This window comes from Halomonas sp. DN3 (assembly GCF_024137905.1).
Classification (GTDB): domain Bacteria; phylum Pseudomonadota; class Gammaproteobacteria; order Pseudomonadales; family Halomonadaceae; genus Halomonas; species Halomonas litopenaei.
The window spans coordinates 692,060-806,023 of record NZ_CP099965.1 but is presented as its reverse complement, the minus strand read 5'-3'; the positions used below and the strand labels follow the sequence as shown (position 1 = coordinate 806,023).

At 64.9% G+C, this 113,964-nt stretch carries 98 protein-coding genes, 8 tRNA genes and 1 pseudogene (2 of these 107 only partly in view); 58 read left to right on the top strand and 49 right to left on the bottom strand.

Going from position 1 to position 113,964, the window contains the following annotated elements; all coding sequences use genetic code 11:
• Nucleotides 1-4, bottom strand: the beginning of a protein-coding gene (locus NKF27_RS03705; protein WP_045992116.1) for a histidine triad nucleotide-binding protein. It extends 338 nt beyond the left edge of the window; only the first 4 of its 342 coding nucleotides appear in the window; it begins with the start codon at nucleotides 2-4; the stop codon falls past the left edge of the window.
• Nucleotides 5-226: 222 nt separating this feature from the next.
• Here NKF27_RS03705 and NKF27_RS03700 point away from each other — a divergent pair, with 222 nt between their 5' ends.
• Nucleotides 227-1,471: a sodium:proton antiporter gene (locus NKF27_RS03700; RefSeq protein WP_253555372.1), complete on the top strand. Its 1,245-nt coding sequence runs from the start codon at nucleotides 227-229 to the stop codon at nucleotides 1,469-1,471.
• Between the two features lie 47 nt (nucleotides 1,472-1,518).
• Here NKF27_RS03700 and NKF27_RS03695 read toward each other — a convergent pair whose 3' ends face one another.
• Nucleotides 1,519-2,976: a PLP-dependent aminotransferase family protein gene (locus NKF27_RS03695; protein WP_253555371.1), complete on the bottom strand. Its 1,458-nt coding sequence runs from the start codon at nucleotides 2,974-2,976 to the stop codon at nucleotides 1,519-1,521.
• A gap of 115 nt (nucleotides 2,977-3,091) precedes the next feature.
• On the opposite strand from NKF27_RS03695, the gene NKF27_RS03690 reads away from it, so the two are divergent.
• Nucleotides 3,092-4,084: a DMT family transporter gene (locus tag NKF27_RS03690; RefSeq protein WP_253555370.1), complete on the top strand. Its 993-nt coding sequence runs from the start codon at nucleotides 3,092-3,094 to the stop codon at nucleotides 4,082-4,084.
• On the opposite strand, the gene NKF27_RS03685 is transcribed toward NKF27_RS03690, so the two are convergent.
• The 4 genes from NKF27_RS03685 to phaR all read right to left on the bottom strand — a co-directional run bounded on the left by NKF27_RS03685 (nucleotide 4,054) and on the right by phaR (nucleotide 7,282).
• Complete coding sequence (locus tag NKF27_RS03685) at nucleotides 4,054-4,926, bottom strand: phosphoribulokinase (RefSeq protein WP_045992119.1); 873 nt, start codon at nucleotides 4,924-4,926, stop codon at nucleotides 4,054-4,056. The two genes, NKF27_RS03690 and NKF27_RS03685, sit on opposite strands and share 31 nt — an antisense overlap.
• Nucleotides 4,926-5,360, bottom strand: a complete 435-nt coding sequence (locus tag NKF27_RS03680) for a thioesterase family protein (protein WP_045992120.1) — start codon at nucleotides 5,358-5,360, stop codon at nucleotides 4,926-4,928. Before NKF27_RS03680 ends, NKF27_RS03685 begins: the two co-directional genes overlap by 1 nt.
• Nucleotides 5,361-5,422: 62 nt before the next feature.
• Nucleotides 5,423-6,706, bottom strand: coding sequence for a phosphoribosylamine--glycine ligase (purD, locus tag NKF27_RS03675; RefSeq protein WP_045992121.1), 1,284 nt, complete (start codon nucleotides 6,704-6,706; stop codon nucleotides 5,423-5,425).
• Nucleotides 6,707-6,808: 102 nt separating this feature from the next.
• The gene (gene phaR, locus NKF27_RS03670) at nucleotides 6,809-7,282 is read right to left on the bottom strand and encodes a polyhydroxyalkanoate synthesis repressor PhaR (protein ID WP_253555368.1); all 474 of its coding nucleotides are present in this window, start codon (nucleotides 7,280-7,282) and stop codon (nucleotides 6,809-6,811) included.
• A gap of 119 nt (nucleotides 7,283-7,401) precedes the next feature.
• On the opposite strand from phaR, the gene NKF27_RS03665 reads away from it, so the two are divergent.
• Entirely contained in the window at nucleotides 7,402-8,115 is a 714-nt protein-coding gene (locus NKF27_RS03665) for a 16S rRNA (uracil(1498)-N(3))-methyltransferase (RefSeq protein WP_253555367.1), read from the top strand.
• A gap of 39 nt (nucleotides 8,116-8,154) precedes the next feature.
• On the opposite strand, the gene NKF27_RS03660 is transcribed toward NKF27_RS03665, so the two are convergent.
• The 3 genes from NKF27_RS03660 to NKF27_RS03650 all read right to left on the bottom strand — a co-directional run bounded on the left by NKF27_RS03660 (nucleotide 8,155) and on the right by NKF27_RS03650 (nucleotide 11,689).
• Nucleotides 8,155-8,706 (bottom strand): ATP-dependent zinc protease, encoded by a 552-nt coding sequence (locus NKF27_RS03660; protein WP_253556405.1) that lies wholly within the window; start codon nucleotides 8,704-8,706, stop codon nucleotides 8,155-8,157.
• A gap of 165 nt (nucleotides 8,707-8,871) precedes the next feature.
• Nucleotides 8,872-10,167, bottom strand: coding sequence for a lytic murein transglycosylase (locus NKF27_RS03655; protein WP_253555365.1), 1,296 nt, complete (start codon nucleotides 10,165-10,167; stop codon nucleotides 8,872-8,874).
• A gap of 220 nt (nucleotides 10,168-10,387) precedes the next feature.
• Nucleotides 10,388-11,689, bottom strand: coding sequence for a DASH family cryptochrome (locus NKF27_RS03650; RefSeq protein WP_253555363.1), 1,302 nt, complete (start codon nucleotides 11,687-11,689; stop codon nucleotides 10,388-10,390).
• 320 nt (nucleotides 11,690-12,009) lie between these two features.
• Here NKF27_RS03650 and NKF27_RS03645 point away from each other — a divergent pair, with 320 nt between their 5' ends.
• From NKF27_RS03645 to NKF27_RS03620, 6 genes are read left to right on the top strand one after another with little or no spacing between them, the layout of a single operon-like run.
• Nucleotides 12,010-14,862: a monovalent cation/H+ antiporter subunit A gene (locus tag NKF27_RS03645; protein ID WP_045992126.1), complete on the top strand. Its 2,853-nt coding sequence runs from the start codon at nucleotides 12,010-12,012 to the stop codon at nucleotides 14,860-14,862.
• Nucleotide 14,863: 1 nt separating this feature from the next.
• Complete coding sequence (locus NKF27_RS03640) at nucleotides 14,864-15,208, top strand: Na+/H+ antiporter subunit C (RefSeq protein WP_045992127.1); 345 nt, start codon at nucleotides 14,864-14,866, stop codon at nucleotides 15,206-15,208.
• Nucleotides 15,205-16,713: a monovalent cation/H+ antiporter subunit D gene (locus NKF27_RS03635; protein ID WP_108448056.1), complete on the top strand. Its 1,509-nt coding sequence runs from the start codon at nucleotides 15,205-15,207 to the stop codon at nucleotides 16,711-16,713. Before NKF27_RS03640 ends, NKF27_RS03635 begins: the two co-directional genes overlap by 4 nt.
• Nucleotides 16,710-17,210, top strand: a complete 501-nt coding sequence (locus NKF27_RS03630) for a Na+/H+ antiporter subunit E (protein WP_045992129.1) — start codon at nucleotides 16,710-16,712, stop codon at nucleotides 17,208-17,210. Before NKF27_RS03635 ends, NKF27_RS03630 begins: the two co-directional genes overlap by 4 nt.
• Complete coding sequence (locus NKF27_RS03625) at nucleotides 17,204-17,473, top strand: K+/H+ antiporter subunit F (protein WP_045992130.1); 270 nt, start codon at nucleotides 17,204-17,206, stop codon at nucleotides 17,471-17,473. The genes NKF27_RS03630 and NKF27_RS03625 overlap by 7 nt, the downstream gene beginning before the upstream one ends.
• 15 nt (nucleotides 17,474-17,488) lie before the next feature.
• Nucleotides 17,489-17,872 (top strand): Na+/H+ antiporter subunit G, encoded by a 384-nt coding sequence (locus NKF27_RS03620; RefSeq protein ID WP_045992131.1) that lies wholly within the window; start codon nucleotides 17,489-17,491, stop codon nucleotides 17,870-17,872.
• A 91-nt stretch (nucleotides 17,873-17,963) separates the two neighbouring features.
• On the opposite strand, the gene hemH is transcribed toward NKF27_RS03620, so the two are convergent.
• Nucleotides 17,964-19,034: a ferrochelatase gene (hemH, locus tag NKF27_RS03615; protein ID WP_253555361.1), complete on the bottom strand. Its 1,071-nt coding sequence runs from the start codon at nucleotides 19,032-19,034 to the stop codon at nucleotides 17,964-17,966.
• A 108-nt stretch (nucleotides 19,035-19,142) separates the two neighbouring features.
• On the opposite strand from hemH, the gene NKF27_RS03610 reads away from it, so the two are divergent.
• Nucleotides 19,143-19,301, top strand: a complete 159-nt coding sequence (locus NKF27_RS03610; RefSeq protein ID WP_253555360.1) for a hypothetical protein — start codon at nucleotides 19,143-19,145, stop codon at nucleotides 19,299-19,301.
• A complete protein-coding gene (locus NKF27_RS03605) occupies nucleotides 19,298-19,678 on the top strand; it encodes a thiol-disulfide oxidoreductase DCC family protein (RefSeq protein ID WP_253555359.1) in 381 nt (126 codons plus the stop codon). Before NKF27_RS03610 ends, NKF27_RS03605 begins: the two co-directional genes overlap by 4 nt.
• Nucleotides 19,679-19,820: 142 nt before the next feature.
• Here the strand turns inward: NKF27_RS03605 and NKF27_RS03600 are convergent, their stop codons facing one another.
• The 9 genes from NKF27_RS03600 to rnr form a co-directional block, all read right to left on the bottom strand.
• Entirely contained in the window at nucleotides 19,821-20,123 is a 303-nt protein-coding gene (locus NKF27_RS03600; RefSeq protein ID WP_045992135.1) for a DUF6482 family protein, read from the bottom strand.
• A 397-nt stretch (nucleotides 20,124-20,520) separates the two neighbouring features.
• Nucleotides 20,521-20,814: a hypothetical protein gene (locus NKF27_RS03595; protein ID WP_045992136.1), complete on the bottom strand. Its 294-nt coding sequence runs from the start codon at nucleotides 20,812-20,814 to the stop codon at nucleotides 20,521-20,523.
• A gap of 78 nt (nucleotides 20,815-20,892) precedes the next feature.
• Nucleotides 20,893-22,281, bottom strand: coding sequence for a replicative DNA helicase (gene dnaB / locus NKF27_RS03590; protein ID WP_045992137.1), 1,389 nt, complete (start codon nucleotides 22,279-22,281; stop codon nucleotides 20,893-20,895).
• A 209-nt stretch (nucleotides 22,282-22,490) separates the two neighbouring features.
• A complete protein-coding gene (gene rplI, locus NKF27_RS03585) occupies nucleotides 22,491-22,937 on the bottom strand; it encodes a 50S ribosomal protein L9 (RefSeq protein ID WP_045992138.1) in 447 nt (148 codons plus the stop codon).
• Between the two features lie 16 nt (nucleotides 22,938-22,953).
• The gene (locus NKF27_RS03580; protein ID WP_108131326.1) at nucleotides 22,954-23,805 is read right to left on the bottom strand and encodes a hypothetical protein; all 852 of its coding nucleotides are present in this window, start codon (nucleotides 23,803-23,805) and stop codon (nucleotides 22,954-22,956) included.
• Between the two features lie 10 nt (nucleotides 23,806-23,815).
• Complete coding sequence (gene rpsR, locus NKF27_RS03575; RefSeq protein ID WP_016853668.1) at nucleotides 23,816-24,043, bottom strand: 30S ribosomal protein S18; 228 nt, start codon at nucleotides 24,041-24,043, stop codon at nucleotides 23,816-23,818.
• A gap of 45 nt (nucleotides 24,044-24,088) precedes the next feature.
• Entirely contained in the window at nucleotides 24,089-24,460 is a 372-nt protein-coding gene (gene rpsF, locus NKF27_RS03570; protein WP_045992140.1) for a 30S ribosomal protein S6, read from the bottom strand.
• Between the two features lie 164 nt (nucleotides 24,461-24,624).
• On the bottom strand, nucleotides 24,625-25,365 hold the full coding sequence (gene rlmB / locus NKF27_RS03565) for a 23S rRNA (guanosine(2251)-2'-O)-methyltransferase RlmB (protein WP_253556404.1): 741 nt from the start codon (nucleotides 25,363-25,365) through the stop codon (nucleotides 24,625-24,627).
• A gap of 165 nt (nucleotides 25,366-25,530) precedes the next feature.
• Complete coding sequence (gene rnr / locus NKF27_RS03560) at nucleotides 25,531-27,978, bottom strand: ribonuclease R (protein ID WP_253555358.1); 2,448 nt, start codon at nucleotides 27,976-27,978, stop codon at nucleotides 25,531-25,533.
• Nucleotides 27,979-28,241: 263 nt separating this feature from the next.
• Between rnr and NKF27_RS03555 the strand changes: the two genes are divergently transcribed.
• From NKF27_RS03555 to NKF27_RS03545, 3 genes are all read left to right on the top strand, one after another.
• A tRNA-Leu gene (locus NKF27_RS03555) sits at nucleotides 28,242-28,328 on the top strand.
• A 65-nt stretch (nucleotides 28,329-28,393) separates the two neighbouring features.
• Nucleotides 28,394-28,480 (top strand) — tRNA-Leu (locus NKF27_RS03550).
• Between the two features lie 65 nt (nucleotides 28,481-28,545).
• Nucleotides 28,546-28,632, top strand: a tRNA-Leu gene (locus NKF27_RS03545).
• A 200-nt stretch (nucleotides 28,633-28,832) separates the two neighbouring features.
• On the opposite strand, the gene NKF27_RS03540 is transcribed toward NKF27_RS03545, so the two are convergent.
• Together NKF27_RS03540 and NKF27_RS03535 are read right to left on the bottom strand one after the other, a co-directional pair.
• Complete coding sequence (locus tag NKF27_RS03540; RefSeq protein ID WP_253555357.1) at nucleotides 28,833-29,705, bottom strand: DNA/RNA non-specific endonuclease; 873 nt, start codon at nucleotides 29,703-29,705, stop codon at nucleotides 28,833-28,835.
• A gap of 115 nt (nucleotides 29,706-29,820) precedes the next feature.
• A complete protein-coding gene (locus tag NKF27_RS03535; protein WP_045992143.1) occupies nucleotides 29,821-30,096 on the bottom strand; it encodes an Lrp/AsnC family transcriptional regulator in 276 nt (91 codons plus the stop codon).
• Nucleotides 30,097-30,442: 346 nt separating this feature from the next.
• Between NKF27_RS03535 and NKF27_RS03530 the strand changes: the two genes are divergently transcribed.
• Complete coding sequence (locus tag NKF27_RS03530; RefSeq protein ID WP_045992144.1) at nucleotides 30,443-30,757, top strand: high-potential iron-sulfur protein; 315 nt, start codon at nucleotides 30,443-30,445, stop codon at nucleotides 30,755-30,757.
• 128 nt (nucleotides 30,758-30,885) lie between these two features.
• Here NKF27_RS03530 and NKF27_RS03525 read toward each other — a convergent pair whose 3' ends face one another.
• From NKF27_RS03525 to NKF27_RS03480, 10 genes are all read right to left on the bottom strand, one after another.
• Complete coding sequence (locus NKF27_RS03525) at nucleotides 30,886-32,451, bottom strand: SpoVR family protein (protein WP_253555356.1); 1,566 nt, start codon at nucleotides 32,449-32,451, stop codon at nucleotides 30,886-30,888.
• A 100-nt stretch (nucleotides 32,452-32,551) separates the two neighbouring features.
• A complete protein-coding gene (locus NKF27_RS03520; RefSeq protein ID WP_045992146.1) occupies nucleotides 32,552-33,838 on the bottom strand; it encodes a YeaH/YhbH family protein in 1,287 nt (428 codons plus the stop codon).
• Nucleotides 33,839-33,901: 63 nt separating this feature from the next.
• Complete coding sequence (locus tag NKF27_RS03515) at nucleotides 33,902-35,824, bottom strand: PrkA family serine protein kinase (protein WP_045992147.1); 1,923 nt, start codon at nucleotides 35,822-35,824, stop codon at nucleotides 33,902-33,904.
• 337 nt (nucleotides 35,825-36,161) lie between these two features.
• The gene (locus NKF27_RS03510; protein WP_253555355.1) at nucleotides 36,162-38,174 is read right to left on the bottom strand and encodes an NADPH-dependent 2,4-dienoyl-CoA reductase; all 2,013 of its coding nucleotides are present in this window, start codon (nucleotides 38,172-38,174) and stop codon (nucleotides 36,162-36,164) included.
• A gap of 394 nt (nucleotides 38,175-38,568) precedes the next feature.
• A tRNA-Asp gene (locus tag NKF27_RS03505) sits at nucleotides 38,569-38,645 on the bottom strand.
• Between the two features lie 3 nt (nucleotides 38,646-38,648).
• Nucleotides 38,649-38,725, bottom strand: a tRNA-Val gene (locus NKF27_RS03500).
• Nucleotides 38,726-38,788: 63 nt separating this feature from the next.
• Nucleotides 38,789-38,865: transfer RNA gene (locus NKF27_RS03495), tRNA-Asp, on the bottom strand.
• Nucleotides 38,866-38,894: 29 nt separating this feature from the next.
• A tRNA-Asp gene (locus NKF27_RS03490) sits at nucleotides 38,895-38,971 on the bottom strand.
• 40 nt (nucleotides 38,972-39,011) lie between these two features.
• Nucleotides 39,012-39,087, bottom strand: a tRNA-Val gene (locus NKF27_RS03485).
• 179 nt (nucleotides 39,088-39,266) lie between these two features.
• Nucleotides 39,267-39,977 (bottom strand): alpha/beta family hydrolase, encoded by a 711-nt coding sequence (locus NKF27_RS03480; RefSeq protein WP_253555354.1) that lies wholly within the window; start codon nucleotides 39,975-39,977, stop codon nucleotides 39,267-39,269.
• A 165-nt stretch (nucleotides 39,978-40,142) separates the two neighbouring features.
• Between NKF27_RS03480 and ccoN the strand changes: the two genes are divergently transcribed.
• The 10 genes from ccoN (at nucleotide 40,143) to fnr (ending at nucleotide 49,699) form a co-directional block, all read left to right on the top strand.
• Nucleotides 40,143-41,567, top strand: a complete 1,425-nt coding sequence (gene ccoN, locus NKF27_RS03475; protein ID WP_045992149.1) for a cytochrome-c oxidase, cbb3-type subunit I — start codon at nucleotides 40,143-40,145, stop codon at nucleotides 41,565-41,567.
• Nucleotides 41,568-41,590: 23 nt separating this feature from the next.
• Nucleotides 41,591-42,208, top strand: a complete 618-nt coding sequence (ccoO, locus tag NKF27_RS03470; RefSeq protein ID WP_108131320.1) for a cytochrome-c oxidase, cbb3-type subunit II — start codon at nucleotides 41,591-41,593, stop codon at nucleotides 42,206-42,208.
• 2 nt (nucleotides 42,209-42,210) lie between these two features.
• Nucleotides 42,211-42,423: a CcoQ/FixQ family Cbb3-type cytochrome c oxidase assembly chaperone gene (locus tag NKF27_RS03465; RefSeq protein ID WP_045992151.1), complete on the top strand. Its 213-nt coding sequence runs from the start codon at nucleotides 42,211-42,213 to the stop codon at nucleotides 42,421-42,423.
• A complete protein-coding gene (gene ccoP / locus NKF27_RS03460) occupies nucleotides 42,420-43,361 on the top strand; it encodes a cytochrome-c oxidase, cbb3-type subunit III (RefSeq protein WP_045992152.1) in 942 nt (313 codons plus the stop codon). The genes NKF27_RS03465 and ccoP overlap by 4 nt, the downstream gene beginning before the upstream one ends.
• A gap of 116 nt (nucleotides 43,362-43,477) precedes the next feature.
• Complete coding sequence (ccoG, locus tag NKF27_RS03455) at nucleotides 43,478-44,896, top strand: cytochrome c oxidase accessory protein CcoG (RefSeq protein WP_239452526.1); 1,419 nt, start codon at nucleotides 43,478-43,480, stop codon at nucleotides 44,894-44,896.
• The gene (locus NKF27_RS03450; RefSeq protein WP_124802786.1) at nucleotides 44,896-45,420 is read left to right on the top strand and encodes a FixH family protein; all 525 of its coding nucleotides are present in this window, start codon (nucleotides 44,896-44,898) and stop codon (nucleotides 45,418-45,420) included. Before ccoG ends, NKF27_RS03450 begins: the two co-directional genes overlap by 1 nt.
• A complete protein-coding gene (locus tag NKF27_RS03445) occupies nucleotides 45,420-47,894 on the top strand; it encodes a heavy metal translocating P-type ATPase (protein ID WP_253555353.1) in 2,475 nt (824 codons plus the stop codon). The genes NKF27_RS03450 and NKF27_RS03445 overlap by 1 nt, the downstream gene beginning before the upstream one ends.
• A complete protein-coding gene (gene ccoS / locus NKF27_RS03440) occupies nucleotides 47,891-48,121 on the top strand; it encodes a cbb3-type cytochrome oxidase assembly protein CcoS (RefSeq protein ID WP_253555352.1) in 231 nt (76 codons plus the stop codon). The genes NKF27_RS03445 and ccoS overlap by 4 nt, the downstream gene beginning before the upstream one ends.
• Nucleotides 48,118-48,804, top strand: a complete 687-nt coding sequence (locus NKF27_RS03435; RefSeq protein WP_253555351.1) for a sulfite exporter TauE/SafE family protein — start codon at nucleotides 48,118-48,120, stop codon at nucleotides 48,802-48,804. The genes ccoS and NKF27_RS03435 overlap by 4 nt, the downstream gene beginning before the upstream one ends.
• A gap of 154 nt (nucleotides 48,805-48,958) precedes the next feature.
• On the top strand, nucleotides 48,959-49,699 hold the full coding sequence (gene fnr / locus NKF27_RS03430; protein ID WP_045992157.1) for a fumarate/nitrate reduction transcriptional regulator Fnr: 741 nt from the start codon (nucleotides 48,959-48,961) through the stop codon (nucleotides 49,697-49,699).
• 160 nt (nucleotides 49,700-49,859) lie between these two features.
• On the opposite strand, the gene ttcA is transcribed toward fnr, so the two are convergent.
• The 6 genes from ttcA to NKF27_RS03400 all read right to left on the bottom strand — a co-directional run bounded on the left by ttcA (nucleotide 49,860) and on the right by NKF27_RS03400 (nucleotide 56,244).
• Nucleotides 49,860-50,819, bottom strand: a complete 960-nt coding sequence (ttcA, locus tag NKF27_RS03425; RefSeq protein ID WP_253555350.1) for a tRNA 2-thiocytidine(32) synthetase TtcA — start codon at nucleotides 50,817-50,819, stop codon at nucleotides 49,860-49,862.
• Nucleotides 50,820-51,204: 385 nt separating this feature from the next.
• A complete protein-coding gene (locus NKF27_RS03420; RefSeq protein ID WP_239452527.1) occupies nucleotides 51,205-51,444 on the bottom strand; it encodes a hypothetical protein in 240 nt (79 codons plus the stop codon).
• Nucleotides 51,445-51,539: 95 nt separating this feature from the next.
• A complete protein-coding gene (locus NKF27_RS03415; protein ID WP_308812406.1) occupies nucleotides 51,540-52,232 on the bottom strand; it encodes a 3'-5' exonuclease in 693 nt (230 codons plus the stop codon).
• Nucleotides 52,229-54,052, bottom strand: a complete 1,824-nt coding sequence (locus tag NKF27_RS03410) for a DUF294 nucleotidyltransferase-like domain-containing protein (protein WP_253555349.1) — start codon at nucleotides 54,050-54,052, stop codon at nucleotides 52,229-52,231. Before NKF27_RS03410 ends, NKF27_RS03415 begins: the two co-directional genes overlap by 4 nt.
• 102 nt (nucleotides 54,053-54,154) lie before the next feature.
• Nucleotides 54,155-55,948, bottom strand: a complete 1,794-nt coding sequence (locus NKF27_RS03405; RefSeq protein ID WP_045992159.1) for a sodium:solute symporter family protein — start codon at nucleotides 55,946-55,948, stop codon at nucleotides 54,155-54,157.
• Nucleotides 55,949-55,986: 38 nt separating this feature from the next.
• On the bottom strand, nucleotides 55,987-56,244 hold the full coding sequence (locus NKF27_RS03400; protein WP_045992160.1) for a DUF4212 domain-containing protein: 258 nt from the start codon (nucleotides 56,242-56,244) through the stop codon (nucleotides 55,987-55,989).
• Nucleotides 56,245-56,635: 391 nt separating this feature from the next.
• On the opposite strand from NKF27_RS03400, the gene NKF27_RS03395 reads away from it, so the two are divergent.
• A complete protein-coding gene (locus NKF27_RS03395) occupies nucleotides 56,636-60,580 on the top strand; it encodes a NahK/ErcS family hybrid sensor histidine kinase/response regulator (protein WP_222515632.1) in 3,945 nt (1,314 codons plus the stop codon).
• Between the two features lie 88 nt (nucleotides 60,581-60,668).
• Here NKF27_RS03395 and NKF27_RS03390 read toward each other — a convergent pair whose 3' ends face one another.
• Nucleotides 60,669-62,192 (bottom strand): YdiU family protein, encoded by a 1,524-nt coding sequence (locus NKF27_RS03390; RefSeq protein WP_253555348.1) that lies wholly within the window; start codon nucleotides 62,190-62,192, stop codon nucleotides 60,669-60,671.
• A gap of 112 nt (nucleotides 62,193-62,304) precedes the next feature.
• Nucleotides 62,305-63,003 carry a GntR family transcriptional regulator gene (locus tag NKF27_RS03385; RefSeq protein ID WP_045992163.1) on the bottom strand — a complete coding sequence of 233 codons (699 nt, stop codon included), beginning with the start codon at nucleotides 63,001-63,003 and terminating at the stop codon, nucleotides 62,305-62,307.
• A 291-nt stretch (nucleotides 63,004-63,294) separates the two neighbouring features.
• Between NKF27_RS03385 and dctP the strand changes: the two genes are divergently transcribed.
• The 10 genes from dctP to NKF27_RS03335 all read left to right on the top strand — a co-directional run bounded on the left by dctP (nucleotide 63,295) and on the right by NKF27_RS03335 (nucleotide 76,773).
• Nucleotides 63,295-64,290 (top strand): TRAP transporter substrate-binding protein DctP, encoded by a 996-nt coding sequence (dctP, locus tag NKF27_RS03380; protein WP_108131311.1) that lies wholly within the window; start codon nucleotides 63,295-63,297, stop codon nucleotides 64,288-64,290.
• Nucleotides 64,291-64,357: 67 nt separating this feature from the next.
• Complete coding sequence (locus NKF27_RS03375; RefSeq protein ID WP_222515635.1) at nucleotides 64,358-64,915, top strand: TRAP transporter small permease subunit; 558 nt, start codon at nucleotides 64,358-64,360, stop codon at nucleotides 64,913-64,915.
• Complete coding sequence (locus tag NKF27_RS03370) at nucleotides 64,915-66,264, top strand: TRAP transporter large permease (RefSeq protein WP_124802791.1); 1,350 nt, start codon at nucleotides 64,915-64,917, stop codon at nucleotides 66,262-66,264. The genes NKF27_RS03375 and NKF27_RS03370 overlap by 1 nt, the downstream gene beginning before the upstream one ends.
• Before the next feature lie 76 nt (nucleotides 66,265-66,340).
• Entirely contained in the window at nucleotides 66,341-67,696 is a 1,356-nt protein-coding gene (locus NKF27_RS03365) for a malonyl-CoA decarboxylase (RefSeq protein ID WP_213228125.1), read from the top strand.
• A complete protein-coding gene (locus NKF27_RS03360; protein ID WP_253555347.1) occupies nucleotides 67,693-69,216 on the top strand; it encodes a malonyl-CoA synthase in 1,524 nt (507 codons plus the stop codon). Before NKF27_RS03365 ends, NKF27_RS03360 begins: the two co-directional genes overlap by 4 nt.
• 189 nt (nucleotides 69,217-69,405) lie before the next feature.
• Nucleotides 69,406-70,431 (top strand): AraC family transcriptional regulator, encoded by a 1,026-nt coding sequence (locus tag NKF27_RS03355; protein ID WP_253555346.1) that lies wholly within the window; start codon nucleotides 69,406-69,408, stop codon nucleotides 70,429-70,431.
• Nucleotides 70,432-70,512: 81 nt separating this feature from the next.
• Entirely contained in the window at nucleotides 70,513-72,327 is a 1,815-nt protein-coding gene (locus NKF27_RS03350; RefSeq protein ID WP_253555344.1) for an FAD-dependent oxidoreductase, read from the top strand.
• Nucleotides 72,324-73,763: a coniferyl aldehyde dehydrogenase gene (locus NKF27_RS03345; RefSeq protein WP_253555342.1), complete on the top strand. Its 1,440-nt coding sequence runs from the start codon at nucleotides 72,324-72,326 to the stop codon at nucleotides 73,761-73,763. The genes NKF27_RS03350 and NKF27_RS03345 overlap by 4 nt, the downstream gene beginning before the upstream one ends.
• A gap of 74 nt (nucleotides 73,764-73,837) precedes the next feature.
• The gene (locus tag NKF27_RS03340; protein ID WP_253555341.1) at nucleotides 73,838-75,802 is read left to right on the top strand and encodes an acyl-CoA synthetase; all 1,965 of its coding nucleotides are present in this window, start codon (nucleotides 73,838-73,840) and stop codon (nucleotides 75,800-75,802) included.
• A gap of 95 nt (nucleotides 75,803-75,897) precedes the next feature.
• On the top strand, nucleotides 75,898-76,773 hold the full coding sequence (locus NKF27_RS03335) for an SDR family oxidoreductase (RefSeq protein WP_253555340.1): 876 nt from the start codon (nucleotides 75,898-75,900) through the stop codon (nucleotides 76,771-76,773).
• A gap of 13 nt (nucleotides 76,774-76,786) precedes the next feature.
• Here the strand turns inward: NKF27_RS03335 and NKF27_RS03330 are convergent, their stop codons facing one another.
• On the bottom strand, nucleotides 76,787-78,097 hold the full coding sequence (locus tag NKF27_RS03330; RefSeq protein WP_253555339.1) for a DUF2252 domain-containing protein: 1,311 nt from the start codon (nucleotides 78,095-78,097) through the stop codon (nucleotides 76,787-76,789).
• A 113-nt stretch (nucleotides 78,098-78,210) separates the two neighbouring features.
• On the opposite strand from NKF27_RS03330, the gene NKF27_RS03325 reads away from it, so the two are divergent.
• Complete coding sequence (locus NKF27_RS03325; protein WP_253555338.1) at nucleotides 78,211-79,722, top strand: DNA-3-methyladenine glycosylase 2 family protein; 1,512 nt, start codon at nucleotides 78,211-78,213, stop codon at nucleotides 79,720-79,722.
• The gene (locus NKF27_RS03320) at nucleotides 79,706-80,239 is read left to right on the top strand and encodes a methylated-DNA--[protein]-cysteine S-methyltransferase (RefSeq protein WP_253555337.1); all 534 of its coding nucleotides are present in this window, start codon (nucleotides 79,706-79,708) and stop codon (nucleotides 80,237-80,239) included. Before NKF27_RS03325 ends, NKF27_RS03320 begins: the two co-directional genes overlap by 17 nt.
• A gap of 183 nt (nucleotides 80,240-80,422) precedes the next feature.
• Here NKF27_RS03320 and NKF27_RS03315 read toward each other — a convergent pair whose 3' ends face one another.
• Entirely contained in the window at nucleotides 80,423-80,779 is a 357-nt protein-coding gene (locus NKF27_RS03315; RefSeq protein WP_045992174.1) for a DUF427 domain-containing protein, read from the bottom strand.
• Between the two features lie 410 nt (nucleotides 80,780-81,189).
• Here NKF27_RS03315 and NKF27_RS03310 point away from each other — a divergent pair, with 410 nt between their 5' ends.
• A complete protein-coding gene (locus tag NKF27_RS03310) occupies nucleotides 81,190-81,915 on the top strand; it encodes a hypothetical protein (RefSeq protein ID WP_253029022.1) in 726 nt (241 codons plus the stop codon).
• A gap of 235 nt (nucleotides 81,916-82,150) precedes the next feature.
• Complete coding sequence (chrA, locus tag NKF27_RS03305; RefSeq protein ID WP_253555336.1) at nucleotides 82,151-83,371, top strand: chromate efflux transporter; 1,221 nt, start codon at nucleotides 82,151-82,153, stop codon at nucleotides 83,369-83,371.
• A 97-nt stretch (nucleotides 83,372-83,468) separates the two neighbouring features.
• On the opposite strand, the gene NKF27_RS03300 is transcribed toward chrA, so the two are convergent.
• Entirely contained in the window at nucleotides 83,469-84,185 is a 717-nt protein-coding gene (locus tag NKF27_RS03300) for a DUF3581 family protein (protein WP_045991757.1), read from the bottom strand.
• A gap of 258 nt (nucleotides 84,186-84,443) precedes the next feature.
• On the opposite strand from NKF27_RS03300, the gene nhaD reads away from it, so the two are divergent.
• The 5 genes from nhaD to NKF27_RS03275 all read left to right on the top strand — a co-directional run bounded on the left by nhaD (nucleotide 84,444) and on the right by NKF27_RS03275 (nucleotide 91,644).
• Entirely contained in the window at nucleotides 84,444-85,922 is a 1,479-nt protein-coding gene (gene nhaD / locus NKF27_RS03295) for a sodium:proton antiporter NhaD (RefSeq protein WP_045991758.1), read from the top strand.
• A 259-nt stretch (nucleotides 85,923-86,181) separates the two neighbouring features.
• Nucleotides 86,182-86,694 carry a substrate-binding domain-containing protein gene (locus NKF27_RS03290; RefSeq protein ID WP_231498441.1) on the top strand — a complete coding sequence of 171 codons (513 nt, stop codon included), beginning with the start codon at nucleotides 86,182-86,184 and terminating at the stop codon, nucleotides 86,692-86,694.
• Entirely contained in the window at nucleotides 86,663-87,868 is a 1,206-nt protein-coding gene (locus NKF27_RS03285) for a hypothetical protein (protein ID WP_253029024.1), read from the top strand. Before NKF27_RS03290 ends, NKF27_RS03285 begins: the two co-directional genes overlap by 32 nt.
• The gene (locus NKF27_RS03280; protein ID WP_253555335.1) at nucleotides 87,868-90,729 is read left to right on the top strand and encodes an EAL domain-containing protein; all 2,862 of its coding nucleotides are present in this window, start codon (nucleotides 87,868-87,870) and stop codon (nucleotides 90,727-90,729) included. The genes NKF27_RS03285 and NKF27_RS03280 overlap by 1 nt, the downstream gene beginning before the upstream one ends.
• Before the next feature lie 105 nt (nucleotides 90,730-90,834).
• Nucleotides 90,835-91,644: a PEP-CTERM/exosortase system-associated acyltransferase gene (locus NKF27_RS03275; RefSeq protein ID WP_253555333.1), complete on the top strand. Its 810-nt coding sequence runs from the start codon at nucleotides 90,835-90,837 to the stop codon at nucleotides 91,642-91,644.
• Nucleotides 91,645-91,712: 68 nt separating this feature from the next.
• Here NKF27_RS03275 and NKF27_RS03270 read toward each other — a convergent pair whose 3' ends face one another.
• The 3 genes from NKF27_RS03270 to nanR all read right to left on the bottom strand — a co-directional run bounded on the left by NKF27_RS03270 (nucleotide 91,713) and on the right by nanR (nucleotide 94,687).
• Nucleotides 91,713-92,840: a DUF3541 domain-containing protein gene (locus NKF27_RS03270; RefSeq protein ID WP_253556402.1), complete on the bottom strand. Its 1,128-nt coding sequence runs from the start codon at nucleotides 92,838-92,840 to the stop codon at nucleotides 91,713-91,715.
• Nucleotides 92,841-93,068: 228 nt separating this feature from the next.
• Nucleotides 93,069-93,881 carry a trimeric intracellular cation channel family protein gene (locus NKF27_RS03265; protein WP_253556401.1) on the bottom strand — a complete coding sequence of 271 codons (813 nt, stop codon included), beginning with the start codon at nucleotides 93,879-93,881 and terminating at the stop codon, nucleotides 93,069-93,071.
• A 98-nt stretch (nucleotides 93,882-93,979) separates the two neighbouring features.
• Entirely contained in the window at nucleotides 93,980-94,687 is a 708-nt protein-coding gene (gene nanR, locus NKF27_RS03260) for a transcriptional regulator NanR (protein WP_045991761.1), read from the bottom strand.
• 165 nt (nucleotides 94,688-94,852) lie between these two features.
• Here nanR and NKF27_RS03255 point away from each other — a divergent pair, with 165 nt between their 5' ends.
• The 13 genes and pseudogenes from NKF27_RS03255 (at nucleotide 94,853) to NKF27_RS03195 (ending at nucleotide 110,437) form a co-directional block, all read left to right on the top strand.
• Nucleotides 94,853-95,683, top strand: a complete 831-nt coding sequence (locus tag NKF27_RS03255; RefSeq protein WP_253555332.1) for a phosphogluconate dehydrogenase C-terminal domain-containing protein — start codon at nucleotides 94,853-94,855, stop codon at nucleotides 95,681-95,683.
• A 60-nt stretch (nucleotides 95,684-95,743) separates the two neighbouring features.
• Nucleotides 95,744-97,009 carry a ribulose-bisphosphate carboxylase large subunit family protein gene (locus NKF27_RS03250; RefSeq protein WP_253555330.1) on the top strand — a complete coding sequence of 422 codons (1,266 nt, stop codon included), beginning with the start codon at nucleotides 95,744-95,746 and terminating at the stop codon, nucleotides 97,007-97,009.
• The gene (locus NKF27_RS03245; RefSeq protein WP_253555329.1) at nucleotides 97,006-98,364 is read left to right on the top strand and encodes a four-carbon acid sugar kinase family protein; all 1,359 of its coding nucleotides are present in this window, start codon (nucleotides 97,006-97,008) and stop codon (nucleotides 98,362-98,364) included. Before NKF27_RS03250 ends, NKF27_RS03245 begins: the two co-directional genes overlap by 4 nt.
• A gap of 60 nt (nucleotides 98,365-98,424) precedes the next feature.
• Nucleotides 98,425-99,441, top strand: coding sequence for a TRAP transporter substrate-binding protein (locus NKF27_RS03240; protein ID WP_253555328.1), 1,017 nt, complete (start codon nucleotides 98,425-98,427; stop codon nucleotides 99,439-99,441).
• A gap of 118 nt (nucleotides 99,442-99,559) precedes the next feature.
• Nucleotides 99,560-100,147, top strand: coding sequence for a TRAP transporter small permease (locus NKF27_RS03235; RefSeq protein ID WP_108131294.1), 588 nt, complete (start codon nucleotides 99,560-99,562; stop codon nucleotides 100,145-100,147).
• A complete protein-coding gene (locus NKF27_RS03230) occupies nucleotides 100,144-101,418 on the top strand; it encodes a TRAP transporter large permease (protein WP_045991767.1) in 1,275 nt (424 codons plus the stop codon). Before NKF27_RS03235 ends, NKF27_RS03230 begins: the two co-directional genes overlap by 4 nt.
• A gap of 67 nt (nucleotides 101,419-101,485) precedes the next feature.
• Complete coding sequence (locus NKF27_RS03225) at nucleotides 101,486-102,946, top strand: aldehyde dehydrogenase family protein (RefSeq protein WP_253555327.1); 1,461 nt, start codon at nucleotides 101,486-101,488, stop codon at nucleotides 102,944-102,946.
• 114 nt (nucleotides 102,947-103,060) lie between these two features.
• A complete protein-coding gene (locus tag NKF27_RS03220) occupies nucleotides 103,061-103,957 on the top strand; it encodes an NAD(P)-dependent oxidoreductase (RefSeq protein WP_108448021.1) in 897 nt (298 codons plus the stop codon).
• A 176-nt stretch (nucleotides 103,958-104,133) separates the two neighbouring features.
• Nucleotides 104,134-105,345 (top strand): mandelate racemase/muconate lactonizing enzyme family protein, encoded by a 1,212-nt coding sequence (locus NKF27_RS03215; protein ID WP_253555326.1) that lies wholly within the window; start codon nucleotides 104,134-104,136, stop codon nucleotides 105,343-105,345.
• Nucleotides 105,346-105,809: 464 nt separating this feature from the next.
• Nucleotides 105,810-106,256, top strand: a pseudogene (locus tag NKF27_RS03210) ((2Fe-2S)-binding protein); the annotation flags it as partial.
• A gap of 85 nt (nucleotides 106,257-106,341) precedes the next feature.
• On the top strand, nucleotides 106,342-108,717 hold the full coding sequence (locus NKF27_RS03205; RefSeq protein WP_253555325.1) for a molybdopterin cofactor-binding domain-containing protein: 2,376 nt from the start codon (nucleotides 106,342-106,344) through the stop codon (nucleotides 108,715-108,717).
• Between the two features lie 60 nt (nucleotides 108,718-108,777).
• Nucleotides 108,778-109,782: an XdhC family protein gene (locus tag NKF27_RS03200; protein ID WP_253555324.1), complete on the top strand. Its 1,005-nt coding sequence runs from the start codon at nucleotides 108,778-108,780 to the stop codon at nucleotides 109,780-109,782.
• Nucleotides 109,772-110,437, top strand: coding sequence for an NTP transferase domain-containing protein (locus tag NKF27_RS03195; RefSeq protein ID WP_253555322.1), 666 nt, complete (start codon nucleotides 109,772-109,774; stop codon nucleotides 110,435-110,437). Before NKF27_RS03200 ends, NKF27_RS03195 begins: the two co-directional genes overlap by 11 nt.
• Nucleotides 110,438-110,656: 219 nt before the next feature.
• Here the strand turns inward: NKF27_RS03195 and denD are convergent, their stop codons facing one another.
• The 4 genes from denD to otnK form a co-directional block, all read right to left on the bottom strand.
• Nucleotides 110,657-111,628 carry a D-erythronate dehydrogenase gene (gene denD, locus NKF27_RS03190; protein WP_253555320.1) on the bottom strand — a complete coding sequence of 324 codons (972 nt, stop codon included), beginning with the start codon at nucleotides 111,626-111,628 and terminating at the stop codon, nucleotides 110,657-110,659.
• Between the two features lie 135 nt (nucleotides 111,629-111,763).
• Nucleotides 111,764-112,561, bottom strand: a complete 798-nt coding sequence (otnI, locus tag NKF27_RS03185; protein ID WP_253555319.1) for a 2-oxo-tetronate isomerase — start codon at nucleotides 112,559-112,561, stop codon at nucleotides 111,764-111,766.
• Between the two features lie 92 nt (nucleotides 112,562-112,653).
• Entirely contained in the window at nucleotides 112,654-113,301 is a 648-nt protein-coding gene (otnC, locus tag NKF27_RS03180) for a 3-oxo-tetronate 4-phosphate decarboxylase (protein WP_253555318.1), read from the bottom strand.
• Nucleotides 113,298-113,964, bottom strand: partial view of a 3-oxo-tetronate kinase gene (otnK, locus tag NKF27_RS03175; protein WP_253555317.1) — the 3' portion only. It continues 626 nt past the right edge of the window; only the last 667 of its 1,293 coding nucleotides appear in the window; its start codon lies off the right edge, out of view — the gene reads right to left on this strand; its stop codon occupies nucleotides 113,298-113,300. Before otnK ends, otnC begins: the two co-directional genes overlap by 4 nt.

The following is a 113,964-nucleotide window of genomic DNA, read 5'->3' as shown; positions in this document are numbered from 1 at the left end:
CCATGGCAGGCTCCGGGGCACACTGAAAAAACGGTGTCTTCGAGATTACCCGCCAACAGGGCCGCTGTCAGTCCCCTGACTCGCCCGATCACTGACCCAGGCCCCATGAGCAACGTTCCCAAACCGCCAGTTATGCACCTCTGGTCATCGCGCTCGCCTGCCCCCCCAAGCCATTGCGGCTATGGTACAACCGTAGCTCCCATGCATTTTCGGAGTGTCGCCTGCCATGCATCACACCGCCCTGCTGCTGATCCTTCTGATCATCATCGCCTTTGCCCTGCTGTCGCGGCGCATCTCGGCCTCGCTGATCAGTCTGCCCATGGTGTTCATGGCCGCGGGGATGGGGCTGGGCGCGCTGACGCCGGACCTGGTGCCCATGGACATGCAGCAGGAGCTGACCCAGGTGATCGCCGAGATCACCCTGATCATCGTGCTGTTCGCCGATGCCTCGGTGGTCAAGCTGAAGTCCCTGCGCCAGAACCTGGCGATTCCGCTGCGCATGCTGTTGATCGGCATGCCCCTGACGGTCTTGCTGGGCACGCTGATGGCCAAGTGGGTCTCGCCGGAAGCTGCCTGGGGTACCGCCATGCTGGTGGCGGCGATTCTCACCCCGACCGACGCGGCCTTGGGCCAGGCGGTGGTATCGAGCCCCAGCGTACCGGAGCGTATCCGCCAGTCGATCAACGTCGAAAGTGGGCTCAATGATGGCCTGGCAGTACCCGTGATTCTTGCCTCGGCACTGCTGGCGGTAGCGGCCACCGGCACCGAGGTCGCCGACGCCCCGGACAACCTCTGGACCTTCGCCCTGCTGCAACTGACCCTCGGGCCGCTGGTCGGGGTGCTGTTCGGCTGGGGCTTTGCCCGCCTGCTGGACGCCGCCATCGACCGCGGCTACGTCACCGTCATCTATCAGGGCATCCTGTTTCTGGCGCTGGCCTTCCTGATCTATCTGGTCGCCGAAACCGTCGGCGGCAACGGCTTTATCGCGGTGTTCCTCGGCGGCCTGACCTTCGGCAACCAGCTACGCCATGACACCACCTTCATCGAGGAGTTCATGGAGAGCGAGGGCCAGCTCTTGACCATCGCCACCTTCCTGATCTTCGGTGCGGTAATGGTGCCGCTGGCCATCTCGCATGCGTCCTGGAAGACCGTGGCCCTGGCGCTGATGTACCTGTCGGTGATTCGCATGATCCCGATCTGGATATCGCTCACCGGACTCGGGCTGTCCGCCTATGAAAAGACCTTCCTCGGCTGGTTCGGACCTCGGGGGTTGGCCAGCATCCTGTTTGCGCTGCTGATCTATGACCAGTACCCGATCCCCGGCAGCGACGAGATCCTCGCCTGCGTGGTGTTGACGGTCATGATCTCGGTGGTGCTGCACGGCGTCAGCGCCCAGCCCATGGCCCAGCGCTTTGTCGGCTCTGGCGCCGCCAAGGACGCCCCCGTCAAGCAGGCGCCTCCCGGCCACTGAGCCATCCCCTCCAGGATGGGCGGGACTGACGTTTCACCACGATAGCGTCAGTCCCGAACCCTGGCCGTCCGTTCCTTGGCCACCCGATCCTTGGCCGCCCGCTCCATGGCCCGGTCCAGCGCCCTGAAGACGTCATCATCCAGCGACTGCGCCACATTGAAGCGCAGGTAGCGACTATTCGCCGTTTCCGGGCTGAACACCTCCCCAGGCGCCAGTACCAGATCCTCGTCCAGCGCCGCTCTGGCCACGTCCTTGGCGCAGAGCCCCGCGGGCAGTCGCGTCCACAGAAAGAGCCCCGCACTGGGCTCCACCCAGGGCTCCAGGCCCGCCGAGCGCAGTCGCGGCATGACCTGCCCCATGGCGTCTGCCAGGCGCGTCCTGAGCACGTTGAGGTGACGTCGATAGGCGCCTTCCCTGACCAGCTGGAACACCAGCTCTGCCGACAGCGCGCTGGCGCCGAAGGAGGTCGCCAACTTCAGGTCGACCAGCTCCTCGAGCCACTCGGGGCGGATGGCGATATAGCCACAGCGCACCGAGGCCGACAGGGTCTTGGAGAAGCTGCCCACCTGGATTACCCGCTCGAGCCCGTCCAGTGCCGCCAGGCGCGGTGACGCCTGGTGCTCGAAGTCGGCGAAGATGTCGTCCTCGATGATCAGCAGGTCGTGACGCTCGGCCAGGCGCAGCACGCGGTGGGCCACCGCCAGTGACAGGCTGGCACCGGTTGGATTATGCAGCCCCGAGTTGGTGATATAGAGCCGCGGACGATGCTGCTCGAGGGCCTCGGCAAGGCGCGATAGGTCCGGCCCCGCAGGGCTGAAGGGCACCCCCACCACCTTGACCCGGTGGGCACGCAGCAGGGCATGAAAGTTGAAATAGCAGGGGTCATCGACCAGCACGCGGTCGCCCGGCTCGAGCAGAAACCGACACAACAGATCGATGGCCTGGGTGCCGGACTCGGTCAGCAGGATCTGGGACGGCGCCGCCTCGACACCCCGCTCGGTGAGGCGATGCGCCAGCACCTGACGCAGTGCGTGCAGGCCCTGGGGCGACGCATAGTCGGTCAGGCTGGCGACAGCGCCGGAACGCCTCGCCAACTGCCTCAGCCCACGGCGAATCTCCTCGTGGGGCATCCACTCTGCCGGCAGCCAGCCACAGCCTGGCCTCAGCCGGTAATGGTCGCTCTCGAGCGCCTGGCGGGTCAGCCACAGCGGGTCCACTTCGCGCTCGCGACGGGGCGCCAGCTCCGCCAGGGACAGCGGCGGCAAGCGATCACCGACGAAAAAGCCGGCGCCGCGACGGGAATGGATGGCGCCCTCGGCGACCAGCCGATCGTAGGCCTCGACCACGGTGGAGCGTGACACCCCGAGCGATTCAGCCAAGCCGCGAATCGACGGCAGGCGCGCACCTGGCGCAAGCTGACGCTGGGCCATGCGGCGCCGGATCAGCGCTACCACCTGCTCGACCAGGCTGATGCCCGCCCGACGATCGATGTCCTGTGCCTTCATCTGTACTGGAGGCTCCACCATGACAGTTTGTCAAAACTGTACTGCACCGTCTCTGGCCGCACCAGCGCACGCCCTTCACCCTAGGCGCTACTGACCCGCCACGGAGTTCGCGCAGATGCCCTCACGACACCGACCATTGAACCCGACGCACCGCCCGGACCTTGGCAGGGGCTGGGCCTGCGGCGCCCTCGGCATGGCCATCTTCAGCGGTTCATTGCCCGCCACCCGGGTGGCGGTGGGGGCCTTCGATCCGCTGTTTCTGACCTTTGCCAGGGCCAGCCTGGCGGGACTGGTGGCGGTGGTATTACTGGCGTGCCTGAAGGGACGCCGGCCGCGGACCGATGAGCTTGCATCGCTGGGGCTGGTTGCCACCTGCGTGGTGGTGGGGTTTCCACTGCTGACCGCCATGGCGCTGGAGCACGTCAGCGCAGCGCACTCGCTGGTCTATATCGGCCTGCTGCCGATGGCTACCGCGCTGTTCGGGGTGCTGCGTACCGGCGACAGGCCCCGCCCGGCATTCTGGGCCTGCTCGTTGAGCGGTGCTGCGCTGGTCGCAGGCTTCGCGCTCGGCCAGCCTGGCAGCGCCTCCTTGACCGGCGATCTGTTGATGCTGGCCGCCGTGACCGTCTGCGGGCTCGGCTACGCCGAGGGCGCGCGACTATCACGACGGCTGCAAGGCTGGCGGGTGATCTGCTGGGCGCTGACCCTGGCCCTGCCGTTGATGCTGCCTCTGGCGGTCGCATCGCAACCGCCGACCCTGCAGGGTATCGGCAGCGCCGCCTGGTGGTCGCTGGGCTATGTATCGCTGTTCAGCATGCTGATTGGCTTCATCTTCTGGTATCGCGGCCTGGCGCTCGGTGGGGTGGCTGCGGTGGGTCAGCTACAGTTGCTGCAGCCGTTTCTCGGGCTTGGCCTGGCCGCCTGGTTGTTGAACGAGTCGATCAGCGTGGCGATGCTCGCCACCTGTGCCGCGGTCGTGGTGTGCGTCGCCGGCGCAAAACGCTTCGCCACACCAGCTCCGGTGCCGTCGATCCCGACCTGTCAGTCAGACGAAGCCGGCATCAACGGCGCGGCGGCTCAACGAAAACGTCGTTGGGCCAGCAGATGACGCACCAGCGGACCGAGGATCAGCTCCATCGCCAAGGATAGACGAGAGCCGGGCACCACCAGGGTGTGGGGGCGACTCATGAAGGCGTCCTGAATCATCGCCAGCAGGTAGGGAAAGTCCACAGTGGACGGATCGCGGAACCGGATCACCACGAAGGACTCGGCATCGGTGGGAATATCCTGGACCTCGAAGGGGTTCGAGGTATCGACCGTGGGCACCCGCTGAAAGTTGATATGGGTACGCGAGAACTGCGGCAGGATGTAGCGCACGTAGTCATCCATGCGCCCCAGGATGGTGTCGATGACCGCTTCCTGGGTGTAGCCGCGGGCGTGCATGTCGCGATCGATCTTCTGAATCCACTCGAGGTTCATGGTCGGGGCGACGCCCACCAGCAGATCGACGTGGCGGGCGATGTCCACCTCACTGGTGACCAGTCCGCCGTGCAGGCCCTCGTAGAACAGCAGGTCGGTACCGGTGGGCAGCGGCTGCCATTCGGTGAAGGTGCCGACCTGGTAGCCGGCCTCGATCATCTTCTTGTCTTCGGCGTGGATATAGTGCCGGAAGGTCCCGGCGCCGCTGTCACCGTACTCCTGGAACAGCGTCTCCAGGCGATCGAGCAGGTTGGCCTCCACCGCAAAGTGGGACAACTCATCCTTGCGCTCGGGCTCCTCGCGAAAGATCCGCGCCATCTCCTGGCGGGTGTAGCGATGGAAGGCGTCACCATCGACGAAGGCGGCATGGACGTCTTCCCGGGCGAACATGCGCTCGAAGGTGCGCTTGACCGTAGTGGTGCCGGCACCGGACGAGCCGGTGACCGCGATGACTGGATACTCCCTCGACATCAGCCAGCCCTCGCCAGGGCGTCACGCACCGCTTCGGGCACCGCCACCGCACGCCCTGCCTGGGGGTCGACCACCATCAGATTGAGCCTGGCGGTCGCCACTATCCGCTGATCGCTGTCGCGACGCATGCGATGGTAGACCGTGATGGCCTTGCGCGCCGGTTCGGGGATGGCGGTCTCGACCGTCAAGGCGTCCGGCCAACGAGACTCTGCCTGATACTGCACCGCCAGGTCGGCGGCGACACTGGGATAGCCTCCCATGTCACCTTCGTGAAGCCCGAGATGGGCCAGGGCGGCCGCCCTGGCCTCGTGCAACAGCGAAATCACGGCGTCATGGCCCAGATGGTGCCCGTAGTTCATGTCGGTCACGCGCACTGTCAAACCATGACGGTGGACGATCGCCTGCTCGGGAAACTCCAGTTTGACGCGTTCCATGCTCGCTCCTTGCTGATTATTGTTGGTCAGTACCATGGGGCAAGCCAGACCGGTACCGACGATCAGGACTGCCGGGCCATGGCGCGGTGGGCGATGTCCGAACGCCAGAAGGCGCCTTCGAAACTCACCGTCTTGACCCCGCGGTAGGCCAGCTCCCGAGCCTCGCCAAGATCCTGACCGAGGGCGGTCACGCACAACACTCGTCCGCCGGAGGTGACCACCTGGCCATCCTTTTCCGCGGTGCCGGCGTGGAAGACCTTGACGCCCAGGGCCTCGGCACTGTCGCCTCCGCTGATCACGTCGCCCTTGCGGTAGCTGCCGGGGTAGCCTTCGGCGGCCATCACCACACCGATGGCCGGACGCGGGTCCCAGCGGCAATCGTGACCGGACAGGCGACCCTCGGCGCCGGCCAGACACAGCTCGGCCAGATCGCTCTGCAGACGCATCATGATCGGCTGGGTTTCGGGGTCGCCGAAGCGGCAGTTGTACTCGATCACCTTGGGTTCACCCGCGTCGGTGATCATCAGCCCGGCGTAGAGGAAGCCGGTATAGGGATGCCCTTCGTCGGCCATGCCACGCACCGTGGGGCGAATCACTTCGTCCATGATGCGCTGGTAGACGCTGTCGGTGACCACCGGTGCCGGCGAATAGGCGCCCATGCCGCCGGTGTTGGGGCCGGTGTCGCCCTCGCCCACCCGCTTGTGGTCCTGGCTGGTGGCCATGGGCACGATGGACTCGCCATCCACCATGACGATAAAGCTGGCTTCCTCACCTTCGAGGAATTCCTCGATCACGACACGAGCGCCGGCATCACCGAAGGCGTTGTCTTCAAGCATGTCGCGAACCGCCGCCTCGGCCTCGGCCTCGGTCATGGCCACGATGACGCCCTTGCCCGCCGCCAGGCCGTCGGCCTTGATGACGATGGGTGCGCCCTTGTCCCTCAGATAGGCCAGCGCCGGTTCCACGGCGGTGAAGGTGCTGTAATCAGCGGTGGGAATGGCGTGGCGAGCCAGAAAGTCCTTGGTAAAGGACTTGGATCCCTCGAGCTGGGCAGCGCCCTGGGTCGGGCCGAAGATCGCTAGCCCGGCGTCACGAAAACGATCCACCACTCCCTCGACCAGCGGCGCCTCGGGACCCACGATGGTCAGGCCGACGCTCTCGCGCCGGGCAAAGTCCACCAGCCCGTCGAGGTCGGATACCGCGATATCGACGTTGGTCAGTCCCGCCTCCCGTGCGGTGCCGGCATTGCCCGGCGCCACGAAGACCGAGGAGACGCTGGACGACTGGGCGACCTTCCAGGCCAGGGCATGTTCGCGGCCACCGCCGCCGATGATCAGGACCTTCATCCGCTCAACTACCTTTCGAGTACCAAATGAGGCGGCATTATGGCAGAAAAAGCCCGCTCTCGCCCTCCTGGCCTCTCTCCATCAGAGCCGAGCGTGGGAGGGTCAGGAGGAACGCTCGTCGTCGTCCTTGGTGGTCTCGCCCTGGCTGGTGCCGCCCTGGCTGATGGTGTTCTGCCAGAAACGCATGTTTTCCTCGGCCAGCTCGCGCATCAGCTCCATCGGCGAATGCCGCATGGCCTGCTGCCACTGATCCTGCATCTTCTTCTGCTGTTCCATCATCAGCCGGGTGCCTTGCTCCAGGTAGCGCGCCAGTGGCAGCGGCTGGGACATGGCGTACACCCGAATCAGCTGTTGCAGCAGGTCATTGGAGAACACCTCGGCGTCGCTGTCGGCCTGCTCCTGCTCGATGATGATCGACAGCAGAATGGTACGCGTCAGGTCCTCGCCACTCTTGGCATCTTCCACACGGAAAGGCACTTCCTCGAGAATCAGGCTTCGTAGATCCTCGAGCGTTACATAGCGGCTCTGTTCGGTATCATAGAGCCGGCGATTGGCATACTTGCGAATCACGCGCACGGCGCTGCTCCTTTGTTCGTGGGAAGCCCCGGGACTGCAGGTGCAGATCCTCGGCTTCGTTCGCATCCATTTTGCACCGCGACACGGCCCTTGCAAGACAAACCGGTATTCGAGGTTCCATGAATCTGATACTTCTCACCCGGAACGACGTCGATGACGCCGGGTTGGCACGGGTCCGCGACCCCCGACGCCTGGCCCACCTGCGCCAGGTCCACCGCGCGCGACAGGGCGACGTGATGACCCTGGGTCTGGAGAACGGCCCGCTGGGCCGCGGTCAGCTCATGTCACTGACCGACGAAGAGGCCTGCTTCGATGTTTCCGGGCTCGATCAGGCACCGCCCGCGGCGCTGCCGGTGCACCTGGTGCTGGCTCTGCCTCGCCCACGCATGCTGGCAAGAAGCATAGAGCATGCCACCGCACTGGGCGTGAAGCGCATCACGTTGCTGCATAGCCGCAGGGTGGAGAAGAGCTACTGGCAGTCCCCCGAACTCGATCCCGCCAAGATCCGCCAGCACCTGGTACTTGGCCTGGAGCAGGCCCGCGATACCGCGCTGCCGGTGGTGGACACGGCGCGGGGCTTTCGGCCCTTCGTCGAGGACCGTCTGCCGTCCCTGCTGGAAGGACGGCGGGGCCTGTTGGCGCACCCCGGGATGGCGAATGCCTGCCCTCGAGGCCTGACCGAGCCTGTGACCCTGCTGGTCGGCCCCGAGGGCGGCTTCATCGAATGGGAGGTGGAACAGATGCTGGCGGCAGGCTGCGAGGGCATCCACCTGGGCGAGCGCATCCTGCGGGTGGAAACCGCAGTGACCGCGCTACTGTCCAGGCTCTTCTAGGCCAACCCTGTAGACCACACCAGCGGTGCCATCGACGTATCAGCTCTCGCTGCCCTCGTCATCGGCACCGTCATCCTTGTTGGTGCCGTACTCGCCCTCTCCCTCATGCTCGATGACCGGAGAGTTCTCGTCGCAACTCGGCTCGATCAGGAAGGTCTCGCGCACGTCCAGCAGCCCGAGCTCGCCGATGGTACGGCGACCCAGCAGCATCGGGTAGTTCATCTCTTCCCGGTTGCGCAGGCTGAACTGCTCCTCGTGGATGGTGTCCCCCATGCACACCTCCATCAACACCACCAGGCGCTCGTCGCGACCGCCGGCCCCGCGCACCGTCATATCGCGATAGAGCGGGCGTTCGAGCTGCTTCTTGAAGGTCTCACCGGTCTCCTCGTCCTCGAGCTCGAGAGCGAAACGCACCCAGGGTTCGCCTTCCTTGTCGAAGCGCTCGATATCCCGGGCATCCAGCGAAGACGTCAGCGCGCCGCTGTCCAGCTTTGCCTTCACTTCGACGTCCCAGGGCTCCAGGGTCGCCATCTCGACCCAACCAAAGACGTCAGGGCCATCATCGGCCAGGGCGCCGCCGGCCGGCGCCATGCACAGGGGTAGCGCCGCCAGCGCCATCAGTCGGGCGGGGCCCGACAGCCATCGATTCCAGAGAGTCATCGTGCCGTTTCCATGTGGAGGGCGTCCCGCCGGACGCCGATACGTCAGGCCCCTGAGTCAGGGGCCGCCTTGATGTTTTCAGGGCTGATTGATCGCTCAGTGGCTTAGGCGTTCGAGCAGGTTGAGCGTGGCGAAGCCGTCGGGCACCAGACCCTGGTCGCGCTGCCAGGCGCGCAACCCTGCCCGGGTATTGGGACCCATGATGCCGTCCGGGGCTCCCACCTCGTAGCCAAACGCCTGAAGCCGCGACTGCAGCGTCTTCACCTGAGTACGAGAGAGCGGTTGCTCGTCACGCGGCCAGCCACCCTCGATGCCGGCGCGCCCGGCGATACGGTCGCTCAGCGAGGCCACCGCCAGGGCGTAGCTGGTGGCGTTGTTGTAGCGCAGGATGGCGCGGAAGTTCGGTCCCACCAGGAAAGCAGGACCACGCGCGCCGGCCGGAGTGATCACCGACGCCTCATCGAAGGCCGGCAGATCGCCACCGCCCAGCGGGCTTACACCCAGGCCGGCCCAGGCCGAGGCGCTCTTGCGGGTATCGAGCTCGGTCTGGGCGTAGTCGAACCCGGACGGCAGTTGCACCTCGACACCCCAGGGCTCGCCCTGACGCCAACCGGCACGATCCAGATAGTTGGCAGTCGACGCCATGACGTCGGGGATACTCGCCCAGATATCACGGCGACCGTCGCCGTCTCCGTCCTTGGCGTAGGCCACGAAACTGGAAGGAATGAACTGGGTGTGGCCCATCGCCCCCGCCCAGGAGCCCTTCATGCGCTGCGGTGTGATATCGCCGGCGTCGATGATCTCGAGCGCTGCCATCAGTTCACCGCGTGCAAAGTCTCGGCGCCGACCGTCATAGGCCAGGGTCGCCAGTGCCTCCAGGGTCGAGAAGTCACCGAAGTTCTGGCCGTAGTTGCTCTCGATACCCCAGATGGCGGTAAGGACCTCGGCGGGCACACCGTAGTCGGCCTCGGCGCGGTCGGCCGCGGAGCGATTGGCGGCGAGCTTGTCACGACCCTGGGTCACCCTGGCGTTGGAGACTGCGGTATCCAGGTATTGCCAGATCGGACGCACGAACTCCGGCTGGGAGCCGTCGAGTTCGATCACCCGGGGACGGTAGCGCAGGCCATCCAGCGCGCGCGCCAGGGTCGCTTCGCTGATGCCTTCTGCACGCGCCTGATCACGAAAGCCGGCCAGCCACTGATCGAAGCTCTGGGGCTCGGCGGCGGCGGCAGGGGCGGTCTGCCCAGACGCTTCGCCACCGGCGCTGGCGGTGACGCTTGCACCAGCACTGGCATTGGTAGCCGCCGCGGCATCGCCGGAGGGGGCGGCGGAGGTACTCTGGCAACCGGCCAGGGTTACCACAAGAAGGGCGGATAACAGTCGAGTCAACATGATGAAGCAATCCTTGGCGATCAATATGCGGGCATGATGACCCAGGACCCGCTGTCATACCAGCCAGTCAGGACACCAGAGCATCGCAAGATGTGGCACCACTACCACCAAGGTGAAAGCCACCCGCAGGGGCAAGAGACCTCATACGGGAGGTCGAACAACGTGGTGAACAGGGCATCGCTCGTCCTTCCATACACCGGTGCCTCAATGCCCCAGGGCCTCAATGCCTCAGTGCCTCGTAGGAAGACGGCAGCAAGCTCACCGCCTTCCAGTGGCGGACATAGCGTTCATCGGGGTCGTAGCGCCGGCTCTGTTCGTCGATATCGAAGATCCTGGGCTTGGCGTTGCGGCCCGCACCTGCGATGTACTTCCAGTTGCCCCAGTTGCTGGCGACGTCATGGTCGATCAGGCAGCGTTCGAACCAGGCGGCGCCGTGGCGCCAGTCCTCCCCGAGATCGTGCACCAGGTAGCTGGCGACGAGCTGACGCGCTCGATTGGAGAGCCAGCCGCTGACCGACAACTCACGCATGGCTGCATCGATCAGCGGCTGCCCGGTAGCGCCCAGGCGCCAGCACTCGAATGCCTGCCCCGGCGATGACGGGGGATCGCCGAACAGCGCTTTGCCTTCCTGGCGTGCCGCCCAGTGGAAGTACTCGCGCCATAACAACTCGTGATAGAAGTGGCGAGATGATGCGTTGGCACCCCGCCGGTCTTCCCATTCTCTCAGTGCTTCGAGGACCTGGGTCGCCGACACACAGCCAAGCGCCAGCCAGGGCGATAGACGGGACGAAAAGCCAGCGCCGATCAAACCATTGCGCGTCTGCTGATAGGTCGCCAGCAAATCGGACCCCCACACGACGTCGTCGAGACGCTGCCAGGCGGGCGCTTCACCGCCGACAAAGGCAAGCCCGGCGCTGTCGGGCGCGTCGTTCAAGGCGTCCGCTTCGCGTGACAATCGCTGCAACGAGGGCAGTCCGCGCGGCGCTCGTTCCGGCCACGCCGGCTGCGTCGCCGGGGCCGGACGACTGTGGCTTCGAGGAGACGCCTCGCCGAGACGACGCCGGAAAGCCGACCAGCTTGCCGGTACCTCATCCAACGTCATCGGCAACGTCTGCGACGTCCACAGCGTGCCCGCACCACAACGCTCCAGTCGACACTGCCTTGGCAGGCAGCGTGCCAGACGCTCAAGCTGGTCGTCTCCGCCTGCTGCCTCACTGACCACCACCCGTGTCACCTGATACTGCTCGGCCAGCCGGGCGACCAGCGACACCGGCTCGTCCACCGCCACCAGCAGGTCGCTACCCTTCTTCAACAGCGTCCCACGCAACTCCTTGAGACACTGCCACAGAAAGCGCAGCCGACGAGCGCCGATACCGGCCACGCCGTCTGCCGATGTGCCATCAAGCAGTGCCTCGTCGATCACGAACACCACCAGGCGCTCGCTGACCGAGGGCGCGATGTCCAGCAAGGGGTTGTCGGCCAGCCGCAGTTCCCCACGCAACCACACCAGCTCTGTTTCCATGTCACGCTCCCGACAGGCCTGAGGATTCGCGGCACGCGCCCCGTGGGCACAGATCGTGCGCTACCGACGGAGGCTTTGCCCTACTGCATAGCGATAATATATAGCTCTTGTACACTACATGTACAATTTTAAAGAAGCCTACGGCTATCACGTTGAATCCGCACGGGGCAGCGATCCGTCCATCTTTCGGGTAAAGTGGGTCGGCGCTTCAGGGTGAGCTGATCAACACCCCTGGCGGTAGGCCAAGGCATTGTGAGGGCACGTGTTTTCAGACCATCGCGGCGCTCACCACGTTCAAGGACAGGCAGGATGACCGACAGATGACTTTGCTATGGATTCCCTTGCTCCCCCTTCTCGGTGTGCTGGTCCCCGCATTGACCGGATCTAGAGGCCGCCCTCTTTGCACCCTCGCCACGGCGGTCCTTCCCGCCATTGCCCTGGCCATGACCCTGGCCCAGCTACCCGCCCTGGGTGCCGGCGATATCCCTCGGGTCTCCCTGAGCTGGGTGCCCCAACTGGGGCTGGACCTGGCCTTTCGCCTCGATGGCCTGTCACTGCTGTTCAATGTGCTGATCCTGGGCATCGGCCTGCTGATCATCCTGTACGCCCACTACTATCTCGACGCCAGCGAGAACTACGCCCGCTTCTACGCCTACCTGATCCTGTTCATGGCTTCCATGGTGGGCATCGCCATGGCCGACAACCTGCTGGTGCTGTGGTTCTTCTGGGAGTTGACCAGCCTGTCATCCTTCCTGCTGATCGGTTTCTGGTCACACCGCTCGGAGGCGCGCAAGGGCGCGCGCATGGCGATGACGGTCACCGGCGCCGGTGGCCTCGCCCTGCTGGCGGGCTTTCTGCTGCTGGGCGATATCGTCGGCAGTCTCGACATGCAGGTGGTGCTGGAAAGCGGCGAGACGATCCTGGCCGACCCGCGCTACCCGCTGATGCTGGTCCTGGTGCTGCTCGGCGCCTTCGCCAAGTCTGCCCAGTTCCCGTTCCACTTCTGGCTTCCCCATGCCATGGCGGCACCGACTCCGGTGTCTGCGTACCTGCACTCCGCCACCATGGTCAAGGCGGGGATCTTCCTGATGGCGCGCCTGCATCCCGCCATCGCCGGCAGCGAGCTGTGGTCGGCCATCGTGACCGTGATCGGTATCGTCACCATGGTGTATGCCGCCTGGTTTGCTCTGATCAAGGCGGATCTCAAGGGTATCCTGGCGTTCTCCACCGTCAGCCATCTGGGCCTGATCACCGTACTGCTGGGCATCGGCAGTCCCATGGCGGTGCTGGCGGCACTGTTTCATATCCTCAACCACGCCACCTTCAAGGCCGCACTGTTCATGTGTTCGGGGATCATCGACCATGAGGCCGGCACCCGCGACCTGGCCCGGCTGGGCAAACTGGCCAAGGCGATGCCGGTCACCTGCGTGGTGATGAGCATCACTGGCGCCGCCATGGCGGGCGTGCCGCTGTTCAATGGCTTCATCTCCAAGGAAATGTTCTTCACCGAGGCCCTCGAGACCCACGCCTTCGGCGGCCTCAGCCTGGTGCTGCCGGTACTGGCCACCATTGGCGGCGTGCTGTCGGTAGCCTATTCCGCGCGGCTGGTCCACGCGGTGTTCTTCTCCCCTCCGCGCCACGCGCCGCCCAAGACGCCGCACGAGCCGCCCCATCTGATGCGGGCTCCGGCGGAGCTGTTGGCGGTGCTGTGTATCCTGGTCGGCCTGTTCCCGGCGCTGATGGCCACCTGGCTGATGGCGCCTGCGGTCGAGGCGGTGCTGCTCGAGCCGCTGGAGTTCCACCTGGCCCTGTGGCACGGCTTCAACCTGCCGCTGGCGATGAGCGCCGTGGCCCTGGTCGCCGGCGTCATCACCTATATCCTGCATCGCAAGATTCGTCAGTTCGTGCGGGACTTCCCGCCGCGTGATGCCAGCCGTATCTTCGAGGGTGTCATCCAGTGCATCGGCGATCGCGCCGAGCGCATCACCGAATGCGTCGACAACGCCTCGCTGCAGCGCTTCATGACCCTGCTGCTGACCGCCTCCCTGGTGGTCGGCGCCATCGGTCTGGCCCAGATGGATACCCTGACCGGGGCCAAGGGCAACCAACCGGTGGACGGCGTGCTGCTGGTCGGCGCCCTGCTGCTGGTGTTCACCGGCATTGGCACCGCCATTACCCATCGCCATCGTCTGATCTCGCTGCTGATGCTGTCGGTGGTGGGCCTGCTGGTATCGCTGACCTTTGCCCGCTTCTCGGCACCGGACCTGGCGTTGACCCAGCTATCGGTCGAGGTGGTCACCATGATCCTGCTGATGCTGGCGCTGTTCTTCCTGCCCCAGAAGACCCCTCGGGAATCCACCCCGGCGCGGGCGCTGCGCGACCTGGTGCTGTGTACCGGTCTGGGCGGAGTGATCGCCGGACTCAACTACACCGTGCTGACCCGCGACACCGAAAGCATCTCGGACTTCTTCCTCGACAACAGCGTGCCCGGCGGCGGCGGCCACAATGTGGTCAATGTCATCCTGGTCGACTTCCGTGGCTTCGACACCCTGGGCGAGATCACGGTGCTGGCGATCGCCGGTCTCGCCATCTTCAAGCTGCTCAACCGTCTGCGCCTGTTCATGCCTCACAGCGACAGCGAGGGACGCATCTGGGCACCGGACCGCTACCCGATGATTCTGACCACCATCTCCCAGACGGTACTGCCGCTGGCACTGCTGGTGTCGGTGTTCATCTTCCTGCGCGGCCACAACCAGCCCGGTGGCGGCTTTATCGCCGGCCTGATCACCGCGGTGGGATTGATCCTGGTGTACATGGCCCGGGGCGTTGCCTGGACCCAGAAGCGTCTCGACTTCCCCTACCAGCCGGTGGCGATCCTCGGCGTCGGTGTCGCCGCCCTGACTGGCTTCGGCAGCTGGCTGTTCGGCGCACCCTTCCTGACCTCGTCCTTCGGCCATTTCCATATCCCGCTGATCGGCGATATCGAACTGGCCACCGCGATGCTGTTCGATCTCGGTGTCTATCTGGCGGTGGTCGGTGCGACCCTGATGATCCTGGCCAACCTGGGCAAGGTGACCACCCCCCACCGTCCGGCCAAGGAAGACCATGACGCGACGGAACGCGGCCTGCACCGCACCGACGACCCCACCCCCGACGGCAAGGAGACCGTGTGACATGGAAATGCTCTATGCCATAACGACCGGCGTGCTCGCCGCCAGTGGCCTGTATCTGATGCTGCGCGGCCGAACCTTCCCAGTGGTGGTCGGTCTGACGCTTCTCTCCTACGCCACCAACCTCTTTCTGTTCTCCATGGGCGGACTGACCACCGGTGGTTCCGCCATCATCGACGGCAAGAGCGACTACAGCGATCCGCTGCCCCAGGCGCTGGTGCTGACGGCCATCGTCATTGGCTTCGCCATGACCGCCTTCGCGGTGATCCTGGCGATGCGTGCACGGGGCGACATGGGCAATGACCACGTGGACGGGCGCAAGGCCGAGGACAAGGAGGAGCGACGCTGATGTCCCACCTGATCGTGATGCCCATCGTGCTGCCGCTGGCAGCAGCGGTGGCGCTGCTGCTGACCCGATTCGGCAATGCCACGCTCAAGCGTGGTCTCGGCCTTGCCACCACCCTGGCGCTGCTGGTGATCAGCGTGATGCTGCTGCGCCAGGCGGCCAGCGGCGAGATCCAGTACTACGCCCTGGGCAACTGGCAGCCGCCCTTCGGCATCATCATGGTGCTGGACCGGCTATCGGCGCTGATGCTGTTCGTGACCTCGATGCTGGCGGTTGGTGCGGTGCTGTTCGCCTGTGGCGGCGACGACGAGAAGGGCAGCAACTTCCACGGCCTGTTCCAGCTGCAGCTGATGGGAATCAACGGCGCCTTCCTGACCGGCGACCTGTTCAACCTGTTCGTGTTCTTCGAGGTGCTGCTGCTGGCCTCCTACGCCCTGCTGGTCCACGGTGGTGGCAAGGCTCGCATCCAGTCGGCGGTCCACTACGCCGTGCTCAACCTGGCCGGATCGGCGCTGTTCCTGTTCGCCGTGGGGCTGCTGTACGGGGCTACCGGCACCCTCAACATGGCGGACATGGCCCAGGCGGTGAGTCAGCTGCCGGGAGAGCGTCAGGGCATGGTCGTCGCCGGCGCCCTGCTGCTGCTGGTGGTATTTGGCCTCAAGGCGGCGGTACTGCCACTGTATTTCTGGCTCCCGCGGGCCTACGCCAGCGCGCCGCCGCCGGTGGCCGCCCTGTTTGCGGTGATGACCAAGATCGGCGTCTACGCCATCCTGCGGGTCTACTGGCTGGTCTTCGGCGACCAGGCAGGTCCCCTGGAGGCGCTTGAGCAGAGCTGGGTGTGGTGGCTTTCGCTCGGCACCCTGGCGATTGCCGGTGTCGGCGTGCTGGCCGCCCGCGACCTGCGTCTGCTGGTGGCCTATCTGGTGCTGGTATCGGTGGGCACCCTGCTCGCCGGCGTCGGCATGCGCTCCCCCGAGGCGGTATCGGGCCTCCTGTTCTATCTGGTGCACACCACCCTGGTCACCGGCGGGCTGTTCCTGCTGGCGGACATGATCGGCGTCCAGCGTGGCAAGGCCGGTACCCGCCTGGTGCGCGGCCGGATACCGCGCAACGCCACGGCGCTGGGCCTGATGTTCCTGATCGGGTCCATGGCGGTGGCGGGCCTGCCTCCGCTGTCCGGGGCGCTGGGCAAGGTCATGCTGATGAACGCCGGCGACAGCGCCCAACGTCTCTGGTTCTGGCCTCTGCTGCTGGCCACCGGCCTGTGCGCCATCGTGGCGCTGTCGCGGGCAGGGTCCACCCTGTTCTGGCGTAGCCAGGCCAGCGATGACGGCGATTCGCTGTCCCCCTGGCAGTGGGCGGGCACCGGCTGGCTGCTGGCATCGTCGCCGTTGCTGGTGATCCTGGCCGGCCCCCTGGCCGGCTACACCGAGGCCACGGCAGAACAGTTGAGCGACCCGCAACCGATGATTCAGGCCGTTCTGATCGATCAGGGAGACGCCCAATGAACCGACGCACTCGCTCACTACTGCCGACACCGCTGCTCAGCCTGCTGCTGCTGGTCGTGTGGCTGTTGCTGGTCAACACGGTCTCGGTCGGTCACCTGCTGCTTGGCGGCTTTCTGGCCGTGCTCATCCCCTGGCTGACCTACCCCTTCTGGGACATGCAGCCCGGTGTAAAGAAGCCCTGGAAACTGCTGCGCTTCTTCTTCCGGGTGATCGGTGACATCGTGGTGGCCAACATGCAGGTGGCCTGGATCATCATCAATCCCTGGCGCCGCACTCGGCCCCACTTCGTCGAGTATCCGCTGATGCTCGAGGAGCGATTCACCATCACCCTGCTGGCCAGCACCATCACCCTGACCCCAGGGACGGTGTCGGCCAACCTGCGCATGGACGGCAAGACGCTGCTGATCCACGCTCTGGACGTGCGTGACGAACAGACCCTGATCCGCACCATCCGCGAACGCTACGAGCAGCCGCTGAAGGAGATCTTCGAATGCTAGACACCGCCTTGACCATCAGTTTGGCGCTGGTCTGCCTGGCGCTGCTGCTGAACCTGTTTCGCCTGACCGTGGGCCCGGACATGCCCGACAGGATACTGGCGCTAGATACCATGTACGTGAACTCCATCGCCCTGATCATCCTGATGGGAGTGTGGCTCAACTCCAAGACCTACTTCGAAGCCGCGCTGCTGATCGCGCTGCTCGGCTTCATCAGCACCATTGCCGTCTGCAAGTATCTGCTGCGCGGCGATATCATCGAGTAACTTCGGGAGAATTCCATGTTCTACGTCATTCTCGAGGGGCTGATCTCGGTGCTGCTGATCGCCGGCGGGCTGTTTGCCTTCATCGGCTCGCTGGGCATGGCCCACCTGCGGGACTTCTACATGCGTCTGCACGGCCCGACCAAGGCCACCACCCTGGGCATGGGCTGCATCCTGTCCGGCTCCATGGTGTACTTCAGCGCCACCCAGGAAGGCACCCACCTGCAGGAGATGCTGATCACCCTGTTCCTGTTCATCACCGCCCCGGTAAGCGCCCACATGCTGGCCAAGACAGGCCTGCACCAGCGCCTCAAGTATCTGGACAAGACCCGCGGCAAGCCGCTCGAATTCCGTGAGGAAGAGGTTGGGGATAAGCCGGTGCCCCACCCCGACCGAGACTAAAAGCCTAGCTTCACGCAAGCCAGACACGAAACGGGCAGCCCATGGGCTGCCCGTTTCGTGTCTGCCTATCGTGGCGCGGAAGGCCGAGCGATCAGATCCAGCCGCCCAGTTCGCGCTTGACGATATTGGCCAGCACCGCGATATGGTCGTCGCGATCGTTGAGACACGGAATGTAGATGAAGTGCTCGCCGCCGGCCTCCATGAAGGCGTCGCGGATCTCTTCCTCGATCTCTTCCAGGGTCTCCACGCAGTCGGCGCTGAAGGCGGGGGACAGTACGGCGATACTCTTGTGACCCTGACGCGCCAGCTCCGCCACCTTGTCGACGGTGGCGGGGCCCACCCATTCTTCAGGCCCGAACTTGGACTGGAAGGCGGTGACCACTTCGTCCTCGGCGTGCCCCAGCCGTTCGCGCAGCAGCCGCGTGGTCTTCCTGCACTGACAGTAGTAGGGGTCGCCTTCCTCCAGAAAGCGCTTGGGTACGCCGTGATAGGACGCCACCACCACCGAAGGCTGGTGCGTCTCGTTCTCCAGGCGTTCGCTGACCGAGGCGGCCAGGGCCTCGATGTAGCCCGGCTCGTCGAAGTAGGCCGGCACCGTTCGCACCGATGGCTGCCACTTGCGCTTCATCAGCTGACGGAAGAACTGATCGCAGGCGGTGGCGGTGGTGGGCGAGCCGTACTGGGGATACAGCGGGAAGAACAGGATACGCCGACATCCCTTCTCCTCCAGCTCCTTGAGCGCCTTGTCGGTGGAAGGATTGCCGTAGCGCATGCCGAAGCTGACCTCGATCGAGTCCCCCAGCTCAGCGCGCAGCCGCGTCGACAGCTTCTCGCTCTGGCTTCTGGTGATGGTCAGCAATGGACTCTCGTCCTTGTCGGTGTTCCAGATGCTGCGATAGGCCGCCCCGGAGGCAAATGGCCGGCGACTCAGGATGATCAACTGCAGCAGCGGCTGCCAGAGCCAGCGCGGATAGTCGACCACCCGCTGGTCCGACAGAAATTCGCTGAGATAGCGGCGCATGGACCAGTAGTCGGTATCGTCCGGCGTACCCAGGTTGGCGACCAGCACACCAATCTTTTCATGTGCGACGGCAGGATGGTCGACCGGCGCCTGCTCCGGGCGATGGGCCTCCACCACTGAGGGGGGAACGGACTGATCCATGAAGGTGACTTCCTCTTGGTAGCGAATGCACAAAGCCTATCACCGGTGGGTATCAGGCTCGAATGAAGTGTTACTATGAAGAAGATTTGTACAATCTTTGGTTAACCCATGTCCAGATCCTTGATCCTGATCACCGGCGACCCGTTGAGCCTGGACCTCGGACTCTTGCAGACCGCTGGCGACAACGACGTCGTCGCGCTGTGCGAACCGAGCTACGGTCTGGGTTCGCACCGCGATGGCTATCGCCCTCAGGGAGCATCTACATGAGCCCATTCGAGTCACTCGCCACACCGCTTGCGCTGTTTCATGACGGCCAGTGCCCGCTATGCCGCAAGGAGATCGCCTGGCTGAGGCGGCATCCACGCAGTCAGCTGATCCGCTTTATCGATATCCGCGAGGACGATTTTTCCGCCGAGGCCTGGGGCCAGCGCTTCGATGACATGCTGGGCAAGCTGCACCTGCGCGACGCCACGGGTCACTGGTTCATCGGCATGGACGCCAGTCGTGCGCTCTATGCAACGCTGGGTCATCGCCGCTGGGTTCGGCTAAGCAGCGTGCCCGGAGTGCGTGGATTGCTGAACATTGGCTATCTAGGCTTCGCCAGACTGCGACCCTGGCTAACAGGGCATCAAAGGAAGCGATAAGGCAGGTCGACACCACCACGGGCCCTGGCAGCTTGCGCCAGGGACTTGTTCGGTGTGCGTGAATACTTCAGCGGTGAGGCAGGGACGGCGAAACTGCCGTCATGAAAGGTTCCAGCACCAGGACGGCGTGGAACGGCATTACTCAAAACACCAGGGGCATACGCGAGGCCAGCGGCTCTGCATAGTGGGCCTCGCGACCGATCACCTCGTCGTGGGCCACGTGCTGGACCAGATAGGCGCGGTGGATACCAGCACGCTTGAGTTCCAGGTAGACGTCATCCAGCGAGCGGAACAGTACCGGCTTGCCGCGGCGGCAGAGCATCTTGCGGGCACCTTCCACGTCTTCCAGTTCGACCTGGTAGAAGCGGCTGCCGGCATGGCCGATCACGCGAATCTCGAAGTTGTCGTGGCGGCCGACGAAGGCCTTGAGATCATTAATTTCCATCGTATCTTTCGCCTCTTTTCATCCTGTCGCGACGGGGTTCCTGTGACCTCCGCCTTCCTTATGTGACGACACAGCAGCGACGAGCGCGCCGACGTTATCTCGGCAGTTCATGTCGCTCGTTCGACCATCCCTGTGCCGCGCATGTGACTCTCTGATCATGGCACAGCCTGGGCCCTGAGGGTGACATTCCCGTGACGGTGTGAAGAATTTCTCGGACCTGGATACATATCGGCCGTTTCGCGCGCGCAACGGGTTAAACGACCGCGGTGCTCGCGGCGCGGGGAAGAGCATCTTCAGGGGCAGACGGCGCCTGCGTAGGGGGGAATAGAGAGCTTGAAGGAGACAAAACGAAGGCCCGCGACACGAATGCTCGCGGGCGACGGATCCGGCGGTGAGACTACTGGTAGTCGGAGGGATCGATGGCCTTGCCCAGGGAGTTGCGGTCGACCCAGTTTCCGGCCTTTGTTTCCTTGTAGCGAAACACCACCTTGTCACCGATCTGCACCGGCAGCTCGGAGTCTTCTGTCTGGTAGCTGTAGTCAACGCCGTCCACTACCAGGTGATAGCGATACAGATCGGGCATGCCGAGCCATTCCTTGAACGGGCCTTCCCGCTCCACCGAGGTCAATTCGCCACGGGCTTCCAGCTTGGGCGCGCGACGGCGATTGCCGCGTCGAAATCCGCCTGCCATGTCAGGTCTCCTTCACTGTGTCTGTCGAAATCGCAAGGGGCGGCATTATACGAGCCCGTCGGTCAGGCTCAAGCACGTTTATTCGCCGAAGGTATCACCGTAGCTGTCCGGCGCCAGATCCTCGAAGCGGGTGTACTTACCGATAAAGGCCATATGCACCGTCCCGATGGGACCATTACGTTGCTTGCCGATGATGAATTCGGCGAGCCCCTTGTTGTCGGGATTATCCGGATTGTAGACCTCATCACGATAGACGAAACCGATCAGGTCGGCGTCCTGCTCGATGGCCCCGGATTCACGCAGGTCCGACATCACCGGACGTTTGTTGGGGCGCTGCTCCAGCGAGCGGTTGAGCTGCGACAGCGCAATCACCGGGCAGCCGAACTCCTTGGCAAGCCCCTTGAGCGAGCGCGAGATCTCCGAAATCTCGCCGGTACGGTTGTCACCGAACCCCGGCACCTGCATCAACTGAAGGTAGTCGATCATGATCATCGCCAGGTTGCCGTGCTCGCGCACCACGCGACGCACCCGTGAGCGCATCTCGTTGGGCGACAGCGCAGCGGTGTCATCGATGAACAGTTGCTTGTCCTTGAGCAGGTTGACCGCCGAGGTCAACCTCGGCCAGTCCTCGTCCTCGAGCTGACCGGAGCGCACTCGGGTCTGGTCGATACGCCCGAGTGACGACAGCATGCGCAGCATGATCGAGTCCGCCGGCATCTCCATGGAGAACACCATCACCGGCTTGTCGCTGGACACCACCGCGTGCTCCACCAGGTTCATGGCGAAGGTGGTCTTGCCCATGGACGGGCGGCCGGCGACGATCACCAGGTCGGAGGGCTGCAGCCCGGAGGTCATGTCATCGAGATCGCGAAAGCCGGTCGACAGGCCGGTCATCTCGCCTTTCATGTTGAACAGCTCGTCGATGCGATCGACGGCCTTGGTCAGCAGCTCGCTCATGCCGATGGGGCCGCCGGCCTTGGGGCGGTCCTCGCTGATCTGGAACACCAGCCGCTCGGCCTCGTTGACCAGCTCATCGGCAGGACGCCCATTGGGGCTGAAGGCGCCGTCGGCGATCTGGTTGGCCGCCTGGATCAGCTTTCTCAGGGTGGCGCGTTCGCGCACGATGTCGCCATAGGCGCGGATATTGCTGGCCGAGGGAGTGTTGCGGGCCAGCTCCGCCAGGTAGGCGAGCCCGCCCACGGTGTCGAGCTGGTCGCGCCCCTCCAGGGCCTCGGACAGGGTCACCACGTCCAGCGGACGGCTCGACTCGGCCAGCGCCACCATGGCGTTGAACACCAGGCGATGCTCGTAGCGATAGAAGTCGTCGGCCACCAGCCGGTCGGCGATATTGTCCCAGGCCTGATTGTCGAGCATCAGGCCACCCAGCACCGACTGCTCGGCCTCCACCGAGTGCGGCGGAACCTTCAGCGCCGCGGCTTCACGATCGATGGTCTGGACGTCACTCATGCGCTTGTCTCTTCGCTGTTGTTCACGGCGCCATGCCACTGGATCCAGGCTGTGTCCGAAAAGTCGACGAGCGCAGCCACTCTCCAGACAAGCCTTAGTCTACCCGAAGCCGGGTCCGTCGCACGATCACCCGTGCGGGCGATCGCGAGCCACAAAAAAGGGCGCGGGATGTGACTCCCGCGCCCTTGCCACTGCCGTGGGAGACGACCTTACTCGGCCACCACCACCACGCGCACGGTGGCGTCGACGTCGGCATGCAGGTGCAGCACGATGTCGTATTCGCCGGTCTGGCGGATCGGGCCTTCCGGCATGCGGACTTCGCTCTTGGCGACGTCGATACCGGCGCTGGAGATCGCCTCGGCCAGGTCACGCGGACCGATGGAACCGAACAGCTTGCCTTCGTCGCCAGACTTGGCGACCAGAGACAGCTCGATGTCGTTGAGCTGCTCGGCGCGAGCTTCGGCTTCGGCCTTGCGCTCGGCGGCCTGAGCTTCGAGCTCGGCACGCTGGGCTTCAAAGGCAGCGATGTTGTCCTTGGTGGCCGGCACGGCGAGACCGTAGGGCACCAGGTAGTTGCGGCCGTAACCAGGCTTGACGGTGACCTTGTCACCGAGACCGCCCAGCTTGCCAATGTTGTCGAGCAGAATGACTTCCATCTCGTAAACCTCTATGTCAGTTGCTGTGACCCAGACGCCCGCGGAAGTCCGCGAAGGTATCGATCAGGGCCACAACCAGCACGATGAGAATCATGGGCCAGGTGGTGATCAGCAGCAGATAGAACGCGACCAGCCACAACCCGTTCATTCCCTTACGTCCAACTACACCATGTGTCAGGCCGATGCCTGCCATCAGCAGCGGAATCCAGGCCAGCATGCCGATCCCGGGGAGCCCCAGCAGGGTGCCGGCGATCACCAGCACCACCAACAGGATCAGCTCCCTCGGGGTGAGCCGCAGGGCGTGGAACTCTTCCCGGAAACCTCCCGGGTTGTAGAGCCCCGCCTGCCAGCTGCGTGCCAGGGCCAGACAGGCCACCGCAGCGAGCATCACCACCAGACCGGTGACACCGCTGATGACCAGTTCGGCCAGCCGACTGGCGTCGAGTCCCTGGGCAGCCAGCTCGTCGAGCATGGCGGCCACCTCGGAGGAACTCTGGCGCAGCTGCTCCAGCATCAGGGCGGTGTCCGCCTTGGGCAGGAACACCCCCAGCTGGATCATCGCGGCGCCGGCCAGCGACCCCAGGATCAGTGCCTCGCCCCAGCGCATGCGGGAGCGCAGCACGATGGCCATCAACAACGCCAGCAGGGTGGTCGCCAGAGGGATCGGATCCCCCTGCGTCCACCACCAGCCAGCCGGCACTGCTGCTGCTGCGATCACCGGCATCGCCGGTGCCATGCCCTTGCGCAAGGTCACCAGAGCGGCAATCGCCGCCCCGAACCAGAACAGCCAGGGCACCGCAGATGCCACCAGAGCGACCAGCGCCGCCTGGGGCATGCCTTTCATCGACCATCGGGCGACAGGCAGCATCGGCGACGACTTACTGGTGGCTGTCGGTGTAAGGCAGCAGGGCCAGGTAGCGTGCGCGCTTGATCGCGGTGGACAGCTGGCGCTGGTAACGGGCCTTGGTACCGGTGATGCGGCTGGGAACGATCTTGCCGGTCTCGGTGATGTAGGCCTTGAGCGTGTCCAGATCCTTGTAGTCGATCTGCTTCACGCCTTCAGCGGTGAAACGGCAAAACTTGCGGCGACGGAAAAAGCGTGCCATGGAAAGACTCCTTATACGTGCGTTGCAGAGCTAGTGATGCGCGGCTCAGGCGGATTCAGCGGTGCGCGGCTTTTCTTCGCGACGGGCACGCTTCTCTTCCACCGGCTTCATCATCGGAGACGCTTCGGTGATGGCTTCCTTGCAGCGCACCACCAGGCTGCGAATGATGGCGTCGTTGAAACGGAAGATGTTCTCGATTTCCTCGAGGGTCTCGCCGCTGCACTCGACGTTCATCAGCACGTAGTGAGCCTTGTGGATCTTGTTGATCGGGTAGGCCAGGTGACGGCGGCCCCAATCCTCGAGACGGTGAACAGTACCGGCGTTCTCGGTGACGATGCTGGTGTAGCGCTCGACCATGGCCGGAACCTGCTCACTCTGGTCCGGGTGGACCATGAAGACGATCTCGTAGTGACGCATGGATTCTCCTTTCGGTTTGGCAGCTTCCGCAGGGGCCTGAGTAGTCTCGGCGCCGGGGGAAGCAAGGAGTGAATAACAATTAGCCTGTCCCGCGCAGAACGCACGGGCGCCCAGATTCTACGGAGTTGTGATCAGGGTTGCAAGCCGATGCTGGGGCGACACCGTCATGCGCGGGCCTTGAGTTCGCGCTGACGCACCACCTCGAACAGACAGACACCGGTGGCCACCGACACATTGAGACTCGAGACGGTGCCCGCCATGGGCAACTTGACCAGGGTGTCGCAGGCCTCCCGGGTCAACCGACGCATGCCCTTGCCCTCGGCCCCCATCACCAGCGCCATGGGCCCGGTGAAATCGGCAGCGAAGACGCTGGCATCGGCCTCGCCGGCGGTACCGGTGATCCACACCCCTTCTTCCTTCAGTCGCGCCATGGCGCGGGCCAGGTTGGTCACCTGATAGACCGGCACGCTCTCGGCGGCACCGCAGGCCACCTTGCGCACGGTGGCGTTGAGCGGTGCCGACTTGTCCTTGGGCACGATCACGCCATGCACCCCGGCGGCGTCGGCACTGCGTAGACAGGCGCCGAAGTTGTGAACGTCGGTGACACCATCGAGGATCAGCAACAGCGGCGGCGTCTCCAGTGGCCAGGCCTTGAGCTTGTGCCACAGGGACTCCTCGCCCTCCGGCGCCAGTGGCGGACAGAACGCCACGATACCCTGATGGGAGGCACCCTGGGAAAGGCCGTCGAGTTCTTCACGGGGCACGCTCCTGAGCCTGGCGCCGCGACTGCGCGCGGTATCGACCAGCTCACTCAGACGACGCCCGGCGTCGCCCTCCTGCACCCACAGTTCCTTGGGTGATTCGCCACGCTCCAGCAGCGCCCGGACGGCGTGAACGCCGAACACACTGTCGAGGCCGTTCGGCACTGCCGGACCATGCTGACCACGCCCCTTGCCACGCGACTGAGTACGCGCCTGGTCATGCGTCTGGGACTGGCTCTGGCCGTGGCGACGGCGTCTGGAATCATGCTTGGCCACGGGCGGCCTCCTGGTCAATCATCACGCGGGTGTTCATCCCTTGTTGCTACGCCGCGGACCGCGGCGCCGACGTCCGCCCTTCTTCTTCGGGGCATCCTGTTCGCCGACCCCGGAAGGGCCGTCGGCACGGCGCTTGGTGTCGCCCTGGGCCGACCTGCCGCCACGCCCCTTGCCCTGGCCTTTGCCCTGACTCTGCGCGCCTGCGTCGCGACGCTTGCGCGGTGCCCGACGAGGGCGCGGCTTGTCGTCGGCCATCTCGAAGTCGATCTTGCGCTCGTCGAGGTCGACCCGAGCCACCTGAACGGTGACCCCATCGCCCAGGCGATAGCTGGTGCCGGTACGCTCGCCCTTGAGACGATGCTTCTCGGGCTCGTAGTGGTAGTAGTCCGACGGCAAGGAGGTGACGTGGACCAGCCCCTCGACATAGAACGCGTCGAGGCGCACGAAGATACCAAACTGGGTGACCGAGGCGATGGTACCGTCGTAGACCTCGCCGAGCTTGTCGGACATGAACTCGCACTTGAGCCAGCCCTCGACGTCACGGGTAGCGTCGTCGGCACGACGCTCGGTCATCGAGCAGTGCTCGCCAAGTTCGAGCATCTGCTCGAAGGTATAGGGACACCACTTGGTCGGCGGCTCCACCGGCGCGCCCTCGGCGCGCAGCACGGTGTTGGTCTGGCGCGGTCCGCGGATCACCGAACGAATGGCGCGGTGCACCAGCAGATCGGGATAGCGACGAATCGGCGAGGTAAAGTGGGCGTAGGCCGGGTAGGCCAGACCAAAGTGGCCCTCGTTGTGGGGCGAATACACCGCCTGACTCATCGAGCGCAGCATCACCGTCTGGATGATGTCGGCATCGTCGCGACCCTTGATCGCCTCGGCCAGGTCACGGTAGTCCTGGGGCGTCGGTTCATCACCACCGCCGAGTGACATGCCGATCTCGTTGAGGAACAGCCGCAGCTTGTCCAGGCGCTCCGGCGACGGACGCTCGTGGATACGGTACAGCGCCGGCAGGTCGTGCTTGTCGAGGAAGCGCGCGGTGGCAACGTTGGCCGCCAGCATGCACTCCTCGATGATCTTGTGGGCGTCGTTGCGTGAGCGCGGCACGATCTTCTCGATCTTGCGCTCGTCATTGAAGACGATGGCGGTCTCGGTGGTCTCGAAGTCGATGGCGCCCCGCTCGGTGCGCGCCTCTCGCAGCAGCTGATACAGGCTGTGCAGGTTCTTCAGCGACGGCACCAGCGACTTGTACTCCTGGCGCAGGGCCTCGCCTTCCTCCCCCTCGTCCTGAAGGATCGCCGCCACCTTGTTGTAGGTCAGCCGGGCATGGGAACGGAACACCGCCTCGTAGAAGCGATAACGGCTGATGGCTCCGGTCTTGGAGATGTTGAGCTCGCACACCAGCGCCAGACGATCGACGTCCGGGTTCAGCGAGCACAGCCCATTGGACAGCAGCTCCGGCAGCATCGGTACCACCTGCCCCGGGAAGTACACCGAGTTGCCGCGGGCGATGGCCTCCTGATCGAGCGGGCTGCCGGGACGCACGTAGTGCGACACGTCGGCGATGGCGACAAGGAGCTTCCAGCTGCCCGAACGCGTCTTGTAGGCGCACACCGCGTCGTCGAAGTCCTTGGCGGTCTCGTCATCGATGGTGACCAGCGGCTTGTCCCGCAGGTCGATGCGGTGGAGCTTGTCCTCCTCGGCGACCTCGGCGGACATGCTGGCGATCTGGTCGGTGACATCCGGCGGAAACTCGGACGGGATCTCGTAGCTTCTCAGCGCGATGTCGATCTCCATACCGGGATCCATACGCTCTCCCAGCACCTCGATGACCTCACCCACCGGCTGCACCCTGGTCTCGGGCTGCTTGACGATGCGTGCCGAGATGACCTGGCCGTCCTGGGCGCCACCACAGGCGCTGTGCGGGATGATCACCTCTTGGGTGATCCGATTGTTCTCGGGGATCAGTACCCCGAACTCGGGAGTATTCTCGCGATACACACCGACGATGGTCTGGGTGTTGCGCGCGATGACGTCCACCACCGTGGCCTCGTCACGGCCCCTGCGATCGCGTCCGCTGATGCGCACCAGCACGTGGTCACCGTGAAACACCCGGCGCATCTGTCGCGGGGGGATCACCAGATCAGGCTTCTTGCCGTCGTCGCGCAATAGAAAGCCGAAACCGTCCCGATGCCCCAGCACCTTGCCCTTGATCAGATCGAGCTTGTCGATCAGCGCATAGGCGTTGCGACGGTTGCGCAGCACCTGGCCGTCCCGCTCCATGGCGGACAGGCGGCGACGCACCGCCTCGCGCAGATCCTCATCATCGAGACCCAGCTGATCACTCATGGCCTCATGGGTCACCGGCGCCCCGATTTCCTCGAGCCGCTTGAGCAGGTATTCGCGGGACGGGGCGGGGTTGTCGTACTTGTGGGCTTCGCGGAGAGCGTGTTCGTCGGCGTCGAGCGTCCAATGGGTCATGCGAAAGGCATCCTTGGCAGGGTCGAGGACGGCAGGTGAGCGCCGACTCCCGGGCGCGAGCGTGCGGTCTTGTCGAAAATTTGTCGTAACATGCGCGCAGTATAGCGCTGGCGCGGCCTTGACCCAACCATAAGCGCCCGTGGATAGACCCGCCGCCCGCCGAGGGCCCATTCAGGCGATGGTCACAACGGCAAAAAAAATCGCGCGAATCCCTATCGAGACACTTGCATTCTTCAGATGATTCGGTAACATACGCGCCACTTGCCCAGATGGCGGAATTGGTAGACGCGCTAGCTTCAGGTGCTAGTGTCCTTATGGACGTGGAGGTTCAAGTCCTCTTCTGGGCACCAACGATCCTTCGGGATCACGACGATGCAAGTCGTCACGCTCTTTGTCAGTCAAGCAGCACGTGTTCGCCCAGGTGGCGGAATTGGTAGACGCGCTAGCTTCAGGTGCTAGTGTCCTTATGGACGTGGAGGTTCAAGTCCTCTCCTGGGCACCATCGACTCGTCAGGGTCGACGAACACGACAGACTGATGCAAGATTGACAAGAGAATCGCATGACATGCCCAGGTGGCGGAATTGGTAGACGCGCTAGCTTCAGGTGCTAGTGTCCTTATGGACGTGGAGGTTCAAGTCCTCTCCTGGGCACCATCGTCATGCAGACAACGGATCCACATCGGATCGACAAGAACCCGCGCCTCGTCGCGGTTTTTTTGTGCCTGAAATCTGCACCGCTCCCGGATTTCCCTCTACCTCACCTTCCTCTTGCACTATCCCTCTGCGCCCCTCCTGACGCCGCAGAACAGCAACAGCCAGCTCCGCCGTCTTTCCGGCACCCGCGAACTCTCTACCTAGTCGAATCGAGAGGGCAACTCAGCCACCTGGGACAACGCCCAGTCGCCGACCCCCGCGACCGACTCCCAGTCGGCTTCCTGGCTCGCCGCCAGCCTCGGCAGGAAATTCAGCCCGGTGCTTGCTTCTACCTCATCGATGCTGACCAGAAACTGCTTGAGCGACTCGTCGCCACGCACGTCCTGGGGCATGATAAACGCCACTGCCAGCGGCGTATCGCCCGGCACCACCACGACCTTGTAGAACGCCACCGGCACCTCGACGAAGCCGACCCGATCGAGTAGACGATCGATCTCGAGATCGGTGATTCGTGTCTCGGCGTAGATCGGGCCGGTGATCACCTGCAGCCGGCCGAAACGCGGCAGGAAGTGGTCCATCACCACCTCCTCCAGGCGCTGCCACAGCTGCCGATTGAGCGAGGGCTTCTGCGGCAGCATGTTGCTCATCAGGAAGCTGTCGTCCTGGGCGTCTTCTCCCCACACCTTGGCCATGGCGTAGTTCGGGGCCAGGTGGCCGCGGTCGTAACCACTGCCCGAGTAGCTTGAGGTGCTGACAGGCCACAGCGTGCGCCAGTCCTGGCGAAAACCGGGGCGCGGCCCGATCTGGCGATCCCCGCTCTGGCGCAGCTCATAGCTGACCCACAACGCACCGACGCGGACATCCGACCATCCGAGCAGATACCCATCGTTGCGCATGACGCGGGTGAAGGACAAGACGCCGGGCTCGGCCCACTCGGTAACCCCCATCCAGCTCATGCGATCACGGTAGCCCTGCTCTGTGCTGTGCCACAGAAAGGCACCCGCGGCGACCAGCACCAGCGAGACCAGGATATTTCGAGGACGAGGTATCAGGCGATCGAGTGAAAGGTCCACACGCTTCCTTGATGCAAAGAGTCACGAGATGGCGAAGAGGTGCTGGTCGCCGGCGCGTCGAACGAGCGGCGTTGCGCCGGCCCGGCGCAGTCACCGGGCCGCCGACGCGATCTTGCTACCACCCCAGCGAGAACATGGTCTCCAGGTCGTGACGGGAGTGCACCTGCATGGCGTTGAGGGTCTCGGTGTCGGCGATCCCTTCCACCGCGTTCAGGCGACCGGTGACGAGTTCGGCCAGGCTCTCGAAATCACGGGTGCGCGCGATCGCCACCAGGTCGTAGCGACCGCAGGTGGAGTACACCTCGCTGATGCCGTCGACCTCGGCGAGGCGCTCCGCCACCGCCTTGACCTGGCCCTTTTCGGCATTGATCAGGATCACTGCATTCTGCATGGTCGCCCTCCTTCGATGTCCGTCTTCGCCAGGCCAACCAAGCCCACGGCACAGACGGCAAGATGTGGTGTGCTCGCGGCGCAGTATATCAGCGCCGGCGCGGCACGGGCAGCACCACCCGACAGGCACCACCTGCGTGGCGGATTGCCGCAGCGGAGTAGCGAGGATTCGCCAAGACTCAAAGGCTTAGCTAATCTGAATGTTCAGCGCCGCCTAGAGCGCACGAGGTCGCCCAGGCTCACCGGGCACACTCGATAACATCGGTCCAGCAGAAACGGACCCAACCAAGACCGTTCGACTATCGACTTCGATCACCATCGATCGAGCCACAACGAGGAGCCCCACCATGGCCAAGCACAGCCGCCGTGACTTCCTGCGCCACAGTCTGCTGGGCATCGCCGCCCTGCCTCTGGGCGCTGGCGTACTGTCCCGCACCGCCCTGGCCCAGAGCCTGCCGCGCCTGGATACCGACAACGCCCAGGCCAAGGCGCTCGGCTACGTCGAGAACGCCAGCGACGCCAGTGGCAACGCCGCCTACGAAGAGGGAGAGACCTGCGCCAACTGCATGTTCTTCAACGCCGAGACCGAAGGCTGCCAGCTGTTCCCGCAGAACAGCGTGGAGCCGGGCGGGTGGTGCCAGTCCTGGACCGCCAAGCCTTGACGTCTGGCTGACCCAGCGTCGGATCTACCAGGGGTAGGCTGAAAAGAGCTCACCCCTGAGCCACACCAGAACGACAACACCCCGGGCCGATGGCCCGGGGTGTTGTCGTTTGCCGCTCTTGCCGAGTCTCAAGCGCCTTCTTCGCTGTCAGGCAGCGGCCACTGATAGCGACGCACCACCTCGTCGCCGTCCCAGGACTCCAGCTTGACCGGAAAGCCCCACAGTTGATGCAGATGACGGATCACCGGATAGACACTGCGTGCCAGCGGTCGCCGCTGATCCTGCACGTGGCGCAGCGTCAGCGAACGATCACCACGGATATCCGCCTCGTAGACCTGAATATTGGGCTCACGCAGCGACAGCGCATACTGCGTGGACAGCGCCTCGCGCACCCGCCGGTAGCCGCGCTCATCATGGATGGCGCCGACTTCCAGGGTCTCCTCCTGGTCATCGTCGACGATCTGGAACAGCTTCAGATCACGAATCACCTTGGGCGAGAGAAACTGCTGAATGAAGGACTCGTCCTTGAAGTTGCGCATGGCAAAGTTCAACGTCTCGCGCCAGTCACTGCCGGCGATGTCAGGGAACCACTCGCGGTCCTCGTCATTGGGCGCCTCGCAGATACGCTTCAGGTCGGTGAAGATGGCGAACCCCAGGGCGTAGGGGTTGATGCCGTTGTAGTAGGGGCTATCGAAGGCCGGCTGACTGACCACGGCGGTATGCGACTGCAGGAACTCGAGGATCAGCCCTTCGTCCACCGCGCCCTCGTCGAACAAACGATTCATCAGGGTGTAGTGCCAGAAGGTCGCCCAGCCCTCGTTCATCACCTGGGTCTGGCGCTGGGGGTAGAAGTACTGGGCCAGCTTGCGCACGATACGCACCACCTCGCGTTGCCAGGGCGCCAGCAGCGGAGCGTTCTTCTCGATGAAGTACAGCAGGTTTTCCTGGGGCTCCGGCGGATAACGCCCGCCACCTCGCAGCCCCAGCGGATCGTCCTCGGACGCCATGGGCTCGGCGATGCTGCCCACATCACCGGTCGGAATGGTACGCCACAGGGTGTTGACCTGGGTCTGCAGGTAGTCTTCGCGTTCCTGCTGACGGCGAGCCTCCTCTTCGGGAGAGACCGGGGACGGACGCTTGTAGCGGTCGACGCCATAATTCTGCAGGGCGTGACAGGCGTCGAGCAGCTGCTCCACCGCCTGAACACCGTGGCGCTCTTCGCACTGGCTGATGTACTTGCGGGCGAACACCAGGTAGTCGACGATCGAGGAGGCGTCGGTCCAGGTCCGAAACAGATAGTTGCCCTTGAAGAAGGAGTTGTGGCCATAGCAGGCGTGCGCCATGACCAGCACCTGCATCATCAGGGTGTTCTCTTCCATCAGGTAGGCGATGCAGGGATCTGAATTGATCACCAGTTCGTAGGCCAGCCCCATCTGACCACGCCGATAGGCCTGCTCCACCGCCAGAAACTGCTTGCCGAAGGACCAGTGGTGATAGCCCACCGGCATGCCGACGCTGGCGTAGGCGTCCATCATCTGCTCGGTGGTGATGATCTCGATCTGGCTGGGGTAGGTATCGAGCCGGTACTCGTCTGCCAGTCGCGCGATCTCGGCCTCGAACTCGGTGAGATCGTCAAAGCTCCAGTCGGAGCCGGTGGCGATGGGCTTGGCGTGGCGCTTGGTCAAGGTGGTCATGGAGCTCCCCTCCTCTCCGGGGCTCTATCATCGCCCGGAGTTGCGTAGCGCTTGTTCAGGGGCCGCAAGGCCCCGGCCTGCTGTCGAGTCGACCGAGGGGTCAACTCTCGGCGCGACGCTTGAACAAGGCACGGAACACCGGATAGATATCCCCCGGCTCGACGATCTGACGCATGGCGAAACGGTCAGGATAGGCCGCCTCCACCCGCTCGTACTCTTCCCACAGGGCCTGGTGGGCGTGGGGCGTGATCTCCACGTAGGTGAAGTACTGCAGGCGCCCCATCAGTGACTTGGTCAGGAGCTCACGACAGTTCACCGAATCATCGTCCCAGTTGTCGCCATCCGAGGCCTGGGCCACGTACAGATTCCACTGCCCCGGCGGGTAGCGCTTGTCGATGATCTCGTCGACCAGGGTCAAGGCGCTGGAGACGATGGTGCCGCCGGTCTCGCGGGAGTAGAAGAACTCCTCCTCGTCGACCTCCTTGGCGGCGGTATGATGCCTGACGAAGACCAGCTCGACCCGCTCGTAGCTGCGCTCGAGAAACAGGTACAGCAGCAGGAAGAAGCGCTTGGCGATGTCCTTGTGGGCCTGGGTCATCGACCCGGAGACGTCCATCACGCAGAACATCACCGCCTTGCTCGATGGCTGGGGCTGGTTGATCAGGTGGTTGTAGCGAAGATCGTAGGTGTCGATGAAGGGCACCGCCTCCAGGCGCCGCTCCAGGCGCTCGATCTCGTCCTTGAGCTCCTGGATGCGAGCGGGGTTTCGGAGCACCGGATCCTTGCGCTCCTCGACCTCCAGTGCCTCCTGAGCCTCGCGCAGGGCCCGACGAATGGGCGCCCGCATGGCGATACGTCGGGCCTGGGCCTCGCGCATGGAGCGCACGATGTTGATCCTCGCCGGCACCCCATCCCGGGACACCCCGGCGCGCACCGGCCGCACCTCCTCGACGTCGACCAGCGGCTTGCGCTCCAGGTGGGGCAACTCCAGGCCGTCGAAGACAAACTCGAGAAATTCCTCCCGCGTCAGGGTGAAGGCGAACTCGTCCATGCCCTCACCCTGATTGGAAGCGCCGCCTTCGCCGCTGCCATCGCCACCACCGCCGCCACCGTCCGGACGGCGCAGGCGATCCCCTTCCTGAAATTCTCGATTGCCCGGCGCGACGATGGAGCGACGCCCCCCGCTGCCGTGCTGGAATACCGGCTCGGAGATATCACGGCTCGGGATCGAGACCTTCTCGCCGCGCTCCATGTCGGTGATGGAACGGCGATTCACCGCCTCCTCCACGGAGCGCTTGATATGGGTCCGATAACGGTCAAGAAAGCGCTGGCGGTTGACCGCGCTCTTGTTCTTGGCGTTGGCTCGGCGATCGATGAAGTAGGTCATGGGACCTCCTGGGCGCAGTCGACAAGGGTGGCAGGCACCGGGACGCTCCCGGTGCCTTCACGGCTACTGCGACTTGCGCACCCTCAGGTACCACTCCGACAGCAGGCGCACCTGCTTCTCGGTGTAGCCTCGATCCTTCATCCGCGCCACGAAGTCCTCGTGTTTCTTGATGTCGGCAGAGGATGCCTTGGCGTTGAAGGAAATCACCGGCAGCAGCTCCTCGGTGTTGGCGAACATCTTGTGCTCGATCACACCACGCAGCTTCTCGTAGGACTGCCAGCCCGGATTCATGCCGTTGTTCTGGGCACGCGCCCTGAGCACGAAGTTGACCACCTCGTGGCGGAAGTCCTTGGGATTGGAGATGCCCGCCGGCTTCTCGATCTTTTCCAGCTCGTCATTGAGCGACTGGCGATCGAACAGCTCGCCAGTCTCGGGATCCCGGTACTCCTGATCCTGGATCCAGAAGTCGGCGTAGGTGACGTAGCGGTCGAAGATGTTCTGACCGTACTCGGAGTAGGACTCCAGGTAGGCGGTCTGGATCTCCTTGCCGATGAAGTCGACGTAGCGCGGCGCCAGGTACTCCTTGATGTAGCGCAGATAACGCTCGAAGGTCTCCTTGGGCAACTGCTCCTGCTCCAGACGCTGCTCCAGCACATACAGCAGGTGCACCGGATTGGCCGCCACCTCATGGTTGTCGAAGTTGAATACCTTCGACAGGATCTTGAAGGCGAAGCGTGTGGACAACCCGTCCATGCCCTCGTCCACCCCGGCGCTGTCGCGATACTCCTGAATCGACTTGGCCTTGGGATCGGTGTCCTTCAGATTCTCGCCGTCATAGACCCGCATCTTGGAGTAGACGCTTGAGTTCTCCGGCTCCTTGAGCCGCGACAGCACCGAGAACTGTGCCAGCATGCGCAGGGTATCCGGCGCGCAGGGAGCCTGGTTGAGCGAGGAGTGCTCGAGCAGCTTCTTGTAGATGTTGATCTCTTCGGAGACCCGCAGGCAGTAAGGCACTTTGACGATGTAGACCCGGTCGAGGAAGGCCTCGTTGTTGCGATTGTTGCGGAACGCCTGCCACTCGCTCTCGTTGGAGTGGGCCAGCACGACGCCATCGAAGGGTATCGCGCCCATGCCCTCGGTGGGGTTGTAGTTGCCTTCCTGGGTGGCGGTCAGCAGTGGGTGCAGCACCTTGATCGGCGCCTTGAACATCTCGACGAACTCCATCAGACCCTGGTTGGCCCGACACAGGCCACCGGAGAAGCTGTAGGCGTCCGGATCATCCTGGGAGTAGAGCTCGAGCTGGCGGATGTCCACCTTGCCGACCAGCGAGGAGATGTCCTGGTTGTTCTCGTCGCCAGGCTCGGTCTTGGAGATGGCGATCTGATTGAGCCGCGAGGGATACAGCCGCACCACCCGGAACTGGGAGATGTCACCACCGGACTCCTTGAGTCGCTTGGCTGCCCAGGGCGACATCACGCTGCGCAGGTGGCGACCGGGAATGCCGTACTCCTTCTCGAGCAGCTCGCCGTCTTCTTCGGGCGAGAACAGGCCAAGCGGGGACTCGTGCACCGGAGAACCCTTGATGGCGTAGAACGGCACTTTTTCCATCAACAGCTTGAGCCGCTCGGCCAACGACGACTTGCCGCCACCCACCGGCCCCAGCAGGTAGAGAATCTGCTTTTTCTCTTCCAGGCCCTGAGCGGCGTGGCGGAAGTAGGCCACGATCTGCTCGATGGCCTCCTCCATGCCGTGGAATTCACTGAACGCCGGGTAGCGGCGTATCACCTTGTTGGAAAAGATCCGCGCCAGCCTCGGGTCCTTGGCGGTGTCGATCACCTCGGGTTCACCGATGGCCTCCAGCATGCGTTCGGCCGCACTGGCGTAGGCGGAAGGGTCTTGACGGCAGAGTTCCAGATATTCCTGCAGGGACATTTCTTCCTGCTGGACGCGAGCGAAGCGGTTCTGCACGTGGTCGAAGATGCTCATCGATGCCTCCTGTGATGCCCGGGACTCGATCTGGACGACGTCACCCACCCTTGCCTGCCATCGCCCTTGTCGAGGGGGTACTCTCAGCGTAGAACAGCATTAGCCAATGACGATGCTCGGATCTTCAACGCTGAACGTCCTTACCTATAAGAACTCATGCCAGCAGAAGCGTTTCATTGTCCAGACGTAATTCGACCTAAGAGGGTCAAGAGGCACCAAAGCCGAGGTAGCCGACGGCCGGGAAGCCAGCGCCGGACGCCACCTGCCCGGTCCTCATGAGGCACGACAGCGCACCTCCTGAGGATTACCGAATCTGCATATTTTATTGTCGACAATCCTACAGTGACGCCGCCAGACGCACGCCCTGATCGATGGCGCGCTTGGCGTCCAGCTCCGCTGCCTTGTCCGCCCCACCGATGATCGACACCCGAACGCCGGCGGCCTCAAGTGGCGCTACCAGCTCACGCACCGACTCCTGCCCGGCACACACCACCACACTGTCCACGGCCAGGGTGCGCTCCTCGCCGTCAACGCTCAGATGCAGGCCCTGGTCGTCGATACGCTGATACTCGCAGCCGGGTATCGCCTGGACGCCCCGATGGCGCAGCGAGGCCCGATGCACCCAGCCAGAGGTAGTGCCAAGCCCCTTGCCGGGCTTGGAGCTCTTGCGCTGCAGCAGAAAGACCTCCCGCGGTGACTCGGGACGCTGTGCGGGCTTGAGCCCTCCCGGCGCGCTCACGGCGAGATCCACGCCCCACTCGTCACACCACTCGGCCAGGGGGTCGTCACCCGGGGCGACGTGGGTCAGTAGCTCCGCCACGTCAAAGCCGATACCTCCTGCACCGATGATGGCGACCCGCCGCCCGACCCGCCCGGGTGACTCGATTGCCTCTGCGTAGCTCAGCACACTGGCATGATCGGCACCGGGCAACTGAAGCTGGCGGGGACGGACGCCGGTGGCCAGCACCACGTGATCAAAGCCCTCGAGGTCGGTCAGCGTTGCTTCACAGGACAGCCTGACGTCGACACCGGTCTTGTCGAGCATGACCCGGAAGTAGCGCAGCGTCTCGTCGAACTCCTCCTTGCCAGGTATCCGACGGGCAAAGTTGAACTGCCCCCCCAGACTGGATTGGCGCTCGAACAGGGTGACCCTGTGGCCCCGCTCGGCGGCACTGACGGCGGTAGCGAGTCCGGCAGGACCGCCCCCTACCACCGCCACCGCCTGCGGCGTGGCGGCCGGCTCCAGCGACAGCTCGGTCTCGTGACAGGCGCGAGGATTGACCAGGCACGAGGTCAGCTTGCCCTGGAAGGTGTGGTCGAGGCAGGCCTGGTTGCAGGCGATGCAGGTGTTGATCTCGTCTGCTCTGTCGCCGCGAGCCTTGGCCACCCAGGCGGGGTCGGCCAGCAGAGGCCGGGCCATGGAGACCATGTCGGCGTGGCCCTCGGCGAGCACCCGCTCAGCCACCTCGGGCATGTTGATGCGGTTGGTGGTGATCAGCGGAATCGCCACCGCCTGACGCATGCGCCGGGACACCTCGGTAAAGGCCGCCCGCGGCACACTGGTGACGATGGTCGGCACCCTGGCCTCGTGCCAGCCGATGCCGGTGTTGATGACGTCGGCACCGGCGGCTTCCACCGCCTGCCCCAGGGCGATGACCTCGTCATGGGTGCTGCCGTCCTCCACCAGGTCGATCATCGACAGCCGGTAGATCAGCAGAAAACGATCCCCCACCGCCGCGCGTACCCGGCGCAGGATCTCCAGCGCAAAGCGACAGCGATTGTCGAAGTCGCCGCCCCAGCGATCCTGGCGCTGATTGGTGCGCCGACAGATGAACTGATTGATCAGGTAGCCCTCGGAGCCCATGATCTCGACGCCATCGTAGCCGGCCTGCTGGGCCAGGCGCGCGCAGCGCACGTAGTCGTCGATCTGCCGCTCCACATCCTCGTCAGTAAGCTCACGCGGCACGAAGGGATTGATCGGCGCCTGGATCGCCGACGGCGCCACCAGCTCCGGCGAGTAGGCGTAGCGCCCAGCGTGCAGGATCTGCATGCAGATGCGTCCGCCCTCGGCGTGCACCGCCTCGACGACCTGACGGTGTCCCTCGAGCTGGTCCTCGCTGGTCAACTGCGAGGCCCCCTGGAAGACGGCGCCTTCGGCGTTGGGGGCGATGCCGCCGGTCACAATCAGCGCCACTCCCTCGCGGGCGCGCTCGGCGTAGAAGGCGGCCAGACGCTCGAAGCCGCGCGGTGCTTCTTCCAGGTTGGTATGCATGGAGCCCATCAGCACACGATTGGGCAGGCTCAGATGGCCCAGGCGCAAGGGAGTGAAGAGCTGGGGATAGGCGGTCACGGGGCGGTCCTTCGCAGCACAGGCTGCGCGTTGTTGTTGGCGGTGTCGGATGGCGCGCTCACACAATTGGCGCCACTCATCGACCAATTTCAAACAACTGTATGATAGCAGTCCACCCTCTGCCACCCCCCTCGATGAAAATGCGCGCAAAACGCATCGTCGGGCAAAGGTTTCTTTCTGGCCAGCTCCGGGGATAGCTCTTGAAAGAGCTCCTGAAACAGCTCCTGGAATCGTCCTCCTGGAACAGCTCTCTGGATAGCCCTCCAGTCAACCCTCGTCCACCACCGCTGACCTGACGCACACGAAAAAGGCCCCGCTGCGTAGCAGCGGGGCCTTCCGAAATAAGCGCCGGTAACAGGACCGGACTTTTCCAGCGAACTGGATCGAGTGAAACTGGCGGACCGGACGGGACTCGAACCCGCGACCTCCGGCGTGACAGGCCGGCATTCTAACCAACTGAACTACCGGTCCGCGTGGTGGGTGATACCGGATTCGAACCAGTGACCCCCAGCATGTGAGGCTGGTGCTCTAACCAACTGAGCTAATCACCCACGTTATTTCACACGGTGCGATGTCTCGAGTTTCCTGAAGACGTCGTCTTTGGCTTGTCATCGTGGCGGACCGGACGGGACTCGAACCCGCGACCTCCGGCGTGACAGGCCGGCATTCTAACCAACTGAACTACCGGTCCGCAATGATGACCAATTCGAGAAGAGACGCTGGCGGACCGGACGGGACTCGAACCCGCGACCTCCGGCGTGACAGGCCGGCATTCTAACCAACTGAACTACCGGTCCAGCGCTCTCTACTCTACGTGTCCATCCATCATTTTCATGATGGTGGGTGGTACAGGGTTCGAACCTGTGACCCCCAGCTTGTAAGGCTGGTGCTCTCCCAGCTGAGCTAACCACCCCTGGTCACGTGGCGCTGCATTCTACAGAACATCCGAGGGATGTCAACGCGCTCCACGCATCTTTCTCGTTTTTTTTGTCCCGACTTTTGCCCGTGCATTCATCGACTTGGGCCGAAAGCCAGGCGGCGCAAGGGCTGGCGCCACAGCGCCGTGATATCCACCCTTGTAGAAAGAAGCGCTCACGACTTGCTCATGGCGTCCGCGGTAGCGCGCGCCGCCTTAGCCATCAGGTCCTGACGCGACAGTCCACTCAAGCGCCGCGGCGACCAGTCGTGGTCGCCATCCTCGAGCCATTCAAGACACGCATGCGCCGGCAACTCATAGCCCGCCACCTCGTCGCGAGTACCGAAAGGGTCCCGGGTACCCTGCAGTACCACCAGAGGGCAAGCCAGCGACGGCCAGTGATCCAGCCGCAGGCGCTCGGGCTTGCCCACGGGATGAAAGGGGTAGCCAGCCAGCACCAGCCCCGGTGCACCGTCCTCGGCGGCCAGCAGACTGGCCACCCGCCCGCCCATGGACTTGCCGCCGAGCCACAGCGCCCCCGGCACCAACTGCGACAAAACGTCACGCCAGAGGCGCATTTCCTCCACCAGCCGAGCCACCCTGGGCGGCGGCCGCCGACGCCCCGCCGCACGCATCTCGCGCAGGTAGGCAAACTCGAATGACAGCGTCTGTACGCCGGCCCTGGCCAGCGCCGCGCGCCATTCAAGCAAAAAGGGTGAATCGTGTCCGGCACCGGCCCCATGCGCCAGCAACAACACGTCTCGGCAAGGTGGTCCCTCCAGGATCACCGGCGCCAGGTCGGGCACTTGCCACTCGCCACGGTGCCCGGCGGCGAGTGCCTGACTGAATTCCTGAGTAAAAGCGTCGGGTAAAACGAGTTGTGACACGGCCAAGTTTCCAAAGTTCACTGCCACCAGAGGCTAAGTTCTTCTCACTGCCAGGCTGGGCTAGAATTCTGAGTGGTTGTTGATCTGCATCATTCTGAGGCAATTGCCGGGCAGGCACTATGGCCGGGGGATCGTCCCCTTTACGCGATCGATGGGAAACTGATCATGAGCACAGCATTTGAACATCCGACCTACAACTACAAGGTGGTCCGGCAGTTCGCGATCATGACGGTGGTGTGGGGCATCGTGGGCATGACCCTCGGTGTGATTCTCGCCGCCCAACTGGTCTGGCCGGAACTCAACCTTGGCTTGCCCTGGACAAGCTTCGGTCGGCTTCGCCCGCTGCATACCAATGCGGTCATCTTCGCCTTCGGCGGCTCCGCCCTGTTCGCGACGTCCTACTACGTCGTCCAGCGCACCTGCCAGGTGAGGCTGATCAGCGACAAGCTGGCCGCCTTTACCTTCTGGGGCTACCAGGCGGTCATCCTGTGCGCGGTCGTCACCCTGCCGCTGGGCCTCACCGAGGTCAAGGAATACGCCGAGCTGGAATGGCCCATCGACATTCTGCTCGCGGTGGTGTGGGTGACCTACGCAGCCGTCTTCCTAGGCACCATCAAGGTCCGCAAGACCTCCCACATCTACGTGGCCAACTGGTTCTTCGCCGCCTTCATCCTGACCGTTGCCGTACTGCACATCGTCAACAGCGCGGCCCTTCCGGTCACCGCCACCTACTCCATCTCCATCTACTCCGGCGCCATCGACGCCATGGTGCAGTGGTGGTACGGCCACAACGCGGTAGGCTTCTTCCTGACCGCCGGCTTCCTCGGCATGATGTATTACTTTGTGCCCAAGCAAGCCGAGCGCCCGGTCTACTCCTACCGCCTGTCCATCGTCCACTTCTGGGCGCTGATCATGGTCTACATGTGGGCCGGTCCCCACCACCTGCACTACACCGCCCTGCCGAACTGGGCGCAGTCGCTGGGCATGGTGATGTCGATCATTCTGCTGGCGCCCTCCTGGGGCGGCATGATCAACGGCATGATGACGCTCTCCGGGGCCTGGCATAAGCTGCGAACCGACCCGACCCTGCGCTTTCTCGTCGTCGCGTTGTCGTTCTACGGCATGTCGACCTTCGAAGGCCCGATGATGGCGGTGAAGACCGTCAACGCCCTGTCCCACTACACCGACTGGACCATCGGTCACGTCCACGCCGGCGCCCTCGGCTGGGTCGCGATGATCACCATCGGCTCGATGTACCACCTGATTCCACGCCTGTTCGGTCACACCGAGATGTACTCCGTCAAGCTGGTGGCGGTGCACTTCTGGCTGGCCACCATCGGCACCGTGCTGTACATCGCCGCGATGTGGGTCAACGGCATCCTGCAGGGCCTGATGTGGCGCGCCATCAACGAAGACGGCACCTTGATGTACACCTTCGTCGAGACCGTCGAGGCTAGCGGCCCCGGCTACATCGTGCGCCTGATCGGTGGCCTTTTCTGGGTGACCGGCATGCTGATCATGGCCGTCAACGTGGCCATGACCGTCAAGGGTTCCGCCAAGCGCGGCGCGCCCCTGCCCCAGACCGCCTGAGTCAACGAAGGACCGAGACTGACATGAAACACGAGATCATAGAAAAGAACGTCGGTTTGATGGCGGTGCTGGTGCTGGTGGTGATCAGCTTCGGTGGCCTGGCCGAGATCGTACCGCTGTTCTTCCAGAAGCAGACCACGGAGCCGGTCGAGGGCCTCGAGCCACTGTCCGCACTGGAACTGGAAGGCCGGGACATCTATCGCCGCGAAGGCTGCGTCGGCTGTCATTCGCAGATGATTCGCCCCTTCCGTGCCGAGACCGAGCGCTATGGCCACTACAGTGTGGCCGGTGAATCCGTCTACGAGCACAACTTCCTGTGGGGGTCCAAGCGCACCGGCCCGGACCTGGCCCGCGTCGGCGGTCGCTACAGTGACGACTGGCATCGTGCCCACCTCTACAACCCGCGGGACGTGGTGCCCGAATCGGTGATGCCGGCCTACCCCTGGCTGTTCGAGAACACCCTGGACGGCGAGGACACCCCGGCCAAGATGCGCACCCTTCAGAAACTGGGCGTGCCCTACACCGACGAGCAGATCGCCAACGCCACCAGCGAGGTCCGCGGTGAGCGTGAAATCACCGCCCTGGTCGCCTACCTGCAGCAGCTTGGCACGGTGTTGCCCAGCTCGGCGAAGAGCCCGTAACCATGGATATCGGAACCTTTCGCGGCATCTTGACCGGCATCCTGCTGATCGCCTTCCTGGGCCTGGTGGCCTGGGCCTACTCGAGCCGCCGCAAGCGCGAGTTCGATCAGGCGGCGCAGCTGCCGTTCGCCGACGACGACGAACAACCGAATCGTGACCGCACGGCCGAGCGACAGGCCGATTCCCGAGAGGACAGGGGAGAGAAGAACACATGAATACGCTTTGGGGTGATGCCCTCTCAGGCTTCTGGAGTGCCTGGATCATCGTCATCACGCTCGGCACCATCGGCTTTGCGTTCTGGCTTCTGTGGGCCAACCGCAAGACCGACAAGCGCCCTGACGCCGACGGCACTGTCGAGACCACCGGCCACACCGCCGACGGTATCGACGAATACGACAACCCGCTGCCTCGCTGGTGGTTTCAGCTCTACGTTGCCACGGTGATCTTTTCCCTGGGCTATCTGGTGCTGTATCCGGGCCTCGGCAACTTCGCCGGTGTGCTGGGCTGGAGCCAGGAAGGTCAGTGGGAGGAAGAGGTCGCCCAGGCCGAAGAGCGCTTTGCGCCGATCTTCGAGAAGTACCAGCAGGTACCCATCCCGGAACTCGCCCAGGACGGTGACGCCATGCAGGTGGCCGAGCGCATCTTCCTCAACAACTGCGCCATCTGCCACGGTTCCAACGCCAAGGGCGGCTACGGCTTCCCCAATCTGACCGACGACGACTGGCTCTACGGCGGCGAGCCCGAGCACATCGTCACCACCATCAACAATGGACGCAATGGCCTGATGCCGTCATGGCAGCAGCTCGGCGCGGACAATATCGAGAACCTGACCCAGCATGTGCTGTCGCTGTCCGGCCAGGCCGAGGACGCCGAACGTGCCGAAAAAGGCGGCGCCGTCTTCACCTCGGTATGTGCCGCCTGCCATATGCCTGACGGTACCGGCAACCAGGCGCTGGGCGCGCCCAATCTGACCGACGACAGCTGGCTGTACCAGGCACCGGGCCAGAGCCTGGCCGACTCCGTGCGTCAGACGCTGCGCAACGGCCGCAATGGCCATATGCCGGCGCAGGCCGCCTACATCGGCGAGGAGCGGGTCCACCTGGTCGCCGCCTATGTCTATGGTCTGAGCCAGAATCAAGACCAGAGTCAGTAGTGACCCCAGCGGGATCGCTCCCGCGGCGAGTGCGGCGCTTGGCCGCACTCGCCACCCACCTACCCGTCAATCGCTAGACTGGGGCTTCGGCCCCATCGACGCGATGTGAGTCTGCCATGAGCGACAAGATCCCTGCCCACGACGTCACCGACCCTGCGGTGTCGCACCATTCCCCCGACAGCCAGAGCATGTACGAGAGCCGCCGGCACATCTACGTACGCGAGATCAAAGGCGTGTTCCAGCGTGTCCGTCGGGTCGCCAACTGGGCGCTGATGCTCGGTTTTCTGCTGCTGCCCTGGATTCCCTGGGGTGATCGACCGGCGGTCTGGTTTGATCTGCCGGGGCGCGAATTTCATATCTTCGCCGCCACCTTCTACCCTCAGGAATTCGTGCTGCTGTCCTGGCTTTTGATCATCTGCGCCTTCGGCCTGTTCTTCATCACCGTCTTTGCCGGCCGTGTCTGGTGCGGTTACACCTGCCCCCAGAGCGTCTGGACCTTCCTGTTCATCTGGGTCGAGCACCGCATCGAGGGGCCGCGCAATCGTCGCATCAAGCTCGACAAGCGCTCCTGGGACGCCGACAAGGCCTGGCGCAAGAGCGCCAAGCACGCCATCTGGCTGATCATCTCGGCGGCCACCGGCATCACCTTCGTCGGCTACTTCACCCCGATCGGTGGCCTGGTGCTGGATCTTGCCACCCTCTCGGCCAGCGGCTGGTCCTATTTCTGGGTCGGCTTCTTTATCGTCTTCACCTACCTGAACGCCGGCTGGCTGCGCGAGCAGGTCTGCCTGTACATGTGCCCCTACGCCCGCTTCCAGTCGGTGATGTTCGATCGCGACACCCTGATCGTGTCCTACGACTACCACCGCGGGGAGCCTCGCGGCCCGCGCAAGCGCAACGCCGACCCGGCAGAGCAGGGCCTTGGCCACTGCATCGACTGCGACCTCTGTGTTCAGGTCTGTCCGACCGGCATCGATATCCGCGACGGTCTGCAGTACCAGTGCATCACCTGCGCCGCCTGCATAGACGCCTGCGACAGCGTCATGGACAAGATGGGCTACCCCCGTGGCCTGGTACGTTACACCACCGAGCACGCCCTCGACGGCAACAAGACCCACCTGTTGAGGCCTCGACTGATCGGCTATCTGGTCGCCCTGGTGGTGATGATCGGCCTGTTCGTCTGGACCATCGCCGACCGCACACCGCTGGATGTGGATGTGGAGCGCGATCGCGCTCGGCTCTATCAGACACTGACCGATGGACGCATCGCCAACTCCTACGCCATGACCGTGCGTAACCTCGACAACCGCCCTCATCGCTACGTGATCGAGGTAGCCGGCATCGAAGGTCTCGAGAGCGACACCACCGCCATCGAGGTTCCCGCCAACCAGTCCCGCCAACTGGTGATGACCTTGAGCGTGAATCCTGATCAGATGGAACAACGCAGTGCCGATATCAGCGTTCGCGTCCTCGCCGAGGACGATCCGTCCGTGGCCATCGAACGTGAAAGCCGCTTTATAGGAGTTACCCCCTGATGTCCCTGTCCGATCCCCAGGTGCCGCCCTGGTACAAGCAGTTCTGGCCCTGGTTCCTGATCGCCCTGCTGCTGTCGTCGGTCACCTTCAGCATGGTCTACCTGGCCTTCTCGATCCGCTACTTCGACGGTTCGGTGCCGGACGATTACTACAAGGAAGGTCTGGCCATCAACGTCCAGCTCGAAAAGCAGCAACGTGCCGAGGCGCTGGGGCTGGCGGCCGAGCTGCGCATCGACGCCACCACCGGCGACGTGGTGGTAACGCTCGATGGCGACGAACGCCCAGAGCGGCTGGATCTGGCGCTGAAGTTCCCCACCGATGGCGCCCGCGACCGGGCACTGGTGCTGACCCACACCCGTGAAGGCCACTACGTCGGCACCCTCGAACGCAATCTGCGCTATCGCTGGTACCTTCAGCTGCAGCCCCACGCAGAAGGCGCGTCAGGACAGCAGCCTGAATGGCGCCTGACCGGCGAGGCAGAGTTCCCGCGGGAGACCTCCGTGCGCCTGACACCGGGACTCTGATGGCGGCCTCGTGCTACCACTGTGGCGCCCCGGTGGAGGCCGGGGCGCCCTGGTCGATCACCCTGGATGGCCAGCGCCATCCGCTGTGCTGCCCGGGCTGCGAGGCGGTGGCCCAGGCCATCGTCGGCGGCGGCCTGGACAGCTACTATCGCTTTCGCACCGCCCTGCCGGAGCGCCCATCGCCGATACCCGCCGACGAGGCCCGCTATCAGGTATTCGACGATCCGGGCCTGCAGGATCGTTTCGTGCGTCAGGATGGCGACACCAAGGTAGCGACCCTGGCGGTGGATGGCATCACCTGCGCCGCCTGCGCCTGGCTGATCGAGCACCGCCTGAATGCCCTCGACGGCCTGAAGAGCTGTGCTGTCAATCTTTCCCAGCACCGCCTTCAGGTGCGCTGGGATCCTGAACGTCTGTCGCTGTCGCGCCTGCTGGCCGAGATGGCCGCCATCGGCTATCCCTCCCAGCCCTACGAGCCGGACCAGGCCCAGCAGCGGCTCAAGCAACAGTCGCGCCAGATGATAAGACGCCTGATCGTGGCGGCCGTCGGCATGATGCAGGTGCTGATGTTTTCCATCCCGCACTACGTCGACGGCGGTGATCTCAGCACCGAGTTCGAGCGCCTGTTTGCCTGGCTATCGCTGGCGCTGACCACTCCGGTGGTACTGTACTCGGCCCAACCCTTCTTCGTCGGCGCCCTGCGTGATCTGCGAACCCGCGTGCTGGGCATGGATGTGCCGGTGGCCCTGGCCATCGGTGGGGCCTTTATCGCCAGCACCTGGTCGGTCGTGAGCGACTCCGGTGACCGCTACTTCGACTCGGTCAGCATGTTCACCTTCTTCCTGCTGTTCGGACGCTACCTGGAGTCTCGCGCCCGTACTCACTACGGCCGTAGCGGCAATGCCCTGGCCAGCGCCCTGCCGAGCGCTGCGGTGCGCCTCGACGAGCATGGCGATGAACGCGTCATCCCCGCCAGTCGGCTGGTCCCGGGTGACCGGGTTCGGGTCAGCCCCGGCGCCCAGATTCCCGCGGACGGCAACCTGACCTCGGGTCTTGCCCAGATCGACGAGTCGCTGCTGACCGGCGAATCGCTGCCCCTCCTGCGTCGCCAGGGAGATGCCGTGCACGCAGGTACCCTGTGCATGGACAGCCCGATCGAAGTGATGGTCACCCGCGTCGGCGACGACACCCGCGCCGCCGGCATTCTCGATCTCACCGACCGTGCCTTCACCCATCGTCCACGTATCGCCCGCCTGGCCGAGCAGGTGGCCCATCGCTTCGTGTTGAACCTGCTGGTCATCACCGCCCTGGTGGCGCTGGTCTGGAGCCTGATCGACCCGAGCCGCAGCCTGTGGATCACCCTGTCGGTACTGGTGGTGACCTGCCCCTGCGCCCTGGCGCTGGCGACCCCCACCGCCCTGACCGTGGCCCACGGCCGGCTGAGACGTGCCGGGGTACTGGTGACCCGAGCCGATGCGCTGGAGACCCTGGCCGGCCTCGATCGCGTCGTCTTCGACAAGACCGGCACCCTGACCCGGGGGCGCATGCAACTCGCCGAACACCGGCCGCTGAGCGACGACGAAGGAAGCGCCAACAATGGCGAGATGGACCCTGCCACCAAGCGCCGGCATCTGGCCCTGGCGGCGGCACTGGAAACCGGCTCGGAGCACCCCATCGCCCGCGCCTTCGCTGCCTGGCGCGACGCCAGCTGCCAGGCCAGCGAACTGCGCAATCACCCGGGCCAGGGCGTGGATGGCGTGATCGACGGCCGGCGCTGGCGACTGGGCCAGCCGCATTTTGCCTGCCTGGGCCAACCCGTTCCTGAGCTCCCTGGCGCAGGGCTTTGGTTGCTGCTGGCCTGCGAAGGCAAGCCCCAGGCCTGGTTCAAGCTCGACGATCAGCCCCGTGACGACGCCGCCGAGACCCTCGCCGCCCTCGCCCAGCGAGGGCTTGCCATCGAGATCCTGTCGGGCGACCGCGCCGTCAACGTTGGCCAGCTTGCCCACACGCTGGGCGTCGATCAGTGGCGTGGCGAGGCCACCCCCGAGGACAAGCTCGGGCACTTGAAGGCGCGGCAGGCAAAGGGCGAAAAGGTGGCCATGGTCGGTGATGGCATCAATGACGTGCCGGTACTGGCCGGCGCCGACCTTGCCATCGCCATGGCCGGGGCCAGCGACCTCACCCGCACCCGCGCCGATCTGGTATTGCTGGGCGAACCGCTCACGGGTATCGTCGAAGCCATCGAGGTGGCCCGCCAGACCCGTCGCATCATTCGCCAGAATCTGTCCTGGTCGGTGCTCTACAATGTCGTGGCGCTGCCCGCAGCGGCGCTGGGCTTCGTGCCCCCTTGGCTTGCCGCCATCGGCATGTCACTCAGCTCGTTACTGGTCATCGGCAATGCCCTGCGTCTGCGGCGCGGACGCACCAGGCCGACCGCGACACCTTCACCCGTCACCGCAAGCCCCGGCCCATGAGCATCCTTTACCTGTTGATACCCTTGTCGTTGATCCTGCTGGGCCTGGCGGTCTGGGCCTTCTTCTGGGCGGTGCGCAACGACCAGTTCGAGGACCTCGAAGGCCCCGCCTATCGCATCCTGTTCGAAGATGAAGACGACACTCGCAGTGCCGATGACGGCGCTTCCTCGTCCGAAACGCCTGCGCAGACATCCGATCGTGATCCATCATCCAGAGGGCCTGAGTGAATCCTACCGGCCTCGAGCTGCCTCCCATGATGGCGGCCTTCGTGTTTGGTCTGCTTGGTGGTGCACACTGTATTGGCATGTGCGGCGGCATCATGAGCGCTCTGACCTTTGCCATCCCCCCCAGCATGCGTCAACCTTGGCGGGTGGGCTCTCTGGTGCTCGGCTACAATGTAGGTCGTATCACCAGCTACTGTGTGGCGGGCGCTCTGGTTGCCACCCTGGGTTCGGTGATCGGCCTTTCGCCGACCCTGCGTGGCCTGATGCAGATCGTCGCCAGCCTGATGTTGATCCTGATGGCGCTTTACATTGCCGATCTATGGAAAGGCCTGCGTCACGTCGAGGCACTGGGGCGTCACCTCTGGAGGTACCTGGAACCCGCAGGCAGACGCCTGTTGCCGGTGGTGCGTCTGCCCCAGGCGGTGGCGCTGGGCGCCATCTGGGGCTGGCTGCCCTGTGGCCTGGTGTACTCGATGCTGGCCTGGAGCCTGGCACGGGCCGAACCCCTCGAGGGCGCACTGCTGATGGCGAGCTTCGGTCTTGGCACGCTTCCGGCGCTGGTGGTGACGGGCCTCGCCGCCAGACAAATGCAGGCCCTGCTGGCGCATCGGGCAACACGCCTCGCCGCCGCTGGCATGATCATCGCCTTTGCCGTCTGGCAACTTTGGACTGGGCTGCATCAATGACGCATCCTACCTCTAAGTTATTAATCCTAAAGAGGTAGACGCCACTTTTAGCTGATCTGAGGGTGTAGAATAGTGCCATCAACGTGCTGTACGGGCGACGTCTGTTCTCCCCATGGCCCAGTCAATATCGATCCCAGATACACAGGAGCTGCGAATGAGTCCTACGGCCCAAGATCGGCGGCGTCCCATGCTGCATGAGACTCGCTGTGAGTCCTGCAGCCTGAGTTCCTTGTGCCTTCCGCTGTCGCTGGAGACCGCCGACCTCGAGCGCTTCGATTCCATCATCCGTCGTCACCCGCCGATCAAGAAAGGCACACGATTGGTCGAGCAAGGAGATCGCTTCACCAGCGTCTTCGCGGTCCGGTCGGGGAGTCTCAAGCAGATCACCACCGAAGGCAGCGGCGAAGCTCAGTTGACCAACTTCTTCCTGCCCAGTGAACTGGTTGGGCTGGATGGCATCGACGACGGCCGCTATCCCGGCAGCGTGGTGGCGCTGGAGACCACCACGGTGTGCGAGATTCCCTTCGACCGCCTCGATGCGCTGACCCAGACCCTGCCGGAGCTGCGTGCCCAGCTGTTTCGCACCCTGAGCAAGGAGCTGCGAGAGGACCGCCGGATGATGCAGCTGCTGTCACGCAAGACCGCTGATCAGCGCCTGGCCTGCTTCTTCCTCGGCCTGTCGGATCGCTTCCGCCGCCGCGGCTATTCACCGTTCAGCTTCCGCCTGTCCATGTCCCGCGCCGACATCGGCAATCACCTGGGGCTGGCGGTGGAAACGGTCAGCCGTATCCTCGGGCGTTTCCAGCAGCAGGATCTGGTGGCGGTATCGGGACGTGAGGTCAATATCCTCGACCTGACCGCGCTGTCGACCCTGGCCGACACCGAAGTTACCTGAGCGGATCTGGCAGCAGCGTGCCGGGCCTGGCCGGCAGGGCCCTGTATCCAGGATCTGGAAAGCAGAGCGTAATAGATGGCGTGTGACAAAAAAGAGGCCGCATCCGGAGATGCGGCCTCTTTTGCTGTCATGGCGTCCTGCACATTCGCTGCTGGCGAGATCAGTCGGCATCCACCACGTCGATGCGCCGGGCCTGGCGTTCGGCCTGCACGGCCTCCAGCCCCTCGAAGTCAAACAGTTGCCGATCCGCCAGCTGCGACGGCGCCACATTGGTCACCGCCTTGAACATGCTCTCGAGGCGCCCGGGATGCTTGACCTCCCACTCGGCCAGCATCTCCTTGACCACCTGGCGCTGCAGGTTGGGCTGGGAACCACACAGGTTGCACGGGATGATCGGGAACTCCATCGCCTCGCTGTAGGCCTGGATATCGGCCTCGCGGCAGTACGCCAGCGGGCGGATGACGATGTTCTTGCCGTCGTCGGAGAGCAGCTTGGGTGGCATCGCCTTGAGGCTGCCACCGAAGAACATGTTCAGAAACAGCGTCTCGAGAATGTCCTCGCGGTGGTGGCCCAGGGCGATCTTGGTCGCCCCGATCTCCTCGGCGAAGCCATAGAGAGAGCCGCGCCGCAGGCGTGAGCAGAGCGCGCAGGTGGTCTTGCCCTCCGGCGTCTTCTCCTTCACCACCGAATAGGTGTCGCGCTCGAGGATGTGGTAGTCCACGCCGATGCTGTCCAGATAGTTCGGCAGCACATGCTCCGGAAAGCCCGGCTGCTTCTGATCCAGATTCACCGCCACCAGCGAGAAGTTGACCGGCGCGTTGCGCTGAAGGCTGCGCAGGATCTCGAGCATGGTGTAGCTGTCCTTGCCACCAGACAGACACACCATGATCTTGTCGCCTTCCTGGATCATGCCGTAGTCGATGATGGCGTTACCGGCCTGGCGGCGCAGGCGCTTCTGCAGCTTGTTGAACTCACGCCGTGCCTTGGCCTGAACGTGAGCTTCCGTCTGGTCGCCATCCGCAGCAGGGTCGGCCGGGCTGTCGCCGGCATCGATCGAGAGATGGTCATCCTCGGGGGTACGGGGATCGAACAGGGTGGCGGAGGCGGACTGTGGCGACATGGGAGCGGGACATCACGGCTGAAAATGAAAGAGGCGCCAGTCTACCATCCGGACGCTTTAGTGGCGAAGAGGTCAGCGACCGCTTACCCCGGCGAGGACAATAAGGGGGGGGCTTTTCGTCGGCGGCACATCGGAAACCGCCAAGGACGGCACCGCCGTAGTGGCGCCCTTGCGCGTCGTGGCCTGGTCTGGCCTGGTCTGGTCTGGCAAGTCGAAGAACGCAAGTGCCTGTCAGCCGGGACCTAGGCGCTGTCCGAAAAGTCGACGAGCGAAGGTTAGACAAGGCAAAAATCGGTGAGAAAGCGCAGTTTACGGGGTGTAAATGAGCATGTTGATCCGATTTTTAACGCCGTATTACCGAGCGCAGGCACTTTTCAGACAAGCCCTAGACGACGTTCAGCGCCAGCAGATAGCGCACCACCACGCCCAGCAACAGCAGCAGGATGCCGGCACGTTGCCAGCCAAACTCGCGCACGGTCAGGGTCAGGCGCTTCTCCCAGAACTTGACCATGCCCCACAGGTCCCGGGTACGGCGATAGTACTGGAGGTAGGCCACCAGCACCGAGACCAGGCCCAGCGCCAGCAGCGTGGGCTCGAGAAGGGTCAACATGGCGTGCAGACTCATGACAGGATCTCCTTGCAGGTGAATGGTTGCCGGTGCGGGCGGCACCGGGTCAGCGCGGATGACGGCAACGGGTCAGCGCGGATGACGGCACCGGGTCAGCGCGATGGCGCCGTGAGTGCCCCGCTTTCCAGGCGCAGATGCATCAGCGCCGTGGTGACGGCGTCGCCCAGGGCCGTATGGCGTCCCATGATCGGGACTCCAAGTCGCTCTGCCAATTGTTCAAAGGTCGGCTGCACCTCGATTTCCGGGTGACTTCGGCGCAGCCGCTTGCGGTACTGCTGGGCCACGTCGATGGTGGCGTTGGGCAGCGAGAAGCCAAACTCCGCCTTCAGGTAGCGATCCAGCATGGCCAGGTCGAAGTCGATACACCAGCCGACCAATGGGCGATTGCCGATAAATTCCAGCAGCGTCGTCAAGGCCTCGCGCACCTCGAGGCCGCCTTCCAGGTCGACCCCACGCAGGCGATGGATACAGATGGAGTCACCACTCAGACTGGCAGGACGCGCGAGCCGCAGGTCCAGCGACTCGCTGGTCAAGACGCGATCGTCACGAATGCGCACCGCAGCGATGGACACCAGCTCCGCATGACGGGTATCCAGGCCGGTGGTTTCGCAGTCCAGGGACACCAGCTCGTCGCCGGTATAGGGATTGAACAGCCAGGCGAAATCGCCATCGGCCTGCCGACGCCTGTCGGCCACACGCCTGATCGCTCTCAGCATCGGGTACTCTCCCAAGCGAAACCATTGACGCCAAGGCAGCTTGCCCTGGGGGGCTGCCTCGACACTCATGCATACTCCAGGTGATAGCGGTGGGACAGGCTGGCCTTGAACTCCTTGACCAGGTGCAGCGCCTCGCGCAGCAAGTCCCGCTCCAGCGAATTGAGCGACTGCACCACCACCCTGTCCGGGGCGTCCGTGGCCCGGGCATCGTCGCGCCGGTAGGCCAGCTGCGCCCGAAGCCGAAGCTCACAGAACAGCGACAACGCCTCGCCGAGATCCTCCGCCACCACTCGCTCGATGCGCCCGAGTGACGCCAGCGCCGCCAGCCGGTCGTGGGTCGAGGTCTCGCGCAGCCCGCACTCCAGCGCCATGGTGCGAACACCGTGGACGATGGGAAAGATGCCACCCTTCTTGATGTCGACGCCGTGCTCGGGCTTCTTCAGCGTTCCAAACAGGGTCAAGGGCGTCGAGAACCGCAACACTCCCCTCGCCAGATGGGTCAGCAACAGTTCATTGCCCCGTGTTTCTTCGATCAGCACGTCGTGGAGTCGGTCCACCAGGGCAAAGTCACCGGCCACCCCCGAGGCGTCGGCAAGCACCGCCAGACGCATCAGGCTTTCTCCGTCGGGTTCGCTGACCCAGCGACGGATGCGCGCGCGCCATTGCGCAAGGGTGCCGACCCACTGGGGGTTGGAGACCATGATGTTGCCCGGGCAGCGCGGATAGCCCAGATCGTCGAGCACGCTGGTGAACCGCGCGGTATCTGCGCTGAGCTCGTCCCACTGCTGGTCATCGGCCAGGATCAGCGCATTGTCCTGGTCGGTCTTCAGGATCTGCTCGCCGCGCCCTTCGCTGCCGAGCACCAGCAGACAGGCGCGCTCGCGCTGAGGGGCCGGCATCGAGAAGTGCCAGGCCTTGCTGATGATGCGCCCATTGAGCGCCGACAGCATGCCCATGGCGAAGCGCATGCGTACCCCTTGGGCCATCAGCGCCTCGACCAGCTCCGGCGCACGCTGACTTGCTTCGCTGAGCGAGGCCAGGGTCGTCGCCTGCTCGACCTGCAGGCTGACCACGTAGCTGCGGCTGGAAAAGAAGCTGAGCACATCGGTCAGCTCCACGACACCGATCAGCCGCTGGCCCTGAAGCACCACCACCCTGGCCACCTTGTGGCGGGTCATCTCGATCAGTGCCTCGAACAGGTACTGGCTTTCATCCACCGTCACCAGCGCCAGATGAGCGATTCCACCGACCTCGGCATCACCGTCGCACCCCTCCAGCACCAGGGCCTCGAGCAGGTCGGTCTTGGTCAGCATGCCAGGACCGTCGGGCGTCTCGACCAGCAGGCTGTCGGCGCCCTTGTCCTTGAGGGTCAGCACGGCGTCGCGAATGCACGTCGTCGAGCCGACCTTGAGCGGTTCACGCATGCACTCGTTCACCCGGGCGAGCATGAATCCGGCCAGGGTGACCCCGCCCTCGGCGCGACGTTCGGCCAGCAAGCGCGTCTTGCTGATCAGGCGCTGGTGAAAGTAGTCCGAGAAGGCGGCATTGTTCTCGCACAGCGACAGAAACAAGGTGTGCGGCATCAGGTAACACAGGCTTTCTTCTTCGGCGACGAAGCGGTAACGGCTCTGGCCGTTGATCACGCTGATGGCACCAAACAGATCGCCCCCGGTGTAGTGGCCGATGCGCCCCCCGGCGGGGCCCTCGGCCGGGTCCAGTTCGGCGACTTCGCCCTTGTGGATCACGAAGACGAACTCGCCGGACTGCCCTGCATCGAGGATCACGTCATCCCGCCCGTAGTAGGCGATATCCAGCCCGCCCAGGACCCGCTCGCGCTCGGCCTCGTCGAGCAATGAAAACGGTGGATGAGTGAAGTCGATGTCGATCATGTCTGCTCCATGACCGACCCCGGCGAGGCCGGGGTCGGGGAGTGTTGTCGTCTGGCAGGGGGCGACGGATGGTGGACCGACGCCCCTGCCTGATGGCCCGCTCTAGTGAGCGTGGGCCTCACCCGCGCCTCTCGGCACACGCACGTTCTCCACCAGTTCCTGGATGTGCTCCGGCGGTGCTGCGGTTGCCCGCGAGACCACGAAGGCCACGATGAAGTGGAGGATCATGCCGAGGGTACCGATACCCTCCGGCGAGATGCCGAACCACCAGATCGAAGGATCAGTGTTGATGAACTTGGTGTAGACGATGTAGATGAAGGTGAAGCTCAGACCCAGCACCATGCCGACGATGGCCCCTTCGCGGTTCATGCGCTTGTCGAAGATGCCAAGCAGGATCGCCGGGAAGAAGGACGAGGCAGCAAGACCGAAGGCAAAGGCCACCACCTGGGCCACGAAGCCCGGCGGGTTGATGCCGAAGTAGCCGGCCACCACCACCGCCACCGCAGCAGCACTTCGCGCCGCCAGCAGCTCCCCCTTCTCGCTGAGGTTCGGATTGATCTGCTTCTTGATCAGGTCGTGGGACACCGCCGCCGAGATCACCAGCAACAGACCGGCTGCGGTGGACAGCGCCGCGGCCACGCCACCGGCGGCCATCAAGGCGATCACCCAGGCCGGCAGGCCGCCGATCTCGGGGTTGGCCAGCACGATGATGTCGCGGTCGATGTAGACCTCGTTGGGGCTGTCGGTAGGCGTATTGGTCACCACCCGCTGCCCGTGCTCGCCGGGAGTTTCCTCTTCCAGCGGGCCGCTTTCGAAGGTCGGCTTGCCCTCGAACGGTGCGCCCGGTCCCATCTGCACCCGACCGTCGTCGTTCTTGTCGAGCCAGCCGATCAGGCCCACGCCTTCCCAGCTCTTGAACCAGGCCGGTGCCTCTTCGTAGCTGGTCTCGTGTACCGTCTCGATGATATTGGTGCGGGCGAACACGCCGACCGCCGGAGCGGTGGTGTAGAGCAGTGCGATGAACACCAGCGCCCAGCCGGCGCTGACCCGGGCGTCACGCACCCGCGGCACGGTGAAGAAGCGCACGATGACGTGGGGCAGACCCGCGGTACCGCACATCAGGGCGGCGGTGATGAAGAACACGTTGATCATCGGCTGGCTGCCGTCGGTGTAGGGCGTGATGCCCAGATCCGTCAGCAGACCGTCGAGACGATCGAGAATGTACTGGCCGCTGTCGTTGCCGGCGGCATCGACGAAGGTGGCACCGAGCCCGGTCTGCGGCAGCACGTGGCCGGTCATCATGATCGACAGGAACACCGCCGGCACGATGAAGGCGGTGATCAGCACGCAGTACTGGGCCACCTGGGTGTAGGTGATGCCCTTCATGCCACCGAGCACCGCGTAGAAGAACACGATGACCATGCCGATGACCACGCCCAGATTGACCTCGACCTCGAGGAAACGGGCGAAGACGATACCGACGCCGCGCATCTGACCGGCGACATAGGTAAAGGACACGAAAATAACGCAGATGACCGCCACGGTACGGGCGATATTCGAGTAGTAACGGTCACCGATAAAGTCCGGCACCGTGAACTTGCCGAACTTGCGCAGGTAAGGCGCCAGCAGCATGGCCAGCATGACGTAGCCACCGGTCCAGCCCATCAGGTAGACCGAGGCGTCGTAACCCAGATAGGCGATAAGGCCCGCCATGGAGATGAAAGAGGCCGCCGACATCCAGTCTGCCGCGGTAGCCATGCCATTGGCGGCAGGGTGGACGCCGCCGCCGGCGACGTAGAAATCCTTGGTAGACCCGGCACGCGACCAGATCGCGATACCGATGTAGAGCGCGAAGGACGCCCCTACAAATATATAGGTAAGTAGTTGTACATCCATGGAATCAATTCCCGTTCATTGACGTTATTTTGCGGGTGTCACTGTTCGTGGACGTCGTACTCTTCATCGAGCTTGTTCATCTTCCAGGCATAGAAAATGATCAGCACGATAAAGGTGTAGATGGATCCCTGCTGTGCAAACCAGAAGCCGAGCTTGAAGCCAAAGAACTGGATATTGTTGAGTACATCCACCAGCAGAATGCCGAAGCCATAGGAGACGATGAACCATACGGCCAGACAGCCGAGGATGGTTCGTATGTTTCGTTTCCAGTAGGCCTGTGCGCTCTTGTCTAGCATAAGGCTACCCTCAAGAAGTGGTTTGATCGCCAAATGCCGCCGCAAAGACGACACAAAGGCTCGAGAAGCAGACTAGACAAAATGGCCTTTCCTGGAACGATAACTTTAGTCGAAAAGCATAAATGCACCGCACCAAGAAAACTATTACATCAAATATTTCAGCAACTTATAAACATTTCTGGAATATTAGCCGATGGTCTATCACTACAAAGGTGCAATCCACCTTAGTCGCGATTCAAGGCCTTGAGAAAAGGCAATGCCTTTCCCTTGATGGCGCAAAATTCCGTCAATGCTTCGCGCTTCAGGCGCCCGAATCGAGGCAACCACGCTGCGCCCCTGCCGAGCAGGCCGCCAATGCCCTAGAATGGCCGCTGACGTCGAGGAGGTGCCCATGTTTGCCGGTTGGCTATTGATCGCTGTTTCACTGCTCTACATCGCCGTGCTGTTCGCCATCGCCTGGCGCGGCGATCGTCGTGCACGCCACCTGGGGGCCAGCCATCGTCGCCCGCTGGTCTACAGCCTGGCGCTGGCGATCTACTGCACCTCCTGGACCTTCCACGGCGCCGTGGGCCAGGCGGCGACCTCCGGCTGGTCGTTCGCCAGCATCTTCGTCGGTCCGGTACTGACGCTTCTATTGTTCTGGCCAGTACTGGCCAAGATGGTGCGGGTCGCCAAGCACCAGAACGTCACCTCGATCGCCGACTTCATCGCCTCTCGCTACGGCAAGACCCAGTCTCTGGCGGCCTTCGCCAGCCTGGTCGCGCTGATCGGCACCCTGCCCTACATCGCCCTGCAGTTGAAGGCAGTGTCCACGTCCTTTGCCGTGCTCACCGACGCCTCCGACATCACCCAGGCGCCGCTGTTCGGTGACACCGCCTTCTATGTGGCCATCGTCATGGCGATCTTCGCCATCCTGTTCGGTACCCGCCATACCGACGCCACCGAGCACCACGAGGGCCTGATCCACGCGGTGGCCTTCGAGTCGCTGGTCAAGCTGGTGGCCTTCCTGATCCTCGGCGCCTACGTCACCTGGGGCATGTTCGATGGCCTGCAGGACCTGATGACCCGGGCCGACACCCACCTGCAGCTGCAGCGGCAACTGGCCCAGCAGGACTTCGGCCAGAGCTTCTGGGCCCAGACCCTGCTGGCCATGCTGGCGATCCTGTGTCTACCGCGCCAGTTTCACGTCACCGTGGTGGAGAACACCCACCGCGACGACGCCGCCCGCGCGCGCTGGATGTTCCCGCTGTACCTGGTGCTGTTCGCCTTCTTCGTGTTGCCGCTGGCCGCCGCCGGCCTGACCATCTTCGCCGGCACCGACGTATCACCCGATACCTATGTGCTGTCGCTGCCGATGGCCGCCAACCAGAGCTGGCTGGCCCTGCTGACCTTTATCGGCGGCTTCTCCGCCGCCACCGGCATGGTCATCGTCGCCGCCGTGGCGGTCTCGATCATGATCTCCAACGAGATCGTCATCCCGGCGCTGTTCCGCATGCGCTGGTTCGACACCAAGGCCCGCGACTACGGACGCCTGGTCCTGCGGGCACGGCGCATTACCATCGCCGTGATCCTGGCCATGGCCTATGGCTTCTATCAGCTGATCGGCGAATTCACCTCGCTGGCCTCCATCGGCATGCTGTCCTTCGCCGCCGCCGCCCAGTTCGCCCCGGCGCTGATCGGTGGGCTCTACTGGAAGCGCGGCAATCGCCTGGGGGTCATCGTCGGCATGAACGCGGGCTTCGCCATCTGGGCCTACACCCTGCTGTTGCCAGCGATGATCAACGCCGGTGTATTGCCCGCCGGCTGGCTCCAGGGTGGGCCGCTGGGGATCGCCTGGCTGTCACCGACCTCGCTGTTCGGCCTGCACGTGGGTGACAGCTTTACCCACGGCGTGATGCTGTCGCTGGGGGTCAACCTGGTGGCCTACATCTTTGTCTCCCAGGTAACCCCTCAGCGGGTGGTGGAACGGATTCAGGCGTCGCTGTTCGTCGACAGCGTCGAGACCCGCCAGACCTCGGTCAATCGCCCCTGGACCGGGGCTACCACGGTCGGCGACCTGAAGGTGCTGTGCCAGCGCTTTCTCAGCGCCGGCCAGGTCGACCGCGCCTTCTCGGACTACGCCCGGCGCAACGGCAAGGCGCTGGAAGACAGTGCCCGAGCGTCCATCGACGTGATCCAGTTCACCGAGCGCTTTCTGGCCTCGGTGCTGGGCGCCTCGTCGGCGCGCATCGTCGTCAACTCCGCGCTGCAGGGGCGTGGCATCGGCATCTCCGACGTCATCTCCATCGTCGATGAGGCCTCCCAGGTGCTGGAGTTCAATCGCGCCCTGCTCCAGGCCACCATCGAGAACATCAACCAGGGCATCAGCGTGGTGGATCAGAACCTGCGCCTGGTAGTGTGGAACCAGCGCTATCTGGAGCTGTTCCGCTTCCCTGACCACCTGATCCGTGTCGGCGCACCGATCGACCGCATCTTCCGCTACAACGCCCATAACGGCGAGTACGGCCCCGGCGACCCGGAAGAGCACGTGGAATTGCTGCTCGACAACATCCGCGAGGGCCAGCCCCACCGCTACGTGCGATATCGCCAGGACGGCAGCGTGCTGGAGGTCCAGGGCAACCCCATGCCCGGTGGCGGCTTCGTCTACACCTATCAGGACATCACCCAGCAGAAACGCACCGAAGAAGCGCTGATCCGCTCGGAAAACAATATCCGCATCTATACCGACAACGTGCCGGCGTTGATCGCCTACTTCGACCGGGAGTGTCGCTACCTCTTTACCAACCGTGCCTACGAGCAGGCCTTCAACATCAACCGCAACGAGGTCATCGGCAAGAAGGTGACCCAGGTGATTCCGGAGACCATGGCCGAGGAGCGCATTCCCTGGATTCAGCGCACCCTGAGTGGCGAAAGGGTCAGCTTCGAGGTGTCGCTCGAGATCACCAACGAAGGCCTGCGCTACATGCTGGTGACCTATACTCCGCACTTCGGCGACAGCGGCGCGATCCTCGGCTTCTTCGCGCTCTACCAGGACATTACCGAGCGCCGGAGGGCCGAGATCGCCCTCAAGGAAACCAACGAGACCCTGGAGGAGCGGGTACGCTCGCGCACCCTGGCCCTGTCCGAAGCCAACGCCGCGCTGCGCCAGGAGAACCGAGTGCGCGCCGAAGCCGAGCAGGCCCTGCGCCAGGCCAAGCAGGTGGCCGAGGACGCCAACGCCTCCAAGACGCGCTTCCTGGCCGCAGCCAGCCATGACCTGCTGCAGCCACTCAACGCGGCGCGGCTGTTTACCTCGGCGCTGTCCCAGGACATGGGCGCCGAGGACATGAAGCGCACCATCGGCCATATCGACAGCTCACTGCAGTCCGCCGAAGAGCTGCTCGGCACCCTGCTGGATATCTCCAAGCTGGACGCCGGCGCGCTGACCCCCAGACGCAGCCATTTTGCGCTGACCGACATCCTGCGCCCGCTGCAGGCCCAGTTTGCGGTGATGGCCGAAGATCGCGGCCTGGACCTCAAGGTGGTGGGGTCGGCCCTGTGGGTGGACAGCGACAGCCAGATGCTGCGCCGAATCATCCAGAACTTCCTGTCCAACGCCATCCGTTACACCCAGGAGGGCCGGGTGCTGCTGGGCATTCGCCGGCGCGGTGAGCGCCTGCTGATCGAGGTATGGGACAGCGGCCCCGGCATCCCCGAGGCCAAGCAGGCCGAGATCTTCCAGGAGTTTCGTCGCCTGGATCAGGCCTCGCGCCACAAGGAAAGCGAGAAGGGACTGGGCCTCGGCCTATCCATCGCCGACCGCATGAGCCGGGTGCTCGACCACCCCATCCGGGTGCGCTCCTGGGTCGGCGTGGGCACGGTATTCTCGGTCAGCGTACCCAGGGTCGAGGCAAAGGCCCCGGCCGAGGACACGGACTCCCGGCCTGCGCGCAAGGTCGCCAGCAAGCTCGACGGCAAGCGCATCCTGTGTATCGACAACGAGTCGCTGATCCTCGAGGGCATGAAGGCGATGCTGTCTGGCTGGGGCTGCGAGGTGTTCACCGCCACCTCCATCGGTGGCGCCAAGTCGGTGCTGCGCCATCTGGACGACGACCCCGACGCCATCCTCGCCGACTATCACCTGGACAACGAGGTCACCGGCCTGATGGCGCTGGACGCCCTGGGCGAGCGCCTGACCGGCGCGGTGCCCGGCATCGTGATCACCGCCGACCGCACCGAGGAGGTGGCCGAAGAGGTCCGCCGCGGCGGCTACCAGCTGCTGCTCAAGCCGGTGCGCCCGGCCGCCCTGCGGGCACTGCTGACGCGCACCCTGCAGGCCAGCCAGGCACCTCAGTAGCCGGCGCGAGCCGTGCTGGCGAAAATTCTGTCGGCGTAAGCCCTGCTGGCAAGCAGCCCACCGGCGGCCGCGGCGCCGGTGGGGCCCCTCAGGTACCGCAGAAGGTTCTGAGCACTCGCTCGTCGCGCCCGGGCGGGGCCAGCAGGCTGGTATCGTCCGGGGTCTGGTAGGGCCGGGTCACGGCGGCGAGCAGCGTCTCGAATACGCTCAGGTCGTCGTCATCGATGGCGGCGCGAATGGCCTTCTCGACCAGATGATTGCGCGGTATCACCTGGGGGTTGGCCGCCGCCAGGCGCGCGCCGACGACCTCGTCGGCGACGCCTTCACGGGCCAGACGCTCGCGCCAGCGCGGTAGCCAGGCCTCGAGCCTGCCACTGCGCTCGAAGCCCTCGGCAAGCGCTGCCTCATCGCCGGCCAGCGCCCGGGGCAGATGGGCAAAGCTCAGGGTGAAGTCGGCGTTGCCCTCTTCCATGGCCTTGAGGAAGTCCTCGCCCAGGGCCAGGTCCTCGTCTGCCACCTGGCCCCCCTGACCATCGGTCGAGCGGCTTTCCGGCTGGCCTTGCGAGTCTTCAGCCCCGAGTCCCAGCTTGGCACGCAGCACCGCTGTCCAGGCGGCGTCATGGCACTCGGCGAAGGCCTCGATGGCCTCGGTGGCCAGCGCCACCGCTCGCTCCTGATCGTCACTGATCAGCGGCAGCAGCGTCTCGGCCAGGCGCGCCAGGTTCCACTGGGCGATGGCCGGCTGGTTGTCCCAGGCGTAGCGGCCGCGCTCATCGATGGAGCTGAATACCCTGTGCGGGTGGAAGGCGTCCATGAAGGCGCAGGGACCATAGTCGATGGTCTCCCCCGAGATCGCGCAGTTGTCGGTGTTCATTACCCCATGAATAAAGCCGAGCCCCTTCCACTGGGCGACCAGGCTGGCCTGGCGCTCGACCACCGCCTCGACCAGCGCCAGCGCGCGCTCGGCCTCGGGCAAGTCGGCCAGCTCGGGGTAGTGTCGCTCGATGCAGAAGTCCACCAGCAGCGACAGCGCCTCGCTGTCACGGCGGGCGGCAAAATACTGAAAGGTGCCGACCCGCACATGGCTCGAGGCTACCCGGGTCAGTACCGCCCCGGGCTCCACCATCTGGCGCACCACCTGCTCGCCGCTGGCCACCGCCGCCAGCGCCCGGGTGGTGGGCACCCCCAGTGCGGCCATGGCTTCTGACACCAGATACTCGCGCAGCACCGGTCCGATCGGCGCGCGACCATCACCGCCGCGGGAAAAGGGCGTGCGTCCGGCGCCCTTTAGCTGGACCTCACGCAGGCCGCCGTCTCGATGGGCTAGCTCGCCCAGCAGGATCGCCCGACCATCGCCGAGCTGTGGCACGAAGTTGCCGAACTGATGCCCTGCGTAGGCCGCGGCGATCGGCGTCGCTCCATCGGGCACGGCGTTGCCACCGAGCACCTCGGCGGCACGGGTCGCGTCGAAGGCGTCAAGGTCGAAACCCAGCGCCTCGGCCAGCGGACGATTGAAGGCCAGCAGACGCGGCGCCGCCACAGGGGTGGGCGCCATCTCGGCGCGCATACGATCGGGCAGGGACGCATAGCGCCCGGAAAAGGCAGGAAACATGGGCTGCTACCTCAGGCTGGCAAGTGGGATGCCGACTACCCTCGGCCCTGCCTGTGGTGGTCGTCAAGCGACATTGCTTGCGACACCACCATCCCGGTACGGCAGAGCCCGGCTAGTTCGAGGCAGTGGCGCGTCGCAACTCGCCCCCACCCTCCTCCAGCTTGCGCACGCTGGAGACAAAGTCGCTGAAGCGCTCGCCCTGGATCAGCACGTGGTCACGCAGGATGCGCTCGGCGCTCTCGGCATCACCGGCTTCGATCGCCTGGAGCACCTCACGGTGTTCATCGAGCGAGCTCTGCATGCGTGAACGTACCTGGAGTTGCAGACGTCGATAGGGCTTGAGCCGCTGCTTGAGGGTCTGGGCCTCTTCGGCCAGGAAGGCGTTGTGGCTGGCTTGATAGATGACGCTGTGGAAGGCTTCGTTCTCGTAGTAGTAGTCGTCGCTGTCACCGGTCTCGCCGGCGCGGCGACATCCTTCGAAGGCGTCGCGCAAGGCCTTGAGTTCATCGGCTGAGATTCTCCGCGCCGCCAGTCGACCGCACATGCCCTCGAGTTCGGCCATCACCTCGAACATCTCGATCAGTCGCTCGAGCCCTAGCCTGGCGACAAAGGTGCCCTTCTTGGGGTAGACGGTCACCAGGCCACTGGCCACCAGCTGCTGGATGGCCTCGCGCACCGGGGTACGCGATACCTGGTAGGTCCTGCACAGCTCTTCGGGGTCCAGTCGCTCACCCGGCGTGCGCCGACCATTGATGATGTCGTCCTCGAGAGAGTCCCGCAGACGCTGGGCGTTGGAGGGCTTCTTGCTCATATGGCTGTCCCCTGGCTGTCCCTTGGCTGAACTCGAATCGTTCCAGCATATCCTGTCCTGATGCGACTGACCCCTCGGCGCCCTCACTCCACCATGGTCTAAGCCCTACGAATTGACAGGAATATACATGCTGGCTATTGATGTATACATCATAGCAGATGAAAAATGTTTGACCTCCATCCCCCGCGCCGACCTCGGCGCGTTTATCCCACCACCACAACACTGATCATCACGCTCGCTACAACACCCACTACAACAATCAACACAACAACAACGCCTCGAGGAGTCACCATGAAACGCCAAGCTCTCACTCTCGCCGTCGCCGCCATCGCCACCGCCAGCGCGTCCATCGCCAGCGCCGAGACCACCCTGCGCGTGTCCCACCAGTTTCCCGGTGGCCAGGGCGACGTGCGCGACGAAATGGTCCAGTTGATGGCCAAGGAGGTCGAAGCCGCCGGCGTCGACCTGGCCCTGCAGGTCTATCCCGGCCAGTCGCTGTTCAAGGCCAAGGAGCAGTGGGGCGCGCTGGTACGCGGCCGCCTGGACATGACCTCGCTGCCGCTGGACTACGCCAGCGGCCGCCACCCCGAGTTCTCGGCCACCCTGATGCCGGGTCTGGTGCGCAATCACGAGCGTGCCCAGCGCCTCAACGACTCCGAGTTCATGGACATGATCAAGCAGGTGATCGAGGACGCCGGCGCCCGGGTACTGGCCGACGCCTGGCTGGCCGGCGGTTTCGCCTCCAACCAGCAGTGCATCACCTCGCCCGACACGGTGCAGGGCCAGACCATGCGCGCCGCCGGACCGGCCTTCGACGAGATGCTGGCCACCGCCGGCGCCTCCATCGCCTCGATGCCCTCGTCGGAGATCTACACCGCCATGCAGACCGGCGTGCTCGACGGCGCCAACACCTCGTCGGGTTCCTTCGTCTCCTATCGCATCTACGAGCAGGTCAGCTGCCTGACGGCGCCGGGCGAGAACGCCCTGTGGTTCATGTACGAGCCGATCCTGATCTCCGAACAGAGCTGGAACGGGCTCAACGAGGAGCAGCAGCAGGCACTGATCGACGCTGGCGAGAAGGCCGAGGCGTACTTCGCCGAGCAGGCCGCCCAGCTCGACCAGACCATGGTGGAAGTGTTCGAGGAAAACGGCGTCGAAGTGGTCCAGATGTCCCAGGAAGACTACGACGCCTGGCTCGAGGTAGCGAAAGAGAGCGCCTACAAGAGCTTTGCCGAGAACGTCGACAACGGCCAGGCACTGATCGACGCCGCCCTGGCGGTGGAATAGACCGAGGTGGGCGCGGCCGCTGGCCGCGCCTCGTCGTTCGTCGCTGTCGTGTCACCTCGGAGGCTCCATGTCACACACACCGTCCCACTCTCCCCCCCACGTCTCTGCACCCGCAGCCCCCGGTTCCCGGCGACATGCCTCCGGCCCGGTGGGCGCTTTCTGTCGGCTGATGGATCGGCTATCCATCGCTATGGCAGTGGTGGCCGGCGCCGCCCTCTTTGCAGGGGTGCTGGCCGTCTGCCACATGATCTTCGTGCGCTACCTGCTCGGTGAAAGCACCACCTGGCAGACCGAATTCGCGATCTTCTCGATCACCGGCGCGATGCTGCTGGGCGCCCCCTATGTGCTGCTGACCGGCGGCCAGGTGGCGGTCACGGTGCTGCCCGATGCGCTCAAGGGCGGCATCAAGTGCGCCATGAACCTGGTCGCCTCACTGTGCGGCCTGGCCTTCTGCATCGCCCTGGCCTACGGCTCCTGGCTCTACCTGCTGGAGGCCTACCACGGCGGCTGGACCACCGGCACGGTGTGGAATCCGCCGCTGTGGCCGGCGCTGGTGCCGCTGGCGCTGGGCTCGACCCTGCTGGCGCTGCAGTACCTGGCGGAAATTCTGGGAGGAGCACGCTGATGGATCCGGTTACCAGTGGCATCCTTATCGTTACCGCTCTGTTCGTGCTGATGGCCATCGGCACGCCCATCGCCTTCGCCCTCGGCGGCGTGTCCCTCGCCGCCCTGGTGATGGACCGGGGCGTCAGTGAGCTGACCTACTTCGGCGAGACCTTCTTCGGCAGCCTGGCGTCGTTCGGCTTCGTCGCGATTCCGATGTTCATCCTGATGGGCGCTGCCGTGGCTTCCTCCCCCACCGGCCGTGACCTCTACCGTTCGCTGGACCTGTGGCTCGGCAAGGTGCCGGGGGGACTGGCCATTTCCAATATCGGCGCCTGCTCGATCTTCGCCGCCCTGTCCGGCTCGTCGCCTGCCACCAGCGCCGCCATCGGCAAGCTGGGTATCCCCGAGATGCGCAAGCGCGGCTATCCCGACGGCGTGGCGGCTGGCTGCATCGCCGCCGGCGGCACCCTGGGCATCCTGATTCCGCCCTCGGTCACCATGATCGTCTATGGCATCTCCACCGAGACCTCGATCGGACGGCTGTTCATCGCCGGCGCCCTGCCCGGCATCATGCTGGCGCTGTTGTTCATGGCCTGGACGCTGATCGCGTGCAAGCTGGCCGGTGGCTATGACACCCCCAGCCCCGTCGCCGACGCCGCCCGCGAGCTCAAGGACACCGTCGCCAGGAACGTCGAGACCAACATGAAGGCGCTGGTGCGGGTGCTGCCCTTCCTGGTGGTGGTCAGCGGTATCCTGTTCGCCCTCTACGGCGGTGTCGCCACGCCCTCGGAGGCGGCCGGCGCCGGGGCCTTCCTGTGTCTGGCCCTGGCCATCGTGGTCTACCGCATGTGGCAGGTGAAACCGCTCACCACCATCATGCGCGACGCCCTGCGCGAGAGCGTGATGATCATGCTGATCATCGCCTGCGCCGAGATCTTCGCCTACGCCCTGTCGTCGCTGTTCATCACCCAGACGGTGGCCGAGGCGATCGCGGCACTGGAGGTCAATCGCTGGGTACTGATGGGGATCATCAACGTCTTCCTGCTGGTGGCCGGTTTCTTCCTGCCGCCGGTGGCGGTGATCGTGATGACCGCGCCGATCCTGCTGCCGATCATTCTGGCGGCCAACTTCGATCCCTACTGGTTCGCGGTGGTCCTGACCATCAACCTGGAGATCGGCCTGATCACCCCGCCGGTGGGCCTTAACCTGTTCATCATCAAGGGGATCGCGCCGGATATCGCGCTCAAGGACATCCTGCTCGGCAGCCTGCCCTATGCCCTGTGCATGGTGCTCGGCATCGTGCTGCTGTGCTTCTTCCCGGGCATCGCCACCTGGCTGCCGGACCTGATCATGGAGAGCGCCGGATGATCCCGACGCCGACGCGTGTGACCAGCGGGCCACCAGGCCCGCTCCCACCTGGCCCAGCCCCGAGGAGATGTCCCCGATGAACTTCAGCTTTCTGCAGGAACTGTTCTCCAGTATCACACAGCGTGACGCCTTGCTCAGACGCCGGGGCGATGGCCCGCCGCTGGAACATACCCAGGTGATCGACGCCTGTCGCAAGCTTCTGGAAAGCGATGGCGAGGCCTCCAGCATCGCCCTGGCCGGCCAGGCCCTGGACGGCTACAGCTGCCTCGATGAAGACGAGAAGACGCGCTTCTTCAAGTGCCTGACCGAGCAGTTCAGTGCCGATCCCGAGGCCGTCGACGGCGCCTACGAGTGCTACCGGGACAGTCGCGGCAATGTCGACCTGCAGCGACTGTTCGAGGCCTGCGAACCGCAGCGCCAGGAGCTGTTGCGCCGGCTCAACCTTACCGCCGGCGGCACCTATGAGCTGGTGCGCATGCGCGAGGATCTGCTGCCCCGGCTCAAGGCCTTCCCGGCGCTGGAGGCGCTCGATGCCGACTTCGCCCACCTGTTCGCGTCCTGGTTCAATCGTGGCTTTCTGGTGCTCAAGCGGATCGACTGGAACACCCCGGCGGCGGTACTGGAGAAGATCATCCGCTACGAGGCGGTGCACGAGATCTGCGACTGGAACGACCTGCGCAGGCGCCTCGACGCCCGGGACCGGCGCTGCTTCGCCTTCTTTCACCCGGCCATCGGCGACGAGCCGCTGATCTTCGTCGAGGTGGCCCTGACCAGGGGCATGCCCGAGCGCATCCAGCCGATCCTGGACGCCAACCACGAGGCCATCGAGGCCGAAGACGCCGACAGTGCGGCCTTCTTCGGCATCAGCAACTGCCAGGTCGGCCTGCGCGGCATCTCCTTCGGCAACTTCCTGATCAAGCAGGTGGTCAAGGAGCTGAAGTCGGAACTGCCGCGGCTGAAGAACTTCGTCACCCTGTCACCGGTACCCGGCTTTCGCGCCTGGCTGGACGCCGAGCGCCAGGACCAACGCGGTCGCCTCGACGACGACACCCGCGCCCTGCTGGCCGAGCTCGATCAGGACGACTGGCTCGAGGACCCAGAGCGCAGCAAGGCCCTGGGTGAGGTGATCAAGCCGCTGGCCGCTCACTACCTCACCAAGGAGCGCAACGCGCGCAATTTGCCGCTGAATACCGTCGCCCGCTTCCATCTCGGCAATGGCGCCGAACTGCACCGCATCAACTGGCTCGGTGATACCTCTCGCCGGGGGCTGTCACAGTTCGGCTCACTGATGGTCAACTATCTCTACGTGCTCGACGACATCGAAGGCAACCATGAGCGCTACACCACCGAAGGTAAGGTGGCCTGCTCGTCTCAGGTCAGGGACCAGCGTCGTCGCGCCCGCAAGCACTTGAAGGGAGATCCCGTCACATGAATCACAACCTCTTTGCCACCTTTGAAAAGCGCATGACCGAGCGTGGTGACGCGCCCTTCATCACCACCCGTGAAGGCCGTGACTACCGCTACAGCGATGCGCTGGAAGCGGTGTCCAGGCTCGCCGGGGCACTGGTCGCGCTCGGCGTGGGGCCCGGTGACCGGGTCGCCGTCCAGGTCGACAAGAGCCCCGAGGCGATCCTTGTGTACCTGGCGAGCCTCAAGGTCGGCGGGGTCTACCTGCCACTCAATACCGGCTACACCAGCGAGGAGATTCGCTACTTCCTCGGTGACGCCGAACCCGCCCTGTTCGTCTGTCGCCCGGATTCACTCACGGCCGCCCGCGAGGTCGCTGCCTCCTGCGGTGGTGCCCGAGTCGAATCCCTGGGCACCGCCGCCGACGGTAGCCTGATGGAGGCTGCCGAGGCGGCTACGCCGGTCAACGAGATGCTCGAGCGCGGGCCGGATGACCTGGCCGCGATCCTCTACACCTCCGGCACCACCGGCCGCTCCAAGGGCGCCATGCTGAGCCATCGCAATCTTGGCTCCAACGCCGAGTCGCTGGTCGAGGCCTGGCGCTTCAACGAGCACGACCGGCTGATCCATGCCCTGCCGATCTTCCATACCCATGGGCTGTTCGTGGCCTGCAACGTGATCCTGATGGCCGGCGCCAGCATGCGCTTCCTGGCGAAGTTCGACCCGGACGTGATCTTCGAGGAAATGGCCGAAGGCACCACCATGATGGGGGTGCCGACCTTCTACACCCGGCTGCTCAAGGATCCCCGCCTGACCCGCGAGGCCACCGCCCGCATGCGCCTGTTCACCTCGGGGTCGGCGCCGCTGACGGCGGAGACCCACGAGGCCTTCGAGGCCGCCACCGGCCACGCCATCCTCGAGCGCTACGGCATGACCGAAACCAACATGAACACCTCCAACCCCTACGACGGTGATCGCATCGCCGGCACCGTGGGCATGCCGCTGCCCGGCGTCGAGGTACGCATCACCGACCGTGAGGGGGGTGACCATACGCCGCTGCCCCAGGGCGAGATCGGCATGCTCGAGGTGCGCGGCCCCAACGTGTTCCAGGGCTACTGGCGGATGCCCGAGAAGACCGCCGAGGAATTGCTGGAAGACGGCTTCTTCATCACCGGCGACCTGGCCCAGATCGATGAGCGGGGCTATGTGCAGATCGTCGGACGCGACAAGGACCTGGTGATCTCCGGCGGCTACAACGTCTACCCCAAGGAGGTCGAAGGGCATATCGACGAGATGGACGGCGTCGCCGAATCCGCGGTCATCGGCCTGCCCCACCCTGACCTGGGCGAAGGGGTGACCGCGGTGGTGGTGCCCGCCGAAGGCGCCTCGCCCCAGGAGGCCGACGTCATCGCCGCGCTGAGCGACAAGCTGGCCCGCTACAAGCAGCCCAAGCGGGTATTCTTCGTCGACAGCCTGCCGCGCAATACCATGGGCAAGGTGCAGAAGAATCAGCTGCGCGATCGCTTCAAGGACACCTATCGCTGAGTCCGGGACGCCTTTTCGGCGCAGCTCGACACTCGCTCCATCATCGGCGGCGCCCTGCGGGGCGCCGCCGGCGTATTCCAGCACCTCCCGCTTCGGCATATTAGAGGCCTGGCATCTATACCTTTTGACCAAGCGCGGCTCCGCGCACAGAGCGATATACTGATCACACCCTGTCCCGGAGATACCCCCATGCAGCCCATGGTGCGTGCCGCGGCCCTGACCGGCTACCGTACCCTGCTCGACGAGCAGGGTATCGATGCCGACCAGGCGCTGGCACGACTGTCGTTGCCGCCGGACTACCTCGACCGGCCGGACCGCCTGATTCCGGTGGCCACCAAGATCGACCTGCTCGAACTGGGTGCCCAGATGAGCGGCTGTCGCCACTTCGGCCTGCTGCTGGGGCGCTACCAGAATATCTCGATGCTGGGCATGGTGGGCCTGCTGATCCAGCAGTGCGCCACCCTGCGCGAGGCGATGGTCACCGTGGCCGAGGAAATCGGCCGCCACGTGCAAGGACTCGATGTGCGTCTCGAGGAGCGCGATGACCAGGCCTACTACCACTTCACCTATCGTGTGCCCGGGCGCAGTGCCCCATCACGCCAGCACAACGACAATACCTTGATGGGCGCCTACAACATCCTCACCTTCCTCTACGGCGAGCCGATCAAGCTGCGCGCGGTCTACCTGTGCGGCGAGGAGCCACGAGACCTCGAACCCTACACCCAGCAACTACACTCGGCGCTGCGCTTCAATCATCCCGAGAACACCCTGGTGTTCGACCGCAGCTGTCTCGACCACGCCATCGCCGGAGGCAGTCCGGCCCTGCGGCACCTGATCAACTCCTTGATGCACCGTCATCGCTGGGACGACATCGAAAGCAAGGTGGAGTGGATCATCACCAACCTGCTGCCGCTCGATCAGGTCAGCCTGGAGGCCGTGGCCCAGGCCCTGGACGTACCACCACGTACCCTCCAGGACCGACTGCTCAAGCGCGGCCTGAGCTTCCAGCAGTTGCTCGATCGCGTGCGCATGCGCAGCGCCCGGGTCTACATGCTCGACACCCAACTGAGCCTGACCGAGATCGCCGACCTGCTTGGCTACAGCCAATTGAGCGCCCTGACCCGCAGCTTCAAACGAATCATGGGCGAGAGTCCCGCCCAATGGCGACGAAAGCATAAGACCGAAACGCTCGATATTGCGCGATCTGTCAAATAGCGCGCGCCTTCGGTCAATCCGACCGGCCCTGCCTTCACTATGCTCGGTGTAGACAACAACGACAGCGTGAGGGGCCAGTCCATGACGTCCAGCCAAGACGACCGTTTCGACTATGACCAGATCATCATCGGCACCGGCTTCGGTGGCTCGGTGAGCGCGCTGAGGCTCTCGGAAAAGGGCCATCGCGTGCTGATGCTGGAGAAGGGCCGGCGCTGGAAGGACGAGGAATTTTCGGACAACTCCTGGAACCTGAAAAAATTCCTGTGGGCCCCCAGGCTCGGTCTGACCGGTAATCTGCAGATCAGCCTGACCCGCAAGATCACCGCCCTGCACGGCGTCGGCGTCGGCGGCGGCTCGCTGGTCTACGCCAATGTGCACCTGATTCCCAAGGACGAGGTCTTTACCGCCGAGTCCTGGACCCGGGTCCATGGCGACTGGAAGCAACGCCTGGCGCCCTTCTACGGCCTGGCCCAGCGCATGCTCGGTGTCACCCGTAGCCACTACGAGAACGCCGCCGACGAAGCGCTGCAGGAAACCGCAAGGCGCATGGGCCGCGAACACACCTACCAGACGGTCAATACCGGGGTGCTGTTTCCCGAGGACCCCGACGACGCCAGCGGCGCCGAGCGAGGCGACCCCTACTTCGACGGCGACGGCCCCGAGCGCAACAGCTGTCAATACTGTGGCGGCTGCACCATGGGCTGTCGCCACAACGCCAAGAATACTCTGGTCAAGAACTACCTGTGGTTTGCCGAACGCAACGGCGTGGAAATACGCGCCGAGAGTGAGGTCACGCGCATCGAGGCGCTGCCCGATGCCAAGGGACAGCGCGACGGCAGCGCCGGCTACGAGATCACGGTGCAGTCCTCCACCGCCTGGTTCGCCAAGAAGCCCTACCGGCTGCGCTGCCGGGGCCTGGTGCTGTCCGCCGGCGTATTCGGCACCATCCCGCTGCTGCTCAAGGCCAGGGACCAGGACCAGACCCTGCCCCGGCTGTCATCGCGCCTGGGGCGAGAGGTCCGCACCAACTCCGAGACGCTGATCGTCAACACCGCCAGGTTCACCGACGTCAGCGGCCAGCCCCAGGAAATCTGCCACGGCCCGACCATCACCTCGATGTTCGATCCCGACGACGAGACCCGTATCGAGATCAACCGCTTCCCCCGCTACGGCGACGCCACCTTCGCGCTACAGAGCGCCGTGCCGCTGACCGATACCCATGGTCAGGTGCCGCGCTCGGTCAGCATGCTGATCAATATCCTGCGCCAGCCGCTGACCACGTTGCGAATGCTCAACCCGGTGGGCAAGTCGAAACACTCGATCATCTTTCTGGTGATGCAGACCAGGGACACCTACGTCCACCTGAAGAGCCAGCGCCCCTGGTACACCATGTTCAAGCCCGGCTGGTCGGTATACCAGGACAAGGATGACCGGGCGCTGTCGAACTACTTCCCCATCGCCCACGAGGCGGCGCGTCACTTCGTCGAGGCCGCCGGTGGCGGCGAGGCCGGCAACGTGGCCACCGAAGTGCTCTCCGGCGCCCCCAGCACCGCCCACCTGATGGGCGGCGTCGCCATCGGCACCAGCGCCGAGGATGGCGTCGTCGATGATCGCGGTCGCGCCTTCGGCTACCACAATCTGAGGGTCATCGATGGCTCGCTGATTCCCGGCAACCTGGGGGTGAACCCTTCGCTGACCATCCTCGCCCTGGCGGAGTACGCCTGGGCAGAGGAGCCTGTGTTCGATGAAGGACGGGCCGCCGAGGTGTCGCGCGTCCACTTTTCCAAGCCCCTGCCGGGCTCCTGCTCGGCGCTGGACGGCCACGGCGACCTGCATGGCCTGATTGCCAGCGACGCCGCCACAACGACCACCGCGACCTCTGGAGTCGACGCATGAATGCCCCCCTGATGTCACCCGATCCCCGCACCCTCGATCAGCTTGAGCAGTCCTTCCACCAGCAGCGAAGCGCCTATCTGGCGGCGCCGGTGCCAAGCTACCGGGAGCGCATCGGCCACCTCAAGGCCCTGGCCAACATGCTCAAGGACCACCAGGAGGCGTTCGTCCAGGCGATCAGCGACGACTTCGGCAATCGCTCCCGCGAGGAGACCCTGTTCTGCGAGTTCGTGGTGGTGCTCGGCGATATCAAGGACGCCATCAAGCACCTGAAGTCGTGGATGAAGCCCCAGCGCCGGCGGGTCGACCACAGCCTCTACTTCGGTGCACGCAACAGCGTTATCCCGCAACCGCTGGGCGTCGTCGGTGTACTGGTGCCCTGGAACTTTCCGCTGAACCTGAGCCTCGCCCCCTTGATCGGCATCTTCGCCGCCGGCAACCGGGCGCTGGTCAAGATGTCGGATCGTTCTCCCCGACTGGCCCAACTGCTGATCGACCTCAGCCCCGACTACTTCCCCGAGGAAAAGCTCAAGTTCTTCGCCGACGACGGCGAGCTGGGGCCTCACTTCACCCGCCTGCCCTTCGACCATCTGGTGTTCACCGGGTCCACCGCCACCGGGCGCAAGGTCATGGCCAACGCCGCCGACAACCTGACCCCGGTCACCCTGGAACTGGGCGGCAAGGCGCCGGCGATCATCGCCCCGGACTTCTCCCTGGCCGAGGCCGCTCGGCGAATCCTGTTCGTCAAGCTGCTCAACGCCGGCCAGATCTGTACCACGGTGGACTACCTGTTTCTCCCGGAAGGTAGCGTGGATGCCCTGGTCGACGCCGCCAAGGGCATCGTCGGACACCGCTATCCGGATCTCGCCAGTCCCGACTACACCTCGATCATCGACGACGCCTCCTTCGCCCGGCTCGAGGCGACCCTGGAGGACGCCAGGGCCAAGGGCGCGCGGGTGATTCCCCTGTCGCAACAGCAAAGCGACCCTGAGACCCGCAAGTTTGCCCCTCACCTGGTGCTGGACGTGACCGATGACATGGAGATCATGCAGCGCGAAATCTTCGGTCCGCTGCTGCCGGTCAAGACCTACCGCCAGCCGGAAGAAGTCATCGACTACATCAACGCACGTCCTCGGCCACTGGCGCTGTATCCGTTCTCCCAGGACAGGGCGCTGGTGGACCTTTACATCGAGCGTATCCAGTCGGGCGGCGTCTCGGTCAACCATGCACTGTTGCACGTGGGCCAGCATGACCTGCCGTTCGGTGGCGTGGGTGATAGCGGCATGGGTCACTACCACGGCCGCGACGGCTTCATCACCTTCTCCAAGATGCGCCCGGTCTACCGTCAGGGCCCTGTCGACAGCATGAAACTGTTGATACCGCCCTACACCAGCACCACCCACAAGGTGCTCAAACTGATGCAGTGGCTGGTCCGCTAGCACGTTCAACAACAACACTTACGATTGCTGCTGTCGCGCCTGGTCCTGACGCCGCGACGCCTCGAGAAACCAAGATGACCATCGACACCGCTTCCGCCGCAGCCTCGCCCCTGCCCTCCTACCTCGAGCGAATTAGTCGTTTTCCGGCGATTCGCGATCGCGCCGACATCGAGGTCATCGAGGCGACCCCCTGGGCCTCGCTGGAGCTGCCCGACAGCACCCTCGAGCTGATTCAGATCAGCGCCAGGCGCCGACCCGACGCCACCGCGCTGCGCTTCGTGATAGACGCCACGACCCAGCAGCAGGGGCAGCGCTACACCTACGCCGAGTTTCTTGCCCGTGTGGTGCAGGCGGCCAATGCCTTTCACCGCCTCGGCGTGGACTCAGACGACGTGGTGTCCTTTCTGCTGCCGAGCCTGCCCCAGACCCACTTCACCCTGTGGGGCGGCGAAGCGGCCGGCGTGGTCAACCCGATCAACCCGATGCTGGAGCCCGAGCATATCGCCGGCATCATGAACGCCGCCGGCACCCGAGTGCTGGTGGCGCTGGCGCCCTTTCCGGGCAGCGACATCTGGGACAAGGTGGAAGCCATCAAGGACCGGGTACCGAGCCTCGAAAAGGTGCTGTACGTCGATGCCGCGCGCTTTCTCGGCGATGACGAAGCCCGCGCACTGCGCGAACGTCTGCCGCTGCCCGACGCCGCCGACTGGTGCGAGGACTTCGACCGTTGCCTCGATCGGGCCCCCGCCGATCGGCTCATCAATGAACGTAGGATTCGCCCCGAGGAGCGCGCCTCGCTCTTCCACACCGGCGGTACCACCGGGTTGCCCAAGCTGGCACCCCACAGCCACGCCAACGAGGTGGCCAACGCGGCGATGATGCAGATGCTGTTTCGCCACCGAGAGGACGCGGTGATCCTCTGTGGCCTGCCGCTGTTTCACGTCAACGCCGTACTGATCACCGGCCTGGTGCCGCTGATGATCGGCGCCGAGATACTGCTGGCCACCCCGGGCGGCTTCCGCAGCCCCGGCCTGGTCGACAACTTCTGGTCGCTGGTGGAGCGCCACCGGGTCAGCTTCTTCAGTGCGGTGCCGGCGATCTTCTCTCGCCTGCTCGAGGTGCCCTTCGGTGACGCCGAGGTATCGAGCCTCGAAAGTGCATTGAGCGGCGGCGCCCCCCTGCCCCGGGCGGTCCACGGCCACTTCGAGGAACTGACCGGCATCTCGCTGATCGAGGGCTTCGGCATGACCGAAGGCACCTGCGGCAGCATGGCCAACCCGCTCGCAGGCGAGCGTCGCACGGGATCGGTGGGCCTGGCGCTGCCCTATACCGGTGCTCGGGTGGTCGCCCTCGACGACCAGGGCCGCTACCTGCACGACTGTGCAGTCAACGAGATCGGGACGCTGTTGATCCGCGGCCCCAACGTCTTCGACGGTTACTCCAGGCCCGAACAGAACCGCGACATCTGGGTCGAGGATGGCTGGTTCAACACCGGCGACCTGGCCCGCCAGGATGCCGATGGCTATTTGTGGATCACCGGGCGCGCCAAGGATCTGATCATCCGCGGGGGGCACAACATCGATCCACAGATGATCGAAGACGCGCTCTACCGCCACCCCGCGGTGCAGATGGCCGCCGCCGTGGGCAAGCCCTGCGACCGGGTCGGCGAACTGCCGGTGGCCTACGTCAGCCTGCAGCCCAATCGCCAGGTCAACGAAGACGACCTGCTCAGCCACTGTCAGGCCCACCTGGCCGAGAAGGCCGCCATCCCCAAGAACATCTGGATCCTCGACAGCATTCCGCTGACGGCGGTGGGCAAGGTGTTCAAGCCGGCCCTGCGACAGGACGCGGTCACCCGGGTCTATGGCGAGATCGCCAACGCCGAACTGGGGCCCGGGGTGGCACTCATCACGGCATGCCAGGATGCGACCCTCGGCCTGGTGGCGGAGATCAGGGTGCCGGGCGATGTCGATCTCTCCTCTCTCAAGGCCCGCCTCGAGGCCTTCCCGATTCCCTGTCGCTGGCGACAGGCATCCTGATCACCGAGAGCGTTTGGCACACCGTCGACCACCACCATCCACAAGAGGCCACGCTTGTCAGACTGCCATGACAGGCTGGCGGCTGGAGAGCCACCATGTTCGAACATCGTCACTTCGTCATCACCGGAGGTTCCTCGGGTCTGGGCCTGGCGCTGGCACAGCGGCTGGTACGCGAGGGCGCGCGGGTCACCCTGGTGGCCCGCAACGAACAGCGCCTGCTTGCCGCGCTCGAGACGCTGCGAGGCGAGTCGCCGGCGGCGGTGGTCGACTGTCGGGTGGCGGACGTCACCGATGAAACCGCGACGCAGGAGGCCATGGCCGCCATCGCCGCCGAAAGCGGCGCCATCGACGGTCTGATCAACTGCGCCGGGGTAATGCGCGAGGGTTACTTCGAGACACTGACCCAGCGGGACTTTCGCGAGGTCATGGAGGTCAACTACTTCGGCCCGCTCAACGCCACTCGGGCGGCGCTGCCGTTCCTGGCGGCCCAGGGCGGGCGCCAGCACGGACACAAGGGCAATGCCCCCGCGGCTTGGCTGATCAATATCGCTTCGGTAGCGGGCTTGACCGGGGTCTTTGGCTACACCCCCTACTGCGCCAGCAAGCACGCTCTGGTGGGGCTGACCGAGTCGCTTTACTACGAGCTCGCGCCCCAGGGCATCCGGGTTCAGCTGGTGTGCCCCGGCGAGTTCGACTCGCCCATGGTCGACACCCTCGAGCAGGACCGGACGCCGGAAAATCGCGCCCAGACCCTGTCCATCCCCAAGGCCAGCCTGGACGCCATCGCCGACGATACCCTAAGGGGACTGCACAAGGGTGACTACCTGATCGTGCCGACCCGCCAGGCACGCCTGGCCACCCTTGGCATGCGCCTGGTGCCGGGTCTGTCACGTAAGCTGATGACGCGGACCCTGGCGCGGGTCTATCGAGGCCCCACCCGCGAGCCGCTGGAGCCGGGCGGGCAGACCTGAGCCAGGCCAGGCATCACTGCCGATCCTTGCGTGACTGCACAAAGGTCTGATGGTCCTGGGCCACACAACGCGCATAGCTGTGCGCCAGGGTGGTCACCATCTCGACCACCTGATCGAGGTGACCGTCGACCCGCCGGCCCACCGCCCGGGCAAAACGACCCGGATCGTCCGGCGTCAGCGCAGCGGCGCCGCGAAGGTGCTCGCGGGCGAGGATGCCACCCCACTGCTTTACCAGCTGGCGATAGTCCTTGCCGCCCTTCAGCTTGTGGGTAGGAAAGTCTTCCTTGTAGGGCGAGCGTTCGCGCACCGAGAACACCTTGTCGCCCAGATGCAGCCAGCCCAGGTAGATATCCGGGTGTTCGGCGATGGCGTGGAAAGCGGCGGCATGGCGAATGCCCTCATGCGGAAAGGTCGCCTTCCAGGCGCGCTTGCCGGCCTCGCTCATCAGCACCAGTCCGGCCGGCCCAGGCTGCTCCTTGACGTCGAGAATGACATCGTCGTGCTCGTGGTCCTTGCCACCCTCGATCAGCACGTAGAAACGGTCCAGTCCCAGTGAACCGGTGCCCGCATCCAGACGCCGCGCGGTGTCCTTGATGCGAAAGTGCTCGTCCTCGGACTCGCTGCGCTCGCCTTTCAAGGTATCGCGATACTCCTCGTTGATGGCCTTGCGCAACTGGCTATCCAGGTGGGCGGGCAGATTGGACAGCTTGCCCTCACGCTCGAGCCGGCGGCCGTCATCGTCGAGACGGGTCCATTTGTCGAGCATCTTGGCCCGACTCTTCTTGCGCTCGACCTTTTGCATGAACGGCTTGAGCGGCCCCTTGGCGCTCTCCACATTGACGTACCCTGGGGTCTCGCCTCGGCGATGGTCGGCAAGCTCCCGATGGTAGGCCAGCACCAGGTGCTTGAGACCACGGCGCAGCGCCTTGGGCGAAAGACCCTGATTGTCGTGGGCGTCCAGCACCAGACTGATGGCCAGGCGCCAGAGATCATACTGATAGTCACCGATCAGCGAGTCGTCGAAATCGTCCATGCCGTAGCGCACGTGGTCATCGTGGTGGCCATAGGCGCCGAAGTTGAAGGCGTGGGCGTCACCCTGCAACCAGGTCTGGGTGTCGACCTGACCGCCGTAGAGCGAAAAGCGCCAGTCATGCCAGACATCGGCCCAGTACAGATGATTGGTGCCTCGAAAGAAGGCGTAGGGCGAGGCCGCGATCTTGTCGAACTTGGCCTGCCGGTCGTCTTCCCTGAGACCGATATTGGCTGCCTCGATGGCGTCAAGCACCTGACGCGGACGATTGTGGCGAGTCAAGGGTAGCGACATGCGGTTCTCCTGTGCGGGGGGGACAACGATCTTCCAGTGAGTGCCGATTTCCGCCATTGTGGGGACAAGGACGCGATAGACTTGTCCTCAAGCATACCGTCTGGGAGAGGGACATGCCTGCGCCGTCCACCAACCTGAACGCCACCCGCCAGCCAGGCGCCCCGGGCCACGCATCAGGCGCCCGCGCATCCCACCCCATGACGCTTGACCTCGCGACGCTGCGACGTGCCCGGCTCAGCCGGGACCCACGCTTCGACGGTCGCTTCTTCGTGGCGGTGCTGACCACCGGTATCTTCTGTCGGCCCATCTGTCCGGCGCGACTGCCGCGGGAAGACAACGTGCGCTACTACGAAAGTGCGCTGGGCGCGCTCCAGGCGGGTTACCGACCGTGTCTGCGCTGTCGTCCCGACAGCGCCCCGGGCTCGCCTGCCTGGCAAGGTAGTGACACCACCCTCAAGCGAGCGCTTGCGCTGATCGACCAGGGCGCGCTGGATGGTGACTCGGTCGAGGCCCTGGCCGCACGGCTCGGTATCGGAGCTCGCCATCTACGAGGGCTGCTTCAGCGCCACCTGGGCATTTCGCCATCGGGCTATGCGCAGCATCGTCGCTGTCTGTTCGCCAAACAGTTGCTGCATGAATCGAGCCTGACCATCGGCGAGGTCGCGCTGGCCAGCGGCTTCGGCAGCGTACGACGCTTCAACGAGGTGTTCCGCGAGCGCATCGGACTCAGCCCCCGTGATATCCGCCGGCGCGTGTCGAGCACCAGCACGCGCAAGGACACAGGGCAGGGGCTCGGCCAGTGCCTGAGCCTGACCCTCGGCTATCGTCCCCCTTACGCCTTCGCCACGCTGCGCGACTTCTTCGCCCGCCGAGCGATCCGCGGTCTCGAGTGGGTCGGCGACGATCACTACGGCCGACGTTTCCGCTGGCGTAGCGCCCGTGGGCACTTCACCGCCTTCCATCAGCCCGAACGCCATGGCTTTCGTGTCGAACTGGTCATCGACGATCTGAATCAGGTGACCGGCGTCATCGCCAATATTCGGCGCATGCTCGACCTGGACGCTACCCCCTCATTGATCGACGCGACCCTGCGCGACGCGGCTCCCGTTCTGCCGCTGGTGGAAGGCCTGCGCCTGCCTGGGCTATGGTCACCCTTCGAGGCTGCCGTTCGCGCCGTACTCGGCCAGCAGGTCAGCCTCGTCCAGGCGCGCGCCCTGACCCATACGCTGGTCGATGCCCTCGGCGAGAGGACCCCGGACGGTGGCTGCCACTTTCCGAGCGCGGCGTCGCTGGCAGGCTCGCCGCTTGCCTTTCTCGGCATGCCCGACAGCCGACGCCAGACGCTTCGACGCCTGGCCGAGGCGGTGGCAGGTGACGAGCGCAAGCCTCCGCACTGGGAGGACATTCTCGGCATCGGCCCCTGGACCGCCGGCTACGCCCGTCTAAGGGGCGAAAGCGACCCCGATGTCTGGCTCGCCGGTGACGCCGTGATTCGACGCGTCCTGTCCCCCCCTTCATTGGCTGGGGGCGACAGCGACATCGGCATCGACATTGACAAGGCCCGCCCCTGGCGCAGCTATCTGCTGCTGCAACTCTGGAGTCATGACCATGACAACGACCCTTGATCCCATCGCCTGTCTCGACGCCTTCGCTGGACTCGAGGTCTACCATCCGCCCGAGATCGACGCTCTGGGAGCCATCGTCATCGCCGCTACCGCTGGCGGCGTCGCCCGACTCGACTTTATCGACGTCGGCCGGGCCGAGACCATCACGACTCGCCCCTCGGAGCACACTCGCGCCTGCCGCGAACAACTTGATGACTACTTTCAGGGGCGACGCCAGAGCTTCTCGCTGCCGCTGGATCCCCTGGGCACCGACTTCCAGCGTCAGGTGTGGAAGGCGCTGTCGGAGATCCCCTTCGGCGAGACCCGAAGCTACGCCCAGATCGCCGAAGGACTCGGCCGCAAGGGAGCCCACCGGGCGGTGGGCGCGGCCAACGGACGCAATCCAATCGCCATCGTGGTGCCCTGCCACCGGGTCATCGGCAGTGATGGCAGCCTTACGGGTTATGCAGGTGGCATGGGGCGCAAGCAATGGCTGCTGGCCTTCGAGGCCCAGGAAGTGCCGCTGGAGCTGTGCTGACCAGTTCCTGACCGCCTGACCGCCTGACCGCCTGGCAGCCTGACAGGGCTCTCTATCGTCAGGTGGCATGGGTCGCAAGCAATGGCTGCTGGCCTTCGAGGCCCAGGAAGTGCCTCTGGCGCTATGCTGACCAACTCCTGACCGCCTGCCTGACAGGGCTCTCTATCGCCAAACGGCCCCTCTTCAGGATTCGACGCTGGCGGTCGCCACCCTGGGATCGAATACCAGATGGGCGCGGATCGCCTGGACGCCATCGAGGGGTTGTTCGTAGCTCCACACCGAATCTTCGTAACGGCGGCCGTTGACCTCCACATGGAAGTAGCGAGCGTCACCCTTGAACGGGCAGTGGGTGCGGGTGTCGCTTTCCACCAGACGGCTCATGTCGACGTCGCTGCGAGGCAGGTAGAGACGTGGCGGGTAGCCCGGTTCGGTGAGTTCCAGCGCGTGCAGGGTGTCGGCCAGGACCTGGCCTTCGACGTCCACTCTTACGCGGGTGGTCAAGGGGTAGATCGAGATTCGCTCCGTACGGGGGGTATCCATCGGCAGCATCCTCTGCGTGTCGGGAAGATGACGGTCTCGTCGAGTGCTGGCGAAGACCGAACCGGATTCCCGGGTGCCCTGCGCGGGCCCATTACGAAGAACCCCCGACGCCATCGCCTGCTCTCAAATTTCCATGAATCACAGTACCACGCCTGTAGAACACACTTTCAGCGTACTTTTTGCTGATTCAGCCTGACGCGCCGATTCAGCACAGCACTATCGCCCAGAGCTAGTGAGTGCTTATTAAGTGGCATCCGATATCCAGGTTTTTTATGCTAAGGACCGAGCGTGCGCTGAAATTCGGGCGTCGCTCTTGTCATGTCGTCCGTCCATTCGACTGCCCCCCTCGTTCGACTGACCTGGTGTCTCATTCGCCCCGTCGCCATCCAACGCTCATCCAAGGACATCCGATGCCCCCCTTTGCACGTACCTCCCTCATTCTGGCGCTTCCTCTGCTGACCACCGCCTGCGCCGGCATGTCCACCAGCAAGCCTGCCGTGGCCCAGCAGCTCGACTGGACCGCCGCTCCGGTCTATTCCACCCTGACCCTGAGCGCCGGCTTCCAGCCGGATCCCCAGACCCTCGACGTGATGGCCGGCGGCAATACCCGGGCCAGTGTGGTCAGCGCCGACTGCGCCGGCTTCGTCAATGCCGAGGCTCCGGATGTGGACATCAACTACACCGCCGGCAGCTATCCGCTGAAGATCGCCGCCACCTCGGCCAGCGATACCACCCTGGTGGTCTACGACGCCAGCGGCATCTGGCACTGCAGCGATGACGCCGACGGCACCGATCCGGCGGTGGTACTGACCTCGCCCCCCAGCGGCAACTACAACGTCTGGGTCGGCAGCTACGATGGCAGCGGCCAGCTGGCACCCGCGACCCTGGTGGTATCCGAGTCGCTGTCCACCAGCAGCGCAGCGTCGGCCGGCGCCTCTGCCAGCGCATCGAGCAGCTACGTCGGTGGCGAGATCGAGTGGGGCGACGACGGCAGCCAGTGGAGCCACGACGGTGAGTGCGATGATCCTCGCTTCGCCGGCCCCGGCGTTGCCAGCGGCAATATCGAAGCCGATCGTTTCCACGACGCCAGCGACTGCCGCAGTCTGTATGAACAGGGCCGCCTCTACCTGCGCTAAGGCTTGCCTGAAAAGTGCCTGCGCTGGCTCACTGGCGGGATGGGGCCCTGGCCGAAGGGCCTGTCGGCGAGAGTGGAGGTTGAGTTGAGATAGAGTGGAGATTGGGTGGAGACAGAGCACAGACAGAGAGGGGGCATGACGCCCCCTGTCCATGCCACCTGCCTTCCGTTATCTCTTTTCATTTCACTGTCACCTCGAGGTGCCAGACTGGACTGCCACTTCTCGCGGTGACGTCATGGAACACAGCCCTCAACAATCGCAACAACCCCTCCGACAACAGCCGCGACGCCACCTGGATATCTTTCTGACCTTCCTTGGCCTCGGACTGACGTCCTTCGGCGGTCCGGTCGCTCATCTCGGGTACTTTCATCAGGTCTTCGTCAAGCGCCGGGCCTGGCTGAGCGAATCCGCCTACGCCGAACTGGTGGCGCTGTGCCAATTTCTTCCCGGCCCGGCCAGCAGCCAGGTGGGGCTTGCCATCGGACTGATCCGCGGCGGCCTGGTCGGCGCCCTGCTGGCCTGGCTCGCCTTCACCCTGCCCTCGGCACTGGCGATGATGGCCTTCGCCTACGGTGCCGGTGCCATGGACGGCGCCCTTGGCGAAGCGCTGATCCACTCGCTCAAGCTGGTCGCCGTGGTGGTCGTCGCCCAGGCCCTGACCGGCATGGCCCGCAGCCTCTGCCCGGATCTTCCCCGTGCCGGGATGGCGCTGGTGGCGCTTGCCATCATGCTGGTCGTCGGCGGCATCGGCGCCCAGGTGGCGGTCATCGTGCTGGGAGCCCTGGCAGGTCTCCTGCTGCTGGAAGGCGCGACGTCAACGTCGAACGACGACGCTGGCGTGCCGGCACCATCGCTGGCGTCCTGGGCGAGTCCCGTTGCCCTGGTGCTGTTCGCGCTGCTGCTGGGAGGGCTGCCCCTGCTGCACTGGCTCTCGCCCAACGCCTGGACGACGCTGGCCGACGGTTTCTATCGCGCCGGCGCACTGGTGTTTGGCGGGGGCCATGTGGTGTTGCCGCTGCTGGACGCAGAGGTGGTCGGCCGCGGGCTGGTCTCGATTCAGGAGTTTACGGCTGGCTACGGCGCCGCCCAGGCTGTTCCGGGACCGCTGTTCACCTTCGCCGCCTATCTGGGCAGCGTTGCCGGCGGCGTGTGGGCGGGCGCCCTGGCGCTGGTCGCCATCTTCCTTCCCGGGGCCCTGCTGGTGATCGGGCTGTTACCGGCCTGGCAACGGCTCGGCCGTCGCCCTCGCCTGAGGGCAGCCATGAGCGGTGCCAACGCCGCTGTGGTCGGGCTGCTGGGGGCCGCCTTCATCGATCCGGTGTGGCAAAGCGCCATCGTCTCGACCCTTGACGTGGCGATCGTAGTGGCAGGATTCGTGCTGCTGAAGCGGCTGCCGGTGTGGGCACTGGTGCTGGCGTTTCTGGCGTTGGGGCTGGTCAGGGGGCTGCTGGGCTAGGGCTTGGCTGGTACGAAAGGTGCCTGCCTGCCCATGAAGAAAGTGTCGCTCCCGACGCCGGCGATACCAGCAGCCGGCCGTCAGGTCCGGCCCGGACTCAGCAGGGAGTGCCGGCGTGATCCCGCTTCAACTGGTAGAACTGGTCGACGATGTCGTCCATGGCCTCGGCGTCATAGGGACACAGGCCACTGACCACCAGCTTCTTGCCACCATGACCGATACTTTCTCCAGCGGCGTCGATGGCGAACTCGAGGTGCACGTCACCGCGCTTGCCGATGACCTCCAGGCGGGAATCCAGCAGCCGTAACGCTGGCGCCAGCGCATCCAGTCGCGTCAGCGAAAAGCCCATGCTGTCGTAGATCACCAGCGGCCGCTTGGGATTGAACATGACACCGCAGTCTTCCATCAGCGGCTTCATGTAGTGAGGAAAGTTCTTTCCCGAAAACGCCACGTAGCAGCGCGTGAAGGCTTCGACGACGCTCTCGTCGAAGGTCACCTCTCCGCGCCGTTCGACCTCCAGATAGCACTTGCCGTCATCGTCCAGCACCCGTATCACTCGGTCGCCTTCCTCGCGAAAACTGAGCGCCCGATCCGCCCCCACCATGGCGAGAAAGCGAAAGTTCATGTGCGGCGACAGTCCGAAACGCTTCAGCACCAGAGCGAACAACAGGTCGCCCGGTACGCAGAACCGCCGTGCGCCCGGTGTGTGAATGGGGTTGAAGTCGCCGGCTATGCACTTGGCGAAGCGGCTCGCCTGGTCAGCGGAAATCACGATGCGATCATCGACGCAGGAGTGGTAGTCATCAAGAAACATGGAACAGGCGCCTGGCTGAAACTGAAGATGGAGCTCCCGGAGGCTCTCCAGGCGAGCATGATGCCACAGAACCTGCCGAGATGAGCACCGCCGGCATCAACTAGCACAGATTCTTGCCCCGACAACCGGACAGGGCCTCACTACTCCTACCAAAGGTGCATTCCAGCGCGCCTTTGGCAGCATATTGCAGTGCAAAACGCTGTGGTAGTCTCGACGTCGATTTCTCCCTTTCTCATTCACTTTCAGGATGACATCGTCATGCATAATTATGACAACAAGAGGATACGACGACCGGGTCGCTGGCTCGTCCTCGCCGCTCTGCTGCTGATGGGGCTCACCCTGGCGGGAGCCAGCCAGGCGGTGACCGGAGAACTCGACCTCACCGGCTCCTTCGCCGGCTTTCTGGCGGTGGCCATCTTCGTGCTGGCCTACGCCCTGGTGATGGCGGAAGAAAAGCTGCACATGCGCAAGTCCAAGCCCGTGCTGGTGGCGGCAGGCCTTATCTGGGCGCTGATCGGCTGGACCTACGTGCAATCCGGTATGCCGGATGAGGCCGAGCATGCCTTCCATATGACGCTGCTGGAATTCTCCGAGCTGATGCTGTTCCTGCTGGTAGCGATGACCTACATCAACGCCATGGACGAGCGCCGGATCTTCGATGGCCTGCGTTCCTGGATGGTCCAGAAAGGCTTCAGCTACCGCACCCTGTTCTGGCTCACCGGCGGCCTTGCCTTCGTCATCTCGCCGATCGCCGACAACCTGACCACGGCGTTGCTGATGTGTGCGGTGGTGACCAAGGTGGCCGAAGGTGACAAGCGCTTCATCAATCTCTGCTGTATCAACATCGTGGTCGCAGCCAACGCAGGTGGCGCCTTCAGCCCCTTCGGCGACATCACCACCCTGATGGTCTGGCAGGCCGGCCTGATCGAATTTCAGGAGTTCTTCGAACTGCTGATTCCCTCGCTGATCAACTTTGTGGTCCCGGCGGTGGTGATGAGCTTCTTCATCCACAATCGCACCCCGGACAGCCTCGAGGAGACGGTGGAGCTCAAGCGTGGGGCACGCCGCATCATCGTCCTGTTCCTGCTCACGGTGGCCACCGCCGTTGCCTGCCACACCCTGCTGCACCTGCCGCCGGTGCTGGGCATGATGACCGGACTGGGCTATCTGCAGTTCTTTGGCTTCTATCTGCGCAAGAGCCTGCCCAAGTCGCTGGACCGCAAGCGCACCGTCTATACCCAGAAGGGCGACTGGAAGAAGCTCGAGCAACTCGGCAGCGTGGTCCCCTTCGATGTGTTCAACCGGGTCGCCCGGGCTGAGTGGGACACCCTGCTGTTCTTCTATGGTGTCGTCATGTGCGTTGGCGGTCTTGGCTTCATGGGCTATCTCGGACTGCTGTCTGACGTGATGTACAACCAGTGGGACGCGACCTGGGCCAATATCGCGCTCGGTGTCATTTCGGCGGTGGTCGACAACATTCCGGTGATGTTCGCGGTACTGACCATGGAGCCAGAGATGTCCCACGGCCACTGGCTGTTGATCACCCTGACCGCTGGCGTCGGTGGTAGCCTGCTGTCGATCGGTTCCGCCGCTGGCGTCGCGCTGATGGGCCAGGCACGCGGCTATTACACCTTCATGGGCCACCTGCGCTGGGCCCCGGTGATCGCGCTGGGCTATGCCGCCAGCGTCGCGGCGCACCTGTGGTTGAACCAGGCCAGCTTCGCCATTCAGGGCTGAATCCCGGCCGTCCCTCTCTCTGCCATGCCACCTTCGCAAGCACCACATCGCCTTGCGTTGGTGGCATAAACTCTTTATTACCTCTCTTTTCCCCCACAGTGACTCACCTTAGGATAAGCTTGTTAATGCACAAGCTGGGCGCATTTGATGCGTAACGACATCTGGCTATCTACCTATAAAGAGCGTTTTTCTGCGGCCAAGCCCAAGAAATGCGACGTCGCAAGGAAGCCATGCAGGGAATCCGGAGCACTATGACACAGTGGATGCCACTCTCCAGGTGGCGATTGTCCTCCATCGAGGCTGCAGAGAGGCTGCGTTGATGCGTCGGTTATCTCTTCGCCTCCTGTTCTGCATCTGGACGGTCCTGATCTCCGGAGGGCTGGCCAGCACGGCTGCGTGGGGAAAGACCGCAGACGAGGTGGTGGTCATTTCTCATCCTGGCCTTGCCCTGAACGAGCTCGACCGCGATACCTTGCGGGCGATCTTTGCCATGCGCCTGCGCACCTGGCCCAGCGGGCAAGGCGCGGAGGTGTACGTCCTGGCCAGTGACGACCCCGTCCACGCCACCTTCGTCAAGGAATGGCTGTCTGTCTATCCTCACCAGTTGCAGCTGGCCTGGGACCGCATCGTCTTTTCGGGTACCGGGCAGGCGCCACATCGTGTGCGCAGTCAGCAAGACATGATCGACACGGTGGCCACCACCCCCGGAGCCATCGGCTACATCGAAAGGGAGTATCTGGATGAGCGCGTCCAAGCCATTGCCAGGGATTAGGTCGGTGGGATGCCGCCTGGGGCTGTTGGTGCCGCTGCTGCTGGTGTCCACCGCACAGGCGTCCCCCCTGGACACCTTCCAGGTGCACGGTTTTCTGAGCCAGGCGCTGGTGATCACCGACGACAACAACATGTTCGGCGACAGCAGCGATAGTGGCGGCAGCTGGGACTACACGGAGCTCGGCATCAACGCCTCCATCCGACCCACCGAGAACCTGCTGCTGGCCGCCCAGGCCCTGAGCCGGCGCGCCGGCGAGGTCGACAACGGTTCGGTGGAACTCGACTACGGTATCGTCGACTGGCAGATGCTGTCCGACCGCGATCGCACCTTCGGCATTCAGGTCGGGCGCTTCAAGAATCCCTTCGGCTTCTACAACCAGACCCGGGATGTGGCCTTTACCCGCCCCAGCATTCTGCTGCCGCAGTCGATCTATTTCGACCGCACCCGTTCCCTGGGGCTGTCTGCCGATGGCGTCAGCCTCTACCACGAAGAGCGCATCGACAACGGCGTGATCCATGCCCAGCTGGGTGTCGGCCAGGCCCAGGTGGATGACGATGTGGAAGAGGTGCTGGGTCTCGATGTGTTACCCGGCTCCTTCGACGCCGACACCTCGGCGGTAGGCCAGGTGCGCTACGAACACGACGGCGGTCGCATGGTATTTGCCGTCAGCGCGGCTTCGGTCAAGGCCGACTACGATTCCCCCGGTGCCTTTCCCGGAGACGGCAAGCTCGATTTCCAGCCGTGGATCTTCTCTGCTCAATACAACGCCGAGCTGTGGAGCCTGACCGCGGAGTACGCGCTGCGCGACGTCAGCCTCACCGGCTTCGACGCCTTCGAGGACAACGAGAACCAGGGTGAAAGCTGGTACGTGCAATATCGCCGGCGCTTCCTCGACGACTGGCGCTGGCTGGTCCGCTACGACAGCCTGGTCAACGACCGCGACGACCGCAACGGCACCGACTACGAACGCGAAGGCCGTGGTCCGGCCCACTCCCAGTACGCCAATGACTGGACCTTCGGTCTACAGTGGCAGCCCCATTCACGGGTCATGCTGGCGGGCGAATATCACTATGTGGACGGGACCGCCTGGCTGCCGGTTCAGGATAATCCAGATCCTGAAGACACCGAGCGACGTTGGAACATGTGGCTCTTCCAGCTCTCGTTGAGGTTCTGATGCCGGTTACCAGCCCGTCACGCCCCGAGCGCCTTCGCCTGGGCCTCACATGGCGAGTGGTCACCCTCACCAGCCTTTTGCTGGTGGCGTTGGCAGTGCTGTTCACCTACCTGTCTCACACCAACCTGACACGTCAGTTCACCGCCACGCGCCAGGAGCAGATCGAGCGCCAGCAGCGTGAGCTCGAGTTCGCCATCCGCCGTTCGGAAAAAGGGTTGCAGCAGCTGGCGGGACTGATCGCGGCCTCGCCCGACCTGGGCCCTGCGCTGGAGCAGGGGGCCCCGCCGTCACCGCCCGAGGCGCTGTCCCCTGCGTTGGCCTCACTGTGGCCCTCGCTCCAGCTGGAGGCGGGTATCGAACAGATGCTGGTCTACGATGATCGCACCCGTGCGGTCATGTCGCTGGGGCTCGAACCAGGCCAGTCGCCGCCGCCTCATTATCGGCGCTGGGTGGAAAGCGTCATGTCCCGGGAGCTCCCCCTGTCGCCGCTCGAGTGCTCTCCCGAGTGCCGCCAGTACGCCGTGGTCCCGATACTGGCCGACGGCGGCAGCGCAGGCACCCTGCTGCTGTCTCGCTCGTTGGCGGACGTCGCCCGCCAGACTCGCGAGATATCCACCAGCGAGGTCGCCCTGATCAGCGTCGATACCAGCGCCACCGAAGCCGCCTTTGAACCACGTCGACTGGACGGCTGGAAGGGACGGGTACAGGCGGTGACCAACGCCTCACAGAGCCTGCCGCTGCTGCACCAGGCAAGCCGAAAAGGTTCCCTCGAGGCATTGGCGCAGGAACCCCTGCGCCTCGAACAGCAGGGACGTCATCTGGAGCTTTCCGCCGTCCCGCTGACCTCGTCCTCCGGGGCTCGTGCACCCGCCTATTTCGTGCTGATCTCGGACATCACCACCCAGATCCATGCCATCCAGCTCGATACCCGGACCCAGATGATGGCCAGTCTGTTCGGCTGGCTGTCTGCCGAACTCCTGCTGCTGGCGATCCTGCTGCGTCCCATGGCTCGACTGCGCCGGGTGGCCTCGGTGCTGCCGCCGCTGGCCAGTGGTGGCTTTTCCCAGGCGCGCGAAGCCTTGCCGCTGGCGCCACGTCGCCTGCCGGACGAGATCGACGTGCTGGAATCCAGCACCCTGACCCTGGCCGACAAGCTCGAGCGCCTGCAGCGCCAGGTGGCTCAGCGGGGGGATGAGCTGGCACGTCGTATCGATGAATTGGCCAGGGAGCGGGACTTTGTCAGCAATCTGATCGATACCGCCCAGGTGCATATCCTCACGCTGGACGAAGAGGGGCGCATCGACATGGTCAACGACTACCTCAAGGACCAGCTCGGCTGCCCCTCCCAGGAACTGCTGGGGCGTCGTTTCGACGACATCTTCGGCGCAGGCCCGGGGGACAGCGAGCCCAGCCAGCCCTTGCATCAGGAAGAACGCACCCTGACCCTTCCCGATGGGGAGCCACGCACCATCATCTGGTACCACAGCCCGCTGAAGAGCGGTGCCAAAGCCTCCCTGGCACGCATATCGGTGGGACTTGATATCACCGAGCGCAAAGCCGCCGAGGCCAGACTGACCTGGCTCGCCGAGCGCGATCCGCTGACCGAGCTCTACAATCGTCGCTTCTTCCTGGAGTCGCTGCGCAAGGCCCTGGCCCGAGACGAGCAGGGCGTGGTCATGCTGCTGGACCTTGACCAGTTCAAGGAGGTCAACGAGCTCAGCGGCCATCATGCCGGGGATCGCATGCTGCATACCGTGGCCCGCCTGCTGCAGCAGGAGTACGCCCACCGAGGGGTCATCTCGCGCCTCGGCGGCGACGAATTCGCCCTGCTGCTGCCTGGGGTCGACGACGACCACGCGATCCGCGTCGCCCAGCACCTCAACCAGTTGTTCGAGAGCCTCGGGTTCGTCGCCGAAGGACGTCGCCACCGGGTCACCGCGAGCATCGGCATCGTCCCCTTCCCCACCGAAGGCGCCACCCCCGCCGACCTGATGGCCAGCGCAGACGTAGCCATGTACAAGGCCAAGGCCAGCAACCTGCAACGCTGGCACCTGCTGGCCACTCTGGAAAATGCCCGGGATGAGCTCAACGAGCGTGTCTACTGGGTCGACCGTATTCGCCGAGCCCTGGTGGAGGGTGACTTCGTGCTGATGGTGCAGCCCATCGTGCGGCTGGAGGATCGCTCGATCCGCCACTACGAGGTGCTGCTGCGCATGCGCGACGACGATGGCAGCCTGATATCACCGGCACGCTTCATCCCAGTGGCCGAACATTCAGGCCAGATCGTGGCGATCGATCGCTGGGTGCTGCATCACTGCGTGCATGCCCTGGCGAGGCTCGAGGGCATCAGCCTGGCGGTCAACCTGTCGGGACAGTCGCTCCACGACGAAGGGCTGAAGCAGTACCTGGCCAACCTGCTGACGGTCAGTCAGGCCGATCCCCATCATCTGGTGCTGGAAGTCACCGAGACCGCCGCCGTCACCGACTTCTCCACCGCCCGCGGGGTGCTGCAGAGCGTGCGTGATCTAGGCTGTCGGACCGCGCTGGATGACTTCGGCGTCGGTTTCTCGAGTTTCCACTATCTGGGCCAGTTGCCGGTGGACTATATCAAGATCGATGGCTCCTTCATCCGCAGCCTGGCGACCAATCCCGACAGCCGTGTCATCGTCAAGGCGGTGTCGGACATCGCCACCGGCTTCGGCAAACAGGCCGTGGCGGAGTTCGTCGACCAGGAGGCGCTGGTTCCGCTGCTGTCGTCCTACAACATCACCTATGGCCAGGGGTATCACCTTGGCCGTCCCGTGCCCTTCAAAGAGGTCTTCGCCTTCGATCCGGTGATCGACATCGATTCGGTAAACTAGTGCATATTGAATGGGTATTATCATAGACAGGGTGTACCGGAGCAGGGAGCCGGACGCCCGCCGGGCCTTTACGGCCCGGCTATAACAACACGGAGGTGATTTCCCATGCCAGCAGCAGACACCGAGAGGCCATCGCGGCAACAGCGCCTGCTGGAGCAGTTCGCCGACCAGTTCCGGGTGATCCTGGTAAAGACGGTCGCGGACAGGGAGCGGGTCTATTCGCTGCGCCATGACGTCTTTCTACGTGAGCTTCACTACGCTCTGCCAGGCGACAGTGACAAGCAACAGGAGCATGATGACTTCGATGAACAGGCCATCCACTGCCTGGTCGAACATCGCTCAAGCGGTCTCGCGGCGGGCTGCGTGCGACTGGTATTTCCCCCCGTCGATCGTCCGGATGACCTGCCGGTGATGAACGCCACCCGCAGCGTCTTCACGGCGCCTTCGCTACATCCGCGACAGCACGACGGGCGCCAGATCGCCGAAATTTCTCGCCTGGCGATCTCGCGGCTTTTCCGGGCCCCAAGCAAGGGCGAAGAAACGCTGCCGGTACAGTTTCCTCCGGAGGAACGCCAGGCATTTCCGTTGATCGTCACCGGCCTGTTCTTGAGCGCCCACGCCCTTGCCGGCCTGACCACACGGCGACACCTCTACGCCCTGATGGAGCCTCCCCTGGCGCGGCTGTTGACCCTGTCCGGCTTTCGTTTCCAGCCGGTGAGCGACACCATCCACTACTGCGGTACCCGGCGTGCCTACTACATCGACAACGAATGCGCCGAGCGCGAACGCAATCCGCTGCTGACGCCGCTTTACCTTCGTCTGCACGAGTCACTGGGGGCCCAGTTGCCCGCCACCCGGGACCACCTCGACGGACTGGGGAGCCTGTGGCGCTCGACGTCGAGCTGCCGGGTATAGCGAGGCGTCGGTCGAGTGTCTGGCCTCTCGACCCGACCCTTGAGCGGACTTCCGACCCGGCCTCCAACTCAGTCCTCTGGCGACGTAGCCAGGGACCGCCCAGGCAGTCGGCAATCACGCTCCTCGGAGATGTCCTTGAGGACCAGCCGGGGCCCTGAATACAACCGCCCGTCCCACCCCAGCGTCATGATCGCCAGCACGTTGCGATGCTCACCTTCGCCCAGATCGAACCCGCCGTCGGTGGCGGGCAGGATGCCCGACTGCGGATCCCGTCGTGCCAGCAGCGCTTCATGCAGCACCGCCACCAGCGGATGATCGGCCTGCCCTGCCAACTGCAGCGACAGCGCCACCTCGGCGATGATATCGGCCTTGACCTGCAACAACGCTTCTCCCTGGCCGAGCAACGCCGCCACCGCCCAATCGAGCTCGCCGTCGGACAGCATCCGCTGGTAGTAGTGGCTCGCGGCGATGATGAAGTGGGTCAGGCCGTAGACCCAGTTGCGATATTCCGCCGGTGACAGCTCCTCGATCCGCCCGGGTGGATAACGGTCACGAAAGGCCTCGACAAGCTCACCGCGTAGATCGACGATCCCCAGCTGGGCCAGGAAGGCGGCCTGGTTGGCCACCTGGGCGGCATACACCGACACCACCTCGGGGTCGGTCAGAAAGGCCCGCCAATCCACTGCGCCCACGGCCTGCTCAAGCGAGCGCCGATCAGCCTCGGAAAGTTGTCCAAGCAAGCCGTGGTAGCGGGCCTGGGCCAGCCGAAACAGGATGCCCCGAGGCAGCATCATGTCGACATGTTCCGACAGCATGGCCTTGCGCCGACGCTGCTTGGGGCTGGTCTCGGGGTAGGCCGCCAGCAACTCACGATTGCGCTGGCGAAGCCGGTCACTGTCCGCGACGGTGAAGGCGTCACGCGCTAGCTGATCGAGCAGACGTCGGCCGTAGGCATGATTGGAGCACAGGTAGGCAGGATCACCGGTCACCCGCCACAGCCGCTGGGCGTAGTGGCGCTGCTTGTCGGCGGGAATAAGGTCGAAGGAGGTTTCATAGACGGCACGGATCTCGGCGGCGGCGCGTGCGCAGTCAGCACAGGCAGTCCTGACAGTGAGCGCCGACTCGCTGCCAGCGCCGGCCGAGACGCTGTGAGCCCCCACCGATACGGCCAACCCCGACGCCAGCAGCAGCACCATAAGCACAGCCGCAGCTCGCGACCTCTTCCACAAGCGACAAACTGCACTGTCCATGCCATCTCTCCTGCCGGCGAGCAACGCCCGAGGATGGGCGTCACACCCGCAAGATAGATGCCTCCCGCCTGCCCGCGCCAGAGGCAATCGCCTGGCATCGATCGCAGAGATCCCAGCACAGAGTTGCAGACGGCGATGCTCGAGCATCGACGAAGAAAACCGTCAATCGAGGGCTCAATCGACGTCTTCATCCTCGGGCCACAGGCGAGCGGCCTTGCTTCGAGAGACCATCCTCACCCGCATTTTGGGACGCGCGACGTCGGCGGACGATGCCGTCTCGCGGGCCGACATCCGCGGTGTGTCATTGCCATCGGCCGGCATCGCCGCCGGGTCAGCGGGCACCGCTGCGGCGTCGGCATCCGCCGCCCGACTCGACGCCGACTGGCCTGGAGATGGCTCGATCACCACCCAGGCCAGCACCGGCAGCGCCAGCTGCCAGCGGATCGCTGCGAGCCGCAGCCCCAGGGTGGTGACAAGCGACAGCAGGATGCCAAGCCTGGGGGCGCCGAGGCTTGCCAATGCCACGAAGACCACACCGCCGGCGATGGCGGCGGTGGCGTAGACCTCACGACACAGCACCATCGGCACGCGCCTTGCCAGCACGTCACGGATCATACCGCCGGCCACCCCGGTAAACAGCCCCATCAACACCGCCACGACCCCCGAGGTCCCCAGCAGCATCGCCTTGTTGGCACCGATGATCACGAACAGCGCCAGACCGAAGGCGTCGGCCACCGGCAGCACCACCCGATTGAGGCGGTGGATATAGTGAAATCCGACCAGCGCGCACAGCACCGTGGCCAGGATCACCCAAAGATAGGTCGGATCGCGGATCCAGAACACCGGGGCGACACCCAGCACCAGATCACGCAGGGTCCCTCCTCCGACGGCGGTCACCGCCGCCAGCACCAGCATGCCGATGGGATCCATGCGTGAGCGGCACGCCAGCAAGATGCCCGACAGGGCGAAGACCACCGTCCCCGCCATGTCCAGGGCGTAGACCAGATCACTATCCAAGGTCCCGTTCCTTCTCGATAAGTGTCACCCGTCCGGGGCGAGCGTCAAAAGCGGGAATCAAGGCGCCATCAACTGGGAGCGTACACCGAACGCGCCCTTTCCAGATGACGCGTCATCTCGCGAATGGCAGCGCCTTCGTCGCCGTTCTTCAACGCCGCCAGGATGCGCTCGTGCTCCTCCAGCGTCACATGCTCGCTGCCTTTCCAATGGATCAGCGAGGTATGAAACCTGGCCAGCCACTCGAACATCGCCCGACTGACCGCGATAAAGATAGGGTTGCCGGTGGTCTCGGCGATGGCAACATGAAAGCCCATGTCCGCCGCGATAAAGGCATCGATGTCCTTGTTCAGCGCCACCCGCTGGCGCTCCACCAGCGCCTCGAGGCGCGCCAGATCCTTGGCGCCCACCTGCCGCGCCGCCCGCGCCACCATGCCCACCTCGAAGAATAGCCGCGCCTCCTTGAGGTGTTCGAGCGAGGCGGGTTCGGTCGACAGCAGGTGCATCGCGGTCAGTTCGATCTGGGCCAGCATGCCGTCGGCACTGGGCGTCAACACCTTGGGCCGCTGCCCGTGGTGGATCGACACCAGCCCCAGTCGCTCCAGCGCCTGCATCGCTTCGCGGATGGCCGGCCGGCCGACCCCGAAGGTATCCATCAATTCCCGCTCCGAGGGCAGGCTGTCCCCCGGCGCATAGTCGCCGTTCAGCAGTTGCTGATACAGCCGATCGAACACCTCGTCGGACAGTTTGCGGCGAGAAATTTTCAACGAGTCGCTCATGGCCTCTACCTCGCGGCGCCAGGCCCCGCAGCATACCCATGCCAGCGGTCCTGGAACATGACACTCGACCAAGGTCGTGTTTGACAGCCCCGGCCACTTATATTGTCATCATACCAGTTGCAGCACAGCTTGCCTCTTCCACTTTTTCACACAGGTTACCTGGCCATGACGACCATTGCCTTGATCGGTGCCGGCGGCAAGATGGGCGCCCGCCTCTCCCGCAATCTCAAGACTTCGGACTTCGACGTGCGTCACGTCGAGGTCAGCGAACAGGGCCGCCAACGGCTGCGCGACGAACTCGGCATCGAGTGCGTCGACAGCGCCGAGCAGGCGGTGGCCGGCGCGGATGTGGTCATCCTGGCCGTTCCCGACACCCTGATCCAGAAGATTGCCGCCGAGCTGTCACCGTCGATCGATGCCGGCACCATGGTGATCTGCCTGGACGCCGCCGCCCCCTTCGCCGGCCATCTGCCCGAGCGTGACGACCTGGTCTATTTCGTCACTCACCCGTGTCACCCCCCGATCTTCAACGACGAGACCACCCTCGAGGCCAAGCGCGACTATTTCGGCGGCAGCCACGCCACCCAGCATATCGTCAGCGCCCTGATGCAGGGCGATGAGCGCCACTTTGCCCTGGGCGAGGCCGTGGCCAGGACCATCTATGCCCCCGTCGGGCGCAGCCATCGCGTCAGCGTTGAACAGATGGCGCTGCTGGAACCCGGTCTGTCGGAAACGGTATGTGCCACACTGTTATCGGTGATGCGTGAAGCGATGGACGAAGTCGTGGATCGAGGCGTCAGCCATGAGTGTGCCAGGGACTTTCTGCTTGGCCATCTCAACATCCTCGGTGCGGTGATCTTCGATGAGCAGCCCGGCGCTTTCTCGGATGCCTGCAACAAGGCGATCGAGAACGGCAAGCCGATGCTGATGCGCGATGACTGGAAGCGGGTGTTCGAACCGGACGCCATCGCCGACAGCATTCAGCGCATCACCTGAGGGGCCACGCTCTCCACAGAGTCTGACGACAGCGCCATCGCGAGTATCAAGAGGCCAGGCATGAACCGAATCGAAGCCAGCTACCTGATCGAGACCCCCTTCGAGGTGGAGCAGGCCTGCCAGGTGATGGCAGGGGAGCAATCCTGCGGCACCTTCACCCGCCTGGCCGCGGAAACCGATGACTTTCGAAAGCGTCATGCGGCCAGGGTCGAGTCCATCGAATTGCTCGACAGCGTCGACGCGCCCTCGCTGCCCATGCCGACCCGGCCCCAGCCGCCCGGCACCCGCTACCAGCGTGCCCGGGTGCGTTTGTCCTGGCCCCTTGAGAACCTCGGTCCGTCGTTGAGCACGCTGATGGCCACCCTCGCCGGCAATCTGTATGAACTCAAGGAATTCTCCGGGCTCAGGCTGCTCGACGTCAGCCTGCCCCACGCCTTTGCCGAGGCCTGCCCCGGGCCCCAGTTCGGCATCGACGGTACCCGCCGCCTCAGCGGCGTCGACCAGGGTCCCCTGATCGGCACCATCATCAAGCCCAGCGTCGGGCTCTCACCCGATGCCACCGCCGAGGTGGTGAAGGAACTGCTGGATGGCGGCATCGACTTCATCAAGGACGATGAACTCCAGGCCAACGGCCCGCACTGCCCGTTCACCGAGCGGGTCGACGCGATCATGCCGCTGGTGCTCGAACATGAGCAGCGCACCGGACGCAAGGTCATGGTGGCCTTCAACATCACCGGCGAGATCGACGAGATGCGCCGGCACCACGACCACGTGCTGGCCGCCGGCGGTAGCTGTGTGATGGTCGCCCTGAACGCGGTGGGTCTGGCCGGCGTCAGTCATCTGCGGCGCCACTGTGAGCTGCCCATCCACGGCCACCGCGCCGGCTGGGGCATGTTCAGCCGGGAGCCGCTGCTGGGCATGGACTTCGCCGCCTGGCAGACCTTCTGGCGCCTGGCCGGCGTCGATCACCTTCACGTCAATGGTCTGGCCAACAAGTTTTCGGAATCCGACGACAGCGTCGCCGCCAGCGCCCGGGCCTGCCTGACGCCGCTGTTCGAGCCGCCGGGACCCGCCCACACCGTGATGCCGGTGTTCTCGTCCAATCAGACCGCCTGCCAGGCCATCGACACCTGTCGCGCCATGGGGGGCAGCAGCGACATGATCGTCACCGCAGGCGGCGGCATCATGGCCCACCCTGGCGGTATCGCCGCCGGCGTCAGAAGCCTGCGCCAGGCTTACGACGCCGCTGCACGCGGCATCTCGCTGGCCGACCACGCCCGTGACCATGGCGAACTGGCCCAGGCTCTGGAGACCTTCTGCCCATGAACGACCTGCTGCTGAGCTACTACGGCGACGACCTGACCGGCTCCACCGACGCGCTCGAGGCCCTGGCCTGCCAGGGCGTCCCCAGTGTGCTGTTCACCGCTCGCCCCAGCGCCGAACAGCGAGCGCGCTTCGATCATTGTCGTGCCCTGGGTCTGGCCGGCACCAGCCGCAGCGAGTCCAATGACTGGATGCGCCGCGAGCTCAAGCGTTCCTTCCAGTGGCTGGCCGAACAGGGCGCAGCGCTGACCCACTACAAGACCTGCTCGACCTTCGACAGCAGCCCCGAGGTCGGCAGCATCGGTTGTGCCATGGAGGTGGCTCGCGGCGTCTTCGGCGAGACACCGATCCCACTGGTGGTGGGGGTGCCGCAGATGCGCCGCTACACCGTCTTCGGCGAGCTCTACGCCGCCTATCAGGATCAGATCTACCGCATCGATCGACACCCCGTGATGTCGCGCCACCCGGTCACCCCCATGCACGAGGCGGACCTGCGCCGCCACCTGGCCGCCCAGACCACTCTGCCGGTCGGCCTGATCGATGTGCCCAGCCTGGCCCTGCCGGATATCGACGAACGCGTGGATCACGCCCTCGCCGAGCATCCGGCGGTGCTGTTCGACGTGCTCGAACCCGCCCATCAACAGGCGGTGGGTCATCAACTCTGGCGCACTCGCCCGCAGCAACAAGGCGGCAAGGGCGGCTTCGTGGCCGGCTCGTCCGGCGTCGAGTACGCCTTGCTCGCCGAGTGGCAACGCCTGGGGCTGGTGGAAGGTGGCGAGGACTTCACTCCGCCCAGTTCGGTCGAGCGCATCGCGGTGGTCTCCGGCAGCGTCTCCAGCACCACCGCACGCCAGATTCACTGGGCGGTCGAGCATGCCGGTTTTCAGCGCATCGAGCTCGACCCTCGCAGCCTGGCCATCCCCGCCCATCGCAACGAGGCCATGGCTACCGCCATCCTCAAGGCACTGGATGCCCTGAGCAGTGGCCGCAGCGTCATCCTGCACACCGCCATGGGACCCGACAGCCACGACGACAGCCTGGCCACCGAATCCAGCCGCCACAGTCTGGGCAAGGCCCTCGGCGAGATGCTCAAGGCGCTGGTGGACGATCAGGGGCTGACCCGGGTGTGCGTGGCCGGCGGCGACACCTCGAGCCATGCCATCACCGCCCTGAACATCCATGCCCTGACGGTCAAGATGCCGCTGCCGGACACCCCGGGTTCGCCGCTGTGCCAGGCCCACAGCGACGACCCGCGCTACCAGGATCTAGAGATCGCCTTCAAGGGCGGTCAGATCGGTGGCGACGACTACTTCGAGCGGCTGAGGCGAGGACGAGCCCTGGCCGACCACGAGCACTGATCCGGCCGTGCCACCGGGCACGACCACACCCAAGCGTCATCCCGCAAAGAGGAAACAACAATGACGACGACTGTACGCCACGCAACACGCCGCCCCGCCTTTCACCTCAAGCCCTGCCTGCTGGCCGTGGCACTGGCCGGGTTTGCCCTGCCAGCGGCTGCCGCCCAGACCATCACCGTCGGCCACACCACCTCGGACAGCTCTCACTACTCCGAGGGTATCGATGCCTTCAAGGCGACCCTGGAGGAGCTATCCGACGGCGAATTCACGGTCAACGAGCAGCCCTCCGGTGCGCTGGGCGGCGAGCGCGCCATGATCGAAGGCCTGCAGATCGGCACCATCGACGCCGTTGTCACCTCCACCGGGCCGCTGGGCAACTTCGTCCCCGAGACCTACGTGCTCGACCTGCCGTTTCTGTTCAAGGACTACGACCACGCCCGCTGCGTGCTGGATGGCGAGGTCGGCCAGGACCTGCTCGACAAGATCGGCGAGCACGACCTGGTGGGTCTTGCCTGGACCGAGAACGGCTTCCGCCACATGACCAACAGCCAGCGTGACATCGAGACCCCCGAAGACGCCCAGGGTCTCAAGATCCGTACCATGGAAAACGAGATGCACATGGCGGCGTTCAACGAGATGGGCGTACATCCGACACCGATGGCCTTCCCGGAGCTGTTTACCGCGCTGCAGCAGGGCACCGTGGACGGCCAGGAAAACCCCATCTCGGTGATCCTCACCGGCAATCTGTGGGAGGTCCAGGATCGCCTGTCGCTGACCGGCCACGTCTATTCTCCGGCCATCATGCTGGCCTCGCCGATCCTCTGGGACGGCCTATCCGATGAGCAGAAGGGCTGGTTCATGGAGGCCGCCCAGGCCGGCGCCGAGGCCACCCGAGCGATGGTGTCGAGACTCGAGACCGAAGGCGTCGAGGAACTCAAGGCCAAGGGCATGACCGTGGTCGATGACATCGACAAGTCCCGGTTCCAGGCCGCCGTCGAGCCCTCCTACTCGGTCTACACCGACGAGTACGGCTCGGAGATGCTCGATCGCATTCGCTCCAGCGACTGCGGCAGCTGATCGTCCACCGATCCTCGACTGACCTTCCCGCCCGAGCGCTCGCTACCTGCCGTTGGCGAGCGCTTGGGCGGTCAAGCCTGACCCGTCCTCGGGCCTTACCCGCGATGAGGAAAGCCCCATGCTGGATCTGTTCTTCCGTCTCGAGCGGGCCATCTCCCAGGTCGCCCTCTACGCAGCGGTGCTGATGTTGATCGCCTCGGTAAGCCTTGGCTTCTACCAGGTGCTGACCCGGTTCGTGTTCGACGCCCCCTCCACCTGGTCGGAGGTGATGGCCCGCTCCACCATGATCTGGTGCGTCTTTCTGGGCGCCGCAGCGACCTTTCGCGGCGGCTACATGATGGCCGTCGAAGTGATCTACAAGCTGGTGCCGACCTCCGCCCTCAAGGCGCTGGAGATACTGATCGCCACCTGCTGCATGATCGTCCTGGCGATCCTGGTGATCTACGGCTATCAGATGACGCTGCGCGTGCAGAACCAGATGCTCTCCGGCGTCGGCATCTCGATCGCCTGGATCTACGCCGCCATTCCGATCGGCGCCGCCTTTTCGCTGCTGTCGGTGATCACTCGACTGATCGCCCAGCTGACCGGACGCGAGACCATCGGCGTGGTCGATGCCGAGGCCCCCGCCCACGTGCCTGAATCCGAATCCAGACCTGGCCCTGACACAGGCACCTCGTCCGGTACCGAAGGGAGGAAGCAGCCATGAACGCCGCTATCGGACTATCGCTGATCATCCTGTTCGCCCTGGGCGTGCCGATCGCCGTGTCGATCCTGCTGGCGTCGGTGATCGGTATCGAGTTCTTCACCCGTTTTCCGCTGCTGATGGTGCCCCAGCAGATGTTCGTCGGCATCGACAACTTCCCGCTGATGGCGATCCCCTTCTTTATCCTGGCCGGCAACCTGATGGCCGCCGGCGGCATCTCCCAGCGCCTGGTGGACCTGGCCAAGTCCATCGTCGGCGGGCTCCAGGGCGGGCTCGCCATGACCTGCGTGCTGACCTGCATGATGTTCGCCGCGGTTTCCGGCTCGAGCGTGGCCACCACCTTCGCCATCGGCTCCATCCTGATTCCGGCGATGGTGGCCCACGACTACCCGCGTCCGCTGGCGGCCTCGATCCAGGCCTCCTCGGCGGAGCTCGGCGTACTGATCCCGCCCTCCATCCCCTTGATCCTCTACGGCGTCAGCACCGACACCTCGATCGGGCGCCTGTTCATTGCCGGTATCGGTCCGGGGTTGTTGATCGGCTCGGCGCTGCTGCTGTTTCTGTACATCTTCTGCAAGCTGCGCGGCTACGGCCTGCGCGACCGCGAGGATCGCGCCGCCTTCACCACCTCAATGCGTCGTGCCTGGGCCGCTCTGCTGATGCCGGTGGTGGTCATCGGCGGCATCTATGGCGGGGTCTTCACCCCTACCGAGGCCTCGGCGGTGGCGGTGTTCTACGCACTGATAGTCGGCGGTCTGGTCTACCGCGAGCTGCCACTGTCGGAACTGGTGCCGATCCTGCGCCAGAGCGTGATTTCCACCGCCACGGTGATGCTGATCATCTCGGCGGCGGCGCTGTTCAGCTTCCTGATCAGCCGCTCGGGGCTGCCCGGCGAGGTTGCCGCCTGGGTCACCCAGGTGTTCGAGAGCCCGGTCAGCTTCCTGCTGGCGGTGAACGTGATGCTGCTGGTGATCGGCATGTTCGTCGAGACCTCGGCGGCGATCCTGGTGCTGGCCCCGATCTTCACCCCCATCGCCGTGCAGTACGGCATCGACCCGGTGCACTTCGGCCTGATCGTGGTGGTCAACCTGGCGCTCGGCATGTTCACCCCTCCGCTGGGGGTCAATCTGTTCGCCGCCTGCGCCGTGGCCAAGCTGTCCATCGACGAGCTGATCCCTTGGCTTGCGCGCTTCGTGCTGGTGGTCCTGGCCTGCCTGATGGCGATCACCTACATGCCCTGGATCTCGCTGGGCCTGGTCGATCTGCTCTACTGATACCGATCACTGCCCCGGCCGCGCCGGGGCCCACCCCATCTTCCGCCCCTTCTCAGGAGTCGACAGCATGCACGCCCTCCCCCTCACTCCACCCACCGGCGCCCTGATCGGCGGTCACTGGGTCGATACCGCCGACACCCTCGAGGTGCTGCGCCCGGCCAGCGGCGAAGTCATCGCCCGTATCGCCGCGTCCAGCGCAGCCGACGTCGATGCTGCGGTGGCCGCCGCCCGGGCAGCCTTCACAGGCGAGCTTGGCCAGTGGTCGACGTTCTCGGCGCGGGCGCGCAGTGAATGGCTGTATGCCTTCAGTCAGGCCATCGACGCCGACAGGGAGACCCTGGCCGCCCTCGAATGCGCCGACACCGGCAAGCCGATCAGCCAGGCCCGGGGCGACATCGCCGCCTGCGCGCGCTACTTCAGCTTCTACGCCGGCGCCGCCGACAAGCTCCACGGCGAGACCATCCCCTTCGATCCCGACTATGCGGTGATGACCCTGCGCGAGCCCTGGGGCGTGTGCGCCCAGATCATCCCCTGGAACTACCCGGCCCAGATCTTCGGACGCTGCGTGGCGGCGGCGCTGGCCGCTGGCAACACCTGCGTGCTCAAGCCCGCCGAGGACGCCTGTCTGAGCGTGCTGCGCCTGGCCCAGCTGGCCGTCGACTGCGGGCTGCCGGAAGGCGCGCTCAACCTGGTGCCTGGCCTCGGCCGTGAAGCCGGCGCCGCCCTGGCCGCCCACCCCGGCATCGACCATCTGTCGTTCACCGGCTCGCCGGAGACCGGCACCCTGGTGACTCAGGCGGCGGCGGTGCACCACGTGCCGGTGACCATGGAACTCGGCGGCAAGTCGCCCCAGCTGCTGTTCGCCGACGCCGACCGTGAACGCGCCCTGGACGCCGTGGTACGCGGGATCATCCAGAACGCCGGCCAGACCTGTTCCGCCGGCAGCCGTCTGTTGGTGGAGCAGAGCATCCACGATGAGGTGGTGGCGGCACTGAGCGAGCGCTTCTCGCAATTGACCTGTGACGTCGGCGAGAACGACCCGGACTGCGGACCGCTGATCAATGAACGCCAGCGCGACAAGGTGATGACGCTGATCCAGGCGGCACAGGATGACGGTATCCACATCGCCGCCCGTGGACGCCTGGCCGACGACGCCCCCCGGGACGGCCACTTCGTGGTCCCCCACCTGTTGACCCAGGTGCCGCAAGGCCACGGCGTCAGTCGCGAGGAGCTGTTCGGGCCGGTACTGGTGGTCCAGGCCTTCGCCGACGAGGCCGAGGCCGCACGCCTGGCCAACGCCACCGACTTCGGCCTGTGCGCGGGCGTATGGACCGCCGACGGCGGCCGCCAACTGCGTCTGGCCAAGGCGATCCGCTCGGGCCAGGTGTTCGTCAACAACTACGGCGCCGCCGGTGGTATCGAGCTGCCATTCGGCGGCGTCGGCCGCTCCGGCCACGGCCGCGAAAAGGGCTTTGAAGGGCTCAGGAGCTATACCCGCATCAAGACCATTGCGATTCATCACGGCTAGACGTCGCTGGAAAAGCTTGGGCCTGACACAAGAAATTTCCGAGCGTGTCGGGCCGCTTCTCTCGACCACCGACCACCGACCACCAACCATCATCACCACCACAAGGAAAGGGACATGACCACCTCGCTTCACGTCGGCCTGATCGGCGTCGGCCTGATGGGCCACGGGATCGCCACCAGCCTGCTGCGCGCGGACCATCGCCTGAGCTTTCTCGATCACCCCGGCAATCAGCCCAGCGACGACCTGATCGACAAAGGGGCAAGCGCTCTGACCAGCGCCCGCGAGGTCGCCGAGACCGCCGATCTGGTGATCCTGTGCGTCACCGGCACTCCCCAGGTGGAAAGCGTGCTGTTCGACGAAGGCGGCGTGCTGGAGGGGCTCAAGCCAGGCCAGATCGTGGTCGACTGCTCCACCGCCATCCCCAGCTCCACCCAGGCCATCGACGCCAGGGTGCGCGAGGCCGGTGGCCGTTTCGTCGACGCCGCCATGACCCGCACCCCGAAGGAGGCCGCCGAGGGCCGCCTCAACCTGATCGTCGGTGCCGATCAGGCGCTGTTTGACGAGCTCAAGCCGCTGTTTGGCGCCTTCGCCGAGCACATCACCCACGGCGGCCCGGTGGGCGCCGGCCACACCCTGAAGCTATTGCACAATTTCGTCTCGCTGGGCTTCACCGCCGTACTGGCCGAGGCCAGCGCCGCCTCCCGACGCGCCGGCATCGACGACGCCGTGCTGCTCGAGGTGCTGGGCAACGGTGGCGGCGGCGGCGTGGTGCTCGAACGCCTGCGTCCCTTCCTGACCGACGCCGACCCTTCAGGCTTCCGCTTCAGCCTGTCCAACTCGCTCAAGGACGTGGGCTACTATCAAAGCATGTCCGAGGACCTCGGCGCCTCGCGCCAGCTCAGCCAGGCGATCACCCGGCTCTACCAGGACATCGTCGATGCCGGCCACGGTGAAAGACTGGTCCCGGAATTGGTCAGTCTGCTCGGCGAATCACAGTCAAAGCAGCCATGATGCTTCCATCACACGTCATTTGACGGCGGCCACCCGCAAGCTGCCTGAGCGGATCAAGCGACGTCAGCGAGGGTGGCCATTGAAGATGCACAACAGCAGAGAACGGCAGCGGTCTGCGGCAATGACGAACGGGGCCGATCAACGGTAGCGAAACACTGAACCTTGCGGAGACCAGCATGAAGATCCAGCGTATCGAAACCCTGCGGCCTGCGGCTCGTCCGTCGCTGATCTGGGTGCGCGTCCACACCGAGGACGGCCTGGTGGGCCTGGGCGAGAGCTGGTTCGGCACCGACGCCATCGACGCCGATGTTCATGGCCGCCTCGCTCCCCTGCTGCTGGGCGAGGATGCCTCCCGCATCGAGGCGCTGCATCGCAAGATGCAACCCTACGTGGGCTTTGGCGGCACCAGTGCCGAGACCCGCGCGCTGTCCGCCATCGACGTGGCCCTGTGGGACCTGGCCGGTCAGCGTGCCGGCCTGCCGCTGCATGACCTGCTCGGTGGCGCTACCCGAGCGCGGGTGCCGCTCTACAACACCTGCGCCGGCCCCGACTATGTGTCCAAGTCCGCCGAGGTACGCCCGGACAACTTCGGCATCAAGGGTGGCTCGGGGGATGACGGGACGTCTCCCCGCTACGAGGACCTGGACGCCTTTCTCGAGCGTCCGGCGGAGCTCGCCGCAGAACTCCTCGAGATGGGCATATCCGCCATGAAGATCTGGCCCTTCGACTTCGTCGAAGGCGCCCGCCACGGCATGTCCATCTCGCCCGCCGATCTCAATCGTGCGCTGTGGCCGTTCGAGGAGATCCGTCGTGTCCACGGCGATCGCATGCGCCTGAAGGCGGAACTGCACGGGCTCTGGAGTCTGCCGGCGGCGCGCACCATCTGCCAGGCGCTGGCCCCCATCGACCCGGACTGGATCGAGGACCCACTGTGGATGGATCGCTTCGACCAGCTCGGCGAGCTGGCCGACACCTGCGTCCCCCTGGCCGGCGGCGAGACCCTCGGCGGCCTGGGGCAGATTCGCGACCTGCTGCATCGCGGACGTATCCACACCCCGATCATCGATGTGACCTGGGGCGGCGGTGTCAGCTTCGCCCGCAAGGCCGCCGCCCTGGCCGAAGCCGAGGGCCGCCCGATCGCCTTCCATGATTGTTCCGGCCCGGTGACGCTGGCGGTATCCACCCACCTGGCCATGGCGCTTGCCAACGTCGCCGAGCAGGAATTCACCCGGGCCTTCTACTACGGCTGGTACGCCGACTGCGTCGAGGGCCTGCCGCCGGTCGAGGACGGCATGATCCGCGTCAGCGGCGAACCCGGGCTGGGCGTTCGCCTGAATCCCGAAATGCTCAAGGGCGACGCGCTCCATCGACGTCTCAGCGAGAGCTAGATTCACTGACGCCCTGAACTCCATGTCGAGAAGCAGTCCCACCACGAGAGGCGCCAGACGCCCCCGGCGCCTTCGCGGTAACCGCCATCCACGCATTTCGCCCGTTCCCGCATTCAACGTTGCCCACTAGTCGACTGGTCTATAGTATCGCGACATCGCTTATTAAGAGGCAGATGGTGTGCCAGTTACGGCATCCCGACCGTCCTCGCGTCCCCTGTTGCCTCAAGAACGGGTAAAAGGGACGCATACAAGAAAAATCAGAAGCACCAACGGACCCAGGGCTTAGTCCGAAAAGTCGACGAGCGAAGGTTAGACAAGGCAAAAATCGGTGAGAAAGCGCAGTTTACAGGGTGTAAATGAGCATTTTGACCGGGCTGGCGCACCAGCTGATTTTTAACGCCGTATTACCGAGCGCAGGCACTTTTCAGACAAGCCCCAACGAGACCAGCGAGGAACCAGCCCCCATGACCAGCTTCACCCTGAACGGCGAAGCGGTGAGCGTCGAGGTGGACCCCCAGACCCCACTGCTGTGGGTACTGCGCGATACCCTGGGCCTGACCGGCACCAAGTTCGGCTGCGGCATCGCCCAGTGCGGCGCCTGCACCATCCACTTCAACGGCTCGGCCACGCGTAGCTGCGTGCTGCCGCTGGCCGCCGCCGAAGGTGCCGAGATCACCACCATCGAAGGCCTCGACGCCGACGGCAACCACCCGCTGCAACAGGCCTGGCGAGAAGAGCAGGTGCCCCAGTGCGGTTACTGCCAATCCGGCCAGATCATGCAGGCGGCCGATCTGCTCAAGCGCAAGCCTTCCCCCAGCGATGACGAGATCACCCAGGGCATGAGCGGCAACCTGTGCCGCTGCATGGCCTACGTGCGCATCCATCGCGCGGTGAAACGCGCCTCCTCGCTTCAGCAGGGCGGCGTCGAGACCTTCGACCCCGCCTCCGCTACTGCTGCCCGCAGCGAAACCCGTACCAGCGCCGAGGAGCCCCGCCATGAGCCGGTTTGATGACACCCTGGCGGCCCATCGGGGCGCTTCCGCAGTCCGTAGCGATACGTCCCCAACCGATCGCCAAGCTGGCCCCGGTCTTAGCCGCCGCGGCTTTCTGATCGGCACCCTGGGCGCCAGCGCGGTTCTCGCCTTTGGCCTGCCCGGCATGGCCTTCGGCGCCGCCGACGCGGCCAGCGAGGCCTTGGCCAAGGGGCGCTTCGAGCCGACCCTGTGGTACGCCATCGACGCCCAGGGTCACGTCACCCTGCACTGCACCAAGGCCGAGATGGGCCAGCACGTGGGCACCAGCCTGGCCCGCCTGGTGGCCGAGGAACTCGAGGTCGACCCGGCGACGATCGCCATCGAATACGTCGACAGCGACCCCAAGTGGGGTTACATGATCACCGGGGGTAGCTGGTCGGTGAACCACAGCTTCCTGCCGCTGTCCCGTGCCGGAGCCGCCGGACGCCAGGCGCTGATCGAAGCTGGTGCGCGCCTGCTCGAGGTCGACGCCGCCGACTGCCAGGCCCGTGACGGTCAGGTCATCAGCGGCGACAAGCGCATCGGCTACGGCGAGATCGTTGCCAGCGGCACCCTGTCGCGCAGCTACAGCGCCGAAGAGCTTGAAGCCATCGAGCTCAAGCCGGCCTCCGAGCGCCGCGTGCTGGGCACCTCCGGCCGGGCCCAGGACATCCCCGCCAAGACCACCGGTGAGGCCGTCTTCGGCATCGACGCCAAGGTCGATGGGATGCTCTATGCCCGCCCGGTGCTGCCGCCTACCCGTTTCGGCTGCCGCGCCACCTCCATCGATGACAGCGCGGCCCAGTCCATCGCCGGCTATCGCCAGACCATCCGGCTGGAGGACCCCTCGGGCCTGTGCCAGGGCTGGCTGGCGGTGATCGCCGACAACTTTTCCGCCGCCATGCGCGCCACCGATGCGCTGAAGATTGAATGGGAAAACGGCTCAGGCATCTCGATCACCGAGGCCGACATTCTCGATGAAGGCCGCCGCCTGACCCAGTCGCCGAGCCGTGACAACGGCGCCCTGTTCGTCGATATCGGCGAGGTGACGTCCACCCTCGAGCAGGCCGCGTCCGCCGAGGACGTGTCGCTGATCGATGCCACCTACACCACGTCCAGCGTGCTGCACTTCCAGCTCGAGCCGGTCAACGCCACCGTGGTCGAGCGCGACGGCCACTGGCACGTCCACTGCGGCAACCAGCAGCAGTCCGTGGCGGTACCCCTGGTGGCCAAGGCGCTGGAAGTCGACGAGAGCCAGGTGACCTTCCACCAGTACTATCTGGGCGGCGGCTTCGGACGCCGTCTCTATGGCGACTATGCCGTGCCTGCGGCGCTGGCCGCCAAGGCCGTGGGCGCCCCGGTCAAGATGGTCTTTACCCGCCCCGATGACAGTCGCATGGATTGCGTGCGCTCACCCTCGGTGCAGCGGCTGCGCTCAGCCCTGGCAGCCGACGGCGCCATCCAGGCCAGCGAACACGCCGCCGCCGCCGGCTGGCCCACCGCCGATATCGCACCCGGCTTTCTCGGCGAATTCGTCGAAGGTGGCGGCAAGATCGATTCCTTTGCCATCAGTGGTGCCGACCACTGGTACGCACTGGGCGCCCAGCGGGTGTGGGCCCAGCAGAATCACAAGGCCCACGAAGCGTTCGTTCCCGGCTATCTGCGTGCGGTGGGGCCAGGCTGGACCACCTGGGCGGTGGAGAGCCATATCGACGAACTGGCACTGGCCGCCGACCAGGACCCTGCCGAGTTCCGCCGGAACCTGCTCAAGGCCGAAGGACGCAATGCCGGCGAGGCGCCCAACAGCGTCGGCGGCGCCGAGCGCCTCAAGACAGTGCTCGAACGCACCCTCGACAAGGCCGGCTGGAACGAGCGCGACGCCCTGCCCGAGGACACCGGTCTCGGTGTGGCGCTGAGCTTCGGCCAGGAACGCCATATGCCGACCTGGGTGGCCTGTGTCGCCCGCGTCAAGGTGGATCGTGCCAGCGGCGAGGTGACGGTCGAGAAGCTGACCTCGGTGGTGGATGCCGGCACCCTGGCCCATCCCGACGGTGCCATGGCCCAGTTGGAGGGCTCGCTGCTATGGGGCCTGTCGATGGCCCTGCACGAAGGCACCGAGTACGCCGAAGGCCAGCCTGCGGACCTCAACCTGAACAGCTATACGCCGCTGCGCATGCATCAGGTGCCGGAGCTGGACCTTGAATTCGTCGACAACGACCACACCCCGGTCGGCTTAGGCGAACCTGGCACCTGCGTTGTAGCGCCGGCCATCGCCAACGCCATCGCTCACGCCACCGGCGTGCGCCTGCGCGACCTGCCGATGCGGCCGGAGGCGCTCAAGGCCGCACTGGGGGCCTGACCCGCCACCCGAGCGCCACGCTGATCGCGTGGCGCTCGTCACACACAGGACACGCTGACCATGCAACATCTGGATCTTACGGTGGTGCGACGTGCCCTCGCCTGGCTGCGCGACGGGCGCACCCTGTGGCTGGCCACGGTGCTGTCCACCTATGGCTCCTCACCACGCGAACCCGGCGCCTGGCTGGCTGCTACCCGTGACGGTGATCACGTTGGCTCGCTGTCCGGCGGCTGCGTCGAGGAGGACTTTCTTGAGCGCCTTGGGCAGGGTGATTTCGATACGCCGGTCAGGCGGGTGCGCTACGGCGCCGGCGATGGCGTCGACTACACGGCGCCCAGCCTTCCCTGCGGCGGCGTGCTCGATGTGCTGGTCGAACGCTTCGCCCCCGACCAGGCGGCACTGGCGCACTTCTCGGCCCTGGAGGCGGCGCTGGAAGGACGCAAGCCGCTGATTCGCCGGGTAGACCTGGACACCGGCACGCTCTCGCTCACTCAGGACGATGGCCTGGGTGATCGCGTCGTTCTGGTCGATGGGAATGGTGAGGCCAGTGCGCAACTGCGCGTCGGCCCGGCCGCCCGACTGCTGCTTGCCGGGGTCTCGCCGGTGGCCGTCGCCTGCGCCCAGTTCGCCGTGGGGCTCGGCTTCGAGGTGATCGTCTGCGACCCTCGGGAAGGCATGCTGGAGTCCTTTATCGATGAACTCGGGGGCGCCTCCGGCAACATCGAGAAGGTGGCGACCCTACCGTCACGCTTTATCGCCGAAGGTGGCTGCCATGCTGCCACGGCGGTAGTGGCGCTGACCCACGACCCGCGCATCGATGATCTGGCGATGATCGAGGCGGTACGCTCCGAGGCGTTCTACATCGGGGTGATGGGATCGCTGCAGACGTCCCGGGCGCGGGCCGAGCGGCTATTCCGCAGCGGTGGTCTGAGCGATGACGAGATCGCGCGTATCCATATGCCGATCGGCTTGAACCTGGGCAGCAAGACCCCGGCGGAGATCGCCCTGGCGGTGATGGCCGATATCGTTCGGGTACGCCGGGGCAAGGACCGCCATGCGCTCTAGCGGCCAGTCGGGCACTCCTGCTTCAACCCCCTCTCGTGAGGATGGCCGCCATCCGTCCCACGCCACCCCGCTGATCTGTGTAGTAGCGGCGGCGGGTCGTTCACGGCGCTTCGGCGCCGCGGACAAGCGCCATGCACGCCTCGAAGATGGTCGCCGGCTGCTGGCGGCAAGCCTTGCGGCGGCGGCCGAGCTGACCCCTCGGCGGCTGGTGGTGCTGGGGCCGGGCGAGAGCCTCGCCGACTGGGCCCGTGCACCGTCTGCCAGCCTCGAGCTGCTGTCGCTTGAACGACCCAGCGACGCCCTCGGCGACAGCCTGTCGGCGGCCTTTCGCTGGCTGCTTCAGCAACGCCAGCAGCAAAGTCCTGAGCTCACCGCAGCGGCGGTATGGCTCGGCGACATGGCCTGGATCTCGGCGCCGACTTGCCGCCGGCTTGCCGCCAGCGCCAGGGCCGACCGACTGGTCCGGCCGCGCTTTCACGGCCAACCCGGCCACCCGGTGATCGTTGGCTGCGACTTCTGGCCCGAGATGACTCAGCTTCACGGCCAGGACGGCGCCCGAGCGTTACTACACCGCCACCGCCAGGCACTGCTCGAGATCGACGTCGATGATCCCGGCGTGGTGCGCGACCTGGATACCCCCGAAGACCCACGCTAAGCACCCTCGCTAAGGGCTCTCGCCAAGCCCCCGCGCTAGGCGCTGTCCGAAAAGTCGACGAGCGAAGGTTAGACAAGGCAAAAATCGGTGAGAAAGCGCAGTTTACGGGGTGTAAATGAGCATTTTGATCCGATTTTTAACGCCGTATTACCGAGCGCAGGCACTTTTCAGACAAGCCCTAGACCCTGGGCAACCACCGTCAGCCCCGATTCCCCACCGCTAGCCCGCCGCCTGATCCTCGACAAAGGCCGCGACGATGGCATCGAAGTCGCTGTCACCGACAAAGCCAAGGGCCTCGGCCTTGTCGGTACGAAAGCGCCCAGGCCAGCTCTCGACGATGGCGCGGATACGCTCATCCGGCTCGAAACTCACCAGTTCCCGCGCCTGAGCGCCACCCTGACGCTCCAGCGCGTCGAGCATGGCCGCCACGCTCACGCTGATGCCCGGCAGCATGAAGGCGCGAAAGTCGCCCAGGGCATCGGCGGCGACCTCGGCGCCGTGGACCAGCGCCTGAACCACCTTGCCCGGCGACATCACGAACAATTCGAGCTCGGTGGGCACCGGGCACACCGCTGCCTCGCCGTTCAGGGGCTCACGCAGGATACTGGAGGCAAAGCTCGAGGCCGCGGCGTTGGGCCGGCCTGGCCGAATGACGATGGTCGGCAGGCGCAGCACCAGACCGTCGACCAGGCCGCGCCGGCTGTAGTCGTTGATCAACAACTCGCACATGGCCTTCTGGCTGCCGTAGGAGCTCTGGGGCCGCAGCGCGGTCATGTCGTCGAGCACCTCGGGCAATTCGCCGCCGTACACCGCCACCGAGCTGGCCATGATCACCCGGGTCGTGGCCAGGCCGCGCTGGCGACAGCCGTCGAGCAGCGCCCGGGTGGCGTCGAAGTTGACCGCAAGCCCCAGCTCCAGATCGGCCTCGGCGGCAGAACTGACCACCGCTGCCAGGTGGTAGATCACGTCCGGGGCGCCATCCAGCAGGGCGTCCCAGGCTCCCTCTTCGGTGAGGTCCCGAGCGGTCGACGTCACCGCCACCTGGCCCGCCTCCTGCGGGTGGGGCGGCGTGCTCTGGTCGACCAGGGTCAGGCGCGAAAGCGGCTGGCCGTTGACCTCGCCCTTGGCCAGCAGCGCCTGAACCAGACGTTGGCCAAGGAAGCCGGCTGCACCAGTAATCAAGATATGCATGGGTGTTCTCCTCCTTTAGGGACGATGGCCCACGCCGGGCGCTGCCCCAGCGATACACCAGAGGCACCAGTCATCAAGATATGCATGGAAGCTCTCCTCCGTTGGTGACGATGGCCCGCTTTATCCAGTGACGAGTTAGCTGGCAACAACGCCATGGGCGCGCGCCCAGCCCAGGCCATCGACGGTGTCGCCTGCGGGGCGGTATTCACAGCCGACCCAGCCGTCATAGCCAAGGGCGTCGAGACGCTCGAGCACCGGGCCAAAGTTCACTTCCCCCTGGTCCGGTTCATGGCGCTCCGGGACCCCGGCGAGCTGCACGTGTCCCACCACGTCGAACTGGGCTTCCAGGGTACGGATCAGGTCGCCCTGGACGATCTGGCAGTGGTACAGGTCGAACTGCAGCCTGAGGTGGGGCGAGCCGACGCGCTGGATCACCTCCCTGGCAAGCTCCTGGCGCTGCAACAGGAAGTCCGGCATGTCGCGGCCGTTGATCGGCTCGATCAACAGGGTACGCCCGGCCCGGCCACAGGCCTCGGCGGCATGGGAAAGGTTGTCGACGTAAGTGGCCAGATGGGCCTCTCGGGTGGCCTCGCTGGCGCCTTGCGGCAGCAGCCCCGCCATGGCATGCAGGCGCGGACAGTCGAGCGCCGCGGCGTAGTCGAGCGCACGCTCGAGCCCCTCGCGGAACTCCCCCTCGCGCCCCGGCAGGCTGGCAAGGCCTCGCTCGCCGGCCTCCCAGTCGCCGGGGGGCAGGTTGAACAGCACCTGCGTCAGCCCATGTTGGTCGAGCCGCTCACGCAGCTCGTGCGCCTCGAAGTCGTAGGGGAAGAGGTACTCGACGCCGGCAAAGCCCGCCTTGGCGGCGGCGCCAAAGCGGTCGAGAAAGGCGTGCTCGGTGAACATCATGCTGAGGTTGGCGGCCAGGCGGGGCATCTCGCTCTCCTGATTGTCATTGTCGTGCGGGCCTCGCGTCAGGGGCCCAGTATCGGGGCCGTGTCGACACCCCCGACGCCAATAGCCCCGAGTCAGTCGCGGGGGAAGCGTGTTTCGAGTTCCTCTACCTGTTCTGGGGTCAACCCACGAGGATTCTGGCCGCGCAGCAGCAGGAACAGCTTGGCGGTCTCCTCGAGCTCTTCGGTGGCGTAGACCGCTGCCTCCAGCGACTTGCCCGCCACCACCGGGCCGTGGTTGGCCAGCAGCACCGCGCTGTGCTTGCCGGCGAGCCCACGTACCGCGTCGCCAAGGCTGGGGTCCCCCGGCACGTGATAGGGCACCAGCGGCAGGCGGCCGACGCGCATCACATAGTAGGCGGTCAGCGGCGGAATGCAGTCGTGGTGGTCCACATCCGGCAGGCAGGATACCGCCACCGAGTGGGTCGAGTGCAGGTGGACGATGGCCTCGGACTGTGGCCGCTCGGCGTACATCGCCATATGCAGGAAACTTTCCTTGGTCGGCTTGTCGCCATCGAGCCATTCCCCCGTCGCCGACAACGTCGAGATGCTGGCCGGATCGAGTCGTCCCAGGCAGGCGTTGGTCGGGGTCATCAACCAGCCGCCGTCGTCCAGACGCACACTGATATTACCGCTGGAGCCCATGGTCAGGCCGCGGTCGAACAATGACTTGCCGTAGGTCGCGATCTGCTCGCGCAGACGATTGACGTCACGTGCACTCATTGGCTCATCTCCTTGAGCACCTTAAAGCCGCGGCTGAAGATATCGACGCCGCCGAAGTTGCCGGACTTGAGCGCCAGCGTCAGGGTCGACCCGCCGACGCGGGCCTGGGTCCAGGGCACCCCGGCATCGATCTGCCCGCCGATATGCAACTGGTCCAGCGACAGCGCCGAGACCACCGCACCGGAGGTCTCGCCGCCGGCCACCAGCAACCTGCCGACACCTTCGTCCACCAGGGTGGCGGCCAGGGTCGCCAGGGCCCGCTCGACCAGCTCGCCCGCCTTGGCCACGCCCAGGCGCTGCTGGGCGGCCTTGACCCGCTCGGATGCAGCCGAGGCGTAGACCAGCACCGGTTCATCCGGCGAGTCACGATAGTGGCGACGCACGAAGTCCAGCGCTTCGGCGATGGGCGCGTCACCCTCGGCCAGCGCCAGCGGGTCCAGGGCGATCCCCGGATGGCGCTCGAGGAAGTGCTCGACCTGGGCCAGGGTCGCCCGCGAGCAGCTACCGGAAAGCACCAGGGCCTGTCCCTGGGCCGAGGCCAACCGAGCCGCATCGTCGACCGCCTCAAGCCAGCCCTTGCGCCGATACTCGGCGGGCAGCGCCTGGCCAAGGCCCGAGCCGCCGGTGACCAGGGGCAGCTCGACGCAGGCCGCAGCCAGCACC

Bases quoted from the DNA above. Each gene is read 5' to 3' on its own strand.
- NKF27_RS03310 (WP_253029022.1), top strand. From the start codon at position 81,190: ATGCCCCCCTTTGCACGTACCTCCCTCATTCTGGCGCTTCCTCTGCTG.
- chrA (WP_253555336.1), top strand. From the start codon at position 82,151: ATGGAACACAGCCCTCAACAATCGCAACAACCCCTCCGACAACAGCCG.
- NKF27_RS03655 (WP_253555365.1), bottom strand. From the start codon at position 10,167: ATGTTGACTCGACTGTTATCCGCCCTTCTTGTGGTAACCCTGGCCGGT.
- ccoP (WP_045992152.1), top strand. From the start codon at position 42,420: ATGAATACGCTTTGGGGTGATGCCCTCTCAGGCTTCTGGAGTGCCTGG.
- NKF27_RS03370 (WP_124802791.1), top strand. From the start codon at position 64,915: ATGGATCCGGTTACCAGTGGCATCCTTATCGTTACCGCTCTGTTCGTG.
- nhaD (WP_045991758.1), top strand. From the start codon at position 84,444: ATGCATAATTATGACAACAAGAGGATACGACGACCGGGTCGCTGGCTC.
- NKF27_RS03350 (WP_253555344.1), top strand. From the start codon at position 70,513: ATGACGTCCAGCCAAGACGACCGTTTCGACTATGACCAGATCATCATC.
- NKF27_RS03600 (WP_045992135.1), bottom strand. From the start codon at position 20,123: ATGGAAATTAATGATCTCAAGGCCTTCGTCGGCCGCCACGACAACTTC.
- NKF27_RS03255 (WP_253555332.1), top strand. From the start codon at position 94,853: ATGACGACCATTGCCTTGATCGGTGCCGGCGGCAAGATGGGCGCCCGC.
- nanR (WP_045991761.1), bottom strand. From the start codon at position 94,687: ATGAGCGACTCGTTGAAAATTTCTCGCCGCAAACTGTCCGACGAGGTG.
- NKF27_RS03400 (WP_045992160.1), bottom strand. From the start codon at position 56,244: ATGCTAGACAAGAGCGCACAGGCCTACTGGAAACGAAACATACGAACC.
- ccoG (WP_239452526.1), top strand. From the start codon at position 43,478: ATGAGCGACAAGATCCCTGCCCACGACGTCACCGACCCTGCGGTGTCG.
- NKF27_RS03625 (WP_045992130.1), top strand. From the start codon at position 17,204: ATGCTAGACACCGCCTTGACCATCAGTTTGGCGCTGGTCTGCCTGGCG.
- NKF27_RS03205 (WP_253555325.1), top strand. From the start codon at position 106,342: ATGAGCCGGTTTGATGACACCCTGGCGGCCCATCGGGGCGCTTCCGCA.
- ccoO (WP_108131320.1), top strand. From the start codon at position 41,591: ATGAAACACGAGATCATAGAAAAGAACGTCGGTTTGATGGCGGTGCTG.
- NKF27_RS03580 (WP_108131326.1), bottom strand. From the start codon at position 23,805: ATGCTGCCTGTCGCCCGATGGTCGATGAAAGGCATGCCCCAGGCGGCG.
- NKF27_RS03225 (WP_253555327.1), top strand. From the start codon at position 101,486: ATGCACGCCCTCCCCCTCACTCCACCCACCGGCGCCCTGATCGGCGGT.
- NKF27_RS03315 (WP_045992174.1), bottom strand. From the start codon at position 80,779: ATGGATACCCCCCGTACGGAGCGAATCTCGATCTACCCCTTGACCACC.
- NKF27_RS03385 (WP_045992163.1), bottom strand. From the start codon at position 63,003: ATGAGCAAGAAGCCCTCCAACGCCCAGCGTCTGCGGGACTCTCTCGAG.
- NKF27_RS03535 (WP_045992143.1), bottom strand. From the start codon at position 30,096: ATGCAGAATGCAGTGATCCTGATCAATGCCGAAAAGGGCCAGGTCAAG.
- NKF27_RS03650 (WP_253555363.1), bottom strand. From the start codon at position 11,689: ATGGAAACAGAGCTGGTGTGGTTGCGTGGGGAACTGCGGCTGGCCGAC.
- NKF27_RS03520 (WP_045992146.1), bottom strand. From the start codon at position 33,838: ATGACCTACTTCATCGATCGCCGAGCCAACGCCAAGAACAAGAGCGCG.
- NKF27_RS03420 (WP_239452527.1), bottom strand. From the start codon at position 51,444: ATGAGTCTGCACGCCATGTTGACCCTTCTCGAGCCCACGCTGCTGGCG.
- NKF27_RS03220 (WP_108448021.1), top strand. From the start codon at position 103,061: ATGACCACCTCGCTTCACGTCGGCCTGATCGGCGTCGGCCTGATGGGC.
- NKF27_RS03335 (WP_253555340.1), top strand. From the start codon at position 75,898: ATGTTCGAACATCGTCACTTCGTCATCACCGGAGGTTCCTCGGGTCTG.
- ttcA (WP_253555350.1), bottom strand. From the start codon at position 50,819: ATGTCGCCACAGTCCGCCTCCGCCACCCTGTTCGATCCCCGTACCCCC.
- rplI (WP_045992138.1), bottom strand. From the start codon at position 22,937: ATGGAAGTCATTCTGCTCGACAACATTGGCAAGCTGGGCGGTCTCGGT.
- otnC (WP_253555318.1), bottom strand. From the start codon at position 113,301: ATGAGTGCACGTGACGTCAATCGTCTGCGCGAGCAGATCGCGACCTAC.
- NKF27_RS03515 (WP_045992147.1), bottom strand. From the start codon at position 35,824: ATGAGCATCTTCGACCACGTGCAGAACCGCTTCGCTCGCGTCCAGCAG.
- NKF27_RS03280 (WP_253555335.1), top strand. From the start codon at position 87,868: ATGCCGGTTACCAGCCCGTCACGCCCCGAGCGCCTTCGCCTGGGCCTC.
- denD (WP_253555320.1), bottom strand. From the start codon at position 111,628: ATGCATATCTTGATTACTGGTGCAGCCGGCTTCCTTGGCCAACGTCTG.
- ccoN (WP_045992149.1), top strand. From the start codon at position 40,143: ATGAGCACAGCATTTGAACATCCGACCTACAACTACAAGGTGGTCCGG.
- rpsR (WP_016853668.1), bottom strand. From the start codon at position 24,043: ATGGCACGCTTTTTCCGTCGCCGCAAGTTTTGCCGTTTCACCGCTGAA.
- NKF27_RS03270 (WP_253556402.1), bottom strand. From the start codon at position 92,840: ATGGTGCTGCTGCTGGCGTCGGGGTTGGCCGTATCGGTGGGGGCTCAC.
- NKF27_RS03610 (WP_253555360.1), top strand. From the start codon at position 19,143: ATGTCCAGATCCTTGATCCTGATCACCGGCGACCCGTTGAGCCTGGAC.
- NKF27_RS03465 (WP_045992151.1), top strand. From the start codon at position 42,211: ATGGATATCGGAACCTTTCGCGGCATCTTGACCGGCATCCTGCTGATC.
- hemH (WP_253555361.1), bottom strand. From the start codon at position 19,034: ATGGATCAGTCCGTTCCCCCCTCAGTGGTGGAGGCCCATCGCCCGGAG.
- NKF27_RS03215 (WP_253555326.1), top strand. From the start codon at position 104,134: ATGAAGATCCAGCGTATCGAAACCCTGCGGCCTGCGGCTCGTCCGTCG.
- ccoS (WP_253555352.1), top strand. From the start codon at position 47,891: ATGAGCATCCTTTACCTGTTGATACCCTTGTCGTTGATCCTGCTGGGC.
- NKF27_RS03685 (WP_045992119.1), bottom strand. From the start codon at position 4,926: ATGTCGAGGGAGTATCCAGTCATCGCGGTCACCGGCTCGTCCGGTGCC.
- NKF27_RS03595 (WP_045992136.1), bottom strand. From the start codon at position 20,814: ATGGCAGGCGGATTTCGACGCGGCAATCGCCGTCGCGCGCCCAAGCTG.
- NKF27_RS03245 (WP_253555329.1), top strand. From the start codon at position 97,006: ATGAACGACCTGCTGCTGAGCTACTACGGCGACGACCTGACCGGCTCC.
- NKF27_RS03410 (WP_253555349.1), bottom strand. From the start codon at position 54,052: ATGATCGACATCGACTTCACTCATCCACCGTTTTCATTGCTCGACGAG.
- NKF27_RS03340 (WP_253555341.1), top strand. From the start codon at position 73,838: ATGACCATCGACACCGCTTCCGCCGCAGCCTCGCCCCTGCCCTCCTAC.
- NKF27_RS03665 (WP_253555367.1), top strand. From the start codon at position 7,402: ATGAATCTGATACTTCTCACCCGGAACGACGTCGATGACGCCGGGTTG.
- NKF27_RS03450 (WP_124802786.1), top strand. From the start codon at position 44,896: ATGTCCCTGTCCGATCCCCAGGTGCCGCCCTGGTACAAGCAGTTCTGG.
- NKF27_RS03645 (WP_045992126.1), top strand. From the start codon at position 12,010: ATGACTTTGCTATGGATTCCCTTGCTCCCCCTTCTCGGTGTGCTGGTC.
- NKF27_RS03265 (WP_253556401.1), bottom strand. From the start codon at position 93,881: ATGGCGGGGACGGTGGTCTTCGCCCTGTCGGGCATCTTGCTGGCGTGC.
- NKF27_RS03235 (WP_108131294.1), top strand. From the start codon at position 99,560: ATGCTGGATCTGTTCTTCCGTCTCGAGCGGGCCATCTCCCAGGTCGCC.
- NKF27_RS03445 (WP_253555353.1), top strand. From the start codon at position 45,420: ATGGCGGCCTCGTGCTACCACTGTGGCGCCCCGGTGGAGGCCGGGGCG.
- NKF27_RS03640 (WP_045992127.1), top strand. From the start codon at position 14,864: ATGGAAATGCTCTATGCCATAACGACCGGCGTGCTCGCCGCCAGTGGC.
- NKF27_RS03325 (WP_253555338.1), top strand. From the start codon at position 78,211: ATGCCTGCGCCGTCCACCAACCTGAACGCCACCCGCCAGCCAGGCGCC.
- NKF27_RS03695 (WP_253555371.1), bottom strand. From the start codon at position 2,976: ATGAAGGCACAGGACATCGATCGTCGGGCGGGCATCAGCCTGGTCGAG.
- NKF27_RS03345 (WP_253555342.1), top strand. From the start codon at position 72,324: ATGAATGCCCCCCTGATGTCACCCGATCCCCGCACCCTCGATCAGCTT.
- NKF27_RS03630 (WP_045992129.1), top strand. From the start codon at position 16,710: ATGAACCGACGCACTCGCTCACTACTGCCGACACCGCTGCTCAGCCTG.
- NKF27_RS03680 (WP_045992120.1), bottom strand. From the start codon at position 5,360: ATGGAACGCGTCAAACTGGAGTTTCCCGAGCAGGCGATCGTCCACCGT.
- purD (WP_045992121.1), bottom strand. From the start codon at position 6,706: ATGAAGGTCCTGATCATCGGCGGCGGTGGCCGCGAACATGCCCTGGCC.
- otnI (WP_253555319.1), bottom strand. From the start codon at position 112,561: ATGCCCCGCCTGGCCGCCAACCTCAGCATGATGTTCACCGAGCACGCC.
- NKF27_RS03275 (WP_253555333.1), top strand. From the start codon at position 90,835: ATGCCAGCAGCAGACACCGAGAGGCCATCGCGGCAACAGCGCCTGCTG.
- NKF27_RS03300 (WP_045991757.1), bottom strand. From the start codon at position 84,185: ATGTTTCTTGATGACTACCACTCCTGCGTCGATGATCGCATCGTGATT.
- NKF27_RS03330 (WP_253555339.1), bottom strand. From the start codon at position 78,097: ATGTCGCTACCCTTGACTCGCCACAATCGTCCGCGTCAGGTGCTTGAC.
- NKF27_RS03375 (WP_222515635.1), top strand. From the start codon at position 64,358: ATGTCACACACACCGTCCCACTCTCCCCCCCACGTCTCTGCACCCGCA.
- dnaB (WP_045992137.1), bottom strand. From the start codon at position 22,281: ATGAGTGACGTCCAGACCATCGATCGTGAAGCCGCGGCGCTGAAGGTT.
- NKF27_RS03230 (WP_045991767.1), top strand. From the start codon at position 100,144: ATGAACGCCGCTATCGGACTATCGCTGATCATCCTGTTCGCCCTGGGC.
- NKF27_RS03195 (WP_253555322.1), top strand. From the start codon at position 109,772: ATGCGCTCTAGCGGCCAGTCGGGCACTCCTGCTTCAACCCCCTCTCGT.
- dctP (WP_108131311.1), top strand. From the start codon at position 63,295: ATGAAACGCCAAGCTCTCACTCTCGCCGTCGCCGCCATCGCCACCGCC.
- NKF27_RS03355 (WP_253555346.1), top strand. From the start codon at position 69,406: ATGCAGCCCATGGTGCGTGCCGCGGCCCTGACCGGCTACCGTACCCTG.
- NKF27_RS03360 (WP_253555347.1), top strand. From the start codon at position 67,693: ATGAATCACAACCTCTTTGCCACCTTTGAAAAGCGCATGACCGAGCGT.
- rpsF (WP_045992140.1), bottom strand. From the start codon at position 24,460: ATGCGTCACTACGAGATCGTCTTCATGGTCCACCCGGACCAGAGTGAG.
- NKF27_RS03530 (WP_045992144.1), top strand. From the start codon at position 30,443: ATGGCCAAGCACAGCCGCCGTGACTTCCTGCGCCACAGTCTGCTGGGC.
- NKF27_RS03250 (WP_253555330.1), top strand. From the start codon at position 95,744: ATGAACCGAATCGAAGCCAGCTACCTGATCGAGACCCCCTTCGAGGTG.
- NKF27_RS03690 (WP_253555370.1), top strand. From the start codon at position 3,092: ATGCCCTCACGACACCGACCATTGAACCCGACGCACCGCCCGGACCTT.
- NKF27_RS03365 (WP_213228125.1), top strand. From the start codon at position 66,341: ATGAACTTCAGCTTTCTGCAGGAACTGTTCTCCAGTATCACACAGCGT.
- NKF27_RS03660 (WP_253556405.1), bottom strand. From the start codon at position 8,706: ATGGCGCCGGCCGGCGGCGCCCTGGCCGATGATGGCCCTGACGTCTTT.
- NKF27_RS03525 (WP_253555356.1), bottom strand. From the start codon at position 32,451: ATGACCACCTTGACCAAGCGCCACGCCAAGCCCATCGCCACCGGCTCC.
- NKF27_RS03395 (WP_222515632.1), top strand. From the start codon at position 56,636: ATGTTTGCCGGTTGGCTATTGATCGCTGTTTCACTGCTCTACATCGCC.
- NKF27_RS03700 (WP_253555372.1), top strand. From the start codon at position 227: ATGCATCACACCGCCCTGCTGCTGATCCTTCTGATCATCATCGCCTTT.
- NKF27_RS03200 (WP_253555324.1), top strand. From the start codon at position 108,778: ATGCAACATCTGGATCTTACGGTGGTGCGACGTGCCCTCGCCTGGCTG.
- NKF27_RS03390 (WP_253555348.1), bottom strand. From the start codon at position 62,192: ATGTTTCCTGCCTTTTCCGGGCGCTATGCGTCCCTGCCCGATCGTATG.
- NKF27_RS03620 (WP_045992131.1), top strand. From the start codon at position 17,489: ATGTTCTACGTCATTCTCGAGGGGCTGATCTCGGTGCTGCTGATCGCC.
- NKF27_RS03405 (WP_045992159.1), bottom strand. From the start codon at position 55,948: ATGGATGTACAACTACTTACCTATATATTTGTAGGGGCGTCCTTCGCG.
- fnr (WP_045992157.1), top strand. From the start codon at position 48,959: ATGAGTCCTACGGCCCAAGATCGGCGGCGTCCCATGCTGCATGAGACT.
- NKF27_RS03240 (WP_253555328.1), top strand. From the start codon at position 98,425: ATGACGACGACTGTACGCCACGCAACACGCCGCCCCGCCTTTCACCTC.
- NKF27_RS03320 (WP_253555337.1), top strand. From the start codon at position 79,706: ATGACAACGACCCTTGATCCCATCGCCTGTCTCGACGCCTTCGCTGGA.
- NKF27_RS03415 (WP_308812406.1), bottom strand. From the start codon at position 52,232: ATGAGTGTCGAGGCAGCCCCCCAGGGCAAGCTGCCTTGGCGTCAATGG.
- NKF27_RS03605 (WP_253555359.1), top strand. From the start codon at position 19,298: ATGAGCCCATTCGAGTCACTCGCCACACCGCTTGCGCTGTTTCATGAC.
- NKF27_RS03285 (WP_253029024.1), top strand. From the start codon at position 86,663: ATGAGCGCGTCCAAGCCATTGCCAGGGATTAGGTCGGTGGGATGCCGC.
- rnr (WP_253555358.1), bottom strand. From the start codon at position 27,978: ATGACCCATTGGACGCTCGACGCCGACGAACACGCTCTCCGCGAAGCC.